This is a genomic window from Pedobacter sp. AK017 (assembly GCF_014200825.1).
Taxonomy (GTDB): Bacteria; Bacteroidota; Bacteroidia; order Sphingobacteriales; family Sphingobacteriaceae; genus Pedobacter; species Pedobacter heparinus.
On the sequence record NZ_JACHCW010000001.1, the window covers coordinates 477,627 to 592,969 of the forward strand.

At 41.8% G+C, this 115,343-nt stretch carries 105 protein-coding genes, 1 tRNA gene and 1 pseudogene (2 of these 107 cut by a window edge); 46 read left to right on the plus strand and 61 right to left on the minus strand.

Annotation, left to right across the window (positions count from 1 at the left end; all coding sequences use genetic code 11):
• Nucleotides 1-208, minus strand: the 5' portion of a protein-coding gene (locus HDC92_RS02160) for a Crp/Fnr family transcriptional regulator (RefSeq protein WP_183872009.1). The gene continues 377 nt to the left of window position 1, outside the view; the window shows 208 of its 585 coding nt (coding positions 1-208); its start codon is at nt 206-208; its stop codon lies off the left edge, out of view.
• A 227-nt stretch (nt 209-435) separates the two neighbouring features.
• Here HDC92_RS02160 and HDC92_RS02165 point away from each other — a divergent pair, with 227 nt between their 5' ends.
• The 4 genes from HDC92_RS02165 (at nt 436) to HDC92_RS02180 (ending at nt 4,024) form a co-directional block, all read left to right on the plus strand.
• On the plus strand, nt 436-1,089 hold the full coding sequence (locus HDC92_RS02165) for a hydrolase (RefSeq protein WP_183872011.1): 654 nt from the start codon (nt 436-438) through the stop codon (nt 1,087-1,089).
• A 133-nt stretch (nt 1,090-1,222) separates the two neighbouring features.
• A complete protein-coding gene (locus HDC92_RS02170; protein ID WP_183872012.1) occupies nt 1,223-2,083 on the plus strand; it encodes a helix-turn-helix domain-containing protein in 861 nt (286 codons plus the stop codon).
• A 96-nt stretch (nt 2,084-2,179) separates the two neighbouring features.
• Nucleotides 2,180-2,971 carry an alpha/beta hydrolase gene (locus tag HDC92_RS02175; RefSeq protein ID WP_183872013.1) on the plus strand — a complete coding sequence of 264 codons (792 nt, stop codon included), beginning with the start codon at nt 2,180-2,182 and terminating at the stop codon, nt 2,969-2,971.
• 309 nt (nt 2,972-3,280) lie between these two features.
• Nucleotides 3,281-4,024: a TlpA family protein disulfide reductase gene (locus HDC92_RS02180; RefSeq protein WP_015807320.1), complete on the plus strand. Its 744-nt coding sequence runs from the start codon at nt 3,281-3,283 to the stop codon at nt 4,022-4,024.
• A 25-nt stretch (nt 4,025-4,049) separates the two neighbouring features.
• On the opposite strand, the gene HDC92_RS02185 is transcribed toward HDC92_RS02180, so the two are convergent.
• Nucleotides 4,050-4,403, minus strand: a complete 354-nt coding sequence (locus tag HDC92_RS02185; protein ID WP_015807319.1) for a VOC family protein — start codon at nt 4,401-4,403, stop codon at nt 4,050-4,052.
• 95 nt (nt 4,404-4,498) lie between these two features.
• On the opposite strand from HDC92_RS02185, the gene HDC92_RS02190 reads away from it, so the two are divergent.
• The 4 genes and pseudogenes from HDC92_RS02190 to HDC92_RS25080 all read left to right on the plus strand — a co-directional run bounded on the left by HDC92_RS02190 (nt 4,499) and on the right by HDC92_RS25080 (nt 6,763).
• Nucleotides 4,499-5,470, plus strand: a complete 972-nt coding sequence (locus HDC92_RS02190) for a GlxA family transcriptional regulator (RefSeq protein WP_015807318.1) — start codon at nt 4,499-4,501, stop codon at nt 5,468-5,470.
• A gap of 50 nt (nt 5,471-5,520) precedes the next feature.
• On the plus strand, nt 5,521-6,216 hold the full coding sequence (locus HDC92_RS02195; protein WP_183872014.1) for a sterol desaturase family protein: 696 nt from the start codon (nt 5,521-5,523) through the stop codon (nt 6,214-6,216).
• A gap of 142 nt (nt 6,217-6,358) precedes the next feature.
• A pseudogene (locus tag HDC92_RS25075) lies at nt 6,359-6,472 on the plus strand (hypothetical protein); the annotation flags it as partial.
• Nucleotides 6,473-6,481: 9 nt separating this feature from the next.
• On the plus strand, nt 6,482-6,763 hold the full coding sequence (locus HDC92_RS25080; RefSeq protein WP_255484350.1) for a YdeI/OmpD-associated family protein: 282 nt from the start codon (nt 6,482-6,484) through the stop codon (nt 6,761-6,763).
• 332 nt (nt 6,764-7,095) lie between these two features.
• Here the strand turns inward: HDC92_RS25080 and HDC92_RS02205 are convergent, their stop codons facing one another.
• The 13 genes from HDC92_RS02205 to HDC92_RS02265 all read right to left on the minus strand — a co-directional run bounded on the left by HDC92_RS02205 (nt 7,096) and on the right by HDC92_RS02265 (nt 26,932).
• Entirely contained in the window at nt 7,096-10,179 is a 3,084-nt protein-coding gene (locus HDC92_RS02205; protein ID WP_183872016.1) for an AsmA family protein, read from the minus strand.
• 39 nt (nt 10,180-10,218) lie between these two features.
• Nucleotides 10,219-11,007, minus strand: a complete 789-nt coding sequence (locus tag HDC92_RS02210) for an SH3 domain-containing protein (RefSeq protein WP_255484351.1) — start codon at nt 11,005-11,007, stop codon at nt 10,219-10,221.
• Complete coding sequence (locus tag HDC92_RS02215; RefSeq protein ID WP_238326448.1) at nt 10,985-12,823, minus strand: BatD family protein; 1,839 nt, start codon at nt 12,821-12,823, stop codon at nt 10,985-10,987. Before HDC92_RS02215 ends, HDC92_RS02210 begins: the two co-directional genes overlap by 23 nt.
• Nucleotides 12,824-12,842: 19 nt before the next feature.
• Nucleotides 12,843-13,589, minus strand: a complete 747-nt coding sequence (locus HDC92_RS02220; protein ID WP_183872018.1) for a tetratricopeptide repeat protein — start codon at nt 13,587-13,589, stop codon at nt 12,843-12,845.
• Between the two features lie 2 nt (nt 13,590-13,591).
• Nucleotides 13,592-14,626: a vWA domain-containing protein gene (locus HDC92_RS02225; RefSeq protein WP_015807311.1), complete on the minus strand. Its 1,035-nt coding sequence runs from the start codon at nt 14,624-14,626 to the stop codon at nt 13,592-13,594.
• A gap of 4 nt (nt 14,627-14,630) precedes the next feature.
• Nucleotides 14,631-15,629, minus strand: coding sequence for a vWA domain-containing protein (locus HDC92_RS02230; protein ID WP_221270904.1), 999 nt, complete (start codon nt 15,627-15,629; stop codon nt 14,631-14,633).
• Nucleotides 15,622-16,593: a hypothetical protein gene (locus tag HDC92_RS02235; RefSeq protein WP_183872020.1), complete on the minus strand. Its 972-nt coding sequence runs from the start codon at nt 16,591-16,593 to the stop codon at nt 15,622-15,624. The genes HDC92_RS02230 and HDC92_RS02235 overlap by 8 nt, the downstream gene beginning before the upstream one ends.
• 4 nt (nt 16,594-16,597) lie before the next feature.
• Nucleotides 16,598-17,473, minus strand: a complete 876-nt coding sequence (locus HDC92_RS02240; protein WP_183872022.1) for a DUF58 domain-containing protein — start codon at nt 17,471-17,473, stop codon at nt 16,598-16,600.
• 3 nt (nt 17,474-17,476) lie between these two features.
• On the minus strand, nt 17,477-18,439 hold the full coding sequence (locus HDC92_RS02245) for an AAA family ATPase (protein WP_411267829.1): 963 nt from the start codon (nt 18,437-18,439) through the stop codon (nt 17,477-17,479).
• A 371-nt stretch (nt 18,440-18,810) separates the two neighbouring features.
• Nucleotides 18,811-22,185 carry an efflux RND transporter permease subunit gene (locus HDC92_RS02250; protein ID WP_015807306.1) on the minus strand — a complete coding sequence of 1,125 codons (3,375 nt, stop codon included), beginning with the start codon at nt 22,183-22,185 and terminating at the stop codon, nt 18,811-18,813.
• Between the two features lie 10 nt (nt 22,186-22,195).
• Nucleotides 22,196-23,296, minus strand: a complete 1,101-nt coding sequence (locus HDC92_RS02255; protein ID WP_183872024.1) for an efflux RND transporter periplasmic adaptor subunit — start codon at nt 23,294-23,296, stop codon at nt 22,196-22,198.
• 20 nt (nt 23,297-23,316) lie between these two features.
• Complete coding sequence (locus HDC92_RS02260; RefSeq protein WP_183872026.1) at nt 23,317-24,666, minus strand: TolC family protein; 1,350 nt, start codon at nt 24,664-24,666, stop codon at nt 23,317-23,319.
• Nucleotides 24,656-26,932: an ATP-binding cassette domain-containing protein gene (locus HDC92_RS02265; RefSeq protein ID WP_183872028.1), complete on the minus strand. Its 2,277-nt coding sequence runs from the start codon at nt 26,930-26,932 to the stop codon at nt 24,656-24,658. The genes HDC92_RS02260 and HDC92_RS02265 overlap by 11 nt, the downstream gene beginning before the upstream one ends.
• 232 nt (nt 26,933-27,164) lie before the next feature.
• Between HDC92_RS02265 and HDC92_RS02270 the strand changes: the two genes are divergently transcribed.
• Nucleotides 27,165-28,073 carry a helix-turn-helix transcriptional regulator gene (locus HDC92_RS02270; protein ID WP_036674296.1) on the plus strand — a complete coding sequence of 303 codons (909 nt, stop codon included), beginning with the start codon at nt 27,165-27,167 and terminating at the stop codon, nt 28,071-28,073.
• 2 nt (nt 28,074-28,075) lie between these two features.
• Here HDC92_RS02270 and HDC92_RS02275 read toward each other — a convergent pair whose 3' ends face one another.
• Complete coding sequence (locus tag HDC92_RS02275; RefSeq protein WP_183872030.1) at nt 28,076-28,513, minus strand: GtrA family protein; 438 nt, start codon at nt 28,511-28,513, stop codon at nt 28,076-28,078.
• Between the two features lie 53 nt (nt 28,514-28,566).
• On the opposite strand from HDC92_RS02275, the gene HDC92_RS25310 reads away from it, so the two are divergent.
• Nucleotides 28,567-29,889 (plus strand): sensor histidine kinase, encoded by a 1,323-nt coding sequence (locus tag HDC92_RS25310; RefSeq protein ID WP_183872032.1) that lies wholly within the window; start codon nt 28,567-28,569, stop codon nt 29,887-29,889.
• Here HDC92_RS25310 and HDC92_RS02285 read toward each other — a convergent pair.
• Entirely contained in the window at nt 29,886-30,575 is a 690-nt protein-coding gene (locus HDC92_RS02285; RefSeq protein WP_183872034.1) for an MCP four helix bundle domain-containing protein, read from the minus strand. The genes HDC92_RS25310 and HDC92_RS02285 overlap by 4 nt on opposite strands.
• A 17-nt stretch (nt 30,576-30,592) precedes the next feature.
• A complete protein-coding gene (locus tag HDC92_RS02290; RefSeq protein WP_183872036.1) occupies nt 30,593-32,035 on the minus strand; it encodes an ATP-dependent RecD-like DNA helicase in 1,443 nt (480 codons plus the stop codon).
• 52 nt (nt 32,036-32,087) lie between these two features.
• Here HDC92_RS02290 and HDC92_RS02295 point away from each other — a divergent pair, with 52 nt between their 5' ends.
• Genes HDC92_RS02295 through coaD form a run of 3 tightly spaced genes read left to right on the plus strand, consistent with a single transcriptional unit; the run spans nt 32,088 to nt 33,921 of the window.
• Entirely contained in the window at nt 32,088-32,918 is an 831-nt protein-coding gene (locus HDC92_RS02295; RefSeq protein ID WP_183872038.1) for a DUF3822 family protein, read from the plus strand.
• Nucleotides 32,909-33,448: an RsmD family RNA methyltransferase gene (locus HDC92_RS02300; protein ID WP_183872040.1), complete on the plus strand. Its 540-nt coding sequence runs from the start codon at nt 32,909-32,911 to the stop codon at nt 33,446-33,448. The genes HDC92_RS02295 and HDC92_RS02300 overlap by 10 nt, the downstream gene beginning before the upstream one ends.
• Nucleotides 33,449-33,459: 11 nt before the next feature.
• Nucleotides 33,460-33,921 (plus strand): pantetheine-phosphate adenylyltransferase, encoded by a 462-nt coding sequence (gene coaD / locus HDC92_RS02305; protein ID WP_012781624.1) that lies wholly within the window; start codon nt 33,460-33,462, stop codon nt 33,919-33,921.
• Here coaD and HDC92_RS02310 read toward each other — a convergent pair.
• Both HDC92_RS02310 and HDC92_RS02315 read right to left on the minus strand, forming a co-directional pair.
• Nucleotides 33,916-34,539: an NUDIX hydrolase gene (locus tag HDC92_RS02310; protein ID WP_183872042.1), complete on the minus strand. Its 624-nt coding sequence runs from the start codon at nt 34,537-34,539 to the stop codon at nt 33,916-33,918. The genes coaD and HDC92_RS02310 overlap by 6 nt on opposite strands.
• Before the next feature lie 145 nt (nt 34,540-34,684).
• Nucleotides 34,685-35,545 (minus strand): RNA polymerase sigma factor RpoD/SigA, encoded by an 861-nt coding sequence (locus HDC92_RS02315; protein ID WP_012781622.1) that lies wholly within the window; start codon nt 35,543-35,545, stop codon nt 34,685-34,687.
• Between the two features lie 424 nt (nt 35,546-35,969).
• Here HDC92_RS02315 and pyrE point away from each other — a divergent pair, with 424 nt between their 5' ends.
• Together pyrE and HDC92_RS02325 are read left to right on the plus strand one after the other, a co-directional pair.
• Nucleotides 35,970-36,635: an orotate phosphoribosyltransferase gene (gene pyrE, locus HDC92_RS02320; RefSeq protein ID WP_012781621.1), complete on the plus strand. Its 666-nt coding sequence runs from the start codon at nt 35,970-35,972 to the stop codon at nt 36,633-36,635.
• Nucleotides 36,635-37,033: an SRPBCC family protein gene (locus HDC92_RS02325; protein ID WP_012781620.1), complete on the plus strand. Its 399-nt coding sequence runs from the start codon at nt 36,635-36,637 to the stop codon at nt 37,031-37,033. The genes pyrE and HDC92_RS02325 overlap by 1 nt, the downstream gene beginning before the upstream one ends.
• A gap of 71 nt (nt 37,034-37,104) precedes the next feature.
• On the opposite strand, the gene HDC92_RS02330 is transcribed toward HDC92_RS02325, so the two are convergent.
• Both HDC92_RS02330 and HDC92_RS02335 read right to left on the minus strand, forming a co-directional pair.
• Nucleotides 37,105-38,205 (minus strand): NADH:flavin oxidoreductase, encoded by a 1,101-nt coding sequence (locus HDC92_RS02330; protein WP_183872044.1) that lies wholly within the window; start codon nt 38,203-38,205, stop codon nt 37,105-37,107.
• Nucleotides 38,206-38,224: 19 nt separating this feature from the next.
• The gene (locus HDC92_RS02335; protein WP_183872046.1) at nt 38,225-38,527 is read right to left on the minus strand and encodes an ArsR/SmtB family transcription factor; all 303 of its coding nucleotides are present in this window, start codon (nt 38,525-38,527) and stop codon (nt 38,225-38,227) included.
• 94 nt (nt 38,528-38,621) lie between these two features.
• Here HDC92_RS02335 and HDC92_RS02340 point away from each other — a divergent pair, with 94 nt between their 5' ends.
• Nucleotides 38,622-40,502 (plus strand): heparinase II/III family protein, encoded by a 1,881-nt coding sequence (locus tag HDC92_RS02340; protein WP_183872048.1) that lies wholly within the window; start codon nt 38,622-38,624, stop codon nt 40,500-40,502.
• A gap of 7 nt (nt 40,503-40,509) precedes the next feature.
• On the opposite strand, the gene HDC92_RS02345 is transcribed toward HDC92_RS02340, so the two are convergent.
• Nucleotides 40,510-41,727, minus strand: a complete 1,218-nt coding sequence (locus HDC92_RS02345; RefSeq protein ID WP_183872050.1) for an MFS transporter — start codon at nt 41,725-41,727, stop codon at nt 40,510-40,512.
• Between the two features lie 6 nt (nt 41,728-41,733).
• Nucleotides 41,734-42,018, minus strand: coding sequence for a DUF1801 domain-containing protein (locus HDC92_RS02350; RefSeq protein ID WP_255484358.1), 285 nt, complete (start codon nt 42,016-42,018; stop codon nt 41,734-41,736).
• A 312-nt stretch (nt 42,019-42,330) separates the two neighbouring features.
• On the opposite strand from HDC92_RS02350, the gene clpB reads away from it, so the two are divergent.
• Both clpB and HDC92_RS02360 read left to right on the plus strand, forming a co-directional pair.
• Nucleotides 42,331-44,925, plus strand: coding sequence for an ATP-dependent chaperone ClpB (clpB, locus tag HDC92_RS02355; RefSeq protein WP_012781614.1), 2,595 nt, complete (start codon nt 42,331-42,333; stop codon nt 44,923-44,925).
• 268 nt (nt 44,926-45,193) lie between these two features.
• On the plus strand, nt 45,194-47,473 hold the full coding sequence (locus tag HDC92_RS02360; RefSeq protein ID WP_183872054.1) for a glycosyltransferase family 4 protein: 2,280 nt from the start codon (nt 45,194-45,196) through the stop codon (nt 47,471-47,473).
• 34 nt (nt 47,474-47,507) lie between these two features.
• Here the strand turns inward: HDC92_RS02360 and HDC92_RS02365 are convergent, their stop codons facing one another.
• Entirely contained in the window at nt 47,508-48,986 is a 1,479-nt protein-coding gene (locus HDC92_RS02365) for a glycoside hydrolase family 130 protein (protein WP_012781612.1), read from the minus strand.
• A gap of 376 nt (nt 48,987-49,362) precedes the next feature.
• Here HDC92_RS02365 and HDC92_RS02370 point away from each other — a divergent pair, with 376 nt between their 5' ends.
• The gene (locus HDC92_RS02370; protein WP_012781611.1) at nt 49,363-49,968 is read left to right on the plus strand and encodes an outer membrane beta-barrel protein; all 606 of its coding nucleotides are present in this window, start codon (nt 49,363-49,365) and stop codon (nt 49,966-49,968) included.
• Between the two features lie 169 nt (nt 49,969-50,137).
• Nucleotides 50,138-51,037, plus strand: coding sequence for a polysaccharide deacetylase family protein (locus HDC92_RS02375; RefSeq protein WP_183872056.1), 900 nt, complete (start codon nt 50,138-50,140; stop codon nt 51,035-51,037).
• Between the two features lie 6 nt (nt 51,038-51,043).
• Here HDC92_RS02375 and HDC92_RS02380 read toward each other — a convergent pair whose 3' ends face one another.
• The 3 genes from HDC92_RS02380 to HDC92_RS02390 are packed head-to-tail and all read right to left on the minus strand — an operon-like array spanning nt 51,044 to nt 52,696.
• Nucleotides 51,044-51,490, minus strand: a complete 447-nt coding sequence (locus tag HDC92_RS02380) for a 3-oxoacyl-ACP synthase (RefSeq protein WP_183872058.1) — start codon at nt 51,488-51,490, stop codon at nt 51,044-51,046.
• A 1-nt stretch (nt 51,491) separates the two neighbouring features.
• Nucleotides 51,492-52,070 carry a nitroreductase gene (locus tag HDC92_RS02385; RefSeq protein WP_183872060.1) on the minus strand — a complete coding sequence of 193 codons (579 nt, stop codon included), beginning with the start codon at nt 52,068-52,070 and terminating at the stop codon, nt 51,492-51,494.
• Nucleotides 52,071-52,129: 59 nt separating this feature from the next.
• Nucleotides 52,130-52,696, minus strand: coding sequence for a hypothetical protein (locus HDC92_RS02390; RefSeq protein WP_036673875.1), 567 nt, complete (start codon nt 52,694-52,696; stop codon nt 52,130-52,132).
• 71 nt (nt 52,697-52,767) lie between these two features.
• Here HDC92_RS02390 and HDC92_RS02395 point away from each other — a divergent pair, with 71 nt between their 5' ends.
• From HDC92_RS02395 to HDC92_RS02410, 4 genes are all read left to right on the plus strand, one after another.
• Nucleotides 52,768-54,393: an ABC-F family ATP-binding cassette domain-containing protein gene (locus tag HDC92_RS02395; RefSeq protein WP_183872062.1), complete on the plus strand. Its 1,626-nt coding sequence runs from the start codon at nt 52,768-52,770 to the stop codon at nt 54,391-54,393.
• A gap of 127 nt (nt 54,394-54,520) precedes the next feature.
• On the plus strand, nt 54,521-55,150 hold the full coding sequence (locus HDC92_RS02400; RefSeq protein ID WP_012781605.1) for an ABC transporter ATP-binding protein: 630 nt from the start codon (nt 54,521-54,523) through the stop codon (nt 55,148-55,150).
• Entirely contained in the window at nt 55,147-56,343 is a 1,197-nt protein-coding gene (locus HDC92_RS02405; protein ID WP_183872064.1) for an ABC transporter permease, read from the plus strand. The genes HDC92_RS02400 and HDC92_RS02405 overlap by 4 nt, the downstream gene beginning before the upstream one ends.
• Nucleotides 56,344-56,369: 26 nt before the next feature.
• Nucleotides 56,370-56,813: a hypothetical protein gene (locus HDC92_RS02410; protein WP_012781603.1), complete on the plus strand. Its 444-nt coding sequence runs from the start codon at nt 56,370-56,372 to the stop codon at nt 56,811-56,813.
• A gap of 93 nt (nt 56,814-56,906) precedes the next feature.
• On the opposite strand, the gene HDC92_RS02415 is transcribed toward HDC92_RS02410, so the two are convergent.
• Nucleotides 56,907-57,407, minus strand: a complete 501-nt coding sequence (locus HDC92_RS02415; protein ID WP_012781602.1) for a peptidylprolyl isomerase — start codon at nt 57,405-57,407, stop codon at nt 56,907-56,909.
• 11 nt (nt 57,408-57,418) lie between these two features.
• Nucleotides 57,419-59,431, minus strand: coding sequence for a thioredoxin domain-containing protein (locus HDC92_RS02420; protein ID WP_012781601.1), 2,013 nt, complete (start codon nt 59,429-59,431; stop codon nt 57,419-57,421).
• 51 nt (nt 59,432-59,482) lie between these two features.
• On the opposite strand from HDC92_RS02420, the gene HDC92_RS02425 reads away from it, so the two are divergent.
• Both HDC92_RS02425 and cls read left to right on the plus strand, forming a co-directional pair.
• Nucleotides 59,483-60,580: a mandelate racemase/muconate lactonizing enzyme family protein gene (locus HDC92_RS02425; RefSeq protein WP_183872066.1), complete on the plus strand. Its 1,098-nt coding sequence runs from the start codon at nt 59,483-59,485 to the stop codon at nt 60,578-60,580.
• Nucleotides 60,577-62,034, plus strand: coding sequence for a cardiolipin synthase (gene cls / locus HDC92_RS02430; RefSeq protein WP_183872068.1), 1,458 nt, complete (start codon nt 60,577-60,579; stop codon nt 62,032-62,034). Before HDC92_RS02425 ends, cls begins: the two co-directional genes overlap by 4 nt.
• Nucleotides 62,035-62,071: 37 nt before the next feature.
• Here cls and HDC92_RS02435 read toward each other — a convergent pair whose 3' ends face one another.
• The 4 genes from HDC92_RS02435 to HDC92_RS02450 all read right to left on the minus strand — a co-directional run bounded on the left by HDC92_RS02435 (nt 62,072) and on the right by HDC92_RS02450 (nt 64,957).
• A complete protein-coding gene (locus tag HDC92_RS02435; RefSeq protein WP_012781598.1) occupies nt 62,072-62,254 on the minus strand; it encodes a hypothetical protein in 183 nt (60 codons plus the stop codon).
• A 77-nt stretch (nt 62,255-62,331) separates the two neighbouring features.
• Nucleotides 62,332-62,415: transfer RNA gene (locus HDC92_RS02440), tRNA-Leu, on the minus strand.
• Nucleotides 62,416-62,504: 89 nt separating this feature from the next.
• A complete protein-coding gene (locus HDC92_RS02445; RefSeq protein WP_183872070.1) occupies nt 62,505-63,527 on the minus strand; it encodes a glycoside hydrolase family 25 protein in 1,023 nt (340 codons plus the stop codon).
• A 59-nt stretch (nt 63,528-63,586) separates the two neighbouring features.
• On the minus strand, nt 63,587-64,957 hold the full coding sequence (locus HDC92_RS02450) for a dipeptidase (protein WP_183872072.1): 1,371 nt from the start codon (nt 64,955-64,957) through the stop codon (nt 63,587-63,589).
• Between the two features lie 117 nt (nt 64,958-65,074).
• Here HDC92_RS02450 and HDC92_RS02455 point away from each other — a divergent pair, with 117 nt between their 5' ends.
• The 3 genes from HDC92_RS02455 (at nt 65,075) to murA (ending at nt 69,587) form a co-directional block, all read left to right on the plus strand.
• Nucleotides 65,075-67,384, plus strand: coding sequence for an ATP-dependent helicase (locus tag HDC92_RS02455; RefSeq protein ID WP_183872074.1), 2,310 nt, complete (start codon nt 65,075-65,077; stop codon nt 67,382-67,384).
• Between the two features lie 175 nt (nt 67,385-67,559).
• Nucleotides 67,560-68,228, plus strand: a complete 669-nt coding sequence (locus HDC92_RS02460) for a DUF4290 domain-containing protein (RefSeq protein WP_012781594.1) — start codon at nt 67,560-67,562, stop codon at nt 68,226-68,228.
• Nucleotides 68,229-68,261: 33 nt separating this feature from the next.
• Nucleotides 68,262-69,587 carry a UDP-N-acetylglucosamine 1-carboxyvinyltransferase gene (gene murA / locus HDC92_RS02465; protein WP_012781593.1) on the plus strand — a complete coding sequence of 442 codons (1,326 nt, stop codon included), beginning with the start codon at nt 68,262-68,264 and terminating at the stop codon, nt 69,585-69,587.
• A 91-nt stretch (nt 69,588-69,678) separates the two neighbouring features.
• On the opposite strand, the gene HDC92_RS02470 is transcribed toward murA, so the two are convergent.
• From HDC92_RS02470 to HDC92_RS02485, 4 genes are all read right to left on the minus strand, one after another.
• Complete coding sequence (locus HDC92_RS02470) at nt 69,679-71,040, minus strand: pyridoxal-phosphate dependent enzyme (RefSeq protein ID WP_183872076.1); 1,362 nt, start codon at nt 71,038-71,040, stop codon at nt 69,679-69,681.
• Nucleotides 71,041-71,192: 152 nt separating this feature from the next.
• The gene (gene dprA / locus HDC92_RS02475; protein ID WP_183872078.1) at nt 71,193-72,284 is read right to left on the minus strand and encodes a DNA-processing protein DprA; all 1,092 of its coding nucleotides are present in this window, start codon (nt 72,282-72,284) and stop codon (nt 71,193-71,195) included.
• 99 nt (nt 72,285-72,383) lie between these two features.
• Nucleotides 72,384-73,016, minus strand: a complete 633-nt coding sequence (gene rsmG / locus HDC92_RS02480) for a 16S rRNA (guanine(527)-N(7))-methyltransferase RsmG (protein WP_012781590.1) — start codon at nt 73,014-73,016, stop codon at nt 72,384-72,386.
• Nucleotides 73,007-74,137, minus strand: coding sequence for a glycosyltransferase (locus tag HDC92_RS02485; RefSeq protein WP_183872080.1), 1,131 nt, complete (start codon nt 74,135-74,137; stop codon nt 73,007-73,009). The genes rsmG and HDC92_RS02485 overlap by 10 nt, the downstream gene beginning before the upstream one ends.
• Before the next feature lie 187 nt (nt 74,138-74,324).
• Here HDC92_RS02485 and tgt point away from each other — a divergent pair, with 187 nt between their 5' ends.
• The 5 genes from tgt (at nt 74,325) to HDC92_RS02510 (ending at nt 80,877) form a co-directional block, all read left to right on the plus strand.
• Nucleotides 74,325-75,455 carry a tRNA guanosine(34) transglycosylase Tgt gene (gene tgt, locus HDC92_RS02490; RefSeq protein ID WP_183872082.1) on the plus strand — a complete coding sequence of 377 codons (1,131 nt, stop codon included), beginning with the start codon at nt 74,325-74,327 and terminating at the stop codon, nt 75,453-75,455.
• Nucleotides 75,456-76,559 (plus strand): LptF/LptG family permease, encoded by a 1,104-nt coding sequence (locus HDC92_RS02495; protein WP_012781587.1) that lies wholly within the window; start codon nt 75,456-75,458, stop codon nt 76,557-76,559. It begins immediately after the preceding gene.
• Nucleotides 76,559-77,449 (plus strand): DMT family transporter, encoded by an 891-nt coding sequence (locus HDC92_RS02500; RefSeq protein ID WP_183872084.1) that lies wholly within the window; start codon nt 76,559-76,561, stop codon nt 77,447-77,449. Before HDC92_RS02495 ends, HDC92_RS02500 begins: the two co-directional genes overlap by 1 nt.
• Nucleotides 77,450-77,790: 341 nt before the next feature.
• Nucleotides 77,791-80,601 carry a TolB family protein gene (locus HDC92_RS02505; protein WP_183872086.1) on the plus strand — a complete coding sequence of 937 codons (2,811 nt, stop codon included), beginning with the start codon at nt 77,791-77,793 and terminating at the stop codon, nt 80,599-80,601.
• A gap of 3 nt (nt 80,602-80,604) precedes the next feature.
• Nucleotides 80,605-80,877 (plus strand): DUF1049 domain-containing protein, encoded by a 273-nt coding sequence (locus tag HDC92_RS02510; protein ID WP_012781584.1) that lies wholly within the window; start codon nt 80,605-80,607, stop codon nt 80,875-80,877.
• A 72-nt stretch (nt 80,878-80,949) separates the two neighbouring features.
• Here HDC92_RS02510 and HDC92_RS02515 read toward each other — a convergent pair whose 3' ends face one another.
• The 3 genes from HDC92_RS02515 to HDC92_RS02525 all read right to left on the minus strand — a co-directional run bounded on the left by HDC92_RS02515 (nt 80,950) and on the right by HDC92_RS02525 (nt 83,259).
• Nucleotides 80,950-82,116, minus strand: a complete 1,167-nt coding sequence (locus HDC92_RS02515; RefSeq protein WP_012781583.1) for a trans-sulfuration enzyme family protein — start codon at nt 82,114-82,116, stop codon at nt 80,950-80,952.
• Between the two features lie 46 nt (nt 82,117-82,162).
• Nucleotides 82,163-82,966, minus strand: a complete 804-nt coding sequence (gene ispE / locus HDC92_RS02520; protein WP_012781582.1) for a 4-(cytidine 5'-diphospho)-2-C-methyl-D-erythritol kinase — start codon at nt 82,964-82,966, stop codon at nt 82,163-82,165.
• Nucleotides 82,967-83,028: 62 nt separating this feature from the next.
• Complete coding sequence (locus HDC92_RS02525; RefSeq protein ID WP_012781581.1) at nt 83,029-83,259, minus strand: hypothetical protein; 231 nt, start codon at nt 83,257-83,259, stop codon at nt 83,029-83,031.
• Nucleotides 83,260-83,744: 485 nt separating this feature from the next.
• Between HDC92_RS02525 and HDC92_RS02530 the strand changes: the two genes are divergently transcribed.
• The 5 genes from HDC92_RS02530 (at nt 83,745) to HDC92_RS02550 (ending at nt 90,376) form a co-directional block, all read left to right on the plus strand.
• Nucleotides 83,745-84,539, plus strand: a complete 795-nt coding sequence (locus HDC92_RS02530; RefSeq protein WP_183872088.1) for a thymidylate synthase — start codon at nt 83,745-83,747, stop codon at nt 84,537-84,539.
• The gene (locus HDC92_RS02535; RefSeq protein WP_183872090.1) at nt 84,536-85,021 is read left to right on the plus strand and encodes a dihydrofolate reductase; all 486 of its coding nucleotides are present in this window, start codon (nt 84,536-84,538) and stop codon (nt 85,019-85,021) included. The genes HDC92_RS02530 and HDC92_RS02535 overlap by 4 nt, the downstream gene beginning before the upstream one ends.
• Before the next feature lie 113 nt (nt 85,022-85,134).
• Nucleotides 85,135-88,107: a protein translocase subunit SecDF gene (gene secDF / locus HDC92_RS02540; protein ID WP_183872092.1), complete on the plus strand. Its 2,973-nt coding sequence runs from the start codon at nt 85,135-85,137 to the stop codon at nt 88,105-88,107.
• 102 nt (nt 88,108-88,209) lie between these two features.
• Nucleotides 88,210-89,535: an NAD(P)/FAD-dependent oxidoreductase gene (locus HDC92_RS02545; protein WP_012781577.1), complete on the plus strand. Its 1,326-nt coding sequence runs from the start codon at nt 88,210-88,212 to the stop codon at nt 89,533-89,535.
• A complete protein-coding gene (locus HDC92_RS02550; protein WP_183872094.1) occupies nt 89,516-90,376 on the plus strand; it encodes a hydroxymethylglutaryl-CoA lyase in 861 nt (286 codons plus the stop codon). The genes HDC92_RS02545 and HDC92_RS02550 overlap by 20 nt, the downstream gene beginning before the upstream one ends.
• Here HDC92_RS02550 and HDC92_RS02555 read toward each other — a convergent pair.
• The 3 genes from HDC92_RS02555 to fbaA form a co-directional block, all read right to left on the minus strand.
• A complete protein-coding gene (locus HDC92_RS02555) occupies nt 90,373-90,798 on the minus strand; it encodes a GNAT family N-acetyltransferase (RefSeq protein ID WP_183872096.1) in 426 nt (141 codons plus the stop codon). The two genes, HDC92_RS02550 and HDC92_RS02555, sit on opposite strands and share 4 nt — an antisense overlap.
• On the minus strand, nt 90,764-91,270 hold the full coding sequence (locus tag HDC92_RS02560) for a low affinity iron permease family protein (protein ID WP_012781574.1): 507 nt from the start codon (nt 91,268-91,270) through the stop codon (nt 90,764-90,766). Before HDC92_RS02560 ends, HDC92_RS02555 begins: the two co-directional genes overlap by 35 nt.
• 147 nt (nt 91,271-91,417) lie before the next feature.
• A complete protein-coding gene (fbaA, locus tag HDC92_RS02565) occupies nt 91,418-92,497 on the minus strand; it encodes a class II fructose-bisphosphate aldolase (RefSeq protein WP_012781573.1) in 1,080 nt (359 codons plus the stop codon).
• A gap of 128 nt (nt 92,498-92,625) precedes the next feature.
• Here fbaA and accD point away from each other — a divergent pair, with 128 nt between their 5' ends.
• Nucleotides 92,626-93,471 (plus strand): acetyl-CoA carboxylase, carboxyltransferase subunit beta, encoded by an 846-nt coding sequence (gene accD / locus HDC92_RS02570; RefSeq protein ID WP_012781572.1) that lies wholly within the window; start codon nt 92,626-92,628, stop codon nt 93,469-93,471.
• A gap of 17 nt (nt 93,472-93,488) precedes the next feature.
• Here accD and HDC92_RS02575 read toward each other — a convergent pair whose 3' ends face one another.
• Nucleotides 93,489-94,634: a cysteine desulfurase family protein gene (locus tag HDC92_RS02575; protein WP_012781571.1), complete on the minus strand. Its 1,146-nt coding sequence runs from the start codon at nt 94,632-94,634 to the stop codon at nt 93,489-93,491.
• 26 nt (nt 94,635-94,660) lie between these two features.
• Nucleotides 94,661-96,049 (minus strand): phosphoglucosamine mutase, encoded by a 1,389-nt coding sequence (glmM, locus tag HDC92_RS02580; protein WP_183872098.1) that lies wholly within the window; start codon nt 96,047-96,049, stop codon nt 94,661-94,663.
• 156 nt (nt 96,050-96,205) lie between these two features.
• On the opposite strand from glmM, the gene HDC92_RS02585 reads away from it, so the two are divergent.
• The 3 genes from HDC92_RS02585 to HDC92_RS02595 are packed head-to-tail and all read left to right on the plus strand — an operon-like array spanning nt 96,206 to nt 98,231.
• Nucleotides 96,206-96,937, plus strand: coding sequence for a class I SAM-dependent methyltransferase (locus HDC92_RS02585; protein ID WP_183872100.1), 732 nt, complete (start codon nt 96,206-96,208; stop codon nt 96,935-96,937).
• The gene (locus tag HDC92_RS02590; RefSeq protein WP_183872102.1) at nt 96,934-97,497 is read left to right on the plus strand and encodes a phosphatase PAP2 family protein; all 564 of its coding nucleotides are present in this window, start codon (nt 96,934-96,936) and stop codon (nt 97,495-97,497) included. Before HDC92_RS02585 ends, HDC92_RS02590 begins: the two co-directional genes overlap by 4 nt.
• Nucleotides 97,497-98,231 carry a ZIP family metal transporter gene (locus tag HDC92_RS02595; protein WP_012781567.1) on the plus strand — a complete coding sequence of 245 codons (735 nt, stop codon included), beginning with the start codon at nt 97,497-97,499 and terminating at the stop codon, nt 98,229-98,231. Before HDC92_RS02590 ends, HDC92_RS02595 begins: the two co-directional genes overlap by 1 nt.
• On the opposite strand, the gene HDC92_RS02600 is transcribed toward HDC92_RS02595, so the two are convergent.
• The 9 genes from HDC92_RS02600 to HDC92_RS02640 form a co-directional block, all read right to left on the minus strand.
• A complete protein-coding gene (locus HDC92_RS02600) occupies nt 98,228-98,677 on the minus strand; it encodes a MarR family winged helix-turn-helix transcriptional regulator (RefSeq protein ID WP_012781566.1) in 450 nt (149 codons plus the stop codon). The genes HDC92_RS02595 and HDC92_RS02600 overlap by 4 nt on opposite strands.
• 10 nt (nt 98,678-98,687) lie before the next feature.
• A complete protein-coding gene (locus tag HDC92_RS02605; protein WP_012781565.1) occupies nt 98,688-98,849 on the minus strand; it encodes a DUF5522 domain-containing protein in 162 nt (53 codons plus the stop codon).
• Complete coding sequence (locus HDC92_RS02610; protein ID WP_183872104.1) at nt 98,849-99,790, minus strand: exonuclease; 942 nt, start codon at nt 99,788-99,790, stop codon at nt 98,849-98,851. Before HDC92_RS02610 ends, HDC92_RS02605 begins: the two co-directional genes overlap by 1 nt.
• A complete protein-coding gene (gene coaE, locus HDC92_RS02615; RefSeq protein ID WP_012781563.1) occupies nt 99,787-100,383 on the minus strand; it encodes a dephospho-CoA kinase in 597 nt (198 codons plus the stop codon). Before coaE ends, HDC92_RS02610 begins: the two co-directional genes overlap by 4 nt.
• Complete coding sequence (locus tag HDC92_RS02620; protein ID WP_255484370.1) at nt 100,383-101,330, minus strand: YbbR-like domain-containing protein; 948 nt, start codon at nt 101,328-101,330, stop codon at nt 100,383-100,385. The genes coaE and HDC92_RS02620 overlap by 1 nt, the downstream gene beginning before the upstream one ends.
• 70 nt (nt 101,331-101,400) lie before the next feature.
• A complete protein-coding gene (gene yajC, locus HDC92_RS02625) occupies nt 101,401-101,730 on the minus strand; it encodes a preprotein translocase subunit YajC (protein WP_012781561.1) in 330 nt (109 codons plus the stop codon).
• A gap of 22 nt (nt 101,731-101,752) precedes the next feature.
• Nucleotides 101,753-102,214, minus strand: a complete 462-nt coding sequence (locus HDC92_RS02630; RefSeq protein WP_012781560.1) for a DUF1573 domain-containing protein — start codon at nt 102,212-102,214, stop codon at nt 101,753-101,755.
• A 3-nt stretch (nt 102,215-102,217) separates the two neighbouring features.
• A complete protein-coding gene (nusB, locus tag HDC92_RS02635; RefSeq protein ID WP_012781559.1) occupies nt 102,218-103,168 on the minus strand; it encodes a transcription antitermination factor NusB in 951 nt (316 codons plus the stop codon).
• A gap of 33 nt (nt 103,169-103,201) precedes the next feature.
• Nucleotides 103,202-104,290, minus strand: a complete 1,089-nt coding sequence (locus tag HDC92_RS02640; protein ID WP_012781558.1) for a Glu/Leu/Phe/Val family dehydrogenase — start codon at nt 104,288-104,290, stop codon at nt 103,202-103,204.
• 113 nt (nt 104,291-104,403) lie between these two features.
• On the opposite strand from HDC92_RS02640, the gene HDC92_RS02645 reads away from it, so the two are divergent.
• Together HDC92_RS02645 and HDC92_RS02650 are read left to right on the plus strand one after the other, a co-directional pair.
• Nucleotides 104,404-106,194: an ABC transporter ATP-binding protein gene (locus HDC92_RS02645; protein ID WP_183872109.1), complete on the plus strand. Its 1,791-nt coding sequence runs from the start codon at nt 104,404-104,406 to the stop codon at nt 106,192-106,194.
• A 69-nt stretch (nt 106,195-106,263) separates the two neighbouring features.
• A complete protein-coding gene (locus tag HDC92_RS02650) occupies nt 106,264-106,590 on the plus strand; it encodes a DUF3276 family protein (protein ID WP_012781556.1) in 327 nt (108 codons plus the stop codon).
• A 68-nt stretch (nt 106,591-106,658) separates the two neighbouring features.
• On the opposite strand, the gene HDC92_RS02655 is transcribed toward HDC92_RS02650, so the two are convergent.
• The 6 genes from HDC92_RS02655 to HDC92_RS02680 all read right to left on the minus strand — a co-directional run bounded on the left by HDC92_RS02655 (nt 106,659) and on the right by HDC92_RS02680 (nt 114,505).
• Nucleotides 106,659-109,646: an outer membrane beta-barrel protein gene (locus tag HDC92_RS02655; RefSeq protein ID WP_183872111.1), complete on the minus strand. Its 2,988-nt coding sequence runs from the start codon at nt 109,644-109,646 to the stop codon at nt 106,659-106,661.
• A gap of 91 nt (nt 109,647-109,737) precedes the next feature.
• Entirely contained in the window at nt 109,738-110,613 is an 876-nt protein-coding gene (locus HDC92_RS02660) for a hypothetical protein (RefSeq protein ID WP_012781554.1), read from the minus strand.
• A 198-nt stretch (nt 110,614-110,811) separates the two neighbouring features.
• Nucleotides 110,812-111,417 carry an HAD family hydrolase gene (locus HDC92_RS02665; protein ID WP_012781553.1) on the minus strand — a complete coding sequence of 202 codons (606 nt, stop codon included), beginning with the start codon at nt 111,415-111,417 and terminating at the stop codon, nt 110,812-110,814.
• A 20-nt stretch (nt 111,418-111,437) separates the two neighbouring features.
• Nucleotides 111,438-112,457 carry a cytochrome d ubiquinol oxidase subunit II gene (locus HDC92_RS02670; RefSeq protein ID WP_012781552.1) on the minus strand — a complete coding sequence of 340 codons (1,020 nt, stop codon included), beginning with the start codon at nt 112,455-112,457 and terminating at the stop codon, nt 111,438-111,440.
• A 4-nt stretch (nt 112,458-112,461) separates the two neighbouring features.
• Complete coding sequence (locus HDC92_RS02675; RefSeq protein ID WP_012781551.1) at nt 112,462-113,790, minus strand: cytochrome ubiquinol oxidase subunit I; 1,329 nt, start codon at nt 113,788-113,790, stop codon at nt 112,462-112,464.
• Nucleotides 113,791-113,902: 112 nt separating this feature from the next.
• Nucleotides 113,903-114,505, minus strand: a complete 603-nt coding sequence (locus HDC92_RS02680) for a hypothetical protein (protein WP_183872113.1) — start codon at nt 114,503-114,505, stop codon at nt 113,903-113,905.
• A gap of 210 nt (nt 114,506-114,715) precedes the next feature.
• Here HDC92_RS02680 and HDC92_RS02685 point away from each other — a divergent pair, with 210 nt between their 5' ends.
• On the plus strand, nt 114,716-115,343 hold the 5' portion of the coding sequence (locus HDC92_RS02685; RefSeq protein WP_183872115.1) for a hypothetical protein. Its footprint extends 185 nt past the window's final position; the window shows 628 of its 813 coding nt (coding positions 1-628); its start codon is at nt 114,716-114,718; its stop codon lies off the right edge, out of view.

The following is a 115,343-nucleotide window of genomic DNA, read 5'->3' on the forward strand; positions in this document are numbered from 1 at the left end:
GCTCTACGCCCCGGTCGTCGATGGTATACTGGCGCATAGCACCTTTTACAATAAATACCATATGTTGGCAAACGCTGCCTTCATGAGACAAGAACTGCTTCTTTTTTATTGTTCTTGGCGTAAAGGCTGCCTCAACGAATTTGAATTCTTCGTCTGGGATTTTCAGCCCCGTCTTACTGTTTATAAAAGTTCGTAATGCCTGATACATATCATTTGATGGATAAATTATTGTTAAAGACCTGCACGCTCCAAACCCACCATACTGCCTGATGACTAAAGGTAGTTAGAATTTTTAAAATAAAAACCAGCTGTGATTGACATAGGTCAAGCCGATTTCGTGACTTGGCTCATTTGTAGCCCGCAGGGAACAAAGCAATTTTACAGTAATAAAACAAAGCAGATAAAAAATCTAATCATAACTTAAAAACAAACAAGATGAGTACAGAAAACAACAAAACAGGCTTAAATGCCTTATTGACACCGGACAATTGTGCAATGATATTAATTGACCACCAGCCCTTCCAGTTTGCGGGACTTCGCAGCCACGATAGCCAGACTATTGTTAACAATGTGGTAGGTTTGGCTAAATCTGCCAAAGCCTTTAACGTGCCTACACTGCTTTCCACCGTTATGGAAGAGCGTGGCGGCCTGCTGTTAAAACAACTACAGGATGTATTTCCGGATCAAAAACCTATTAACAGGACATTCATCAATACCTGGGAAGACAAGCGTGTCATAGATTGGGTAAAGGCAACAGGCAAAAAGAAAATAGTTATGGCAGCGCTATGGACTGAAATTTGTCTCGCCATGCCTGCGATCCAGGCATTGGGCGAAGGGTATGAAGTTTATATCGTTACCGATGCATCAGGAGGTGTAAGTCTTGAGGCGCACGAAATGGCTGTTCTGAGAATGGTACAGGCAGGTGCAGTGCCCATTACATGGGGTGTTTTTGCAGCAGAACTTCAAAGAGACTGGGCCCGCACAGAAAGTGTACCTGTATTAGCGGATATATTGTTTGAGCATTCGGGCAACGTAGGAACAAGCCTGACATGGGAACTGCAACTGTTGGCTACCCCCGTTGCGTCATAGTTTAATCGGTACTTTTTTTTTAAATAATCACTAGCGATAGGCACATCAAACGATTTCCTATCGCTTTTTTATATGATCTTAACCTTTGTATTTTAATCACCAATTTGATATATTGCTACTCATATGATCTGTAATGAAGCTTAAATTAAGAGAGGGAAATACCAACGGAGAACTTCTGTTTTTTAAGGAAGAATATGGCTTTGGAAGATTACCCCTTACCAGGGATCGTTTTGAAAAATATTTTACGATTGCATGGAATCCAAATGAAAACCAGACCATCATTATTGACGGAGCTGAATACGATTTCCCGAAAAATTCTTTGGTCACCCTGCTATTTAACCAGTCCTTCAGTTTTGAGAACTCGGCCGGCATCGTCGCCTGGCAATTCAACCGCGAGTTTTATTGCATTATCGATCATGATAGCGAGGTCAGCTGCGTAGGCTTCCTGTTCAGCAGTACAGACCACATGTTCATTGGCCTTAGTGACCAGGCACAGCAAAAACTGCAATTGTTGTCGGATGTTTTTATCGAGGAGTTCAAGACGGCTGACAAAATCCAGAATGAAATGTTGCTGGTGCTATTAAAACGATTGATTATCTATACGACAAATCTGGCAAAAACAGGATATGAACCGACAAAGAAACTCCCTGACGAAAGGTTCCATACCGTCCGGAAATTCAACTTGCTGGTAGAGGCTAATTTCAGATCAGAACATGCTGTTAGTTTTTATGCAGACCAGCTCTGCAAATCACCTAAGACGCTTTCCAACCTTTTTGCGATCTTCAACCAGAAAACCCCCTCCCAGATCATCCAGGAACGGATCATGGTTGAGGCCAGGCGTCTTTTGTACTATACCGACAGGTCTATAAAGCACATTACCTTTGAACTCGGGTTTGAAGATGTGGCCTATTTCTCCAATTTTTTCAAAAAGAACATGGGCGTTTCACCTTCAGAATTCAGGAATTCGCCAAAAGTTTCTAATGAAGGGAAATAATCACAACTAATCGGGAAATGTGCCTATAAGCCAGGCCTGTTTTTCATTGCAACTTTGTATCGTTGATCACAAACAAAAAAATCAACAGCAAAGAAAATGAAAACTCTAAATCTAAAAAACAAAATTAAAAGTGGTGTTTTAGCCACAGCAGTAGGATTAGCTACTATCTCAGGTTCAGTTAACGCGGCAAAAGCCCAGGAAGTGAAAAATGTAGTATTGGTTCATGGAGCCTTTGCAGACGGTTCGGGTTACAAAGGCGTTTATGAAGCCCTTACCAAACAAGGCTACCATGTAACCGTTGTTCAAAATCCATTGACCTCCCTGAAAGATGATGCGGCAGCCACCAAGTTGGCACTTGACGTACAGGATGGGCCAACTATCCTTGCAGGGCACTCATGGGGAGGCGAAGTTATTACCCAGGCTGGCAATCATCCAAAAGTTGCAGGATTGGTTTATATCGCCGCCTTCCAACCCGACAAGGGAGAGTCGGCGTTGACCTGGTTCCTGTCAGCTCCACCTGCTCCGGAAAATGGCGTATTGCCTGGTGACAGTAGCGGTATCGTGTATTATTCCAAAGAAAAGTACCATGCCGGTTTTTGTGCCGATTTAAGCAAAGAAGAAGCCGCCTTTATGTACGCCTCGCAAGGTGCATTTTACGGCAAATCTTTTTCAACACCCGTTGCGGATGTCGCCTGGAAATATAAACCTACCTATGGAATTGTAGCAACAGAAGATAAAAGCATCAATCCCGATATCCAGCGCAATATGTACAAACGTTCCAACACAAAAATTACCGAGATCAAAGGAAGCCATGCCGTTTATATCTCACAACCAGCGAAAGTAGCTGCAGTCATTATTCAGGCAGCGAAAGAAGTATCAAAAAAATAAACAAAATAAATGAAAAGTCATTCCTTCCAGGCATCTCTGGAAATATTAGATTTTCTAAGTTCAGCTGGAGGTCTATTTAATTGTATCGCATTTAATTCACCGATTTTTTCAGAAATCTTAGTTAATAAGTTAAGTATTTCACTTGTAATGTAGTATGGAGGTTTTATATAGTTCACAGCGATATTATCATATGATACTATCAAAGTTACTGGATTTTATAATATCTTTCTAATTTGGACGCACAATAGAAAGATTCATTTCACAGATTTACCAAGGATTATCCTAACTTAGTTTAAAATAAAACTATATATGAGATTAACAATAGCTCTGTTCTTAATATTCTTATTACAGAAAAGTTTTGCACAGCATACAGTTTATACTTTCAATTCTAATGCTGTTTTCACTGAAACAGAAATAAAAACAGCATTTGAATCTGTTAGTCAATCATTGCCATCTTCCGAAATTCTTGTACCGAACATTTTTCACACAACAACTAAAAAAGATACTATAGTCAACTATATTGAATTTGCAATCAGGAAAAGAGTTGCGGGGGAACAACCGATATTCAAATTTACCTACAAACAAGATTCCACCTTTTTGTTCTTAAATAAGAAACTTCCCGGATTTAAATTGAAGGAATTAGATGGGAACGAAGTTTCTTTGTCTCAATTATCAGGAAAGCCTACATTGATTAATTTCTGGGCAACCTATTGTGGTCCCTGTATTGCTGAAATGCCTCAATTAAGTCAGCTTAAAGAGAAGTATAAAGACAAAATGAACTTTATATCAATTACAGAGAACAGGGTTATTGAGGATCATTTGGTAAACTTCATGAAAGATAAAAACTTTAATTTCCCGGTTTTGGAAAACGGTCAGTCCTATAAAAATGAACTAAAATTACAAGCACTTCCAAGAAACCTATTTCTCGATAAAGATGGAGTTCTAAGGTATATACAGGTAAACTATCCTGTAAATGCGAATTCAATACCTTTAGACCTTAATGATAAAGGCAATTACTTTACCAAAATAATTGAGGAGCTAATACGGAACTAGTGATCACTTTTACTGAAATACCCAGTTAAAAGACGGTGTTAAAATCTTTTTCGACTATTTGACGGAGGCACACACTATTCCCATCAAGATCTTTTAACCAGGCAAACCTGCCCCAGGGCGTATCATCAATTTTGCCAACCTCTATGCCGTCTATTTTCAATTGTTTAATCTCTTTTTCGATATCTTCGGTTTCGCAGATTAAACCCTGAAAACCTGCCAGGGAAATAGTTGTGCTATGGCCTGGAAAACCCATTTGTATCCAATCTTCGCCATGCGGGTCTTTGGCCTCTAATACAATTTGGAAACCGAGTTTCAAGTAAAATTTTTTCGCCTGTTGCCTGTCCTTGACAGGCAACATAATAATATCTATTGCTTTCATACCTCAAAATTATTGGGAAAAGCTTGTTATACCTAGTGGCGAATACGACAATATTACCTGTTGATTGCGCCAATGTGTTTCGCTAAATTTAATCTATGAAACATATATCTATTTTGCCTCTTTATGATGCGACTCTGACCAGCATCGATAGCGCTCACCAGATCTTCAGCCGGGTTAACGATTTTATGAATTATCAGGGTAAACCAGATTTTTATAAAATCGAGATTGTTGGCTGTGCAAAGGATACGAGACTCAATAGCGGGTTGTATGCTGTATTTGCAGATAAAACAATTGATCAGATTCAAAAGACCGATGTTATTGTTATCCCATTACTGTGCGGAGATTTTGGGGAAGCTATATCGAAAAACCAGGAATACGTTGAATGGGTTTGTAAGCAACACCGTAACAGAGCGGAGATAATTTGTCTTTGCGTTGGTTCGTTTTTTTTGGCATCCACGGGCTTGTTGGACAATAAAAAGTGTGCAGTACATTGGGCCGCTAAAAACGAATTTAAAACAAAGTTTCCCAATATTACAGTTATTGATAATACCATTATTACCGATGAACAGGGTATTTATACTTGTGGAGGAGGCTTTTCTTACCTAAACCTAATCCTTTATATTATTGAAAAACATTTGGGTCGTGAGATATCCATTTTGGCCTCTAAGATGTTCGAGATCGACATTGAGCGAAAAAGCCAAAACCCATTTGCCATCTTCATCGGACAAAAGAAACACGGTCAGGAAACGGTATTGAAAGCACAGGCTTTTATTGAAGCTAATCCGACAACTGCTTATAGTGTAGATGAGATCTGCGAAATGGTCGCTGTCAGTCGACGAACATTTGAACGGCATTTTAAGCAATGCACCGGCAATTCTATCCTGGAATATATCCAGCGTGTAAAAGTCGAGTTTGTGAAAAAGCAATTAGAAGCCGGCAAGAAGACCATAAATGAAATTATCTATGAGGCAGGTTATACAGACATCGACGCATTCAGAAAAGTGTTTAAGAGGTTTACTGATTTATCACCCATTGGCTATCGTAAGAGGTTTGCCGGGGATTCTTAAGCGATTTCCCGTGTGGGTTTATTAAAGTTATTCTGCGTAAATTTGACTAGATGAAATTACTTTTTGAAAGCCTATCCTTGCTGGAATGGATTATTTTCAGTTTGATATCCAATGTATTTTTGTATTTGCTTTCGATTGGATTTTACCTTTTTATTGATAAAACCTGCTCGAAAAATAAGATTCAAATAACTGATCATCCTTTTCTAAAATCTGATTTGTATGTAAGTTTTCTAACCTTATTCCTTAATATCGTTGTGATGTTGATTGGTGTTTATTTGTGGAAATCGGGATGGATTACATTAAACGAGTCTAAAACTATCCTGACGCTTCTTATTGAAATTATAGCGATTACACTGGTAATGGACCTGTTCATGTATATTTTTCATTGCCTGGTACATCATCCGTTTATCTATAAAATTTTACACCGCAAACATCACGAACATACGAGTACTAATTTCCTGAGTCTTTTTGTGTTGCATCCCTTTGAAACCTTAGGTTTCGGATTGATGATGATCTCTGTTTTTATGTTGTATGATTTTTCTATTTTTTCCATTACAATTTATCTGTTTATCAATTTAATTTGGGGAACTATTGGTCATCTAAACCGGGAATTCTTTCCAAAATGGATGGAACAATTATTTTTAGGAACTACAAAATTTCATAACCAACATCATTTAAACGAACAAAGAAACTTTGGTTTTTATACTTCCATTTGGGATCGAATATTTGGAACATATAAAGCTTAATTGTTTCTTCAACCATATACAATTTTTATCTTTAAAGCCAGATACCTTAAAAAACTAAAATGAAAAGTCATTCCTTCCAGCATCCCTGGAAATAATAGGTATTAATCCCTACGTTCAGGTTCCGGAAGTTATTCTGGCCGAAATTTTTACTCAGGCAGGTAAAAACAAGAGCCATATTCCGGTTGCGGGAACTGTAAACGGCTTACCGTACCAGCAAACTTTACTTAAGTACAGTGGTTTTTGGCGACTCTATATCAATACGAAAATGCTTAAAGACTCTCCCAAACTAATCGGGGAAACCATTAAAGTGACCATTAAATTTGACCCGTCCGATCGGACAATTAAGCCCCATCCCGAGCTATTAAAGGCATTAAAAAAGAGTCCAGAGGCCAAATCCAAATTTGATCTTCTTAGCCCTTCTATGCAAAAAGAGATAATAAGATACATTTCTGGCTTAAAAACAGAAGAAAGCAGGAACCGGAATATTGATAAAGCGATTAACTTTTTGTTAGGTAAAGGTGCCTTTATAGGAAGAAAAATGCTCTAATGTCATGTTGATAACAGTTTAATAAAAATATTGAGCTAATGTTGTAAAGAAGCTATAACCTTTCCCCGCTGTTAAGTTACTTTCCTTCTCTCCTACCCGGCTGTTGTTCGGGTATTGTTCGGATACCAGCCGGCCTGGGCCTTTCAATGGTCTATTTTTGCGCCAGCAAAAATGTAAAATAACTTTACTCACAGTAAAATGCATTGGCGATGCACATTAACCATATTAGCTTAGTACCAGAATTAAAAAAAAGTTATGGCAAGACTAAACAATGGCATCTTTGGCACTATAAGCGGTAAAATAGACAATATTGAAGGCTACATCAGAAAAGGTTACTCCTCTGCTGTTTCTTCCAGTTTACCTTCTTTATTTCTCTTTAACGCAACTTTCGGATTTTCCTGTGTTCCGGTAATGCTCAATGGGATTCCCAATATACCGAATGGCGGTAAACCAAGACGGCCACTCATATTTAAACGTCCGTCAAAGCTAACCTGACCTTCAAACCTTGGCCTGAAACCGGCAATACGCATCTTGAACCGCTCTATGTTAATGATGTTGTTGGCTATTTTACTTTTGATCTTTACTTCAGATACATCCGGATTGGAAAGACTGTCGCGTTTTGTAGCCCTGCTCACCGCATTCATCATTTTAAAGCCCATCAGGCTCACCTTCTTTACAGACAGTGTCCCCTCTCCTTTCAATGAGGGATAAACAGGCATCATATCTTTATTCAATTTACCCGAAAGCTGGTAATCCAGGCCAATTACACCTTTAACTTTTGAAGCAGATGTGGCCATGTCCCTGAACAATTTAATCTCCTTATATGCTTTTGCCACATCAAATTCCGTAGCCTGGATGTGATAATCGAAAGTAGCAGACAATGGATTTATACTTTGGTATTTCGCATCCATGCTTACTGTAGCATCAATTAAATTGAACCTGGTTTTATCGAGTGTAAGCACACCATTATTCAGCCTTAACCCTCCCCTGGCATTTTTAATGATCAGCCCATTGTAATATACTGAACCCGCATCGGCTGTTACGTTTACGTTCAGGTTGTCGGGAATCATAATTACTCCGCTGGCAGCCCCAACCTCTTTAGAAACAGCTGTTGCTGCCGGACCATCGTAGGCCATAAACTCATCAGCAAATAATTTCCTGCTTTTCAGGTTAAAGGTTCCGGTCAGTTTCGCTTGATCAGTAAGCACATAGTTAACTACATTGCCCAAAAAACCATCCATACTGAAATCGGACTGCCCATACCTGCCCTTAAACTGCTCAAACTTCATCTTGTCCTGTTTAAAAGAAAACACACCCTTGTTTACCAGGAAAGATTTAGGGAAAAGATCCGAATTCAAGGTCATCTCTTTGATCACTACTTTCCCACTGTTATTCAGCTTATGGTATCTTCCGGCCATTGCATCACTTTGCCTGCCCATAAAAGCAACATCGGTAAATATAGATCCCTTTACATCATAGCCTTTCATGGCAAACAACTTATACATTTTCCCAATGTCTATGCTCCCTTTTGAGGTAATGTTATACTTTATATCTTCAAGGTTTTGTACCGCAGCTTTTAGCTGGAAGGCCTGCCCGCCCATTTCAAAAGATACAGGTTTGATGTTCATCAGGGTGTTTTTTAAAGTGCCATCTCTGTTGGTCAGTACCCCGTCAATGGAAATTTTTTCCAGTGCCTGGTCAAAATGTGTTGTTTTAATCCGCCCATCATTTAACAAAATGGCGGCTTCAGTAACCGGAAACTGCTTTTTGACCTTGTTATAGGCACCCCTGCTTTTCAGGTTCAGGTTCAGCTTACCGTTGAGCTCCAGGTCTTTCAAAGGATAAAAATTTTTGATCTCGGCCAGGTTTAACAAGCCATTTAACTGCACATCAACAGGTGTTTTGCCCGCAGTACGCAGCTTTACAAAGCCGCGGATATAATTGGACAATGCCTGTATGTTCAGGTTGCTGATCTCGAATTCAGTATGTTTATAATCCCCGTCGTTATTGTGCCCGTTGATGTTAAAACTGATCTTATCAATTGCTGCCGGCAGCGAAGCATATTTAAAATAGCCATTGCTTAAACTGGAAGTTAGTTTAAACACAGGTATGGTTGCTATTACAGTATCTACCTTTCTGATGCCGGTTCTGACTACTTTTTTAGTATACTTTCCTTCGGCATGTGCATCCATTAAGAAACGGCCCCGTAGCTGATCCAGGCTAAAAATTTTCGCCCATTTTTCGAGATCCAGGTCTGCCCGGCTGTTTAAATAGATTTCCGGTTCCTTTAAGCCCCTGAAATTCAGCATCGCCCCTACATAATCCTTTCCAATATTGAAATATAAACTATCCATATTGATGTACAGACTGTCCGGATTTAAAGATGGTAATTTGGTTTGCAGGTTAATGTATAATTTACTGATAGGTTCCGGTGCTTTGGGGTTCGAAATCTCTCCTTCCCTGATCTTTAAATTAAAAGATAGCGTGGGCATAATATTTTTACCGGCAAGATATTTTCCGATTAAGGAGGCCTTGATTTCTGCATAACCTTTGATATTGGTTTTCTCCATACGTTCAGCAATTGCAGGTGGCAGGGCCGTAAAAATATTATGCAGATCGGTTTCTTTGGCTTTTGTCCTGAATTTGATGTCGTACCCACCCTCTATAAAAGAAAAGCGGCCTACAAAATGTATGGGCAGGGAATTGATCTTCAGGTCGTTCTCATCAAACATCAGATCCAGTGAATTGGTATTGATTTTTGTAACCAGTCTGGCATTGATCTTTTTATTCAATAAATAAGGTTCATTGTTATAATAAACATCCAGCGAACCTATTTCTGCCTTACTGCTCAGGTCAAATATCGCTTTGCTCAGATCACCCTTACCAGCGTAATTCAGGTCTGCAGCACTGATCAGCATGGGCACAGAACGGTCGTTATAAGTTAGTTTGCTTTTATTGATAAAAATGCCTTCAATTTTTATGGCCGTAGCACTTGTATCTGTTGCCCCGCCTTCTTTAGCTTTACTTTCGTACACATCGTAATTGGCACGGCCCTTTTCATCTACCTCTACATTGATCACCGCTTCATCTAAAAAAACCTGGTCAATTTTTATCTGCTCAGAAAAGACAGTAGCCAGGTTTACCCTAAAGGAGAGGGCTTTGCTATATAGTAAGGTATCCTTTTCGAATGGGGCAGCACCTTTGAGCATAAACTGGTCCAGATTAAGCGTTAATGAAGGAAAATGCCGGAAAAAGGACAAGCCAACCCCCTTAAACTTCACTTCGCCCTTAATGCTCTTGTTTATGGATCGCTGAACTTCCCTGGAAATGGTATCCTGAAATAAATAAGGCGTTACCAGCAGCAGTAACAGTAAAGTACAAAGACTTATTCCTGTAATTTTAAAAACTTTCTTCAATTTTATAAAAATATATTTGGGGAGATTTCCGCAAAGATATTATATTTCTTTTACATCGGAAGCCGCAATCCAGCCTGAATTACCGTTCGAAAGCACCACATTGATCCAGCCATTGTTATTTGCTTTAATGCTGACTTTGGTGCCCGCATGGATCACAAATAAAGTTTTTTGTTTCGCATCAGGGCCGCTTTTCACATCAGCAGCACCCCTAAAAACAATGGCCTGAGATTTTCCGTTCAGATAACCGGATTGGACATTGACTACAATAAAACTGATCAGACCAAGGGATAAAACAATTATACCTGCATAAAAAGCCAGTTTTTTAGGCCCTACCGCAGTTAAAAACAGATAGGCAATGAGCAACACAAAACCAACAATAAAGCTGGTTACATTAAATACTGCCAATGTTTTTGCAGAAAAGGAAAATATAAAGGATTTCCACCAGGTGGTGAGAAAAAACTCAGGAACATCTTCTATCCTGTCAGTTATTTTTAAATTGGCAAGTTTAAGGTTCAGTTGTATATCCTCATCCCCCGGAGCCAGTTTAGCCGCTTTTTCGTAGTTTAAAATTGCAGCGGGCATTTCAGCCAGTTTATAATAAGCATTGGCTGTGTTAAAATAGAGTGCTACCGACTCATAACCTGCATCCAATGCCTGCTGATAGGCGGCAAGGGCCTCTTTATACTGTTCCTTTGCATAAGCCGAATTTCCTTTTTTTAATAATGCTTCCGGCTGTTCATTTGCCGATGAAAGTAAGGGCATGGCCAAAAGCAAAAGCCAGGCATACAGGGTATATTTTAAATATTTATGCATTGGTCTCGATCTCATTAATGGTATTCTTTGCTTTGTCAAATACTTCCTGTTCGGATATTCCTGATACCGGGGCATACCTGGCCATTTCACACAAATCCAGTGTTTCCTCCAGCTGTTTGATCAAACGTTCGTCAATACCCCTGGCAAACAGTTGCGTACGGATATTGTCTTTGTTCAATTCTGCAGCTGCAATATTAAACTTATCGCCCAGGTATTGGTACAAACCTTTGTAAACATCCTGATAAAAGAGCGTTGTTTGGCCGGCCAGCAATTGTTTTTTTGCACTGGCCAAGTGTTTAGCAGCAATTTTATTGGCATTCCTTCCGCGTACAGCCACCTGGTCACGATTGTTCTCCCTGTATCGTTTCCGGTAGACCAATGCACCGGCAAACAGTAAGGGACCACAGCAAAGTAAAAGGTAATAAGCAGTTGATCCGTAAAAAGAACTTCCTTTCTGATGCAGGCCGCCCATATCTGTTTTAATATAGGTAATGTCTTTGGCCAGCATCTTGATGTCCTGCTGATTTGCAGAAGAATAGGCCGTAACGTTCGACCCAGGTGCACCTTTTGCTACTTTTAAATCAAATGAGCCTGTTGATAAGGTCACATATTTTTGCGTAGAGGGATTAAAATAAGAGAACTTTAAGGGTTCGATGGTATAATTGCCCTCGTGCCTTGGGATCAGTAAATATGCATATTCCCTGGTTCCGGAAACACCGTTCAGACTTTCAGTCAGGCGGTCGGTTAGCTTAGGATCGTATTTTTCAAGATCAGCCGGGAAATTTACTGTAGGTGCCTTCAACAATTTTAAATTGCCTGACCCGGTTATTTTTAAGGTATAGTTAAGCGCTTCATTGGCTTTCAGTTCCTGCTTATCCACTATGGCCGCAATAGAAAAATTACCCACGGCACCTTCAAAGCCTTCGGGCTTACCGGTTTCAGGCAGTGGCTTTACATTAATGGTAACCGGCGAACTTTTTATTTTGTATTTCACATCCTTATACGATCCGAAGAACATGTCAAAAGGATCATTTGAATCGCCCGAGGAAACCTGTTGTCTGACCAGAAAAGTCATGGCCAGTGGATCAAGCGTTAACTTACCCGAACGCTCCGGAAACAGAATAATTTCCTTTAAAACAGCAACATTATACCGGCTTCCCTGATAAGTTTCTGTTTCCCAGCGCACATTTGGATCATTGTTTTTGATCTCCTGACTCCAGAAACCATTAAAATCCGGCAGTTTATCCAGTGCATTGTCTACCAGTTCAATATTGGTATATAGTTTATAAGTTACGGCAAGTCCCTCTCCCTGGTAAACATTGGTTTTATTAGCTACGGCCCGGATAAATAAGCGTTTGGCTATATTTGAAGCATTGCCTTCTACCCGCTGGTCTGGCTGCCGCCCGCCCGAATTGCCCTGCGCATTTTGGGGAACTGCAGTGCCCTTAACTACCTTTATTTTTACGGCATTAGTTTTATACTGCTTCCCGCTTATAACCAGTGTAGCCCCGCCAATGGTATAATCTCCTTCTTTAACCGCCATCAGATCATAGCTTAAAGTCATGCTGGATGAGGTTCTTCCATTTACAGAAGTAAAACTGGAGGATTGGTTAGGGCCACCCAGCACCTGGAAACCGTTAAATGATGGAGGGGTTAAAGCCTCAATATTTCCATTACCACTGATGGAATAGACAACTTCAAAATGCTCTCCGGTTCCTACCTGGCTTTTGCTGACCGATGCAGTTACCTTTATGTCATCAGCATACTTTATTGCTGTGGCAAACACGGTGCTTGTCCACAATAAAAGCATCGACAATATATAACGTTTCATCTTCATTTCTTAAATACCATTACCAATCTTTAACAATACGTCCCTTTACCCCTTTGGCCTTTTTATTTTTCAGCTTGTCCTGGGTATTCTTCTCTTCATTTTTTAAGGCCTCCAGCATTCGCTCTGCATCTTCTTTAGACAACTGATTGGGTTGGGGCTGCTGCCCGTTCTGCTGGTCCTTTTTATCCTGGTCTTTCTTGTCCTGATCCTGTTTATCCTTATCTTTTTGGTCTTTATTGTTCTGGTTCTTTTTGTCTTTATCCTGCTGGTCCTTGTTTTGCTGGTCTTTTTTATCTTTATTCTTATCCTTGTTCTTATCGTTTTTATTTTGCTGCTGCTGTTGTTTCAGCTTTTCCTGGGCATAGGCCAGATTGTACCTGGTCTGATCGTCCTTAGGATTATTGAGCAACGATTTTTTATAGGCTGCTATGCTCTCTTCCAGTTTTTTCGCTTCCAGCAGTGAATTTCCCAAATTGTGGTAGGCCTGGGCTTTTACCTGCTTATTTTCTGATGATCCTGCAATCTCGGTAAACTTCTGGGCCGCATTGTCAAACTTCTTTTGTTTGTACAGTGCATCCCCCAGGTTAAAATTCCCGGCAACAGAGGATTTGGCTTTTTCTACCGAACTGCGGTAACTGGCCTCTGCCTCCGTATATTTCCCTTGTTTATACAATTCGTTTCCCTTATGGATGTATTTTTTCTCCTGCTGTGCAAATGCCGCAGTGCCCAACAATACCATATACACCATCATGATCAGCTGCTTCATAATTACCTCACTTCAAACAAGTTCAACTCACTTAACTTTAAATTTTTCCGGTTGGAAATAAAGAATTCCAGCAACAGCAGCAGTAGTGATAAACCGAGGAAAAACTGGAACCGGTCTTCGTAATTTTTAAAGGCTTTGCTGTCATAAGTTTTCTTTTGCATTTTATTTACCTGGTCCATCACAATGTTTAAACCGCTGTTGGCATTACTTGCCCTTACATAAACACCATCCCCTGCCTCCGAAATTTCTTTACACATCTGCTCGTTCAACTTGCTCACTACTGTTTTTCCGGCCTCGTCTGTATGAAAGCTTACGGGTTTACCATTTTTATAAATGGGGACTGGTGCCCCTTCTTCTGAACCAACACCAATCACATGAATGGCCACATCTTTCGCGCTTGCGCGTTTAGCTGCCGAAACTGCATCGTCTTCATGATTTTCCCCATCGGTCATTAAAATCATGGCCTTACTGGTCCCGTTCACAAAATTAAAAGATTTCATACCCATATCAATAGCAGCACCAATAGCTGTGCCCTGTGTAGGCACAATATCAGTAGTAATGTTATTCAGAAAGAGTTTAGCGGCAGAATAGTCGGTTGTAATGGGCAGTTGTACATAGGCCTCGCCGGCAAAAATGATAATCCCGATCCTGTCGTTGTGCAAATTGTCAATCAACTGGGAGATTGCACGTTTCGCATTTTCCAATCGGTTTGGCGCCAGGTCGCCCGCCAGCATACTGTTCGATACATCCAGCAGGATCATCAGGTCGGACCCGCTTCGCTTTGCTTCTTCTATTTTAGTACCGATCTGCGGATTGGCAGCGCCAAGTACCAGGGCCGCATAAGCCAGTACAAAAAATACAAATTTTAATCCCTGCCGGCCAAAAGAAACCTCTGGCATCATTTTTTTTACGGTATAAGCATTCCCCAGATTGGCCAAGGCCTTTTTTTTCCACCTGCGCAGCATAAAAAAAACAACGACCATCAAAGGGATAAGTGCCAGGCCCCATAAAAATTCTATATGTTCAAAACGTAGCATCTGTTTAAGTTAAGGCTCCTTTAAAAACTGTATTTCTTAATAAAAACTCCAATAGCAGTAAAACCAATGCAATAAGGGCAAAAGGTAAAAAGCGTTCTGTTTTTTTGTGGTATTGGGTCACTGCAATCTTGGCCCTTTCCAGCTTATCTATCTGCTGGTAAATCTCTTTCAGCTTCTCGTTATTGGTAGCACGGAAGTACTTTCCTCCTGTTATGCCCGCAATCTTCGAGAGCACGCCTTCATCAATGGTTACAGGTACCTGCTGGTATTGTGTACCAAAAGGTGTTTTTACCGGATATGGAGCATAGCCTTTTGTACCTACCCCAATGGTATACACCCTAACCTTCATTTGTTTGGCTATTTCTGCAGCAGTTAAAGGTGGTATAGAACCTGTAGTATTTGATCCGTCGGTAAGCAAAATCACCACTTTGCTTTTGGCTTCACTATCTTTTAAGCGGTTAACCGCAGTTGCCAGTCCCATCCCGATTGCCGTTCCATCTTCTACCATTCCATTGCTGATGTCGCTGAATAAATTGATTAGCACATCGTGGTCTATGGTTAAGGGGCATTGTGTAAAACTTTCACCACTAAAAATAACCAGCCCTATCCTGTCTTCCGGACGGCCTTTGATAAAATCAATGGCGATGTTCTTTCCGGCTTCCAGCCGGTTAGGTTTAAGGTCTTCAGCAAGCATACTGCCCGAAATATCTGTTGCAATTACAATATCAATGCCTTCGGTAGTTGAATTTTGCCAGCTAAAGGCCGATTGTGGCCTGGCCAGCGCAATGATCAGTGCCATCAGTGCTAATATCCTTAATGCGATACCATAATGTCTTAAAATGGCATAACCATTTCTTTTTGCCAGCGAAAACCCCTTTACGGCCGACATGCTCAGACTGCCCTGCAGTTTGCTGTTCCTCCAGATGTACCAGGCCAGCATCAGGGGGATGAGGAGCATGAGCCAGAAAAAGCCCGGGTTGGCGAATTCTATTCCACTAAACATGCCCATTGAATTTATTTTCAGTTAAAGAAGGAATTTCTTTCGTATTCATTACAAAACTGATGGCGTTTTCCATACTCTGTTCATTGGCTGCCGGCAATGGCTTTTCCTTTGCAAACTTCACCAGGTCTGCCAATACCAGCAGCTGCTTTAACCTGTCCATATCCTGCTCAGCAATGTTCAAATGCCTCAATCCTGAGAAAATCTCTTCCGAAGTTTGTTCCAGCGCATTTATCGGATACCGCTTTTCGAGATATTCCCTTACAATATCACTCAGCTCACTATAATATGCTTTCACCTGACCTTGTTCCCATAGCTTTTTAGCCCTTAAAGCACCCAGCTTATCCAGCGCAATGGTGTGTAGAGGAACCAATGGTCTGGCTTCCTGCACATGAGCAGGCTTGTTTTTCCGTTTTTTGATCCAATAGTACAACAGGCCTGCAACTGCTAAAACAACAATTAACGAGAAAACTACCCATTTCCAGTTGTCGCGCAGCCAATCCATAAAAGAATAGGAAACGGCTAAAGGTTCTTTGATATCATAAATTGCCTTTGTGGTATCTACCTTAACGGCTTTCACCTCTAAAGGAAGTGCTTCAGTATTAAAATCACCGTTTTTACTATGAAATACATAAGCCGGAATCATATGCAGACCGGCATCAAAAGAGGTTATGGTATATGTTCTGCTGATGATATCCATACCCGGATTATTTTTATCGGCTATGGTATCTGTTCTGCCCATTTCCACCACCTGTACCTTTGAAGAAATGGTGTCGGCCAGAACAGGAAAATCTATATGCGTTTTTGCAGGTAGCTGAACAATCAAATGCAGCCTGGTCTGATCGCCAAGTGCGATCGTAGTCTGGTCCAGTTTAGCTTGTACTTTGATGTTCTGGGCCAACCCGCTGAAGGAAATACCTACCAGCAACAACAGTAAACACCAGCTGAAATTAAAATATTGCTTCATATCCTTATCTTCTGGCCTCTCTTTTCTTAAATAATGTCATTAATGGTTTAATATAGGATTCATGGGTGCCTATTTTGGTAAAGTCGACCCCCGACCTTCTGAAAAGATCTTCCAGTCTGCCGTTCCTTTCCAATGCCGCAGCTTTAAAAGCATGCCTTACCTTTTTATCCCCTGTATTGATCCACTCAATCTGTCCTGTTTCTTCATCCTTTACCGGGATCAGGCCTAAGTCAGGAAATTCTTCTTCATGAACATCATATAACCTCAGGGCAATCAGGTCATGCTTCCGGTTGGCTATTTTAAGTTCATTTTCAAAAGGACTGCTCATAAAATCAGAGATCAGAAAAGCGGTACACCTCTTTTTGATTGCACTGGTAAAATAGCGTAACCCTTCGGCTACATGCGTGCCTTTGCTTTCGGGCTTAAAGTCGATCAGCTCCCTGATGATCATCAGAATATGGCTTCTGCCCTTTTTTGGGGGAATAAACTTCTCTACCTTATCGCTAAAAAAGAGTACCCCTACTTTATCGTTGTTCTGTATGGCCGAAAAAGCAAGTACCGCACATACCTCAGTGGCCAGCTCCTGCTTCAGCTGGAGCTGTGTTCCAAAGTTTTTAGATCCGCTTACATCAACCAGCAGCATCACTGTCATTTCACGTTCCTCGTCAAACACCTTTACATAGGGATGGTTAAAACGGGCAGTTACGTTCCAGTCGATGGTACGGATCTCGTCACCCACCTGATATTCCCTGACTTCGCTAAAGGCCATACCGCGGCCTTTAAAGGCCGACTGGTATTCGCCAGAAAAAATCTGGTTGCTTAAACCCCGGGTTTTGATCTCAATTTTCCTTACTTTTTTTAACAGATCTTTGGTATCCATAAACTACGGCACTTCTATGGCATTCAATATTCCGGTAATAATGGTTTCTGTATTGATGTCTTCTGCCTCCGCTTCATAGGTCAGGCCAATACGGTGCCTCAGCACATCATGACAAACGGCCCTTACGTCTTCCGGAATTACATATCCTCTTCTTTTAATAAATGCATAAGCTTTAGCTGCCAGTGCCAGGTTAATGCTGGCCCTTGGCGAGGCACCAAAACTGATCAGGTTTTTATAATCGGCCAGTTTATACTGATCGGGGAAACGGGTTGCAAAAACAATATCGATGATGTATTGTTCAATCTTTTCGTCCATATAAACCTCTTTTACCACTTTACGGGCTTTTAAAATTTCGTCTGGATGAAGCACTACATTTGGCTTAGGCATACCCTGAGGGGCGATATTGGCCCGCATAATCTTTTTTTCATCTTCTTTATTGGGATAACCGATCACCACTTTGAGCATAAACCTGTCTACCTGTGCTTCCGGCAGCGGATAGGTCCCTTCCTGTTCAATCGGATTTTGGGTGGCCAGTACCAGGAAAGGTTTAGGCAATTCAAAAGTATTGTCGCCAATCGTTACCTGCCGCTCCTGCATAGCTTCCAGTAAAGCACTCTGTACCTTAGCCGGTGCCCTGTTGATCTCATCAGCAAGAATAAAATTAGAAAACAAAGGCCCCTTTCTGACAATGAACTCTTCCTTCTTCTGGTTATAGATCATGGTTCCCAGTAAATCTGCCGGAAGCAGATCTGGTGTAAATTGTACCCTGCTGAAGCCCGCATCTATAGCCTTAGAAAGTGTATTTATGGCAAGGGTCTTTGCAAGGCCGGGTACCCCTTCCAGCAAAATATGCCCGTCGGCCAGCAACCCGATCATCAGCCGCTCTACCATATATCTTTGTCCAACAATCACTTTATCCATTTCCATAAACAGGAGATCGATAAATGCACTTTCTTTTTGTATCATTTCATTCAGTGCACGGAGGTCAGTTCCATACGATGAATGCGCAGTAATATTAGTTACTTCTTCCATTTATACCCATTTTTTATTCGCTGCGAAAATTAGACAAAGCGTTGTCCTTTCGCAATAGAAAAATAGCGGTTAAAATGTTAAAATATGTTAAAATTCAAAATAAGCCGTTCTCTTCTGCGGCTACATAATCGCGCTGAAGATGCTCGAAGATACTATGCTGCTTCAGAGAAGGCATATTTTGTGTAAAAAAAGTACGCACCTGGCCCTTCCGCAATGCTTTGAGCAAAAAAATTACCTTCTCAGAGAAGGCATAGCGTCTTTTGGCTCCCTTCAGAGCCAAATTATGCAGCCTTCGAAGAGAACGGTTATTTTTTAAACCATGACTTTAGTTTCTTCGAGTTCCTATCGGCCACCAGGTACATACAGGGCACCAGCACCAGGGTCAGGAAAGTGGCAAAACTTAACCCAAAGATAATGGTCCACGACAATGGTCCCCAGAAGGCCACATTGTCACCGCCAAAATAAAGGTGCGGATGGAGCTCTGTAAACATGGTTACAAAATCAATATTTAAACCTACTGCAAGCGGGATCAATCCGAGCATAGTTGCTGTAGCGGTCAGCAATACCGGCGTCATCCGGGTACGACCGGCTTCAATTACCGCTTCCCTAACTTCCATGCCCTGGCTCACCATCAGATCTGCAAACTCGACCAACAAAATCCCGTTCCGTACCACAATACCCGCAAGGGCCACAATACCCAGTCCGGTCATCACAATAGACAGTTCCATTCCAAAAATAGTTACCCCAAGCAACACACCAATAATACTGAACAGGATCTCGCTTAAGATCACGACAGGTTTGCTGATAGAGTTAAACTGCAACACGAGTATGATCAGGATAATGAACAGGGCACTGATCAGCGCTGTACCCAGGAAAGCCGCTGTTTCCATTTGTTCTTCCTGTTCTCCGGCCATTTTTATTTCTACGCCGTCAGGTGCTTTAAATTCATTGATCTCTGTCTGGATATTGGCCACCACCTCATTGGCATTGTATTCGGACAATACATTAGAGGATAAAATAATGATCCTTTTTTGTTGCTTACGCTTAATGCCCCCATAAGTGTTCACATAATCGATATTGGCAAAAGAAGAGATCGGCACCTGCCTGATGATTCCGTTCATTCCCATATCCCGGTAAGTGATCTTCATGTTCCTCAAAGCTTCCAGGTTATTTCGCTGGGTCTCCATTGCCCTTACGTTGATTTCATAATCATCGTTCACATCGCGGTATTTTGACACCTCAAAACCAAAAAGTGCCGCCCTTAATGCATAGCCTATATCCTGTGTGGCAATACCTTCCCGGTTTGCCCTTTCCCTATCGATGTCAAAAATGATCTCGGGCTTATTGTTCTGGAAATCAGACTTCAGTTCCTCTACACCAGCAATCTGCCTGCTGTCCAGAAACTTCTTTAACCTGTCCGAAGTTACCGCTATAGAATCCAGGTCGTCACCAGTAATTTCAATACTGATGGGCTTTGCGGTTGGCGGCCCACCCTGCTCCTGGGCCACACTGATCTCGGCACCGGGGATACCTTTTACTGCATTACGGATTTTGTCCAGGTAGTTTACCGTACGTTCCCCGGTACGCTTGCCAAAGGGAACAAAAGCTACGGTAACCTTGCCCTTATTGCTATACTCGCCCTGGTCCTCACCCTGTGGGTCGGTTACACCCACCGTTACATTTGAAATGATAGAAGAAACATCGGGATTGTTGCGGCCAACCACCTGGGTCACTTTCTGTTCTATCTGATCAATAACCTTACTGGTATAGGCCTGATCGGTACCTACAGGCAGTTCCACATACACATATACAAAGTTAGGGTCTGCCGTTGGAAAAAACACAACCCTTGGCGGCACCACACTAACCAATATCAGCGTAAAGAAAAATAAGGCAACAGTACTCCATATCATGGTACGTGGGCGTTTAAGTGCCCAGGTAATTAGGCTATGATAGCCGTTAATTACCTTTGGCCAGGTAACTGTCTGGAACTTCTTGATCAGCCCCATCAGGAAAAAATGGTTCAGCAAATAAAGCAGGGCCAGCAATACCACAAAATTACCCACACCAAAATTAATCAGGTAACCCAGCAGGGCCAATACCGTAAAAATAAGCAAAGTCCGTTTTACCGCTTTGTTAAATGTGGGCTTCTGGTCTTCATGATCGTGGTGTGGCTTCATAAAGTCAACCGCAAAAACAGGGTTGATGATATAAGCCACAACCAATGAGGCTGATAAGGTGACAATGAGCGTAACCGGCAGGAAATACATGAACTCGCCAATAATTCCCGGCCAGAACAGCAACGGAAAGAAAGGGGCCAGTGTGGTCAGTGTTCCCGAAAGCACAGGCAAAAATACTTCTCCTGTTGCCGTTTTGGCTGCCTGTACGATGGGTACTTTCCCGTTATCAAAAATACGGTGGGTATTTTCAACCACTACAATGGCGTCATCTACTACAATACCCAGTCCCAGTAAAAAAGAAAACAGTACCATCATATTCATGGTAAAGTTAAAATCGAATATACCGCCTAATACCGGCATGGACAGGAAGGCTATGAACATAGATAACGGAACAGACAATGCCACAAACAGTGCATTGGTTACCCCCATGAAAAACATCAGGATCAGGGTAACCAGGATAAAGCCAATAACAATGGTATTGATCAGGTCATGGAGCGTAATCCGGGTCTGGTCGCTTTGGTCACCCGTTATCGTAATGTTCAGCTTTTCAGGGATCACCTTCCCCTTCATATCTTTCAGCATCGCATTGATCTTGTCCGAAGCTTCGATCAGGTTTTCGCCGCTGCGCTTTCTGACATTCAGTGTGATTACATTTTTACCATATAAACGGGCATAACTCTTCTGCTCTTTAAACGCATCCTTCACCTCGGCAATATCTTTCAGATATACAGATCCGCCTGTAGGCGTTTTTACGATCATATTTCCTATTTCTTCGGCGTCTTTAAACTCTTTTTTGATATTTAATGTCCGCAGCATACCATCCATTTTTACCGAGCCCCCGGATATGGTCTTATTTTCTTTACTTACGGCCTGTGCAATATCATTGAAAGAAATGTGTGCAGCTTCCATCTTTTTCAGGTCAACATTGATCTGGATTTCCGGTTCCAGGGCACCTACAATATCTACTCCTGCAATTTCCTTCAGTCCCTCAACCCTGTCTTCTATGTCATCTGCATATTCCTTTAGCTTTTTAAGGTCATAATCTCCCGAAATATTGATGTACATGATCGGCAGGTCCGAAAGGTTGATGTCCATAATTACAGGATCGTCCGGCAGGTCAGAAGGAAGGTCTGTCTTTGCCTTGTCTACCGCATCTTTTATCCGCTGCTTGGCATCTTTAATGTCCACACCGGTATTAAACTCAGCAGTAATGAACGAAAAATCCTGAAAAGAACTGGAAGTCACCTTTTTCAGGCCCAGGGTGCCCCTGATCTCCTTTTCCAGCTGTTTGGTAACCAGGTTTTCCATATTTGCAGGCGATGTTCCCGGATAAATGGTCTGTACAAATATCTTCGGGATGATTACTTCCGGAAAATTCTCTTTCGGAAGGCTCTGGTAAGAAAAATAACCAGCAATGACCAGCAAACAGGTAAACACATAAATTGCTGTCCTGTTATCTATTGCCCAGCTGGAGGGCTTAAATTCTTTATTTATGTCTTTCATCAGCGTACATTTATAACTTTACATTGTCCCCGTCATTCAGTTCCTGAAATCCGGTAGTGATCACTTTGTCGCCCGCTTTCAGGCCCGACAGCACTTCGGCTTTACCATCCGAGATCTTCCCTGTTTTCACCTCTACTTTTTTAGCTTTGCCATTTACAGCTGTGAAAACATATTCACTGGTTTCAGATTTCTGTATGGCATTTACAGGAACCACCAGGGCTTTATCGTTTCTGTAGTCTATAATTTTTAATACAGCCACCATATTTGGTCGGTACCTCTTATCTGAAGGCAGCTTCACTTCTACATTGAAACCTCTGGAAACCGGGTCAATGACCTTTGCAGCAAAAGAAATATGGGCATTCAGGTTAGCTGGCACATCAGGTAAAGAAACTGTAACCTCATCGCCCTGGTTTACCTTTCCGCCATAGTTTTCCGAAACCAGTGCCTTAACCTTAAGCCTGCTGGCATTGACTACCCTGATGCCTGTTGGGCTGCCAGGCGCAACAGATTGGCCAAGCTTCAGCTCCATTGCATCTATTGTACCGGAAACAGGGCTTTTAACCTTATTCATAGCAGCCTGTGATTTCAGTCCGGCCAGTTGTTTTTCCAGCCCTTCCTTCTGGCTTTTAGCGGTCAGGTACTGAACCTCTGTGCCGATTTTCTGGTCCCATAGATTCTTCTGGCGATTGAACACTGTACTGGCCAGATCCAGCTGGGTTTGCAGTTGAGCAACACTTTGGCGCAGTACCTTATCGTCCAGCTGGGCCAGTACCTGGCCCTTGCTTACGTTTTGCCCTACTTTTACATAAATGGCAGTCACGGTTCCCGGCGATTCCGGCATCACCTCTACATTGTCTTCCGCATCCACTTTTCCCTGCACCTCTACATAATTCCTGAATTGTGTTTCTGCAAGTTCCGAAACCACTACATCCTTAAGGTCGGTTTTGGTTTTATTCTGCCCCAGTTCTGCTTCCAGCTTCTCTATTTTCCCGTTCAGTTCAGTGCGCTGTTTTTTAAGCTGTTCAAGCTCCCCCTTTTTATCTTTTGGCTTATCTGATGAGCAGGAAGCAAAAAGAAGTGCTAGTGTAATTGTATATAATAATGTTTTCATTGTTGTGTTGGTTTTTGAGGTTAATAATTGATTTTTCCTGCCGCTTTATCCAGGTCTACCTTACTGATCAGCAGGTCATATAAAGCTTTTATATAATTGTTTTGCGCTTCTTTTAATGAAGTTTCCGCTGTTGTCACTTCCAGGCTGGAGCCTACCCCCTGCTCATATTTGACCCGGGTTACCCGAAGGATCTCTTTGGCAAGGGTCAGATTGCGCTCCTGGTTTTCTACAGAGCGCTTACTGTTCAGGTAAATCTTCTGACCGGCCGAAATTTCGTTTGCTATTCCATTTTTTAGGTTCAGCATTTCATTTTCCGTCTTTTGAATGGTCAGTTTTGCAGTCCGCATCTGGTAAATACGTTGTCCCCCATTAATAATATTCCAGGAAAGCGTAAAACCGATTACTGAGGTCGGAAAACTCTGCTCATAATGTTTCGAAAATTCATCCGACTGGTAGTTCTTTGATGCACTGGCAAAACCTCTCAATGTAGGCAGGAACGTACTTTTCTGTCTTTTGAAGTCCAGCTCATTCAGTTTTTTCTGCGTTTCCAGTAAAGAATACTCAATCCTTCCTTTGTAAGCAGTTGAATCTGTGGCCATAGCTGCAACCGGTTCTGACCTGATGTCACTGATCTTATCGGTAAGCAAAAGCCGGGCCTGAATGGGCATTCCCATCTGGAATTTCAGCATATCAATATTCAGTTGCAGCAATCGGGTCACATTCTCACGCTCTGTCTCCAGGTTGTTTTTCAAAACCTGGAGCCTGTCTACATCAATCCGCTCTGCAAAGCCATTTTTAAACAAGGCCTCCGTGTCGTTTAGTGATTTCGTAAGTTGTGCAAGATTGGCATCTACCAGCGCCAGCTGCTCAGTACTTACCAATGCCGAGTAATAGGCTTTGGTAACTGCCGTTGCAGTTTCAATTTTGCTGCGCCTGCTGTTACGGACCGACAGTTCCTTATAGGTTTTGGAAGCCTGCAGACCAACAAAGTAACTGCCATCAAAAATAAGCTGGCTCAGCTCTATGCCTGCTGTTGAATTATATTTTGTACCAAACTTAACCGGAATTGGGGTATCTGAAGGTGGATTGGAAAACTCTCCAGGTAATAAAGTGGTTGGCAGCTTTAAAAAATCCTGGAAATTGTAGCTTGCAGAAACCTGCGGTAAACCAATGCCAATGGTTTCTTTCACCTTATTCCGGGCTATTTCTTCATCAACCGTCGCATTCAGCACAGCAGTTTGGTGTGTCAATGCGTAATCAATTGCTGCTTTAAGGCTAAGCTGATAGTTTAAAGAGTCAGTACCCTGCCCCCTCAGCCTAACATAAGATATTACAAGCAGCACAATTATGAGATAGATTTTAGGTTTCATATATGTATTCATTACTTTTTTTTAAATATTGTCCTGTCAAAGATTTTGTTTCATTAAGCAGGTCTCCAGGCGTTCCCATAAACACGATCTCGCCTCCTTTTTTACCACCTTCAGGTCCCATATCAATCACCCAATCTGCATTTTTAATCACATCCTGGTTGTGTTCAATCACAATGACCGAGTTGCCACTGTCCACCAGCTGATCTATAATTTCCAGCAGGTGCCCAACGTCCGACATGTGCAGACCTGTTGTAGGTTCGTCCAGTACATAAATGTTACCTTTTTTGTGTAAATTACTGGCAAGCTTAATGCGCTGACATTCTCCACCAGATAAAGTACTGAGTGGCTGGCCAAGTGTAAGGTAATCCAGCCCTACATCATGTATGGCCTGTAGTTTCTTTTTCAGGTCTCCTTTTTCAAAAAAACCCACTGCTTCTTCAGCGGTCATCTCCAGTACCTCACTTATAGATTTACCATTCAGCTTATATGCTAAAACCTCTTCCCTGAAACGCTTGCCGCCACAAATCTCACAAACCGTTTTTACCGGCTCCAGAAAGGCCAGATCGGTAAGGATAAATCCTGTTCCCTGGCAGTTTGGGCATGCCCCTTTTGAATTGAAGCTGAACAAAGAAGCACTGACCTTATTGGCCTGGGCAAATAACTTACGGATATCGTCCATAATGCCCGTGTAAGTAGCCGGATTTGACCTGATGGAAGTGCTTACGGCCGACTGGTCTATTACCACCGCCTCAGGATAACGTTTTACAAAAACACCATTTATCAGTGAACTTTTACCCGATCCGGCAACACCGGTAACCACCGTAAAAACACCGGCAGGAATAGAAACGTTAACATGCTTAAGGTTATGCAGACTGGCCCCCTCAAGCTTATAATAACCTGTTGGCTGCCGGAAAGTCTTTTTTATAACTGCCTGGTGTTCAATAAAACGGCCGGTAAGAGTGTCAGCATGTAACAGGCCTGCTGGCGTCCCCTGGTAAACAATTTCGCCACCATGGATACCTGCTTTAGGGCCAACATCAACAATGTGGTCCGCAATCGCCATCACCTCGGGATCGTGTTCTACCACAAGTATGGTATTGCCTTTATCCCTTAAGCGCAGCAGCAGCTCATTAAGGCGATGCACATCACGAGGATGCAAGCCTATACTGGGTTCATCAAAAATATAGATCATATCGGTAAGACTGGAACCAAGGTGCCTGACCATTTTGATGCGTTGTGACTCGCCACCTGATAAGCTTCCGGTTTCCCTGTCCAGACTCAGGTAGTCCAGTCCGATATCTACCAGATTACGGAGCCTATCCCTCAGTGCATCCGTCATAGGGACAGCTATTTTATGGTCAATTAATGAAATAACTTTAATGAGCTCGTCAATTTGCATGGCCGACATTTCAGCGATGTTATACCCATTAATGCGACAGCTTAGTGCAGCCTGGTTAAGCCGGGTACCCTGGCAGAACGCACAATGTTCAAACCTGATAAAGCGTTCCAGTGTTGAACGTAGCGATTCAGACATTACACTGGTATCACGCTGTATATAGAGCCTGTTAAACTTGTCTACAAGCCCCTCATACTGACCGTTTATGGGCATATCGTTTTCATGCTTCATCGGCACTTTCATTTTTTTACCGTGCAGCAGGGTATCCCATTCTTTTTCTGTGTAATCCTTCAGCTTTTTGTCGTTATCAAAAAGCCCCGAATACAGATACGTGTTAAGGTACCAGCTACCCACAGCAAAAACCGGGAACAGAATTGCACCCTCGTTCAGGGATCTGGACTTGTCGATAAAGTTGTCCAGGTCCAGCCTTACCGTATCGCCAATCCCTCTGCACTCCGGACACATGCCCGAGGGCTCATTGAAGGAGAAAGCATTGGAATAACCAATAAAAGGCTGGCCAATCCTGGAAAAAAGCAGGCGCAGAATGGCGTAAATATCAGTAATGGTACCAACAGTTGAGCGGGAATTGCCCCCTAAACGCTTTTGGTCAATCACAATTGCTGTAGAAAGGTTTTCTATGGCATCTGCATCAGGCTGGCTATACCTTGGTAAACGGTTACGCACAAATGTCGAAAATGTCTCATTCAACTGACGCTGTGCCTCTGCCCCAATGGTCTCAAATACAATAGAAGATTTACCAGAACCGGAAACACCGGTAAATACAGTAATCCTGCGTTTAGGGATACGAAGTGAAACATTCTTAAGGTTGTTTTCACGGGCCCCTTTTATTTCAATGTATTCTTGCTTCATCTTTTCCAAATTTCGGTGATCAGAATAAATATTTTGCCGGTATCAAATTTGAATAAAAATGAAATATCCGTACCCCTTCAATAAGGAGCAATAACCATGTTAAAAGGATTTATTTCCTGACTATTTCTTTTAAATTTAAAAAAATCATTAGATTCGTTAGTTCAAACGCATCCACACATCACAACATAACCCTATGATCGACAGTGAATTGAATTTGATTTTATGTACCGAAATGTCAGAAGTCCCCAAGGCAGAATTTGCTGACTATTTGGGTAATACAGGTTACATGAGCTTCAGCGAAGTAAAAATTAATGGTGCAGATATATTCTCTGGCAACAGTAAGCTGGTACAGGAAATAACCCTGCGCGAACAAACCGATACACCTGCCTTAAACATGTATTTTTCTATTCAGGGCATCAGCTCGGCATGGGAAGCAAACAGCAAGGATAAATATGTATTGAAAGACAATCAGCATGCCGCTACCTTTGCCCCTGGTTTTGACGGATACTATGCTTTAAGCAGTCCAGAAGTCCGCAACTTTGGCATAGCCCTTTACGAACCTTTTTTCAGCAGGCTCTATGCTACAGATCTGGAATGCCTGAAACGTTTCTGGGATAAGGTAAGCGAAGGAAAAATAGCAGACATTTCCGATCATGCCCTGCCGATTACCCCAAAACAGCAATCGGTCATAAACGATATGCACCACTGTGTGTATACCGGAAACATGAAACAGCTGTTTTATGAATCCAAGATCACAGAGCTCTTTTTACTACAGGCCGAACAGGCCGATGCCCTGAACGGCGCCAAGCCCGTTCAAATAGAACGCCGCCATATTGACAAGCTACATGCTGCAAGACAATATATCCAGCAATGCATGTTCGACCCGCTTACCTTAAGCGGAATAGCACGTGAGGCAGGTATTAATGAATTTATGCTGAAAAAAGGCTTTAAAGAACTCTTTGGCCTGACCGTTTTTGGTTATTTAAATGAACTGAAAATGAACTATGCGCGGCAAATGCTGCTGGAATCGCAGTGCACAGTATACGAAGCCGCCTATACCATGGGGTATAACGAACCCTATAATTTTTCAAAAGCCTTTAAAAAACACTTTGGCTACCTGCCCGGTGAATTAAAAAAATAACCTTAATTGTTAAAGGTATACAGATAGTTGGCAAAAAAATTCCATAAGGACACTATCACTATTGCGGAAGCCTTTGCCACATAGAAGTCCCATTTTAACTTATCGTTAAGCAGGTAAATCAGTATATTACTCAGGGTAAGGCCCACCAGACAGATCATAAAGTATTTACCAAACTGGGTCATACTTGCTGCTTCGTGACTGGCAAAGGTCCAGTAACGGTTCAATCTGTAATTTGCAGCTGTGGCAATGGTAAAACCCAGTGAGCTGGCGATGTATTTATGGATCCTTAATTTTTCCTTGCAAAGGTATGTAATACTAAAATCAACGGTAAGCCCAACAAAACCCACTAAACCAAATTTTATCAACTTAAAAAAGAAAGCATAATTAAATTCGATGGCAACAAGAAGGGGCATAGCTGTTTCTTTTAGCAAAATTAACATAATTATAAGATAACTTCGTTTCCTTTCTTTATTTTTACTTCCAAAATCATAAAGTGTTCCAATTATTTAGATACAGAATCCCGAGTAAGTATACCAAGGAATTTCAGGATACCTATGGCTATATAAACGTTAAGCAGGTTACCATTTTAGCAACCCTTGTACTGTTTATTGCCTTTGGCGTAAGGTTAACCTCTATTTTTTATCAGCATGAGTTCGTTTCCATGCCCAATCTGATCCACTATAACCAGTTGAACTGGATACAGCTTTCAGGATCGGTTACATTTATCCTTATCAGCGGTTATGCCTTAAAGTCTGCACATTGGACAACAACAGGCAGAAATTTGCTCGTACTTGCGTTTTGCCTGTTCTTACTCACCACATCCTTTACAGTAAGCTATCTTTTTTCCCTGTTTAATCCCAAAAACACATTAACCATATTCCTTACCGGGGTTGTAGCCGTCAGTGTATTTTTCGCGCTCGAATTTAAACAGATCATTATCATCTCTATTTATATTGTACTGCTGTTCATTGCAGCAATGGTTATCCCCGATATCAGCAATCAGCAAAAGCTCCTCAATGTGATCATGTCCGGGGTGCTGGCATTTTTTATGTATGCCTGTTCCAGGTATAGCTATTACTTTAAAGCCGAACAGTTTGTAAAAGTCAAACAACTGGAAGAAAAAAATGCTGAGGTGCTTTTGCTGAACCATCAAAAAAGTGAAATCCTTGGTTTTGTGGCCCACGACCTTAGAAATCCCCTCAATAACATAGAGGCACTTACCAGGATTGTGCTGGAAGACAATCCCGATTTCGGTAGTACAGAAATGCAACTCATCCTGAGTTCCACACGCCAGGCAAAAAGCATCATAGACGACCTGCTGGAAATTGCACAGCACAATAAAACGCCTTTCCAGTTGCAGACCACCAATATGATCGCCTTTATGAACAATATATGCAATAACTGGCAGAGGAACCTGAACAATGAACGTAAGATCATCTTTCATGCCCCGCCGCAAGAGCTTGTAGCGGCTGTAAACCCTTCTAAACTAACACGGGTAATAGATAACCTGATTGGAAACAGCCTTAAATTTTCAAAGTCAGAAACGCCCATCAATATTGATGTCTCAAAATCTGATCAGTCATGCCTCATCAGCATCACCGATTTTGGGATCGGAATCCCTCTGAGTTTACAGCAAATGCTTTTTGATCCTTTTTCCAAGGCTGGCAGACCGGGGCTTAAGGGCGAAAAATCAATAGGCCTGGGCCTTCATATTTCTAAACAGATCATAGAACAGCATGGCGGCTCTTTAACTGTAAACAGCAGGGAAAATGAAGGAACAACCTTCCAGATCACCCTGCCTTTTATAGCAGCTTAATTCAGGTTAAACTTATCGTTACTTATTTTAACAACATTAGAGGTAAAAACAATCCCTACAATTAAAATACCGATCAAAATGGCCAGCGCCAGTTGAAAACTGGAATACACCTTATTACCCGATACCATAAAAGCGGTATCTTTTGTCAGTTCTTCCCCAACCTGCCTTTGTATCCGCATCAGCTCTGATAGTTTCTGAATGATCTCACCAGGGGCATTCCTGCCAAAAGTTTCATACATTAACCGCGCTTTTTCTACCCCTTGTATAGCAATTGCATTCAACAATTTATTCTCTACAGCGCTATGTCCCAAAAGCCAGGCCTTTAGTTCGGCAATCTTTTCTTTTTCCTGTTTTACCAGAAAGGTTTTTTCATAATCCTTGATCAAAGAATCGATGGCTGCATTTATTCTGCCCAGTTTCTGCTCCAGTACTGCCTGGTTAAATGGATGTGTGGCTGCAGCATACAACACCTCCTCCACAAGCGAACGCTTCTGGTCTACATATTCTGCTATATAAAACAGGTCTGTAGCCGGAATTAACCTGTCATTATATAGCGATACAAATGATTTGTTCATGCTTTTCACACTTTTGTCCTCTAAAAGCCTGATCAGAATGGTACAGGCCATAATGCAAAACAGCAATACCGCAATCTTCATTTTCTGTTTAACCGAGTACGCAAATCTCATATCCTTATCGTTTAATTTTAAAATTGGTCTTCGGCAGGGGCCAAAAACAGGTTAGGGGCAAAATTTACTAAAAATAATTCTCTTTTTGCCCTTGTAACACCTGTATATAGCCACCTTAAAAAATCCATGTCTACCATTTCATCCGTTAAATAGCCCTGATCAACAAATACAGCGTCCCACTGACCGCCCTGTGCCTTATGACAGGTTACTGCATAAGCAAATTTAATTTGCAGTGCATTGTAATATGGATCTTCTTTAATGGCATTAAAACGTTCCCGTTTATTTTTAATATGCTCATAATCTATATTTAATTCCTCAAACAGCTTATTATTTTGTTCATAAGATAAATTCGGGGCTTCTACAGTAAGTGTATCCAGCATTACCTTACAGGTAACCGTTCCCACATCCGGAAAATCCAGAAATTCAAGCTGAACCTCCGCAAAACGAAAGCCGTAGCGCTCCTCTGTCCTTCTTACCCGCACAACCCTGGCCATATCGCCATTGGCAATGAAAGCGGTTGATTCATTTTCGGGCAGCCAGAAATAATTGTTCCTGACCACCATAATCTGGTCTCCACCGGTAAGTTCTTCTTCGCGATACAGCAATCGGGCCCTGATCTGCTGGTTGTATACATTAGCCGATTTATTTGACCTGCATACCACCAGCGAATTTTCAATGCCAAATTTGCCATAAGCATACTCCAGTCCTTCTACCAGTTTCAGGCCCGTCATCCTGAATATATCTTTGTAGTTTTTAGTCATGAATTTAGGTAAAACCACCTTCCCTTCATTTTCAGCCTCCAGGTTATTGATGAGCTGCCGCAACATGGTCGCATTGGCCAGAATGCCCGATCTTTTTTCCTGCCGCACCACCTCCTTAAGTTCAACAGCACTTACCAGCTTACCAAAATTTGATGCCAGGTATGCTTTGTTTAAAGCAGGGCTGTCTATACTCCCAACTGGTGGCAGCTGGGCTGTATCCCCTACAAAGACCAGAGCACAGTTTTTACCATTGTACACAAACGCCATTAAATCCTTTAAAAAAGAAGAGCCTGTATGGGTAATCCACTCATCCGCAACCATGGAGGCTTCATCCACAATAAACAGGGTATGTTCGGCCAGATTGGGCGCAAGCTGAAAGGAAAGGTCTGTAGCTACTGCAGCACGTTTCCTGTATATTTTTTTATGGATGGTAAGCGCTTTTTTACCTGTGTAATTGCTCATTACTTTTGCAGCCCTGCCTGTGGGCGCCAGCAATACAGAACGATACTTAAACTGGCTCAAAGCCTTGACCAGTGCAGCTACGGAGGTGGTTTTACCCGTACCTGCATAGCCCCTTAATATAAAACACTGGTTATCCAGTCCATGCGATAAAAACTCAGCCATTTCCCTGCAAAAATCAAGCTGTTCAGCGGTTGGTGTAAAAGCGTATGCCCCTGCTATAATTGCTGCTTTATCCATTTAACAAATATGCGATGGTGATGTTATAGAAAAAAGGATTAATTTTGCTAATATGGATAATAAAAACAGCATACTACTGGTTGATCCGGAATTTGACCCAAATACTGCAGCAAATTGTGATCTGCTGGTAAAAATAACGCCGGATAATTTTTCTTATGCCATCATAGATAAAAGCAGCGATCAGCTCAAAGCCATTTACGATGAGCAGGAATGTAACAATATATCCCAAACCCTGGCTGTCAGGCTAAAAACAGACGTTTATCTAAACCTGACCTTCAAAGAAACAAAAATTGCTGTACATACCGGGAATACAATAGATATCCCCAACGAGCTGTTTGACCCGCAGCAACTGGGGCAGTATACCAAATTCTTTACAGAAGAACAGTCGGCCAACCTGCATACCAGGCCATTCAACACCTTTGGCTTTACTTCCATTTTTACTTTACAGCAATTTACAGAAGAGATTCTGGCTGCCTCGTTAAGCAATTATAAGCTATATGCACAAAATGCACCGATTTTAGCGCTGGCCAGGCCGAACAAGCAAAGTACTTTGCTGCTTGATTTTACTGCTGCAGCCTTTCATGCAGCCTACATTACAGATGAAAAATTAATCTTTCAGCACTACTATCAGACAGAAAATGCTGCAGAATTTAATTACTACCTCCTGCTCATCATCAGTCAGCTCCAGCTCAATACAGCCTATACCGAAGTACAGCTGAGTGGGATCATACATGAAGGGAACAAATACTACCTTTCTATAGAAAAATATTTCAAAATTATCCGGTTCAATTTACCTCCTACAAAAGAAGCAGATCAAAAGATCCTGGATGATATGCCCGCTCATTATTACAGCAGCCTGCTAGCCCTTGATTTATGCGAATAATAGGAGGAAGATTAAAAGGCATCCGTTTCAATGCCCCCGAAAGTTTGCCCGTAAGGCCCACTACAGATATGGCCAAAGAAGCCCTGTTCAATATTCTATACAACACTTACGATTTTGAGAACTGCAATGTGCTCGACCTGTTTTGCGGAACAGGCAATATCAGTATAGAGTTTGCCTCGAGGGGGATAAAACAGGTTACTGCGGTAGATAAGCATTCGGGATGTGTGTATTGGGTAAAATCTATTATAGAAAAACATAAGCTACAGGAAATAGAGGTACAAAAAGCAGATGTTTTTAAATTTCTTGAACAGCCACAGCAGGCTTACCAGATCATCTTTGCAGATCCTCCTTACAACATCCCGGGCATTCCGCTAATTCCCGGGCTGGTAATGAAAAACAACCTGCTTACCGACAATGGGTTGTTAATTGTAGAACACCCCTCTTTGCTAAAACTCAATGACCAGCCAGGCTATACAGAAACCCGGCGTTACGGCAATTCCTCATTTAGTTTTTTTGAAAAAACGTATTAATCCATTTCATTATGAAGATCGCACTTTTTCCCGGTTCTTTTGACCCCATTACCATCGCCCATGTCGATATCCTAAAGCGTGCCCTACCTTTATTTGATAAAATTGTGGTTGGCATAGGCTTAAACAGCTCCAAACAGAGTTTCTTGTCTGCACAAAAACGTGAAGAAATTGTAAAAACAGTATTTGAAGGCATCCCTGCAGTAGATGTACAGCTGTACGAAGGCTTAACTGTTGATTTCTGCAAAAAAATAAATGCCAGGTACATGGTGAGGGGTATACGTTCTGTCGGTGATTTTGAGTATGAAAGGGCCATAGCCCAGATCAACCAGACCATGATGCCCGAAATGGAAACCATCTTTATTTTAAGCAAACCTGAATATTCTGCCATCAGCTCTACCATTGTACGCGATATTTTACGCAACCATGGCGATGTGAGCAAGTTTTTACCTCAGGAAGCCATTTCGCATTTATAAAACACGCTGTTCTAAAAGCTCACCGGCTTCCAGTACGTCCATAATAGAAGGATAAGTATTTGCTATTATGGGCTTAAGCTCATCTTTGCCCAGCCAGCAGGCCTTTGTAATGCCCTCTTCTTTTTGGGGGATCAGTTTAGGTTCGCCCTTAACGGTCATACTATACCAGTTCGTCTTTTTAAGTACTATTTTAGTGCCCATGGTATATACATGATAAGTTTTACAGAGCTTATCCCCATTGGTATAAATTTTCACCCCGCATTCCTCCTCCACTTCTCTTAAGGCTGCTTCCTTCATTTTCTCGCCCTTCTCTACTTTTCCCTTGGGCAGGTCCCATCTTTTATTCCTGAAAATAAAAAGATGCCTGCCTTTGGCACTGGCTACCAGTCCACCAGCTGCTTTAATGATCGTGCAGCTTTTTTTTATGCTTTTAAACAATGCCTGCGGGTCCTTATCTATCAATAAATAGGATTTGCCCGACACCGTACTTAACCTTTTATAAAAGGAGGGAAAATAAAAACCCTCAACCTCCAGCTGTTCAATCTCAGTAATCAGTTCGGGTGCAGTTGCAGTAATATATAAAGTGTTGTCGTTAATGTAAATCCTATATTTTTTCATGATGTTACCTTCATTTTCCTAAGCCCTTAGTTTCAGTATTTTTTGTTTTTACAGCCGAAATCATCCTGAACAAAATGCAAAAACAGCGATGAAAAACAAATTTTAAAAGTACAGAATTAAAGCATAAAAAATAATTATTGTGTAATTAAAGATATCTGCGCATCATTTTTATTTCTTTTAAGCCCCGGAGCCTGTCCAGTGCCTTATTTTTAGAACGGCGGATTGTTTCAGTACTTAATCCAAGTAAAGTACTGATGTCGTCATTTTGCAATGGCCTGTTGTTACCCATACCATAAGCAAGAAAAAGAATGCTCCGTTCGCGCGGACTAAGGATGTCCATCATGCGTTGCACATCCTTCTCAAGTGATTCCCGTTCCAGACTGGCATCCGGTGCCGGACCTTTGTCGTACTGAACAATACAAGGAATCAGCACGCCATCCTGACCTTCAGTTGGTGCATCCAATGAGACCTGGCTACCTGAAATATACAGATAATCATAAACTACCTCTTCAGCAGTCTTCATAAATCCGGCAAGTTCTTCCCTGCAGGGTATCCGTTGAAGCTCCTGCTCCAGTTTTATTTCTGATCTCTTTACCTGCCGTATCCCGCTGATCTGGCTCATGGGCAGGTGTACCATTCGTTTACTGGTGTTCATTCCCTGCAGGATAGATTGTCGGATCCACCATACAGCATAAGAAATAAATTTGAAACCTCTTTTTTCATCAAAACGTTCTGCAGCCTTGATCAGGCCAATGTTTCCATCCGAAATCAGGTCGGCCAGCGACAGGTCCGGACTTTCATATTTTTTAGCTACTGTAACCACAAAACGCAGGTTACTGCTAACCAGCCTTTGCAGTGCATCCCAGTCTCCTTCTTTAATCCTCTTTCCCAGGACAATTTCTTCCTCTGCATCCAGCAAGGGGTATTTTGAAATTTCCTGCAGGTAGCGGGCCAGGGAATCCTGGCTCCTGTTGGTAATTGATCTTTCAATCCTGATTTCCTTCATAATGAACTCGTACCTTTATGTGAAGCTTCCGGCAAAGTTCATCAGACGAATTGAAAAAGTCTAGTAATCTAATAATTACAGCTCATTTCACTAAAAAAACAGCAAAAAACAAAATAAAATTTTAAAGCAATGGTCTGAGAACCAGCCATACCAAATTTAATAATACAGTTAATTCCAGCAGGCAGACTTAGGGAACGGGCCGATTGGTCGGCCGCAGGAGTATAGCAACAAATAAATTCTTTATCAAACTTATAATCAATGAAATACAAAAAAACACCTGATCCTGCCAAATTAATTAACGATATTTGCCGGCATAGGTAATAATTAAATTAAACGAGCATTTTCTGTAATTCTCTATCCCGGACTAAATACATAGTTCGCGGTAGGGTTCGCACAAATGTAAAGAATTCCGTATTTTTGAACCATGTATAATAAAAGTGATATTGAATTAAAGGTAGCTGAATTTTTATTACAAATAAAAGCAATAAAGTTACAGCCGGCTAACCCGTTTACATGGGCATCTGGTTGGAAATCCCCAATTTACTGTGACAACAGGGTCACGCTTTCCCATCCCTCCGTTAGGACCTACATCAGACAAAAGCTTTCCCAGTTGATACAGGAAGAGTTTGGCTCTGTAGACCTGATTGCAGGTGTAGCCACGGCAGGTATCCCACAGGGTGCATTGGTAGCCCAGGAACTCGGTTTACCATTTGCTTATGTAAGGGCTAAAGCAAAAGAACACGGTACAGGAAGCCTTATAGAAGGCGAGATTGTAGAAGGACAACGGGTAGTGGTGATAGAAGACCTGATCTCGACAGGAAAAAGCAGCTTACAGGCTGTTGAAGCTTTAAGAAAAGCAGGCTTATCAGTAGCCGGACTGGTTGCCATATTTACTTATGGTTTTGACCAGGCTGACGAAAACTTTGCAGCAGCAAAATGCCGTTATGCTACACTTTCCAACTACAACACTTTAATCGAATACGCAGCAGAACATAGCTTTATTGCTCAGAAAGATGTAGATCTTTTAACAAAATGGCGCAGGAACCCTGCTGAATGGGGAAAAGAATTAGAAGAATTAAATAACAGCTAATGACAGTTATTGAAAGTACGACAGAGTTAAATTTACCTGTAGAAAAGGTATATGCATTTTTGGCAGACCTGAACAATCATCAGCAATTGATGCCTGAAAATATCTATAACTGGTCTTCCACAGCAGATGAAGCCAGTTTTACCATACAAAACATGGCCAAACTGTCCATAAAAATTTCCAACCGCATAGAGAATAAGGAACTGGTTGCCATTCCTGTTGAAAAAGCACCCTTTGATGTAGAGTTAAAGTGGACAGTGGCCGACAATGGAAAGGGTGGCACCATAGCCAAGCATATTATATCGGCCGACCTGAACATGATGATGAAAATGCTGGCTGCAGGCCCTTTAAAAAAGCTGGCCGATCATCAGACAGAAAGGCTAGCAGAAGTATTAAAATAACTGCATTTAAAACAAAAAAAGCGCTGGCATTTTACCGGCGCTTTTTTTATGCATCAGGTATGCAGCTGATGTTATAACAATTGCATCAGCGCTTCCCTTGAAAAGCCTTTTAATTCGCTAAGGCGTTCGTCCCTTATTTTCTGTACCCAGTTTGGATCTGCCAGCAATGGCCGGCCAACAGCAACCAGGTCAAAATCGCCCCTATCCATTCTTCTCATCAGCTCTTCCAATGAACTTGGCTCAGAACTTTCTCCTTTAAAGGCTGCCAGAAACTCGCCCGACAAACCCACAGAACCAACAGTGATGGTTGCTTTTCCAGTTATTTTCTTGGCCCAGCCTGCAAAGTTCAGATCCGACCCTTCAAACTCAGGTTCCCAGAAGCGTCGCTGCGAACAATGAAAGATGTCTACACCAGCCTCAACAAGGGGTTCCAACCAGGACTCCATTTCCTTAGGCGTTTTAGCCAGCTTAAAAGTATAATCGGCTGGCTTCCATTGAGATAATCGCAAAATAATGGTAAAATCCTCGCCTACCTGTCTTCTCACTTCTTTAATTACTTCTACACCAAACCTGGTACGCTCGGCCAGGGTTTGGCCCCCGTAATTATCGCTCCGGTTATTGGTGCCTTCCCAAAAAAACTGGTCTATCAGATAGCCATGTGCACCATGTACCTCCACGCAATCAAAACCCAGTCTCTTTGCTTCAGCTGCAGCTTTTCCATAAGCTTTAACAGCCGCATCAATATCGTCATGTGTCATCGCCACACCATTCGAAAAACCAGGTCTGTTCAAATCAGATGGCCCTTCAAAAGGTGCGGAAGGTAACCATCCCGAATGATGGTTATCCATAATCCCCATGTGCCAGATCTGGGGTCCCATACTTCCTCCGGCATGGTGCACGCTATGGATCACTTCCTTCCATCCGGCCAATGCTTTAGTACCATAAAAATGAGGGACATTAGGGTCATTTGACGAAGAAACACGGTCTATAACCGTTCCTTCCGACAGGATTAAGCCCACTTCGCCTGCCGCCCTTCTGGAATAATAGGCAGCAACATCTGCTGTTGGCACACCAGCAGGTGAAAAAGAACGTGTCATTGGTGCCATTACAATCCTGTTTTTTATGTTCAATGATTTCAGACTAAAAGGCCTGAATAGATTTGCAGTACTCATATGATATTGTAATTAATTATTAAATTTCAGATTGGATGATATCGCTCAACCGGGCAAAAGCCGCTTCATTTCTTTTGTAGTAAGTCCACTGCCCCAGCCTGGTCGACTCCAGTAAACCTGATTTCTGGAGCATAGACAAATATTCTGAAACGGTAGACTGTGTTAAACCTGCCTTTTGCTGTATCTGACCCACACAAACTCCTACACTTTCAAAATCGGCATGTTCCTGTTCCGGAAAATATTTTTCAGGTTCCTTAAGCCATTGCAAAATTTGCAGCCTGGTCTTATTAGATAATGCTTTAAAGACTTCGAGCTGATCCATGGCACAAAGATATATCGACTTTTCCCGATATTCCTATTAATTTAAAATAGATGACAATATGCTGATGAAAATAAATATTGTATATTAAGGGCCAATGAAAACTTTTTTTACAGCCCTGTTTTTTCTGCTCGCCTGCTGTGCTGCTGCACAAAATAAACTGTCCGGAAAAACAAACTTCCCGGCCCATCCCAGGTTGCTCCTGCTTGCCGGAGAAGAAGAAAACATTAAAAAAACCATTAAAAATGACGTTCTGCTGCAAAACGTACACCATGGCATACTGGCCAAATGCGATCAGTTTTTAAAGGATCCGCCGGTAGAAAGGATCAAAATCGGAAGACGCTTACTTGATAAATCAAGAACCTGCCTGCAAAGGGTTTTCTATCTTTCTTATGCATGGAGAATGACCCATCAGCAAAAATACCTGCAGAGGGCCGAGAAGGAAATGCTGGCCGCAGCTGCTTTTGAAGACTGGAACCCCGACCATTTCCTGGATGTGGCAGAGATGACCCTGGCATTGGCCATTGGGTACGACTGGCTTTACCAGGAACTGCCCGAAAGCTCCAGAATAGCTATAAAAACAGCCATCATCACCAAAGGGCTTCAGCCGTCGATGCTAAATGGCAGCAATATGTTCTGGCTTAAAGCTGCACACAACTGGAACCAGGTATGCAATGCCGGACTTTCATTTGGTGCAATCGCTGTTTATGAAGAACAACCTGAACTTGCCCAAACGATCATTAACCGCGCCATCAATACCATTGAACTCCCTATGAAGATCTATGAACCCGACGGGGCCTATCCCGAAGGTTATGGTTACTGGAATTATGGGACAACTTTTAACGTACTGCTGATCAGTGCCTTTCAAAAAGCCCTTGCAACCGATTTCGGGCTTTCAGAACAACCAGGCTTTTTAAAGACCGCAGGCTTTCTTTTAAACATGACCGGACCAACCGGCCAGCCTTTCAATTACTTTGATTCCGGCACTGGCGAAGAAATTAACCCGGCAATGTTCTGGTTTGCAGCAAAACTAAAGGATCCTTCGCTCTTGTTTACTGAAAGGACTTACCTGGCTAAACAAGTTAAACATCTTACTGACGACCGCCTCCTGCCTGCCCTGCTGATCTGGAGCAGTGGTATCCAGCTGAATAAAATCCCGGCTCCGAAGAAAACGATGTGGACAGGAAAAGGCAGTAACCCAGTAGCGATGATGCGCAGTTCATGGACAGATCCCAATGCCCTGTATATTGGCATGAAAGGTGGCTCCCCTTCTGTTAACCACGGCCACATGGATGTAGGCTCTTTTGTAATGGAAGCAGATGGGGTAAGATGGGCCAGCGATTTTGGTATGCAGGGTTATGAATCTTTAGAAGCTAAAGGGATCGACCTATGGAATATGAAACAAAACTCCCAACGCTGGCAGGTACTGAGGTACAATAACCTGTACCACAACACACTCAGCTTTAACAACGAATTCCAAGATGTGGATGGTTACGCCCCTATTGTCAGTTATTCGGACAATCCGGCTTATATGAACACGGTGGTAGACATCAGTTCTGTTTATAAAACACAGCTTTCTAAAGCCATCCGCGGAATTGCCCTTGTTAACAAGCAGTATGTGGTGGTTCGGGATGAACTGGAAGGCGGTGCCAAGGCAACAAAGGTACGCTGGGCTATGCTTACTGCTGCTGATGTAAAAATCATTGGCCCCAACGAGGCCGAGCTGAGTAAAAATGGCAAAAAGCTATATTTAAAAGTACAGGAACCTGTTCATATCCAGCTTAAAACATGGTCTACCGCCCCAACAACAGCTTATGATGCACCCAATCCGGGCACGGTAATGCTTGGCTTTGAAACCACTTTACCGGAAAAATCACCAGCCGTACTTACGGTATTGTTAATCCCTCAGGCTCAGAAAAAAAATAGCATACAAAAAACGAAATCCATAGCACAATGGGAAAAAAAACCATTTCGATAAGCAGCATTTATGCCGATAACTTCATTTTTTTCATGACCAGCAAAAACCCAGCAGCTGTAAGCAACAGTACCAACGTAGTACCGTACCACAGGGTTTCAAATCCATAAGCAGCAGCTATCCTGGTGCCCACAAATGGCGAGAACACATGTGCAGCAGAAAAAGACAAAGCATTAATGCCCATATAGGCGCCCCTGGTTTTTAACGAGGAACGCTGCAGGGTTACGGTAGACATAAAGGGCATGGCCAGAATTTCGGAAATACAAAGCACAAACATAGCTAAGTACAGTACCCAGATACCATTTGTTAAATTGAGGATAAAAAACGACAGGCTGCAAAGCAATACACCCCATACAATAACTGCCCTGGCGGTCATTCTTTTCTCGGCAATGTGTACCAGGAGCATTTCAAACAAAAACACCACCATGCCACTAAAAGCCAGAATAATTCCAATGTCGGCTTCAGTAAGTTTATAAATTGTGCGGTAATACAAAGGCAGGGTGCTCAGCAGCTGAAAGAAACAAATTGCATATATACAGCTCAGCATACTGAAAGCGATAAAAAGCCCGTCGTTATACGGAGAACGGCTTGTGCCAGGATCAACAGTAAAACTCTCCTGGACAACCGCTTTCTTTTCATTTCCCTTACGGTTGCGGAAGTAAATAAAGAACAATAAAGCCGATAAAAACGCCGCAACAGCATTTCCGTAAAATAAAAAGGTATACGATACTGCAGCCAGAAAGCCCCCAAGGGCGGGACCTATAGAAAAACCAAGGTTTACCGCCATCCGGTTTAAAGAAAAAGAACGGATAATGTTATCCGGCCTCGAATAATAAGCAATAGAAACCGAGTTTGCAGGCCTGAAGGTCTCTGATATAATGCTGAGTATAAACACACCAATGGCCAGCTTTAAAACAGTATTCAGTTCGGGCAACAGAAAAAACATGGGCACAGTCAGGATCAGGCTAAACAGCTGGACTTTAAAATGACCCACTTTATCTGTTAACCAGCCACCTAAAAAAGAGCCTGATACAGCGCCAATACCAAAACAGCTTAGTACAGTGCCCGTATCTTCTATGCTAAAATTTAAGTGGTTTACCATATAAACCCCTAAGAAGGGAATGACCATTGCTCCGCTCCTGTTGATCAGCATCACCAATGCCAGCATCCATGCCGGGGTAGAGAGCCCTCTGTAGGCCTCTAAGTACAATCTAAAAAACTCTTTCATCTTCTTTTAATATAAGGCAAGCGCAGCGCGCAGTATCTGCCCGATCTTTTCCACGGGCAAGTCCCTTTCAGGCGCTATCAATAATATTTTCATCCTTGCCCGTTTTTCCTGTAACAGGTCCGGATGTGCAATCCTGTTCCCTTCTACAATTCCGATATAAGGCTGACGATATTTCTTATGGATCCAAAGGTAACACAACATCTTTCCCTTAAAGTAAAAGAAGGGGAGTTTATATTTCCACTCTGCTGTAATGTGTTCGTCCTGCTTTAAAATGCAATCTCTTAAAGCCATTAAGCAGCCCCTTAAGGGTTCTTGCTGATTTAAATAGAAACTTTCGAGAGGGGTTAACATAGGATATAGAAATAGAAAAACAAATATATCCATAAAAAATGCATACTGCAAATGCAGCCCGTGATGCTAAATACAATGAAACCGAAAGACAAGTTTTTTAGGACATTAAAAAATATTAATCTTAACAAGACATTTTTTCCGATTAAAACAATCTACATCAGTAATTTCGTCATTTAAAAACAAAAATTACCGACAAAATTTCAGTTCTTAAACAAAAAAACAAGATGGCATCTGCTTTGTTTATTTGTTGATATGAATTTCAACAACTTTACCATAAAAGCTCAGGAAGCAATTCAACAGGCTTCTGAAATAGCCACTGGCAATCAGCAGCAGGCTATTGAAACAGCGCACATCCTGAAGGGTTTGCTTACTGTTGACGAAAATGTAGTTTCTTATGTACTAAAGAAACTAAATGTAAACCTAAATGTGCTGAACCAGCAACTGGACGCACAGATTGAAAAATTTCCGAAAGTTACAGGCAGCAGCCCTTACCTAACGTCGGGCAGTAATTCCGCTTTGCAAAAAGCAAATTCTTACCTGAAAGAGTTTAAAGATGAATTTGTTTCTGTAGAGCATGTATTACTTGGCCTGCTTTCGGTAAATGACGATACCGCAAAACACCTGAAAGATCAGGGGGTTACTGAAAAAGACCTTAAAAAAGCGATTATCGCTTTGCGGGGCGACAACCATGTAACGGGACAAAATGCCGAGGCAACTTACAATGCCCTTAATAAATATGCAAGAAATTTAAATGAATATGCAGAATCCGGAAAACTGGACCCTGTTATTGGCCGGGATGAAGAGATCAGACGCGTAATCCAGATCTTATCCAGACGTACAAAAAACAATCCGATCCTGATCGGTGAGCCTGGTGTGGGTAAAACAGCCATTGCCGAGGGTATCGCTTTCAGGATCATCAAAGGTGATGTGCCTACCAACCTGAAAACTAAAACAGTTTATTCGCTGGATATGGGCGCCTTGATAGCCGGTGCAAAGTATAAAGGAGAATTTGAGGAAAGACTGAAAGCAGTAGTAAAAGAGGTTACACAGAGTGATGGCGATATCATTTTGTTTATTGATGAGATCCATACTCTGGTTGGTGCCGGTGGTGGCGAAGGTGCAATGGATGCGGCAAACATTTTAAAACCTGCCCTTGCCCGCGGTGAGCTCCGTGCCATTGGTGCAACAACTTTGGATGAATACCAGAAATACCTGGAAAAGGATAAAGCCCTGGAGCGCCGTTTCCAAAAGGTGATGGTAGATGAGCCGGATACTCAGGATGCCATCTCTATTTTGCGTGGGTTAAAAGAACGCTATGAGACCCACCATAAGGTGCGGATTAAAGATGAGGCCATTATTGCCGCTGTAGAAATGTCGCAACGGTATATTGCCGACCGGTTCTTACCGGATAAAGCCATCGATCTGATGGATGAGGCAGCGTCTAAACTGCGTCTGGAAATGGATAGCGTGCCGGAGAAAGTGGATGAACTGAACCGTAAAATTATGCAGCTGGAAATTGAACGTGAAGCGATCAAGCGGGAAAATGATACCAGGAAGGTGAAATCACTGGCTGAAGAAATTGCCAACCTTTCGGCTGAAAGGGATGAAATTAAAGCCAAATGGCAGGGCGAGAAAGACCTGGTAGATAACATCAACAATGAGATTGAACAGATCGAAAACTATAAGCTGGAAGCCGATCAGGCTGAACGCGCAGGCGATTACGGAAAGGTTGCCGAAATCCGCTACGGCAAAATAAAAGAGGCACAGGACAAAGTTGAAAAACTAAAAGTACAGCTGGAAAGTCAGCAAACCGAAGGCCGCATGCTGAAAGAAGAAGTTACTGCTGACGACATTGCAGGTGTGGTAGGCAGGTGGACCGGTATTCCGGTAACCAAACTGGTTTCCAGTGAGCGTGAAAAGTTGCTGAATCTGGAAACGGAACTGCACAAACGTGTAGCAGGACAGCATGAAGCTATTGAAGCGATATCTGATGCCATCCGCCGCTCCCGTGCCGGCCTGCAGGATAAAAGAAAACCCATTGGTTCATTCATATTCCTGGGCACTACAGGTGTAGGTAAAACCGAGCTGGCAAAGGCATTGGCAGAATTCCTGTTCAACGACGAAAATGCCATGACCCGTATTGACATGAGCGAATATCAGGAACGCCATGCAGTTTCACGCTTAATTGGTGCGCCTCCAGGCTATGTGGGTTATGATGAAGGGGGGCAGCTGACTGAAGCCGTACGCCGCAAACCTTATTCGGTGGTATTGCTGGACGAGATTGAAAAGGCACATCCTGATGTATTCAACATTTTATTGCAGGTTTTGGACGATGGCAGGTTAACGGATAATAAAGGCCGCGTGGTGAACTTTAAAAATACTATTATCATCATGACCTCTAATATTGGTTCACACCTGATCCAGGATAATTTTAAATCGCTGAATGATGAAAACAGGGACGAGGTAATTGCCAAAACTAAAAATGAACTGTTTGAACTGTTAAAGCAAACCATCAGGCCCGAATTTTTAAACAGGATTGATGAACTGATCATGTTTACCCCACTTAACCGCAATGAGCTGAGGGACATTGTAAACCTGCAGTTTAAACAGGTACAGGATACCCTTTCAGAAATGGGAATAGAAATAGAGGCTTCAACGGAGGCATTGGACTGGCTGGCAGAATTGGGTTACGACCCGCAGTTTGGTGCCCGTCCGTTAAAACGTGTGATCCAGAAACGCATTTTAAATGAGCTTTCCAAAGAAATACTTGCCGGAAAAGTGGATAAAGAAAGTAAGATCAAACTGGATATGTTTGATCACAAATTTGTATTTCTTAATAATAAATAATATTTACCCTTCTTTTTAATGCTTTAATTAATTTTAAAAGCCTTAATGATCAATCATTAAGGCTTTTTTTTCTGAAATTACATTTGAGAGCCGATACAATCTTTAATAAAAGCAAAAAAACCCGGAAAACACCTCCATTCTTAAACAGTTTTTCTTAAAAAATGATTTTGTTTAAGTTTTAACAAGATTTAATAAATAAAAAATGATTTAATCAAGAACAATTTAACGCGATGATTGTTGATAGAGCAGTAAAGATTCTTTTAACAATATGAAAATCGCTTATATATCTACTTATCCGCCACGCGAATGTGGCATTGCTACGTTTAACCACAACCTGCTCAGGGCCATTGGTTATGATAAGACTGCCGTTTCTGAGGACAGTTACGTGGTGGCCATGAATGATTCCGAGAATTTGGACCAGTATGAATACCCCAGGGAAGTAAAGTACCAGATCAGGCAGGAAAATCAAAAAGATTATATCAGGGCAGCTGATTATATCAATACAAGTTTAGTGGATGCCTGTATTATGGAGCATGAATTTGGCATTTACGGTGGTGAAAACGGGGTTTATATCCTTCCACTCATTGCAAGACTGCAAAAACCACTGGTTACCATTTTGCATACCATATTAAAAGACCCGAGCTATATGCAGCTCACCATTATCAGGGAAATCGCCAAACATTCTTCCCGGATAGTTGTGATGAGCCATAGGGCAGTTGGTTTTTTAACCAGTATATATGGCATCCCTTTTAGTAAGATACAGCTGATAGAACATGGTGTACCTGACCTGGAGGCAAAAACGGATAATCCTGTAAAACTGTCCCTGCCCTTTAAAAATAAAAAAGTATTGTTCACTTTTGGTCTGATCAGCAGGAATAAGGGCCTGGAAACCGTAATTGAGGCCTTACCACAAATAGTGGCCAAAAATCCCGACGTCATGTATGTGGTACTGGGCACTACACATCCTGGCGTAATCAGGAATTCAGGAGAGGAATATCGCGACAGCCTTAAAAAACTGGCCAGAAAGCTCAATGTGGAAGACAACCTTACTTTTATCAACAAGTTTGTATCGGAAGAGCAGTTGTTTGAGTATTTAACTGCCTGTGATATGTACATTACCCCCTATTTAAATGAGGCCCAGATTACCAGCGGCACACTTTCTTATGCGGTTGGTGCAGGAGCTGCAGTAATTTCTACCCCTTACTGGCATGCCCAGGAATTACTGGCAGATAACAGGGGGCGTTTATTCGATTTTAAAGATGCGGATGCGCTGGCAGCTATTGTAAATGAGCTGTTTGAAGACGGGGAAAAATTAAACCAGCTGAAAGCAAATGCCTATGAATACGGACTTCATTTGCGCTGGCCAAGTACAGGACAGGTATTTGTGGACGTACTGGAAGAGGCCATCTCTAAATCGCTGGCCGAAAAAGACAATACCGGTAAACAGATTATAGATCCTGATGCGATGCCCTCCTTCAGTCTGGCCCACATTCAGCGACTCACAGACGATACTGGTATTGTACAGCATGCTAAATATGGGATTCCTAACCTCAAAGAGGGCTATTGCCTGGACGACAATGCCAGGGCTTTAATAATGGCCATTTTAGCTTATCAGCAAAATAAGAGCAAAGTAGCATTAGAACTGTTACCGGTTTATTTAAGCTATATCCAGTACATGCAACGTGATGATGGCAATTTCAGGAATTTTTTGAGCTTTACACGTGATTACCTGGACGAGATTGGCTCTGAAGATTCCTTTGGCCGCACCATTTGGGCGCTGGGGTACCTGATCCACAATGCCCCGAACAATTCTTACAGGGAATTCGCAAGAGAGCTTTTCAATAAATCTGTCCCCCATTTTAAAAACTTGGGCCATTTAAGGGGCATAGGAAATACCATGATCGGCCTGTCAAATTACTTGAAAGCACATCCCGGCGATGAGCACATCAGGGAGCAGTTTGATTTACTGGCTGAGCCCCTGAAAGCTGCTTACAGGGAGAATAAAAAGGGGCACTGGCATTGGTTTGAGGACAAGATGACCTACGATAATGCCATTTTACCCCTGGCACTGTTGTCTTATTACCAGACCACTAAAGATAAAGAAGCCCTGGACATCGCTCTGGAAAGTATGGAATACCTGAGCCAGAAGACCCTAATATATGGTTATTTAAACCCGGTGGGCAATGATGGCTGGCTGTATAGGGAAGGCAATTCAATGGCCTTATATGATCAGCAGGCAATTGAAACCATGGCCATGGTACTGATGTATTTTAAAGCTTATGAAATTACGCACGACCTGACCTATATTAAACAGATGTACCTCTGTTACCAGTGGTTTCTGGGCGAAAACAGTTTACACCTTCCTTTATTTGACCATGAAACAAAGGGTTGTGGCGATGGCCTTCAACCACATGGTGTAAACCGCAATCAGGGTGCAGAAAGTACACTGGCTTATTGGATTTCGCACCTGGTAGTACTGAAAGCGCTTGAATATGAATACATTCAGAGCAGCGACCTGACAACTGTACAAAAACAGATACTCAGCTAAATTCATTAAAACAATTTATACCTAAACTGGAAAGCTATGCAGGACGATATAAGTCCGTGCTTTCCAGTTTTTCCAGTAACAGTGCTATTTTTACCGTGGCAAAGGAAGAACAATAATCCGATAGGCCGTAGGGAATGATCAGTTCACCATCGTGAATGATCGAACCACAGGAATACAACACATTAGGTACATACCCCTCCCTTTCATCTGTATTGGGAATAACCAGTGGCTCATTTAACCTTCCTATTTCTATTGAAGGATCATTCAGATCAAACAAACTGGCTCCCAGGCAGTAACGGCGCATTGGCCCTACACCATGGGTAATGACCAGCCAGCCGGCCTCAGTTTCTATAGGCGAACCACAATTACCGATCTGTATGAATTCCCATGGAAACTGTGGTGCCTGCAGCTTTACAGGGTTATCCCATACCGTAAGCTTATCGGAATACATTAGGTAGTTGTTCCAGCCATCTATGCGCGACATCATGGCATATTTGCCGTTGATCTTACGTGGAAAAAGTGCCAGATTTTTATTCTGCGCACCAATACCATGTAGCGGACTGATCTTAAAATCGTAAAAATCCGTGGTCTGCAATAGCTTGGGCATAATCATGGCCCCATCAAAAGCAGTATAGGTGGCATAAAAAATAATGCTGCCATCATCTTTTACAAAACGGACAAACCTGGCATCTTCTATACCCTTGCGCTCAAATTCAGAGATGGGGAAAATCACCCGGTCAGAAATATCGGTGTCCCTCGAAAAGCTGATCTCATGGTAGGTATCCGACAACCAGAGGATCTTGTCATATTCCAGTTTTTTAAGGTCATCTTCCTGCAGACCTTTGCTGTCAAGAATGATCTTTCTGAGTGTGGCATAATCGAATTTATCCTCCAGTTTAACACCTACCTCATCCAAAACCTCTATATCTATGCGGGAATCAGCCGCTTTTTTAAGAAATAGTTTTTTATTATAGACCGCGTTCTTAATGATCTCTGCTTCATCAATATAATTGCCTACCGGGATTACCGTAATGTTATGGTTACGGTCTATCAGTGCACGACGGAACACGACGGAAGAAATGTGCCCCTCACCTACTGCCCTGAAACTGATGATCAGCCTTTTTTCACCTTCAACCAGGTCGGACTGATCAGGGTCTTCTACTACCGAAGGGTTAAAAAAAGCTGCAGATTCTATAGAATATTCATGTGTGAAATAGGATCCAAGCAGCAACTTCTGATATTTATCAAGCGATTCAAAATCGTAACCCGCCGTTTCTATACAGTGTTTGATCTTTTTACAGTGACGGGCAAGTATTTTGGTGATGTTCCGGTGCCTCTTGGAATATTCCTGTAACAAAGGCGAGATCAGTCCGAATACATCCTTATCCGAAAGGGCCAGTACATGCCTCACCACTTCTACAGCTCTTTCATCTCCGTTAAAAAAAAATCTTGCAATTACCCGTTTAGGATCTGGGTATACTTTAACTGGTTTTCGTTCTATTAATAATCTCATGGTATGTATAACGCTTTAGATGGGCACAAAGATTTATGAATTTATAGTTTTTTTAGAAAAAACGTTAGCAGGCCGACATGTTTTTGTTAACATGTATACCAAAACAGACAACATAACAACTGACAATATTACAATAAAAGTCAGTTTGAATAAAAGGAGCAGTACGAGATTTGTCATAATTTAAGCTGGATTGTCATGGTAAAATAATAAACAGCAGCGAAAAAAAATATATTCACTTATCAATTAAGCACTTACAAAAAGTGTCATTTTTACTCAGCAAAGGCAACATTTAATTGGCACAAGGGTTGACTATATACCGTAAATGGTCAGAACATAAAAACAGAAAAGACCAGATTATAAATTAAAAATTAAGAAGATGAAAAAATTATTATTATCATTAGTTGCAGTTGCAGGTTTAGCTTTTACCACTCAGGCTCAAACAGAAAAAGGAAAAATAATTGTTGGTGGTAGCTTAGGTTTAAACTCTACAAAAGAAGAAGGGGCTTCGAAATCAGATTTCAGGTTTAATGTAGTACCTTCTGTTGGATATTTTGTAAGCGATAATTTTGCTATTGGTACCGGAGTTGGTTACAATTATGACAAAAAGGTAAGTCAGGAATATTTAAACCAATCTTTTGAGGTTGCACCTTTTGGCCGTTATTATGTTGGATTGTCTGATCAGTTCAAATTCTTTGGTCAGTTATCGGTACCTATGGCTTTCGGAAACGTTAAAGATGTAGACGGCGTTACCGGCGATGTGGGCGACAAAAAAGGTACAACAACTTCAATAGGTGTACAACTTGCCCCTGGATTTGCTTTCTATCCTACTAAAAGAGTTGGCATAGAGGTTTCTGTAGATGGCTTGGGATATAACAATTACACTGTTAAAGATGCTGCTACAGGCAATAAAGCAAAAACAGATACTTTTGGTTTAGATGCAAGCACCATTACCCCAAAACTGGGTGTGATGTTCCACTTCTAAGCCCAGGTTTTTCATAAAAAGTTAGTTTGGTTAGATAAAAGGCCCTTGCTTAGGCGGGGGCTTTTTTTTTATGGCTGTTTATTGAAAACTCCTGATGCTTTCCATCTTTTATTGGATTTGATTTTATAGTTTTGCGTCAGATACCCTATATGAAATAGCATTACTTAATATGAAACATCACTTTTTACCATTTATGGCTGCAGCGGTATTTTTTGCTGCCGGATGCCAGTCAAAATCACAAACAGGTGCAACAGGTTCGGATGCAAAAGACAGCACTGCCATTGCAGTAGCTGAAACCACCGGAACTCCTGAAAAGGATCAGCACACCCAGGTGGATGTTTCTAAAATAAATGTTGCTGATGCAAAGACCATTCTCGCCCGGAAACAGGTTCCGATATTGTGTTATCACCAGATCCGCAACTGGAAGCCCACGGATGGAAAAGTAGGTAAAGATTATATTGTTGAAATACAAAATTTTAAAGATCAGGTTAAGATGCTGGCCGATAGCGGTTACCATTCCATTTTACCAGATCAGCTGTATGCTTATTTAAATACAGGCGCAGCCCTGCCTTCCAAACCTATCATGTTCACTTTTGACGATACAGATATGGACCAGTTTACCATTGCAGCCCCCACCCTTAAAAAATATGGCTATAAGGCCGTATATTTTATCATGACAGTGTCCATTGGCAAGAAAGGTAAATTTGTAGATTACATGAGCAAAGAGCAGATCAAACAGCTTTCTGATGAAGGAAATGTGATCGGCAGCCATACTTACGACCATAAGAACTTTAAGAAATACCAGGGAAAAGACTGGGAAGAGCAGCTAGATAAACCCACTAAAAAACTGGAAGAGATTACCGGCAAAAAAATGACAGAATTTGCCTATCCTTTTGGCTTATGGAATGCAGAAGGCATTCCTGAACTCAAAAAACGTGGGTTTAGAATGGCCTTTTCACTGGCAGATAAGCGTGACCAGAACGACCCTTTGTTTACCGTTAGAAGGATTATTGCCAGTGGCTACTGGAGCCCTAAAACCTTACACAACAGTATTGTAAGAAGCTTTTAACCCGGTTTACAGCACCTCATTAAGGAGATACTTCTTCCCGTTAAAGGAAAAGTCATCTCCTTTTTTTTTGCCCAGCATCAGTTTACCGATGGGTGATGCTGCTGAGATGGCAAATACCGTTTTACCACCTGCATGAAGCTGACCTGCACTGATACTGATGTAAAAAATGCCTTCATCGGTGTATACCAGACTGCCCCCGCTCACCGTATCCGATGCAGTTGCCTGTCCTATAGCCTCCAGAGTCTTCATATTTTCCTGTGCATCCATCAATAAACGTTTATTCCGGTCTATATCCTGCTGCATCATTTCGCGGCTGGTCTCGTATTTGTCACCGGCACTGCTTTTTGTATCGTCGTTACTGGCTTCCCTGGCCTGGGCAAGCGCCGTTTCTGCAGTCTGAATCCTTTGTTTGATGAAATCTAAACAAAGCTGATATACTATCCCTTTATCCATATTACGACTCTATCCATTTAATTTTTTCTGCCATTGGTGTACGTTTTGCTTCCCTGGGTTCTTCATTGTGATACCCCATATAAAAAAGTCCGAAACATTTTTCCCGTCCACCTAAGTTAAGATATTCTTTAAGATTTGCAATCATGCCTGGTGAACTCCAGTACGCGCCTACATTTAAGGCTTCGGCGGTAAGGGCCATATTCTGTACAGCACAGGCAAGGGCTGCAAGTTCCTCCCATTCCGGTACCTTATCCGGATGCAGTTGCGCATTTAAAGCGATCACACAGCTGGACTGGGCTATTTTTTCTGTGATGCTGTCATATTTTTTCTGCAGAAACTGAGGGGCAGGGGTGCTTTCTTTATATAAACGTGCAAGTTCGATGCCCAGTTTCGTTTTTCCTTCATTCCTGAATACCATAAACCTCCAGGGTTCAGTCAGTTTATGTGTGGGTGCATAATTTGCACTTTCCAGGATCTGTCTGATCACAGTTACCGGAATCTCCTGCCGGGTATAGCTAACCGGAAAAATACTTCTCCGGCGTTTGATGATATGACTTAAAATTGCGATTTCGTTTTCCATAATTCTTAACCGAGCGATCGTATGTCTGCAAAAATAGAATTAAAGGCCAATGGAAATGTTTACACGGTGTAATACTTTTTTAATTGTTTTTTTACCATTTTGGCACGGGCAAAAAAAGCAATGCTTTCTACACCCATCAGGTAATCAATGGTTTCCAGCAGTTCGTCCTTAAACCATTCGTACCTGGGCAACAGGTTTGCCAGGGCCTGCATGCAATGTACCTTGGTAGCTACCAGGGTTTCTGTATCTATCAGCCAGTTAAAGAGCACTTCAATCAGGGGTTCAAAATCTATTTGCAGCACGCGCTCCTTATAAATCTGATGGGCCCTTTTATCGGTTAGTAAAGCCATAATTTTAGCATAATGGCGCATGGCCGAAGGATTTTTCTGCCTGGGAAATAAGGTCAGTAACTCATCCAGGTATTTACTGAACTGCTCAGGTTTATGCGTCATGAGATACTCCAGCATCCAGGCTGCCCTGAAAGCCACTTCCTTCTTTTTATGAAAACTGATTTCCATCAGTTCGTTGATAGCCAAACCCTTGATTTCAGCAATAGCGGTTAAACTGGCTACCATTTGAAACTGCACAGGTGTATCCAATCTTGCGGTTAATTCCTCTTTGTTCACTGTATAAAAATCTAAACATCAAACTTAATAAAATAAATTATACCTACCTTTGCGGCTTATTTTTCAGCAATATGATTTCAGTTTCTAATTTATCACTCCGTTACGGAAAAAGAACTTTATTTGAAGATGTCAACTTAAAATTCACCCATGGCAACTGCTATGGCGTAATTGGGGCCAATGGTGCAGGCAAGTCCACTTTCCTCAAAATTTTATCTGGTGAAGTGAACCAGACCACGGGGAGTGTAGCTTTTACACCAGGGGAACGTATGGCCGTTTTAAAACAAAACCATTATGAGTTTGATGAATTTACTGTGATTGAAACCGTAATGATGGGCCACAAGGAATTGTACGACATCATGAAGGAAAAAGATGCCATTTACCTGAAAGAAGATTTTACAGACAAAGATGGCGAGCGTGCTGGTGAACTGGAGAACAAATTTGCAGAAATGGATGGCTGGAACATGGAAAGCAATGCAGCCACCATGCTGAGCAACTTAGGCATTAAAGAAGAACACCACTATAAACAGTTAAAAGAACTGGACGGAACCCAAAAGGTACGTGTATTACTTGCACAGGCCTTATTTGGCAATCCTGACATCCTGCTGCTGGATGAGCCTACCAACGATCTGGATATTGATACCATTGCCTGGCTAGAGAATTTTCTGGCAGATTATCAGAACATTGTACTGGTAGTATCTCACGACAGGCACTTTTTAGATGCGGTTTGTACTCATATTGTGGATATAGATTTCAGCAAAATGAGTATTTACTCTGGTAACTATACCTTCTGGTACGAATCGAGCCAACTGGCCCTGAAACAGCGCAGCGACCAGAATAAAAAACTGGAAGAGAAAGTTAAGGAGCTGCAGGAATTTATTCAGCGTTTTAGCGCCAATGCTTCCAAGTCGAAACAGGCTACATCGCGTAAAAAAGCCCTGGATAAAATCGACATCTCTGAGATTAAAGCTTCCAGCAGGAAATACCCGGCCATCTTGTTCAATAATCTGGGCAGAGAGGCGGGCGACCAGATTTTACAGGTAGAAAATTTATCTTGTACTTTAAATGGCGACGTGATGTTTAAGAACGTCAGCTTTATGGTGAATAAAGGAGATAAGATTGCGGTGCTGTCGCAAAACAGCCTGGCCACTACTGCTTTTTACAATGTGCTTACTGCGCGTGAAAAGAACTATACCGGCGAATTTAAGTTTGGTGTAACCATCAATATGGCCGATATTCCTAATGACAACTCGGTTTATTTTGAAGGTAAGGATGAAAACCTGGTAGACTGGCTACGGGAGTATTCGGGTACAGATCAGGATGAACAATTTGTAAGGAGCTTTCTTGGACGCATGCTTTTCTCGGGCGAAGAGGTATTGAAAAATGTAAAGGTACTATCCGGTGGTGAAAAGATGCGCTGCATGTTTTCGCAGATGATGCTGAAACACGCTAACCTTTTGTTGTTTGATGAGCCTACCAATCACCTCGACCTGGAGTCTATTACTGCTTTAAACAACGGATTAAAGGATTTTAAAGGCACAGCATTGTTTACTTCAAGGGATCATGCACTAACAGAATCTGTTGCAACACGCATTATTGAGCTGACTCCTAAGGGGGTGATTGATAAGATGATGAGCTACGACGAGTACATCAGCAATCCGGATGTAGCGGAACTGAGGGCAAAAATGTATTCAAAATAAGGCTATTACAAAACTTTGTTTTATGACAAGCTTTTGTAAATAGCAAATACTTTACATGAATAGCATAGGCAATTAAATTGTGTATGCTATTTTTGTATAGCACACACAACAGGAGCATAGAACAGACATGATCTCATTAACATCACTTTCGCATCATTATCCAGGGGGAAAAGCTATTGCGTTTAAAGACTGGCAAATCAATAAAGCTGAACAATGGCTGCTACTTGGCGAATCTGGCAGTGGAAAAACTACGCTCCTGCACATACTTACCGGTATATTGAAACCTGAAGCCGGTGAGGTAAGGATCAATGAAACTTCTATTTATAATTTATCTTCCAAAAAGCTGGACCAGTTCAGGGGTCGGAACATCGGCATTATATTCCAGCGACCCCACCTGATCAAAAGCTTAAATATTTCAGATAACCTGGTACTGGCCCAAAGTTTTGCCGGCCTGCCTGCAGATTTAAACCGTGTGCATGAAGTCCTGAGTTCTTTGGGTATAGCCGAAAAAAAAGAGGCCTATCCCAACGAGCTGAGTCAGGGCCAGTTGCAAAGGGTTTCTATAGCCCGTGCAGTGATCAACAAACCTACCCTGATCATCGCAGACGAGCCTACTTCAAGTCTGGATGATAAAAATGCTGCTGCAGTACTGGCCTTACTCCTGCACCAATCGGACATTAACCAGGCTACATTAGTGGTAGCTACCCACGATAAAAGAGTAAAAGATGCCTTTACAAACACTTACCAATTAGCATGAGCCCATTAAAAATCAGCTGGAAAAGTTTATGGTCCAAACCCCTCTCTGCAGCGCTTAATATCATACTTATTGCCTTTGGCACCGGTATTCTCACCATTTTGCTTTTGGCATCTGCACAAATTGGCGAAAAACTGGAAAACAACTCAAAGGATATAGACCTGGTGGTTGGTGCCAAAGGCAGCCCATTGCAACTGATACTCAGTAGTATTTATTATATTGATTTCCCTACCGGAAATATCCCCTTAAAAGAGGCCCTGGAACTTGCACACAGTCCTTTTGTAAAAAGAGCGGTACCCCTGGCATTGGGCGACAATTACAATGGTACGCGTATAGTGGGCACCGACAGTAATTTTGTGAGCCTGTACAAACTAAAAATAAAAGAGGGAAAATTCTGGCAGCATGACTTTGAAACTACCATTGGCACGGCTGTAGCCAAAAACCTGCACCTGAAAATCGGGGATACCTTTTATGGTGCCCATGGATTAACAGGCAATACCGATATACATAAAAATCGCCCTTACACCGTAACCGGAATCCTGGAAGCCCAGGGAAATGTGACCGATAACCTGATCCTGACCAATGTGGCCAGTGTTTGGAGAATGCATGATGAGCATGAAGAAGGTGACCATGACCATGCTGATGATGAGGGGCAGCGCGAACTGACATCATTACTGATCCAATACCGCTCTCCTATGTCGGTAGCCATGTTTCCGCGACTGGTTAATGAAACCACAAATATGCAGGCCGCCTCTCCTGCACAGGAAAGCACCCGCTTGTTCTCTTTAATAGGCGTAGGTATAGATACGCTGCAGTGGTTTGCTGTGCTGATTATGCTTATTGCTGCCATCAGTGTATTTGTAAACCTCTACAACTCTTTAAAAGAGCGCAGTTACGACCTGGCCATTATGCGCACTTTAGGAGCCTCCAGGACAAAAATTTCTCTGATTGTTATTGCAGAAGGTATGATGCTTACACTGGCAGGCACATTAATTGGGATGGCCTTAGGACATTTGGCACTAGAGTTTATTGGCAGCAACCAGGAAAGCAGCCAGGCCCAGCTAACTGGCTTTGTTTTACTTTCCAATGAGATATATTTGTTTTTTGCAGGGCTTTCTATTGGTATATTTGCAGCGATCATACCGGCAGTACAGGCTTACAGATCAAACATTTCAAAGATATTAGCGAAAAATTAACCCTAACAAACGATCAGACCAGGAAAATGATGATAAAGAAATTGATATTTATTGCCCTGCTTTTTACAGGCTTTGCCGTTAAAGCACAGCACAACCCCGATGACCAGATCAACTCTGACAACTGGGAGATCGTTGGCGGGGTAGATTTCAAAATTGTTAAAGACACTGAAATGCAGGCTATATTTAGTCCTGAAATAAAAAAATATGCCAACAAGCCCTTTGAACTTGAGGGTTATATTGTACCCATCAAAGATGGCATGAAACAAACCAGGTTCATGTTATCCACCCTTCCAATCAACCAATGCTTTTACTGTGGAAAAAATGGTGTTCCTATTATGGTACTGGTAGAAATGGCCGAGCCTATTAAATTTACTTATAAAACGGTAACAGTTAAAGGTACGCTTAAATTAATTCCCGGCAATGCGATGGACAACCCACCTATTGCACTCGTTGCTGCAAAAGCTATATAATGACTTCATAAGTTCCTAAGCGGGAATTCTATTATTTTTTCAAATTCTGTAAGCAGTACTGCTTACAGAATTTGAAAAAAAATGTAATGCTATTTAGTGACCGGAGTGACCATCAGCACCATGGGCATGACCATGGCTCAGCTCTTCCTGGGTAGCTTCACGTACACTTAAAATCTCACCTGCAAAAATCAGGTTTTTACCAGCCATAGGGTGGTTCAGGTCAACAGCAACCACATCTTCATGAACGGCAGTAACGCCAGCCCGGAAATGGTTTCCCTGGTTGTCCTGCAAAGGAATCACATCACCAACGGCTGGCAATTCAACATCTTTAAACATATCTTTTGGCAGGTCAGCAAAAGCACCCGGATCAATTTCTCCATAGCCATCAGCTGCAGAAAGCTCAAAACTGTACTCATCGCCAACGTTTAAACCGCTTAAATGTTCTTCAAATTTTGGCAGCATCATTCCTGTACCATATAAAAAAACGAGTGCATTTTCCTTATCCGCTTTTTCTACAAAAACTTGCTGTCCTTCTTCATTAGTCGTATGCAACTCGTACGTTAATGATACTACTGTATTGGGTTTAATACTCATTGTGATGTTTTTTAATTTATCAATTTTAATGCTTCATCAACAGTAGCTACTGGCAACTGGCATACTTTATTTCGGCAAATATAGATTTTTGTTTCAATGCTTTGCTTATCTTTTAACAACGGAAGCTGGGATTTTGTTCCTCCTAATGTAATTTTATTAGGGATATAGTGTGCATTGAAGGCCGATTTCTGCTTTTTAACAGCCGCACCTGTCAGCGCAATTTCATTTATACCAAATACCTGGTTTAAAAGCTGTATGGCCCAGTTGGAATAAGCCGACCCATAAGTTTTAATCTGCGGAAGGACGGCGGCCAGCATCTCTTCGGCTTTAATGCTATAAACATCCTCATCAAACAGCAGCCCCAGTTTATGAAGGTTCTGGGCCATAACGGAGTTGGATGCCGGTACTACATTGTCCATAATCTCGTGCTTACGCGCAATTAAAGTCTCTCCGGCAGCCGAGGTATAGAACAACATCGGACTATGCTCATCTTCAAAATTAAGGAGCACATAATCGCACAGTCTTTTGGCCTCCTTTAGCCAGTTTTCATCAAAATCTGCCTCATAAAGTGCAATCAATGCTTCAATAAAAAAAGCGTAATCATCTAAAAATCCCGGAATACTTGCCTTGTCATTTTTAAAATTACGGTACAGGCCACCATCGGCAGTGTTTACATGGGCCAATATAAAGGAGGCGGCTTTTTTGGCCATTTCATAATAATGGGGATGGTCAAATATTTCAGCACTTTCCGCAAGTCCTTTTATAGCCATTGCATTCCAGGCCGTTAAACATTTATCATCCAGTCCAGGCCTGATCCTTTTGCTCCTTTCCTGTAACAGTTTAATTTTTGCGGTCTTTATCTTTTGCAGCAGTTCTACTACAGATATCCCCTTAACTTCGGCATATTCCTCTTCTGTAAACTTTCTGAGCAGGATATTGGTCTGCTCTTCTTCCCAGTTCCCTTCATCAGTAACATTAAAATAATCGGACAGCAAATCTGCATCATCTCCAAGTACTGCCTCAAAGTCAGGTTTATCCCAAACATAAAACTTCCCTTCCACGCCCTCACTATCTGCATCAAGCGCAGCATAGAACAAGCCTTCGGGCGACATCATTTCCCTTTCCAGCCATTCAATACTTTCTTCTGCCACTTCTTTAAACAACAACGACCTGGAGTACTGATAGGCTTCGGCATATAAGCTGATCAGCTGCCCGTTATCGTAAAGCATTTTTTCAAAATGTGGCACATGCCAGTCGCCATCTACTGAATAACGGGAAAAGCCGCCGGCAACATGATCGTAAATACCACCCATTGCCATCTTTTCAAGCGTTAGCAAAGCCGATACATGGGTGGCGTCATCCTGCATCAGGTGACTATAGCGCAGCATAAACTGCCAGTTATTGGGCAAGGGAAATTTAGGCGCCCGGTTGTATCCACCTTCAGCCATATCAAAATAACGTTTCCAGGGCTCTGTAATTGCTGTTAAATGTGCTTTAGTATATTCATCTACCTTAATCTGAGGTATTATTTTCTCAGCATTTTGAATACCATCAGTTAAGCGGTCGGCATAAGCTATAGCCTTATCCGGCTCATTGGCCCACATTGCGGCAACACTTTCCAATACATTTACCCAGTCGGCTTTCCTGAAATAAGTGCCTCCATAAATTGGCCGCTGATCGGGCAGGCAAATGCAGTTTAATGGCCAGCCCCCGCTTCCTGTCATCAGCTGTATGGCCAGCATATAGATCTGGTCAATATCAGGGCGTTCCTCCCTGTCTACCTTTATACAAACAAAATGCCTGTTCATCACTTCAGCAACCTCATGGTTTTCAAAACTTTCCCTTTCCATTACATGGCACCAGTGACAAGCCGAATAACCAATGCTCACCAGGATCAGCTTATTTTCTGCGCTGGCCTTTTGCAGGGCCTCGGCACCCCATTCATACCAGTTAACCGGGTTATAGGCATGCTGTAACAAATAGGGCGATGAAGCTTTAATTAAGCTATTGGGTTCTGTATTCATAGGATAAAGGTAAAAAGTAAATTGTACTTTTACGTTATAGATTGTACGCTAATGAAGATTACCCATACCGAAATTTACCGTTTCAGCATTCCTATGGAACCATTTGTGATTGCTACGGGCACCATGCACTTTGCGCAGAACGTGCTGATCAGGATCTACACCGATGCAGGAATATATGGTGTTGGCGAATGCTCTGCCTTCCCTATGATTGTTGGCGAAACACAGGAAACCTGTCTGGCCATGGCGCAGGATTTTGCAAAGATCCTGATTGGTAAAGATCCTCTGGATATTCCTGAACGGATGAACGACCTGCTGGGCTATGCGGCACACAACAGCACCATTAAAAGTGCCTTTGACATGGCTTTGTTTGATATTGCGGCAAAAAATGCCAACCTGCCGCTGTACCGGTTTTTAGGCGGACAAAAACGAAGTATCGAAACCGATATGACCATTGGCATTGATACGCCTGAAAATATGGCACTTTCGGCGCTCAAATATCAGCACCAGGGCTGCCGGATCATCAAAATAAAGCTGGGCAAAAAAATCCATGACGACATTGAACGTGTAAAACAGATCAGAAAGGCAGTTGGCGATGATATGGTGCTGCGCCTTGATGCCAACCAGGGATGGAGTTTTGATGATGCACTTTTTGCACTGGGAGAACTTGCTCCCTTAAACATCGAATTTTGTGAACAACCCATGCGTACCTGGTACGATGATAAACTGCCCGAACTGAGCCTGAACTCGCCCATTAAAATTATGGCCGATGAAAGCTGCTATAACCACCACGATGCCCGAAAACTCATCAACAGCCAGTCCTGTGAATACCTGAACATCAAATTTTCTAAATCAGGTGGCATTTTAGAAGCACAAAAAATCCATGAAACGGCCCTGCAGGCAGGCGTTAAATGTATGATTGGCAGTATGCTGGAAAGCAGGATTGCCCTGAGCGCCAATCTGCATTTTGCTTTAGCGAGTCCGAATGTGGTGTTTTTTGACCTGGATACCTGTTTACTGGGGCACCTGGTAGATCCGGTTCTGGGGGGGCTGACTTATGATGGCTACTTCCTGGATGTACCCGATACACCTGGTATAGGTGCAGATGCCGATCCGCATTTTTTGGTGGGATGTGAGCAATGGCTAATATGAACTGGCTGCTGATTGGCGAAATTGCGTATGTAATTATCCTGGTTTTAGTATGCTTGCGCATCATTTATGATACCAGAAGTACTACAAAAACGCTGGCCTACCTGTTATTTGCTGTCTTTGTACCTATTTTTGGAATGATCTTTTATTTTTCCTTCGGCATCAACTACCGCCACAGGAAAATGTACAGCAAGAAGCTTTATGAAAATGACGACCTGGCTGCCAGATTTCAGCAAAGGATACTCAATTATTCGGAACAGACCTTTCAGCAAAACCACGCTGCTATAATCAGCAATAAAGAACTGGCCTTTATGGTTTTAAAGGACTCTATGAGCCCTTTAACCGCCAAGAATTCAGTTAAGCTGCTGATCAATGGGGAACAGAAATTTCCAGAGCTGCTGCATGCCATCAAAAATGCAAGACACCATATCCACATCGAGTATTACATTTATGAAGATGATGAAATTGGCAGGGCGATTGAAGCTTTGCTGATTGAAAAAGCAAAACAAGGTGTAACTATACGTTTCATCTATGACGATTTTGGCAGTCGGGACATCCGTAAAAAACTAGTTCCCCGCCTTAAAGCGGCTGGTATAAATGCCTTCCCTTTTCTAAAAGTGCATTTCATGCTTTTCGCCAACAGGCTGAATTACCGTAACCACAGAAAAATTATTGTAATTGATGGTATAACTGCTTTTGTGGGAGGTATTAATGTGAGCGACAGGTATATCAATGATGGCAGGAACCCAAAACAGGTTTACTGGCGCGATACGCACCTGCGCATTGATGGTCCCGGAACGCAATACCTGCAGTACCTGTTTTTGTGCGACTGGAATTTTTGTGCCAGCGAGGTATTGCAGCCGGACAGCAACTTTTTTCCGACAGCGCCTTTGCAAAACGGGACAGACAACAAAATTGTTCAGATTGCTGCAAGCGGACCAGATTCGGAGTCGCCTACCATATTATTTTCTATCCTTCAGGCTATAAATCTGGCTACCGAAGAAATCCTCATCACCAGCCCCTACTTTATACCCGGAGAGAGTTTGCTTGATGCACTGACGATTGCTTCACTGAGCGGAATAACAGTAAAGCTCCTCGTTCCAGGTAAATCTGATTCTGTACTGGTAAATGCTGCAGCCAGATCTTACTATAATGATTTACTAAATGCAGGGGTTGAGATCTACCAGTACCAGAAAGGTTTTGTACACGCCAAAACGATGGTAACCGACAAGAAAATTGCAATAGTAGGCACGGCCAATATGGATTTCAGGAGTTTTGATCTCAATTTTGAGGTAAATGCCATTGTATATGACATTGAAATTGCCTCTGAATTGACTGCCGCTTTTTATGAAGATCTGAAAGATGCGAGAAAAATTGATCCGGAACAATGGGCCGACCGTCCGTTCTACAAACAATTGATAGAAAAGGCAGCACGACTTTTATCGCCCCTGCTATAAAGATTTCACGCCATCCGGTTGGGCGTGCGGATATATCTTATTTTTTTATGGTAATGGTACGGCCGGTAACCAGGTTAAAGCTATAGATTTTGTACAAGCCGTCGTCGTCCGTTTCTATACTTTCTACCAGGCCGGTTTTGCTAAAGGTATCGGTAACCAGGTCACCCTTCTTTACTTCCTGCAATACTTCCGAAGGCGTTTCATTGTTCAATCTGATCATTATATTAATTTATTGGGCGATATTTACAATAACAAAAGCCTGCAAAACAATGTTTTGCAGGCTTTAAAGTTTCGACGTGCCCGAAGAGAGACTCGAACTCTCAAGGATTGTACTCCAACGGCTTCTGAGACCGCAACGTTTACCAATTTCGCCATCCGGGCATTGACATCACTAAAGAAAAATCCTTACTTGGCGCAAATATAGCATTATTGTTAATTTTTACGAATAGCTACAGAATTATTTTTAATTATTATTTGATCAGCAGGCGGTCAAATGCCAGGGTGTCCCCATTAAATGCATTAAAATCAACTACATGGTTGATCCCTGAGATTTTAGCTTTATCAGAATGCTGCCAGAAGTGCCAGTTTGTGGCCTCACTAACTTTTAATTTTGGCTGATGATAGTGTGCGATCCATAGTGGATATGCATCAAAATGTCCCCGAAGATAGTCCTTATAAAAAGACAAGCCTGTATAAATGATGGGTTTAACACCAGTTTTCTTTTCAATATGTTTTAAGAATCCGGCTAACTGAACCCTCATTTTTGAGGCCGGTACACCATCCAGTTCTTCTATATCAACAACAGGCGGCAAATCTCCAGCTTCAAAATTAACGGTCTGCAAAAAGAACTTAGCTTGCCATTCACCTGGTTTTTGCGGTCTGAAATAATGATAAGCGCCGCAAACAACCCCGGCCTTTGGTGCTTCACGCCAATTCCGCTGAAAATAAGGATCTACTTTAAACAAACCTTCAGTGGCCTTTATAAATGCAAAATCAATTTTAACATCATCTTCCTTCATGGCCTTAACCTGTTTCCAATCTATTTTACCCTGATAGTAAGAAACATCAATGCCATGAATACCAAAACCTTTGGGTATCCTGATGTCAAAGCTGCTGTAAGTACGGTAACTGGGATCTTCGCCCAGGTCTTTTATCCATCGCCAGGTGGAAGAAAAACCTTTAATGATATATCCGTAATAGAATGGGGAAAGCAAAATCAGCAATAGTGCAGCTATCAAAAACTTAAGACCTACCGGCCATGGCTTTCTTTTTTTTACAACTTTCTTTCTTGGAGTTGTTTTTCTTCGAGGACGGCCTGATGCATCTGATTCATAAGTTTGACGGAAAGTAGATTTTCTGGAAGCAGGTGTTTTTCTAGGTGCTGGAGGCATGATCCTGCAAAAATACAATAAACTCTGAATACGCCATACAGGTCTGCTCCCAAAATAAAAAAGCCAATGTTCCTGGTCGACATCCGGATGCTTCTTCAGCATCCGCAGAGAGAAGGAATATTGACTTTTTTATAAATTAAGCACCGTACGTGCAAGAACAACTACTTACTCAATTCAGCAAAATACTTATGGAACAAAGGCAAAGTCTCTATTCCTTTATAGTAGTTAAAAATATCGTATTTCTCATTTGGCGAGTGAAGTGCATCACTATCCAGACCAAAACCAAAAAGCACAGATTTAATACCCAAAGCGCTTTCAAACAAGGCCACAATAGGGATACTTCCACCCCCACGGGTAGGAATTGGTGCTTTACCAAATGAATCTACAATGGCTTTTTCTGCTGCACGGTAGGCTACACTGTCTGTAGGCGTAACTACCGGCTCCCCTCCATGGTGGGTGGTAACTTTTACCTTTACATAATCGGGGGCTATGCTTTCAAAATGCCTGGTAAAGATGGCAGAGATCTCTTCAGAACTTTGGTTGGGTACCAGGCGCATAGAAATTTTAGCATTGGCTTTGGAAGGGAGTACCGTTTTGGCCCCTTCACCAGTATAACCGCTCCAGATGCCATTCACCTCTAAGGTTGGCCGGGTTCCGGTACGCTCTAAGGTAGAATAACCTTTTTCTCCCCATTCGGACCTGATATCCAGGTCTTCCTTATATTCATTTAAATCAAATGGGGCCGAATTTAATGCCTTTTTCTCTTCATCTGTCAGTTCCAGTACTTTATCATAAAATCCGGGAATGGCGATATGGTTGTTTTCATCATGTAAGGAAGCGATCATTTTGCAAAGCACCGTTGCCGGATTGGCCACTGCACCACCATATACACCGGAGTGTAAATCGCGGTTAGGGCCTATAACTTCAACTTCCATATAAGCCAGGCCACGCAGTCCGGTTTCAATTGAAGGGTTTTCCATGCTGATCATGGAGGTATCAGAAATTAAAACCACGTCGGCCTTAAGGCGTTCTACATTTGCATTGACAAAAGTGCCCAGGTTTGCTGAACCTACCTCTTCCTCGCCTTCAATCATGAACTTCACATTGCAGCTTAGGGTATTGGTTTTCATCATCAGCTCAAAGGCCTTTACATGCATGTAAAACTGTCCCTTATCATCGCATGCGCCACGTGCATAGATCTTGCCGTCGCGTACAGTAGGCTCAAAGGGAGGGGTTTTCCATAATTCCAGCGGATCGGCCGGTTGCACGTCATAATGACCGTAAATTAAAACTGTGGGCAGTTGTTCATCAATGATCTTTTCGCCGTAAACAATGGGATAACCTGCGGTTTCACAAAGCTCTACTTTATCTGCACCGGCATCTTTCAGCTTTTGCGCTACAAAATCAGCAGTTTTAAGTACATCGCCCTTATATTTTGGGTCGGCGCTAACGGATGGAAAACGCAGCAATTCAAACAGCTCGTCTAAAAAACGCTGCTTGTTTTCTTCAACATATTTTTTGATCTCTTGCATAACAAATTAGTTTGGACAAAGATACAAGGTAAAAAATAATCCGGGGTAACTTATAGCATTAACAGTGTAGAATTTCTTAAATTTGCACTTTAACATAAGAAACAGCAGGAACGGATTTTGGATTATTTAGCAGGTTTAAACCCCCAACAACGCGCAGCAGTAGAAAATACACAAGGCCCGGCAATGATTGTTGCAGGTGCAGGTTCTGGAAAAACAAGGGTGATTACCTACAGGGTTGCCCACTTGATTGAAAAAGGGGTAGATGCCTTTAATATCCTGGTACTTACCTTTACCAATAAGGCCTCCAAGGACATGCGTGAGCGGATCATGAAAGTGATTGGCCCTGAGGCCAAGAACATCTGGATGGGTACCTTTCACTCTGTATTTGCTAAAATATTAAGGGTTGAGGCCGAGAAAATAGGCTATCCATCTAATTTTACAATTTATGATACTGACGACAGCAAAAGCCTGATCAGGACCATATTGCGGGAAATGCAGCTGGACGATAAACTGTACAATGCAAATTTTGTATACAACAGGATCTCTTCTGCTAAAAACAACCTGGTTTCGTATACAGAGTACATGCAAAATCCTGAAATCCAGGCCGAGGATGTAAGCAATAAACGGCCTTTAATCGGGGTGATTTATGAAACTTATACCAAGCGCTGCTTTAAAGCTGGTGCAATGGATTTTGATGATCTGTTGTTCAAAACGAATGTTTTGCTGAAAACCCATCCCGATGTACTGAACAAATACCAGCAGAAATTTAAATACCTGATGGTAGATGAGTACCAGGATACCAACTTTTCGCAGTATACAATTGTTAAAAAGCTGGCCGCCGCTTATCAGAATATATGTGTGGTGGGTGATGATGCCCAAAGTATTTATGCCTTCAGGGGGGCGAACATCCAGAACATCCTGAACTTTGAACGCGATTATCCCGATTTAAAGGTCTATAAACTGGAGCAGAATTACCGTTCCACCCAAAATATTGTTGAGGTGGCCAACAGTATCATCGCAAACAATAAAAATCAGCTGGAAAAGAACGTATTTTCTGATAATGAAGCGGGCGACAGGATCAAGGTACAACGTGCTTTTACAGATAATGAGGAAGGTAAAATGGTAGCAGAGGCCATTGTACAGGAACGTTCATCCAAGGGTTACGATTACCACGATTTCGCTATCCTGTACAGGACAAATGCCCAGTCGCGCGCCATGGAGGAGGCTGTAAGAAAATTAAATGTACCTTATAAGATATACGGCGGTCTCTCCTTCTATCAGCGGAAAGAGGTAAAGGATTTAATTGCCTATTTCAGGTTAACTTTTAATCCTGCTGATGAAGAGGCCATTAAAAGGGTAATCAATTACCCGCGCAGGGGTTTGGGCGACACAACGGTAGAGAAAATCATGGTGGCTGCCGATCAGCATAACATTACGATGTGGCAGGTGATCTGCAACCCGCAGCAATACATACCAGGCAGAATTGCCAATCAACTGAATGATTTTGCCGTAATGGTCCAGAGTTTTGCTGTTGAGGCAAAGAAACTGGATGCTTACGAAACAGCTTTATATATTGCCCAGCATTCCGGAATTTTAAAGGAACTGCATGCCGACCAGTCGGAAGAGGGGCGTGGCCGGCATGAGAACATACAGGAGCTGTTAAATGGTATTAAGGAATTTGGTGAGCGTGAAGACATTGAAGACCGTAGTCTGGCTGTTTTTATGCAGGATATTGCATTACTGACCAACGATGATAAAGCTGACGACAAGAACAAGGACACGGTTTCATTGATGACCATCCACTCCTCTAAAGGTTTGGAGTTCAAGAACGTATTTGTAGTTGGGCTGGAAGAAAACCTGTTTCCTTCGCAGATGTCGCTAAATTCCCGCAGCGACCTTGAAGAGGAGCGCAGACTGTTCTATGTAGCCGTAACCCGTGCAGAAAAAAAGCTGACCCTCACCTACTCTACCTCAAGGTATCGCTGGGGAACGCTGACCAATTGTGAACCCAGCAGGTTTATAGATGAAATTAATGCCCGTTATCTGGAAATTGAAGTGGTAAAACCTGCAAAAAGCAGCCTGACCGAAAACAGTTTCAGCGATGAAAGACGGAGCTGGACACAGCAACGGGATACTTTTAGCAAACCAAAACCAGCCTCAGGAGGTACAGGAACAGTAAGTACGCAGGCACCAAGGCCAAAAACTACCGCCATGTTACCTAAAGCACACGTGCCCACACCGGGTTTTACACCCGATGCTGCAAGTGCTTTTCAGAATGGCATGGATGTAGAGCATGAAAAATTTGGTTTCGGAAAAATTATCAGTCTGGAAGGTACCTTACCTGATGTAAAAGCAACCGTGTTTTTCCAGGGCCTTGGCAACAAACAATTGTTACTAAAATTTGCTAAGTTGCGAATTGTGAAATAACCCTTATATTTACAGCATATACAGGAAGCCCGTGCTTCCCAAATAAACAAAAAACTGATTGTAATATATAAAAAACCGGCCTTTTGTCGTTATTTCTTTAAAGACTATGCCGGTATAAATGAGCCAGATTTATGACAAGCGGCCCATTCTAATTATAAAAACGAAACATATATAAATGAATTTCGAATACAACACCACAAGAAACGAGTTGATATTAGCCGAATACGGCCGTAATGTACAAAACATGGTAAAGTACATTATTGAACTCCCAGATCTTGAAGAACGCAATAAATACGCACAGGCAGTTATAGATTTAATGGGCTTTTTAAATCCTCATTTACGTGATGTTGCCGATTTTAAGCACAAGCTTTGGGATCATTTACACATCATTTCGGGTTATAAAATTGATGTGGACAGTCCCTATCCAAAGCCAACCCCGGAAGCAGCATTGGTAAAACCAGAGCATATCGGTTATCCTCAGCAAAGAATTACCTACAAACATTATGGTAAAACTGTTGAAATGATGATAGAAAAAGCCAAAGCGGTTGAAGAACCGGAACGCAGGGCTGCTATGGTACAGGGCATTGCCAATTTTATGAAAATGGCTTATGTAACCTGGAACAAAGACAGCGTGGCAGATGAAACAATTTTAAAGAACCTCCGCGAACTGTCGGGCGGACAACTCCAGCTGGATGAGAATGTGAATTTAAATAAAGTTGAATTTAAGCCTGTTGTAGCCAGACCATCCAACAACAATAACAACCGCGGAAGAAATAATGGTAAAGGCAGACAAAACAACAACAACCGCCCTGCACGCAACAACAACGGCAAACAGCGACACTAATTTTACCGGTTTACCATACATCTTACGAATAACATGAACGCATTTGAAATTATTGGCGGAAAGAAACTAAAGGGCGAAATTCAACCCCAGGGGGCTAAAAATGAGGCCTTACAGATCATCTCTGCTGTTTTATTGACTGATCAGAAGATCACCATAAGCAATATACCCGATATAAAAGATGTAAATAAACTGATTGAATTGCTGGGAGATATGGGTGTGACCATCGAACGCCTGAACAAAGATACCTATACTTTTGAAGCTAAAAACATCAACCTTGATTTTTTCCAGTCGGACGTTTTTAAAACGAAAGGCGGAGGTTTAAGAGGTTCAATTATGATTGTTGGTCCATTACTGGGCCGCTTTGGCAAAGCCGCCATTCCTAAACCAGGTGGCGATAAAATTGGTCGTAGAAGACTCGATACGCACTTTATTGGTTTTGAGAAACTGGGGGCAAAGTTTATATACGACAGTAAAAAAGAGTTCTTCAATGTTGATGCAACGAATTTACAAGGTGCTTACATCCTGCTGGATGAAGCATCCGTAACAGGTACGGCCAACATTGTTATGGCAGCTGTACTCGCTAAAGGTACAACAACCATTTACAATGCGGCTTGCGAGCCCTATCTGCAACAACTATGCAAAATGCTGAACCGCATGGGTGCTAAAATATCGGGCGTAGGGTCCAATTTGCTGACCATTGAAGGTGTTCAGAAACTGGGTGGAACCGAACACAGGATGCTGCCTGATATGATAGAAATAGGCTCTTTCATAGGTTTAGCTGCCATGACAGAATCGGAAATTACCATAAAAAATGTTTGCTACCCTGAGCTGGGCGTAATACCTGATGTATTTAAAAAACTGGGAATCAAATTTGAGCTGAAAGGAGATGACATTTATATTCCTTCACAGAAACATTATGTAATTGAGTCCTTTATTGATGGTTCTATGCTAACCATTTCAGATGCCCCATGGCCTGGTTTTACGCCCGATCTGCTGAGCATTATTTTAGTTGTAGCTACACAGGCACGCGGAAATGTCCTGATCCATCAGAAAATGTTTGAAAGCAGGCTGTTCTTTGTGGATAAACTGATAGACATGGGTGCACAGATCATTCTTTGCGATCCGCACAGGGCCTCCGTAAATGGTATAGACAAGAAGTATAAATTAAGGGGGATCAGCATGACTTCCCCGGATATCCGTGCAGGCGTATCCCTGCTGATCGCCGCACTATCGGCAGAAGGAAAATCAACCATATTCAATATAGAGCAGATTGAGCGTGGTTATCAGGACATCGATACCCGTCTGCGTGCCCTGGGTGCACAGATCAAACGTATAGAAGCCTCGGCCCCGACACATTAAGTTTACTTGACAGGTATAAACCATAAAAAAAGCCCCTAACTGGGGCTTTTTTATTTGGGTGTTGTTTTTGTCTCGGTATATTTTTAATGGGCTAACCCGAAATTGCATTGATGATGTCGTATTGTGTAATGATCTCAATTTTACCCTGTTCGTCTTCAACCAGTACGGCACTGTTTTCTTTATTGATCAAAGAAGAAATCCTGTCTATAGAAGTGTTCAAATCAACAAAAGGGAAACCCGCCGACATGATCTGCTGAACAGGCGCAGATTTTAACGATGGGTTTTCCAGCAGGGCTTTCAGGATATCTCCTTCGGCCAATTTACCTATTACCATACCTTTTTGGGTAACCGGTATTTGTGAAATATTGAGCATATTCATGCTGTTGATGGCCTCCAGGATTGTTTTTTCACAATCTATGGTGACGATCTCAGCACTTTCTTTCTTTTTAATGATCGACCGGGCCGTAAGTTTTTCATCCTTAAGGAAACCACGCTCCCTTAACCAGTCTTCATTGTACATTTTACCCATATATCGACTACCATGATCGTGAAAAATCACCACCACCACATCTTCAGGTTTTAGTTTATCCTTTAACTGCAGCAATCCAGCAATAGCAGAACCAGCAGAATTACCAACAAATATCCCTTCCTTCCGGGCAATATCACGGGTCATTAATGCAGCATCCTTATCCGTTACTTTCTCAAAAAGATCGATGATGTCAAAATCTACATTTTTTGGCAGAAAATCTTCGCCTATACCTTCTGTGATATAAGGATAGATCTCATTTTTATCTAATATCCCTGTTTCTTTATATTTCTTAAAAACTGATCCATAGGTATCTATACCCCATACTTTAATATCCGGATTTTGCTCTTTGAGATATCTTCCTGTGCCCGAAATTGTGCCACCCGTACCTACCCCCACTACAAGATGGGTGATCTTACCTTCAGTTTGCGCCCATATTTCAGGACCAGTCTGTTCGTAATGGGCCTGGGAATTGGATAAATTATCGTATTGATTTGGTTTCCAGGAATTTGGCACCTCACGCTCCAATCGGGAAGATACCGAATAATAAGAGCGCGGGTCTTCTGGTTCTACGTTAGTGGGACAAACGATTACCTCGGCCCCAAAGGCCCGTAAAGCATCTACTTTTTCTTTAGACTGCTTGTCAGTAGTGGTAAAAATACATTTATAACCTTTAATGATAGCCGCCATAGCCAGCCCCATTCCGGTATTACCGGAGGTACCTTCTATAATTGTACCTCCCGGTTTCAGCCTGCCGCTTTTTTCCGCATCTTCAATCATCTTTACCGCCATTCGATCCTTAATCGAGTTTCCAGGATTTGTAGTTTCAATCTTAGCCAATACAGTTGCAGGAATATCTTTAGTAATGTTATTCAATTTTACCAGTGGCGTATTGCCAATGGTTTCTAAAATATTATTGTACCACATGCTGCAAAAATACGGATTGAAGATTGGAATTCTACAAACAAATAAATATTCATAATATAATATTGCTTTACTGATTATTACAAAACAACATTTTATTCTAGTATTCCAATAGACTTACAAACAGACGATAATAACGGCAAATGAAAAATATTCTAATTCAGCTTATAAAATTTGCCGGGTAAGGCCACCAGAATGCCCTGCATTTCCAGGCTAAGCAGGTGCATGGCCAGCTTGCTCTGGCTGAAATTTAACTGCTGTCCTATTTCATCAATACCAATTGGTGTAGCTGTTAAAATATTTACGATCTTTTGTTCCTCGTCAGAAAGACCTACGGGTAATTGCAATTGCGAACTGCTTTTTTCGGAAACTATCTCATCCCAACCCAAATAATAGATCAGATCTTTGGCATGACTGATCAGGGAAGCCCTGTTGGTCTTGATTAAAAAGTTACATCCTGCAGAATACTGGTCATTCGTTCGTCCCGGATAAGCGTACACATCTCTGTTGTAAGAATTTGCGATATCAGCAGTAATTAAAGCCCCACCTTTTGTCGTGGCCTCCACAACAATTGTTGCATCAGCAATACCAGCAATAATTCGATTCCGTTTTGGAAAATTCTCCTTATCGGGGATGGTATCTGGTAGAAATTCAGTTAACAGACCACCGTTGAGCAACATTTTTTGGGCTACAGGTTTATGCAGGGCTGGATAGATGCGGTCTAAACCATGTGCCAATACGCCCACTGTAGGTATATTCTGCTGTAAACTTTCCTTGTGGGCAGCTACATCTATGCCATAGGCCAGTCCGCTCACAATGATTACCCGATATGGGGCAAGGGTCTCTGCCAGCTCCCTGCACAGTTTACGGCCATATTCTGTTGCCCTTCTGGTGCCTACGATACTGATGATCCGGAAATGATTTAAATCTGCATTGCCCTTATAATACAATAAAACCGGCGCATCATGGCAGTTCCTCAGGCGCCATGGATAGTTTTCATCGGTATAAAAAAGTACCTGTATGCGGTGTTTGTTAATAAATGCCAGCTGTTTTTCAGCAATTTCAAAGACATCATGATTTAAGATCTGTGTGGCAACCACCTCTCCTATACCAGAAATTTCCATTAACTGATATTTATCAGCTTTAAAAATCGCTTCTGCACTCCCAAATTGGTCGAGCAGGTTCCTTGCGATGACATCCCCTACACTTTTGATCAGTGTAAGACCTATTTTGTGGATTAAACTCATAGGCTAAGTTAGACAGTTTAGCAGCATTAAACCACAGCAACAACAGTATCCAATTGAAAATCAGACAGATTAAATTAAAAACATAAGTTGGTAACCGTACTACTGCGGAATGTAAACCACGTATTTGGTTTCAAAAAACTCTTCTTTAAAGTAAGCTGAAAGCGGATATAATTCCGCTTTCAGGCCTGATTCGGCAATTTCTTCGGTCAAATCTCCCCCCTTCAAATACAGGATCCCATTTTGAATGGCATTTTTAGAGTCCTTATTAAACTTCCCTTTAATCCAGGGGTAAAAATCAATCAGGCGTGTTACTGCCCTTGATACGATAAAATCAAATTTATCCGTTACCTGTTCTGCCCGCAAATGGCTTGCCTTTACATTTTCCAGACCAAGGGCCGAGGCAACTTCTGTTACCACTTTGATCTTTTTGCCAATGGAATCTACCAGATGAAAATAAGTTTCCGGAAATAAAATGGCCAGTGGAATACCTGGAAAACCACCACCTGTACCCACATCAAGTACTTTTTCGCCCGGTTTAAAGGTGCAGAATTTGGCAATCCCCAATGAATGCAGGATATGACGTTCATAAAGTTCATCTATATCTTTTCTCGAAATGACATTGATCTGTGCATTCCAAAAACTATATAAACTATACAACTGATCAAACTGGGCAATTTGCTTTTCAGTCAGATCTTTAAAGTATTCCTGTATTAACGTTGATTTTATTTCCACTGTATTTTTTTAACAAATATAGATACAAAGCCATTAAAGACTAAAAAAATGAATAATAGTAAATCCAGCACAGGAAACCACCAGCTCAAATCAGCATAACTGAGCCGCTTTAAAAGTCTGGGATAGATAAAACACCTGACAATGATGCTAAGGGCCAATATCACCAGCGCAGGATAAAATGTTGTTTTGAAAAACAGCAACAGCGCAAATACCACATAAAAAAGAAATTGTACCATAATCTGGGCCGATAAAATAAACTTGTGTTTGGCTTTATACAATTTACCAGCACCAAAATGACGTTTTTTTTGCCGTAAATAAGCCCCGAAACTGGTATTGGGCACGCTCCATACCTGTGCATCTTTATTGATCCTTATTGCAGTATTGTTGTGGTGTGCATGTGCATTTACAAAAAGGTCGTCATCTCCGGAAGGAATGTGCATATGTGCTGCAAAACCTTTATTGTTAAAGAAAAGTGATTTTTTATAGGCCATGTTCCGGCCTACCCCCATATAAGGCATTCCTTTCAGGGCAAAAGACAGGTAATTGACCGCTGTAAAAAAGGTTTCAAACCTAATCAGGGCATTTAAAAGCCCTTTTTTCTTCAGGTAAGGTGAATAGCCCAAAACAATCTCGGTCTGGTCGTCATCAGGCTGCTGCATCCCCAGTAACCAGTTGGGAGAAGCCGGCATACAATCGGCATCAGTAAATACCAGCCATTCGTTTGAAGTAGCCTTTATACCCATGGTTACCGCAAATTTTTTACCGGCAATAAACTTACTTCCTTCATTTACCGTAACGATTTTAAGATGTTTGTATTGTTTTGAAAATTCTTCAAGCAGGTCTTTTGTACCATCCCAGGAACGATCATTTACCACAACCACCTCGTAATTGGCATAATTCTGTTGCAGCACCACAGGAAGATATTGTTTCAGGTTTTCGGTCTCATTGCGCGCACAGATCACTACACTTAAAGGTTTTGCAGCCCTATCCGGTATTTCATCCACCTTTACGAGCGCCAGTTTAAGGTGAACAAACAAGCTAAAACATAGCTGTATCAGAAAACAAAAAATCAATATGCCGAGCAGGCAATTCTCCAGGCTCACTAATAAGGTTAATTCCACGATCTACTTTTGAAGGTGTCAAATTTCTGGTTTTTAATCTGTAATGTTCGTTTATGTTGATAAAAAATTTAACCTTTTTATAGCTTGTTTTTTGCTATTTTTGCCGGGATTTTAATTGGTGACTGAAAATTTAATAAGCCGGACAATATTTGCCGGCCAGCCAGTTAAAAACAATAAATACACATAAATGAAATTCAATTTAGCGGCAAAAGATATACATTCGAAAGCGAGGGCAGGCACAATCACAACAGACCATGGCGAAATACAGACGCCCATTTTCATGCCTGTTGGCACTGCAGGAACGGTTAAATCGATTAACCAGCAGCAACTTAAAAATGATATTGATGCTAAAATCATCTTAGGAAATACGTATCATTTATATTTAAGACCTGGTCTCGATATTCTGGAACGCGCAGGCGGTCTACATCAGTTTATTGGCTGGGACCGTCCGATCCTGACGGATAGCGGCGGCTATCAGGTGTATTCCTTAAGTAAGGTAAGGAAGATAAAGGAAGAAGGCGTGACCTTCCGCTCTCATATAGATGGCTCCAAACACCTTTTTACACCAGAATACGCAATGGACATTCAGCGTACCATCGGGGCCGATATTATTATGGCCTTCGATGAATGCACCCCCTATCCATGTGATTATAAATACGCAGCAAACTCCATCAACATGACCCACAGGTGGCTAAAACGCTGTTGTACACGCTTTGATACCACAACACCCAAATACGGTTTTGACCAAACCCTGTTTCCTATCGTACAGGGATCTGTATACAAAGACCTGCGCGTAAAATCAGCAGAATTTATTGCGGCTATGGGCCGGGAAGGTAACGCCATTGGCGGTCTTTCTGTAGGTGAACCTGCAGAAGAAATGTATGCCATGACCGAAGTGGTTTGTGATATACTTCCTTACGAAAAACCACGTTATTTAATGGGTGTGGGCACCCCGATCAACATTTTAGAGAACATTGCCCTCGGTGTAGATATGTTTGATTGTGTGATGCCAACCAGAAATGCCAGAAATGGCATGCTTTTCACTAAAAATGGGGTCATCAATATCAGCAATAAAAAATGGGCCGATGATTTTTCTCCTATTGAGGCAGAAAGTGATCTGGTTGCAGACCAGGTGTACTCTAAAGCCTATTTAAGACATTTAATGCACTCCAAAGAGATGCTGGGTGCACAAATTGCAACTTTACATAACCTCCACTTTTATTTATGGCTGGTTAAATCTGCCCGTGAAAAAATTATGAGTGGAGAATTTTACGCCTGGAAAAACAAAATGGTTACTATATTAGGTAATAAATTGTAAATGAACTTCATCAAGGACAGGGTCAAAATTCTCGACTGGTATATCATCAGCAAATATCTGGGCACGTTTTTATATACGCTTACCTTATTTGTAGTGATCATCATTATTTTTGACCTGTCGGAGAAATTGGATGATTTTTTAAGTGCCAACCTTACCTTCTGGCAGGTCATATCACTTTATTACGCCGGCTCTATCCCTTATTATGTAAATATGCTGTCGCCGCTGATCAATTTTATAGCGGTTATATTTTTTACTGCAAAAATGGCCGACCAAACTGAAATTGTGCCTATTTTAAGTGGGGGAGTAAGCTTTAACCGTTTTCTTCTTCCCTATTTTGTATCTGCATTTGTCATTTTTGCGGTTAACCTAGCTTCCAACTTATACATCCTGCCTTATACCAATCAGCTCAAAAACACTTTCGAGAATACCTACGTAAAGAAAAATGATCCATCCAGCAAAAGCAATATCCATATGAAGCTGGACGACAACACCTATATCTTTATGGATAATTTTGACAACAAGAGCAAAACAGGTACAAAATTCTCATTAGACAACTTTAAAGGGGATGTGCTGACCAAGAAGCTTATTGCAGACGAAATCAAATGGGACTCCTTAAAACGATCATGGAAGCTAACCAACTATTCTATAAGATATGTGAACGGTTTAAAGGAAACTTTTGTAAGCGGTACTTCCCTTACAAAAGACACGGTACTTGACATGCGGCCGGACGACTTCTCTGCTTACGACAATGTCTTTGAAAATTTAAGCAATAAAGAACTCTCTGAAAAGATCAGAAAAGAAAGAATCAGGGGCTCCGGTATCTGGAACGACCTCTTATTTGAGCAATACAAACGCTATTTACACCCTTTGTCGGCTTTTGTTTTAACCCTTATAGGTGTCGCATTATCCTCCAGAAAGGTGCGTGGAGGGGTTGGACTGCCCTTAGGTATCGGAATTTTATTAAGTTTTGCTTACATTGTATTTAACCAATTCGCAAAAATGTTTTCTCTTAAAGGCGGCATGCCTCCGTTACTGGCTGTAATTGCACCCACTTTATTTTTTGGTTTACTGGGCTTTTATCTGCTCAGAAAGGCCCCCAAATAATGTCTGCCAAAGCTGTAAATCCCGGCAAAAACCTGCTGATATTACATCTTACGGTATTCATCTGGGGCTTTACAGGAATACTTGGCGCCTTGATCTCCATCAATGCCGTACAACTGGTATGGTACAGGGTTTTAATAGCCAGCATCACCCTTTTCGTCTACTTTAAATTTAGTAAAACCAGTCTGAAAGTTGAAAAAAGGCAGTTTTTAGCCTTCTTTTTTACAGGCAGCATTGTAGCCCTGCACTGGATCCTTTTTTTTCAGGCCATCAAGGTTTCTACAGTATCGGTCACACTGGTTTGTCTCTCCTCCTTTACGCTTTTTACAGCGATCCTGGAACCACTCATCAAGAAACAAAAGCTGCAGACAGCAGATATTATCGTCGGTTTAATGATCATTTTTGGTATTTATCTCATCTTTAAATTCGAATCACGATATACATCCGGCATCATTTTAGGGCTGTCTGCAGCTCTTGCCTCCAGTCTTTTTGCCACCATAAATTCTGTCCTGGTACAAAAAAGCAATCCTGTTATCATCGGTTTCTATGAAATTACAGCAGCCTTTTTCTGGATTACATTGTACCGTTTATTCGACGGCAGCCTGCTTCTGGAACGTTTCAGTTTAAGCACTTCCGACTGGCTGTACCTGATGTTGCTGGGCACCATCTGTACCGCTCTGGCCTATGTTGCAGGGGTAGCTGTCATGCGCACTTTATCCGCTTTCAGGGTTGCCCTCGTTACCAATCTTGAACCGGTGTATGGTATACTTTTGGCCTTCATTTTCTTTGGGACAAAAGAGGCTATGTCTATCGGATTTTACCTTGGTGCGGTCATTATTTTAGCTGCCGTATTCCTGTATCCACGTTACAAAAAATATAAAAAACACGACTAAAAATCCCTGCCTCGTGCAGGGTAGGGGAGCAAAAATTGTGCTAGCCAGCAGCTCTTTTTTGTATACAGAAACTATATCCAACACCTAAATTTAATTTTATTTATCAGCTAAATAGTGTACCTTAACAACACATTTAAACACCAAACCGGAAAGAATGGGCAATGGATAAAAAACAGCCATAAAAGCAAGAAAAAATCAAGAAAACCATTCAAACACAAAATAAAAATAAAATACATAAAACATTAAAAATCAAATAAATAATTAATACACTTAAAATAAAAGATAATATAAAATCTGATTTAAAAATTTCAAAATACTAACTATTTTAGTAAAACACCTAAATGAACCAAAAAAACAACAATAAATCATTGACAATCAGTTTAAAAATAACATTAATATTAAGTTTTATTTCATATCCTGTTTTTTCACAGATTTTCAATGCAGAACAAAACCCACTTAGTGTAAAATGGCGTCAGATTCAAGCTTCCGGATTTAAAGTCATCTATCCCCGGGAGCTGGAAAAAGAGGCCCAGAGAATGGCCAATACCCTACCTCACATTTACCCTTATGTAGGGGGCAGTTTGGGCCGGCAAAAAACAAGCATTCCGGTACTCCTCCAAAACCGTGGGGTAGTGTCAAACGGCTTCGTTCAGCTGGGCCCAAAAAAGTCGGAATTTTATACCACCCCTCCGCAGCAGTTCGACAGTCAGGACTGGCTGAACAACCTTGCTGTACACGAGCTCCGGCACGTGGCCCAGTTCGACAAACTAACCGGCGGGAAGGCCCACCCTTTTCCGGAAGAAGTTCACCTCGCCTGGTTCGGGGCAAGTATCCCGATCTGGTTTTTTGAAGGCGATGCCGTGAGCACTGAAACTTCACTGACCAATGCCGGCCGGGGAAGACAGCCTTCATGGATCATGCCTTACCGGGCAGCCCTGCTGGAAGGCAAAAACTTTTCTTACAGCAAAGCCAGTTTCGGCTCCGACAAAGACATCACGCCCGGCTATTATCAATTGGGCTACCTCATGGCCTCCAACATCAGAAAGCAGGAGGGTAAATATATTTTCGATAGTGTGCTTACCGATATCCGCCGCCGCCCTTTCCGTCTCTACCCTTTTTCCAATACCCTTAAAAAATTTACAGGCAAAGGAAGCCACCAATGGTTTAAGCAAACCAACAGCCTGCTGAAAGAAAAATGGACAGCACAGGCCGAAAAATCCCATACAGAAAATTACAGCGCACTAAACAAACCGTCCAGCTACGCCAGTAACTACTTTCTTCCGGTAAGATTAACAGCAAACACCATATTAACTTTAAAGCAAAGTAAAGCCGATGTTCCTCAGTTTACGGTTATAGGCAAAGACCGGAAAGAAACCAGATTGCTGAACATTGGTCCGCAGGAACAACCATGGTACAGTTATGCCAACGGACTTATTGTTTGGGATGAGATCCGGTATGATCCAAGGTACCGTCAACGCAGTTACAGTGTAATCTGCAGCTACGATATGAAATACAAGCTTGTCAAAAAGTTAAGCAGTAAAAGCAGGCTCTTCTCGCCTTCCCTTTCTGCTGATGGTAAAAAAATAATAGCAGTCAGGTTTGACCTGAGCAACCAGTGCAATCTGGTTGAGCTGGATGCAGGCAATGGAAAACTGTTGTACACCTATCCAAATCCGGAAAACCTGATCCTGCAAACCCCTTCTTTCAGTGAAGATGGCCATACAGTTGCCTACATCAGTGTCAGCGAGCAGGGCAAGGCCTTATGGACCAGCAACAGGTCGGGACAAACCAGACAACTGATCGCCCCATCGCAACAGCAGATCACAAGGCCCATATTCATTGACCAGCAAATCGCATTTAACGCGCATTACAGCGGAGTTGACAACATTTACAGCGTAGATGTCCAGTCAAAGAAAATAAGCGCACTGAGCGACGCAAAATACGGTGCGTTCAATCCGTCATTCAGCAAAAGTTCATCCACTGTAATTTTTAACAATTATATGCCCGGAGGGTATGAAGTTGCCGAAATGCCTTTGAAGGCCCTTCGGCCAGAAAAAAATAATTTTGTCTATTTCGGTGAACCTGCCCAGAAACAGGAAAATACCGGCAATGTATTTTCAAAAATTCCCGACAGCACTTACACGTCCAGGCCTTACGCAGCCCTGGGAAATTTATTTAATGTACACAGCGTGATCCCGATCATTGAAGATGAATACCAGTTCGGATTACAGCTCAACTCAGACAACCTGCTCAATACCCTGAGCGCCTTTGCCGGAGCGGAATACCACCGTGACCTGGACCGTTTTGAATACAATGTCGGATTTAGTTTGAAAAGCTTTTATCCCATTATCAGCACTACTTATCGCAACAGGCCAAGAAGAACATTTTACAGTACAAACAAGGGTATTTATCAGGGCGACTGGCGTGAGCACAATATTCAGCTGCAGGCCTTGCTGCCCATTAACCTGAACGCTCTGGGCGATACTTACAGTTTGTCGTTAAAAACAGCTACCAGCTTTACCCAGCGGTACGCTGCCCAGAACATGCCCGGAAACTACATCTCCGTACTCCGGTTTCCTATGGAATATGGATTTACCTTTACCCACGCTATGCGGCAGGCCGAACGCGATATTGCCCCAAAATGGGCACAGATTTTAAGGTTTACCTATCAGCACCAGCCTTTTGACAAACAGCTGGACGGTCGCCTGTTTGCTGCAGAGGGTTTTCTTTACTTTCCCGGATTTTTCAGGAACCATTCCTTTCTGGCCAATTTTAATTATCAAACCGCCACCGGAGTAAGAAAGTACGACAGGGAAATTAACGCCGTATACGGCTATAACAACATCAGGGCAACAAGTATGCTCAAAAACACCTTATTGTTCAATTACAGGTTCCCTATTGCCTTCCCCGATGCAGAACTTGGCCCTGTTGCTTATTTTAGAAATTTCAGGGGCGGCTTATTTTGTCATTATGAGAACATCGGTGCGGGCACTACCTTGGCCGAACCCAAGACCTACGGGTTTGAACTGCATACCAGCATGAACGTACTCCGTTACCAACCCATCGTAGATTTAGGGGCCAGATGTGTATTTGTAAACAAAACTTATCACCAAAACCCTATATTAGAGTTAATTTTAAACTACAGTTTTTAAATTATGCGTGTAAAGACCGTTTTCATTATCATTTTTACTGCCCTGATCACTATTTTTTTAATGATCAATACCGATGCAGTGGAATTTAATTTTATTTTTCTGAAAAAAGACATTTCCAAACTGCTGGTGGTGGGCGTATGTACTTTTATAGGTTTTGTACTCGGCTATTGGGCCGGACGGCCTAAAACAACGGTAAGTACGTACGACAGGGAAATTGATGAGCACAGCACAAAAAAAAATAACCTGAGCGACGAAGACCGGGATTACATCAGCTGATATTGGTCTGGTTAACTGAGAAAGCCCTGCATCTAAACGATACAGGGCTTTCTCAGTTCATTAAACTTGCAATTATACCAGGGCCTGTTCAATATCCCCGATGATATCATTGATGTGTTCTAAGCCGATAGACAGACGAATGGTCCCCTGCTCAATACCTACCTGTAAACGTTCCGCTTCCGTTAATTTGGAATGCGTACTGGTAGCCGGGTGCGTAGCGATAGAACGGGTATCGCCAAGATTGGCCGAGATAGAGAACATTTTTAATTTATTCATAAACCTGCTGGCCGCTTCAGCACCCCCTTCAATAACCAAAGTAACAATACCACCACCCTGTTTCATCTGCTTTTTAGCGATTTCATACTGAGGGTGCGACGGTAAAAACGGATACATTACTTTTTTGATGCTGGCATGTGCCTCTAAAAATTCAGCCACCTTCAAAGCGTTCTCACAATGCCTGTCCATACGCACCGCCAGTGTTTCCAAACTTTTAGAAAGCAACCAGGCATTAAATGGCGACATGGCAGGTCCGCTATGTCTTGCAAATCCTTCAATATCTTTGATGTGTTTTGCCGAACCGAGGATAATACCTCCAAGGGTACGTCCCTGCCCGTCAATAAATTTTGTAGCAGAATGAATGGAAATATCAGCCCCGAGTTTTATCGGCTGCTGTAAATATGGGGTAGCAAAACAATTGTCTACCACCAGCATTATGTTGTTTTTCTTCGCTAGTTTAGCCAGCCATTCCAGATCTATGATATCAATACCAGGGTTGGACGGCGTTTCAACAAATATCATCTTTGTATTTGACTGTATTCCTTTTTCCCATTCTTCCGGTTTATCCAGATCGGCATAGGTATAACTGATGCCCCATTTAGGAAAAATATTATTCAGCAGCTGATGCGTAGAACCAAAGACAGAACGACTGGACAACACATGATCGCCCGATGCTAAAAAAGTTAAAAAAGTAGTAAATATGGCGGCCATTCCGCTAGCTGTTGCCCAGCCTGCCTCTGCACCTTCCAGTACCGACATTTTATTGATCAGTTCATCAGTGTTCGGGTTTGCGTAGCGACTGTAAACATTTCCTTCCTTCTCGTTCGCAAAAAGCGCACGCATATCCTCAGCATCGTCAAATTTGTAACTGGATGTCAGGTACAGTGGTACCGAATGTTCTTTAAACTGGGTCCTCTCGGCTTGTAAACGTATGGCCAACGTTTCGAAATTGTCTTCTTGCATTTTGTTTATTGATGATCCACGTAAATATTTTTATTTTCAAAAGGAATTAAATGTTGTAAAACACTTTATTCCCATTTTCCAGTTCCGGCAAACTGACTTCATGCTCAAAAATTGCAAAAACACTGGCCCCGCTTCCACTCATTAAAGCAAAGAGGGCACCCGATTGGTAAAGTTTTTTTTTGACCAGTTCAATTTCCGGGTATTTCGAAAACACAGTGGATTCAAAATCATTTTCAAGATGCTGTTTCCATGTTTTCAAGGGCAAATGTATTAAATCTTTTACCGATCTGCTAGGAATTACAGGCTTAATTCCCGCATAAGCCGCTGCCGTAGAGACATGAACAGGCGGTTTTACCAGTACCACATAATAATTTGACAAATCTATTGCGATTGGCTGAAATTCATCCCCCTTTCCAAAAGCATAAACAGGTCGGTTCTCTATAAAGAAAGCGCAGTCTGCACCCAGTTCCCGGGCATAGTTTTGCATTTTTACTACAGATAGGCCCAGTTTAAATTTGTCATTTACCAGCCTGATCAGCTGTGCTGCATCTGAAGAACCCCCACCAAGACCAGCGCCCACCGGAATATTCTTCAGCAAAGTAATTTGCTGTGCAGGCAAATCAAAATCCTTTTTTAACAAATTAAAGGCCTTTAAACATAGGTTATCCCGCGTATCTCCGGGCACATCTATCCCTTTTACAAGACATATGGTGTTTTCGGAATCAGTAATCTCAACAACATCATTCAGCTTTACAGGATAAAAGACCGTTTCGATATCATGATAACCATCAGGTCTTTTTCGGGTAACGTTTAGGCCAAGGTTTATTTTGGCATTGGCAAATGCAAGCATCGGCGATATCTATTTTGTTCAGGCCGTAAACTTACAAAAAACCAAACAGCTTATATTTACTTTTAATGCCACTGGTTGCGCAAAGTCATGCGCATGTGCTGCTGAAACATGCGTTCTCTGTATTTACGCTGTGCAGCTTTTTTAGCATACCTGGACATGTTCCATAAAAACAGGATGAGCGTAAGTGTAGCACCTGCTGCGTAGGCCAGCAGCGGATTGTCCATTTTAGCACCGGCAAAGTATGATCCGGCAATGAGTAATGCCGTAAGAATTGCGTATAATCCGATCTTCATCTGATAAAAATACGAAGAACTTTAAACCTAAGAAACAAAGGTTATCAACTTATCCACATTTTCAGGTACCCTCAGGTCATCTGCTATGCCCGACCTTTTGCTTTAACCTTCGGATATAGTTTCCTTATCCTTTCCTTATGGCTGCTTCAATTGTAGATACATCAGGGATAAGGGAAGACCAGTTCAATTACACCATAACAGAAGAAGCTTTGGGCCAGACATAAGTGAGCCGGAAGAGGTGTAAAGCCTTTGGTTAGGTTAATAAAAAGAGGGTGCTAAAATCATGGAAAAATTGCGTTTAAAATCGGTTTTCTAGGTGTATACAGCTACGAGACACGTATGAAACACCTAGAAAACACCTATAAAAGACCTAGTATTAGTAAGCCGTAACCAAACAATAACCAGACACTCAGTCAACAAAGTTCCCCTTATTTTATATGTACACATTAATACGTACTTTTGCCTGGCAAGTATCCAGTAATATAATGAAACAATATCTAGATCTGATGCAGCATGTGCTGGATCATGGCACACAAAAACACGACCGTACCGGAACCGGAACCATCAGCGTATTTGGCTACCAGATGCGTTTTAACCTGCAGGAAGGTTTCCCTATGGTGACCACTAAAAAACTACACCTGAAATCGATCATTCATGAACTGATCTGGTTTTTAAGTGGCGATACCAATATCAAATACCTGAAAGATAACGGGGTAAAGATATGGGACGAATGGGCGGATGAAAATGGCGACCTTGGACCGGTATACGGTTCGCAATGGCGGTCGTGGCCCAAACCCGGTGGTGGTCATATCGATCAGATTGCGCAGATTGTAAACACCATTAAAAACAATCCGGATTCGAGAAGGATCATTGTTTCGGCATGGAATGTTGCTGAAGTTGAAAACATGGCCCTACCACCTTGTCATGCCTTTTTTCAATTTTATGTGGCCGATGGAAAACTAAGCTGTCAATTGTACCAGCGCAGTGCGGATATCTTTTTAGGAGTTCCTTTTAACATTGCATCTTATGCCTTACTGACCATGATGGTGGCCCAGGTATGTGGCCTTGCTTATGGAGATTTTATCCATACCCTGGGAGATGCCCATTTGTACAATAACCACATTGAACAAACCAGGTTACAGTTGAGCCGTGAACCCAGAAAATTACCGGTCATGGAAATCAATCCTGAAATAACTGATATATTCAGTTTCAGCTATGAAGATTTTACCCTGAAAGATTACGACCCGCATCCACACATTAAAGGAGCAGTAGCCGTATGACCGTATCCATAGTTGTGGCGATTGCCGAAAACAATGCCATCGGCAAAAACAATGAACTGTTGTGGCACCTGCCTACAGACCTGAAACATTTTAAACAGCTCACCAGCGGGCATACCATTATTATGGGCCGCAAAACCTTTGACTCCATTGGCAAACCACTACCCAACAGACGCAATATTGTAATTACCCGCTCAAACAGCCTGGAAATACCGGGGGCTGAAGTAGTGAACAACATAGATCAGGCCTTGGCGCTCTGCACAGCCGAAAAAGAGGTTTTTATAGTGGGCGGTGCAGAAATTTACAGACAGGCGATGGACAAAACGGATAAGATTTACCTGACCACGGTACATGCAGGGTTTGAGGGCGATGCTTATTTCCCCGAAATTGATCAAAAAAAATGGGAGGAAGTTGATAATGAGCCACATCAGCCCGACGAAAAAAACAACCTTGCTTACACATTTTCGACACTGCTGCGCAAATAGCTGAAGCCCTATAATAAAAAATCAATAAGGTGGTCTATTAATTAAAAAAATAATTAGATTTGCCGACTTGTTAAAAAAATATATAGCATATATAGACTAATAATTACAAACAAATGCAGGGTAAAGGTTTAATTAAATTTTTGGCAATACTTTTAGGTATTGTCTGTGTGTATTATCTCTCGTTCAACTTTGTTACCTCTAAAGTTGAAAAAGACGCAAAAGCTTACGCTAAAGGGGACGTAGAAAAAGAAAAAGCTTATTTAGATTCGATGGCCACCGTGCCTGTTTATCCGCTTTTTGGATTTAATTATCAGTTCTGCAAATCAAAAGAAATTAAACTGGGGCTTGACCTTAAGGGCGGTATGAACGTAACGATGGAAATATCGTTAGGTGAACTGGTTAAATCTTTGGCCAGCAATACAGATGATGTTAATTTTAACAAAGCCCTTTCCAATGCTCAGCAACAATTAAATGCTGGTGGAAAAGATTTCATCAGTTTGTTTGTGAATGAATATGAAAAACTTGCGCCGGGTAAGAACCTGGTAGATTTTTTCTCTAATCAGGACAATGCAAAACTATTAAAACCAAATGCAAGCAATAACGAAGTAAAAAGCTTTTTATCTAAAGAAGCTACCAGTGCTATCGACCGTTCGTTCATTATCATCAGAAGCCGTATTGATGGTTTCGGTGTAGTAAGCCCGAACATGCAGAAACAGGAAGGTACCAACCGTATCCTTATCGAAATGCCGGGTGTGCAGGACAAAGAGCGTGTCCATAAATTGTTACAAGGTTCTGCCGAACTACAGTTCTGGCAGGTTTACCAGAACGAGGAAGTATATCCGGTTTTGGAAAATATCAACAAAACACTTGCCCTTACTTTAAAAGATACAACAGCTGCTACAGGTGCAGCTAAAGATACTACAGCAAAAAGCGGAAGTAAACTGGCAGGACTGGCTAAAAAAGCTGATGCTAAAGATTCATTAAGCTTAAAAAACAATGAGGCAGCCAAATCTAACCCATTGTTTGCCGTATTGACACCTCCAACCTACCAATCGGAAAACGGTCAGCCGGCATTGCGCCCGGGACCAGTTGTTGGCTGGACTGCGCAAAAAGATACAGCTAAAGTAAACGCCTTCTTTAAAAGACCAGAAATTGCAGCCATCATTCCTCAGAGCTATAAGTTTATGTGGAGTGCCAAACCTGCCGACCTGGGTGTGGCCAATACAAGTAAAATATTTGAACTGTATGCCATTAAAGTGACTTCATTGGATGGTAAACCAGATTTAGGTGGCGAAGCCATTAGCGATGCCCGTCATGATTATGACCAGAAAGGCAAACCTGAAGTAACCATGTACATGACCGGCGATGGTGCTGCCAAATGGAAAAAAATCACTGCAGAAGCTTCGGCGGATGCCAACAATAAAAAAGCAATAGCTATTGTACTGGACAATACTGTTTATTCTGCACCGACGGTACAAAATGAGATTCCTAACGGTATTTCTTCTATTACCGGTAACTTTACAGTAAACGACACACAGGATTTGGCCAACATCTTAAAAGCAGGTAAATTACCTGCACCGGCAAGAATTGTTGGAGAATTCGTTGTAGGTCCATCCCTTGGAGAAGTGGCCATACACAATGGCTTGCTGTCATTTGTGCTGGCCTTCGTAGTGATCCTGATCTTTATGGCTTTGTATTATAACAAAGCCGGATGGGTAGCCAACCTTGCCCTTGTGATCAACCTGTTCTTCATCATGGGTATACTGGTATCGCTGGGTGCCGTGCTTACCTTACCGGGTATTGCCGGTATCGTACTGGTAATCGGTTTATCGGTAGATGCAAACATCCTGATCTTTGAGCGTGTAAGGGAAGAACTTACTTTAGGTAAATCTACACCTGTAGCCATTAAAGAAGGTTTTAAACATGCCATGTCATCCATTATCGATTCAAACGTAACGGTATTGGTACTGGGTGTGATCCTTTATGTATTCGGTAGCGGCCCGGTTCAGGGTTTTGCCACCACCCTTTGTATTGGTATCCTTTCTTCTTTATTCTGTGCCGTACTGATCTCCCGTTTGATCTTCGATACCTTGTTAGACAAAAAAGCCAACATTACTTTTGGCAACAAATACACCATTCACGCATTTAAAAATATCGCTTTCAACTTTGTTGGACACAGAAAGCTTTATTATACCATATCCTCAATAATCATTGTTTTAGGTTTCATCTTCTATTTCAAACATGGCGGCTTAAACCTGGGTATCGATTTTAAAGGGGGTAGAACTTATATCGTTCACTTCGATAAAGGCATGCATACCGAAGATGTGAAAGCACAGCTGGCTGCTGTATTCCCTGAATCGGAGACCATTGTTAAAACTGCGGGTGCTGATAATGAACTGAAAATTACTACTACTTTCCACATCACAGATTCTGATATCCAGGCTGATAAAATTGTAGAAAATGCCTTAAAAGCAGGTTTGGCCAAAACAGGTGTGAATTATACTATTGAAAGTAACGAAAAGGTAGGCCCTATCATTGCAAGCGATATTGTATACAGTGCTTATGGTGCCATATTGTTCTCCTGCCTGGTAATGTTTATTTATATCGTAGTAAGGTTTAAAAAACTAAATTATGGTTTAGGTGCGGTTATCGCTTTGTTCCATGATGTATTGCTGGTACTTTCTTTCTATACCATTTTAGATGGGGTACTGCCCTTCTCATTAGAGATTGGCCAGGACTTTATAGCTGCTATTCTGACAGTTATGGGTTATACCATGACAGAAACTGTAGTTGTATTTGACAGGATCCGTGAGAAACTTGCTGAATCTGGTAAAGAAGACCTGCATGGAAAAGAAAGAGAAACACTGATTAACTTTGCGCTGAACAGTACATTAAGCCGTACTATTCTGACTTCATTAACCGTGTTCTTTGTATTGCTGGTTATCTTTATCTTTGGTGGCGCCAGTATCCGCGGCTTTATATTTGCCCTGTTAATTGGTCGTATTATCGGTACTTATTCTTCACTGTGTATCTCTACACCAATTGTATTGGATTTGGGTGAAGCCAAAGTAAAAGACAAAAAATAAGTAATTACTTATAAATGATAATAAAAGGCATCCTTTTTGGGATGCCTTTTGTTGTTATATATATTTACCAATTGTTGTTATACATTTACTGAAAACACGATTATGGAGCAACATTTCCCAAAAGGCAACAAACCAAGAATTGTAATTGTAGGTGGTGGATTTGGAGGAATTGAACTGGCCAAAAAACTACGCAATAAAAACGTAGATGTGATGCTGCTGGATAAGCACAATTACCATACCTTCCAGCCCCTGCTCTATCAGGTGGCTACAGGAGGTTTAGAGGCTGATTCTATCGCTTTCCCCTTGCGTAAAATATTCAAGGGGCAAAAGAACCTGACTTTCAGGGTTACAGAAGTACACAAAGTAGATGCTGCCGAAAATACCATTGAAACTTCGATCGGCATGATTGACTATGACCATCTTGTACTTGCTACAGGCTCAACCAGTAATTTTTTCGGACAGGCAGAAATTGAGTACAATGCCATGCCCATGAAATCAATTCCTGAAGCGCTAAATCTCAGGAGTTTAATTTTACAGAACCTGGAAGCTGCACAAATAGCCGCAGACCCGCTGTTGCGGGCGCAACTGCTGAATTTTGTGGTGGTTGGTGGCGGCCCCACAGGTGTGGAAACTGCGGGGGCACTGGCCGAGCTGAAAAAACATGTACTTAAGAATGACTATCCTGAACTTAATATTGATGATGTAAATATTTACCTGATTGAAGGGTCGCCGGAATTGCTGGGCGCCATGTCTGTACAGGCACAACAAAAATCAGCCGATTTTCTTCATGAACTTGGGGTGACCATCATGAACAATGCCCGTGTTTCTGCTTATGATGGTGCTATGCTGAGCCTGGTTGACGGACAGCACATCCCTTCCTCAACGGTCATCTGGTCGGCCGGTGTTAAAGGGGTGGTTTTAGATGGCCTGAATGCCGAAAAGGTAGTAAGGGGCAACCGGCTGAAAGTAAATGAGATTAACCTGGTAGATGGCTATACCAATATTTATGCCCTTGGCGATGTAGCCGCCATGATCACTGATGAGTTTCCTAACGGACATCCCGGTGTTGCCCCTGCAGCCATACAGCAGGGAAAGCTGCTGGCAAAAAACCTGATGAACATCATTGAAAAAAAGCCAACAGAACCCTTTAAATATTTCGATAAGGGCGCAATGGCCACCGTTGGCCGGAACAGGGCGGTGGTAGATTTGCACAAGATCAGATTTCAGGGTGTATTTGCCTGGTTCACCTGGATGTTTGTACATTTGATGACCTTAGTGGGCTTTAGAAATAAACTGGTGGTATTTGTAAACTGGGTATGGAGCTATTTTAGTTACGACAGGGGTACCAGGTTGATCATCCGCCCATTTTTAAAAGAAAAAAGTACAGACGAGGAATTAGCCGTACAAAATGAGACAAAAACCAGTTAAATTAATAGAATGCCCAAGAGATGCCATGCAGGGCATACATGACTTTATTGATACTGACCTTAAAGCCGCCTATATTAACCTGTTGCTGCAGGTAGGCTTTGACACCATAGACTTTGGTAGCTTTGTATCCCCAAAAGCCATTCCCCAACTGCGTGATACGGCAGCGGTTTTAGCAAAACTGGACCTGGGCACAACACGTTCAAAGCTATTGGCTATTGTAGCTAATTTAAAGGGTGTTGAAGCTGCCTGTTCATATCCGGAGATCAGTTACCTGGGCTTCCCCTTCTCTATCTCAGAAACCTTCCAGCAACGCAATACCAATTCGAGCATTGCACAATCCACAGACACTGTTAAACGACTGCTGGAAAGTTGTGAAAAGTGGCAAAAAACAGCAGTAATTTATATATCTATGGGATTTGGCAATCCTTATGGCGATGAATGGAACCCTGAAATTGTTGAAAAATGGGCCGCCGAACTGGTTGGTCAGGGAGCTAAAATCCTGGCTTTATCAGACACTACCGGTATATCCTCGCCTGAAAAGATCAGGGCAATTGTACCGGGCCTGATCAGACATTATCCTGATGTGGAAATCGGCCTGCATTTACACAGTACCCCAAATACACGTTATGAAAAGATCCAGGCAGCTTATGAAAGTGGTTGCAGGCGTTTTGACAGCGCATTAAAAGGCTTTGGTGGTTGTCCGATGGCCAGTGATGATTTAACCGGCAATATGGCTACAGAAGAGCTCATCTATTATTTACAGACTAAAGACGAGCATTTAGGTTTGGATATGGAAAAATGGCAGGAAGCCCTCCGCTTCTCTGCCAAAATATTTCACTAGCTTTTTTTTACCATTTTAAAATGCTGGATTCCTGCTTCTTCAAATTGTTCACCTTCGGCCATAAAGCCAAACCTTGAATACATCCGCATCGCATCCAATTGTGAATGGACGTAAATGTAGTGGGCATTTTCTGGCAAATCTGCCAGTGCCGCAGCTACCAGGGCCTGCCCTATTCTTTTGCCCCTGAACTCTTTTAAAACAGCAAAACGTTCCAGTTTATAACCTTTGTCAGTTTTACGCCAGCGGCATGCCCCACAGGCTTCTCCGTTAATTTCGGCAAGAAAATGGATCGATTCCTCTTCGTGTTCCCATTCCAGTTCTGGCGGACAGTTCTGTTCTTCTACAAATACCTTCTTCCTTATCGCAAATGCTTTTTCCAGCTCTTCCTTATTTTTGATCTTGTTTACGAGCAGTGCTTCCATGAATTTTTTTTGATATAGTTTTTACTTTTCTTTTAATTTCGTGGATTTCCCCGGCAGCATCTATGGAATGAGAACAATGAATGTCATTTTCCTTTTTAGCAAGGTCTGCCAGCGTTACATAAAATTTATGCAACTGGTCAAGCTCCCTTTCAGTCAGGTCCTCAATATCGACCATCCTGTTACTTGCACGTTCATGAGCAGCAATCAGTTCATTCAGTTTTAACTGGATGGCTTTTCCATCTTTATTCTGTGCCTTTTGAATTAAAAACACCATCAGAAAGGTAATAATGGTTGTTCCGGTATTGATCACAAGCTGCCAGGTTTCTGAATAATTGAATACGGGCCCGCTTAAAGCCCATATCACCACAATAGCGGTAGCGGTAATAAAAGCGGCTGAACTGCCCGTAAAGGTAGTTGCAGCATTAGCAAAACGTTCAAATAAACTGTTATTTTTTCCTTCTTTTTTATTCATCAGTATATTCTGTTTTATGGATTTGAATCATCAGGAAATTTTTTACTTAAGTATTCAGCATCAGAAAAGCAATGCTGAATATTAAAACTACAAAAAAAGCGCCATAAGGTTTGACCTCATGACGCTTTAAGTCATTTTATAAAATAGTTACAACTTGTCGCTGGCATCTTTACAGTTCAGGTCTTCAAAAGCCTGAGTTAAACGGGCCACAAAAGCTTCTTCACCTTTGCGTAACCAAACACGTGGGTCATAGTATTTTTTATTTGGTTTATCTTCGCCATCCGGGTTGCCAATCTGCCCTTGAAGATAAGCTTCATTGGCTTTATAATAATCCAGAATACCTTCCCAGAATGCCCATTGCATATCGGTATCTATATTCATTTTAATGGCACCATAGGAAATTGCTTCCCTGATCTCTTCCTGAGAAGAACCAGAACCACCATGGAAAACAAAATTGATAGGTTTTTCGGCAGTGAGGCCAAATTTCTCCCTGATGTAATCCTGAGAGTTTTTAAGGATAACCGGTTGTAATTTAACATTACCCGGTTTGTATACACCATGAACGTTACCAAATGCTGCAGCTACTGTAAATTTATCGCTTACCTTGCTCAGTTCTTCATAAGCATAAGCTACTTCAGAAGGTTGCGTATATAATTTAGAGCTATCTACATCGCTGTTATCTACGCCATCTTCCTCTCCGCCGGTAACGCCAAGTTCAATTTCGATGGTCATGCCCATTTTAGCCATACGCGCTAAGTATTTAGCAGAGATTTCCATATTTTCTTCAATTGACTCTTCCGAAAGATCGAGCATATGGGAAGAAAACAATGGTTTACCATGTTCAGCAAAGAATTTTTCACCATGATCAAGCAATCCGTCTATCCATGGCAACAATTTTTTTGCGGCATGGTCTGTATGCAATACCACTGCAACACCATAATGCTCTGCCAGTAAATGAACATGTTTAGCTGCAGATACTGCACCTAGTACACAGGCTTTTAAGTTATCATTATTTAATGTTTTCCCTGCATAAAACTGTGCACCACCGTTAGAAAGTTGGATCATAACCGGTGAATTAACTGCTTTGGCAGTTTCCATCACAGCATTGATGGTATTGGTTCCGGTAACATTAACTGCAGGTAATGCAAATTGATGTTTCTTAGCCTGTTCAAACAATTCCTGAACGGCATCTCCGTAAATTACGCCTTTATAGCCTTTTAAACTCATTATTTTTAATTTTAGATACGCCGAAGTTATGAAAAATATAGGTTTAGGCAAATTAATTTAGGCTAAACTAGCGCAGGGTGTTCTAATTTTTTTTTGTTTCTTTGTACTCGCATTTTTCAACAAATAACATGGCTTGGTTTAAGAGAGAAAAAAAAGGTATCAGTACATCAACAGAAGAAAAGAAAGAGGCACCAGACGGTTTATGGAATAAGTGCCCGAATTGTAAAAAGGCCTTACATAGTGCTGACCTGCTAGAGAATAAATATGTTTGCCAATACTGCAATTATCATTTGCGTGTGGGTTCCAAAGAATATTTCCAGGTATTGTTCGACAACAATCAGTTCACAGAACTATTTCCGAACCTGACCTCGGGCGACCCCCTGAACTTTACAGACAGCAAACCCTATACAGAAAGGCTAATAGAAAGCATGGCTAAAACCGGCTTAAAGGATGCTATAAGAGCTGCTCATGGTAAAATAGAGGGTGAAGACCTGGTAGTGGCCTGTATGGACTTTAACTTCATTGGCGGATCGATGGGCTCGGTAGTTGGTGAAAAGATTGCCCGTTCTATTGATTATAGCATTAAACACAAAATCCCTTTCCTGATGATTTCAAAATCAGGTGGTGCAAGAATGATGGAAGCTGCATTTTCATTAATGCAAATGGCTAAAACATCGGCCAAACTGGCTTTGTTAAGTCAGGCTAAAATCCCGTATATTTCTTTATTGACCGACCCTACCACTGGTGGTGTAACTGCTTCGTATGCTATGCTGGGCGACATCAATATCGCTGAACCAGGTTCATTAATAGGTTTTGCGGGTCCCAGGGTGATTAAAGAAACTATCAAAAAAGATTTACCTAAAGGCTTCCAGACTGCCGAATTTGTTTTGGAACACGGCTTTTTAGATTTCATAGTAGACCGCAGGGCAATGAAAGCGAAACTGGCGGCTTTCCTTAAAATGATGAAGAATTAAAAAATGTAGCGGTTTAATTAAACCGCTACATTTTTATCTACAATCTCTTTAACTTTTTCAACTACATAATCCAGCTCTTCTTTAGTATTGTATTTGCTGAAAGAAAAGCGAACCGAAGGGCGGTTAGGATCGGCATGAATACCCGTAAGCACATGCGAGCCAATATTGGAACCGGAGGAACACGCACTGCCGCCAGAGGCTGAAATGCCATTAATGTCCAGGTTAAACAACAGCATATCGGCCATATCCATTGCTGGGAAAGAAACACTCAGTACGGTATATAAACTCTTTTCTGAATCCGTTTCCCCGTTAAAATATACGTCGGGAATTTCATTCAGTTTAAGCTTAAGGTAATCCTTTAATTCCTGAATGTGCTGCTGATGGTTTTCCATTTCGGCATAAGCAATTTCCAGGGCTTTAGCCAAACCTACAATTCCGTACACATTCTCTGTGCCCCCACGCATATTGCGCTCCTGGGCACCGCCAAATATCATCGGACTTATTTTGACATTGTGGTTTACAAATAAGAAACCGACTCCCTTAGGGCCATGCAGCTTATGTGCCGCACACACCATAAAATGGGCTTTTAATTTTCTTACATCATGTTTGTAATGTCCCATCGTTTGCACGGTATCGCAATGGTAAATTGCAGCATATTGTTCACAGAGGTCGCCAACCCGTTCTATATCTGTTAAGGTACCCAGTTCATTATTGGCATGCATCAGTGATACAAAAGAGCGCTCATTGTTTTTCAGGAGTTCTTCAAGGTGCACATAATCAACATTACCTTTTTCATCTATATCTACAAAGCTAAGCTTGTCTATCACTCCCTGTTCCAGCATCATGTTAAGCGTATGCTCTACCGCATGATGTTCTATTTTAGAAGTAATGGCATGTTTGATGTTATAGGCTGCAATACCGCAACGGATGGCCGTATTGTCAGCCTCCGTACCTCCCGAGGTAAAAAATATCTCGGCAGGCGTTGCGTTTAACAGCCCAGCAACCGTTTTGCGGGCCTTTTCAATTAAGGTACGGACTTCACGCCCCTGTGCATGAATAGATGAAGGGTTTCCGTAATAATTGCGCATTACATTTACCATCTCCGCCATCACTTCCTTATCCAAAGGCGTGGTGGCGGCATTATCTAAATAAACCCGTTCCATGTTAAATAAGTTAGTTAGTTTTTTTGTTAGCTCAGTTTTAATATTTCTTTGATATCTGATATGATCTTTGCTGCAAGCCCCTCTGCTACAGTTTCCGTTCCTGCCTCGCTATAAATACGGATAATCGGTTCGGTATTTGACCTCCTCAGGTGCACCCATTCTTTATCAAATTCAATCTTTAAGCCATCTATTGTGCTGTTTGGCTGGTCTTTATATTTTTCCTGCACCTTAATCAGCAATGCATCTATGTCCATCTCTGGTGTAAGTGTGATCTTATTTTTGGAGATGTGGTATTCAGGATAGCTGCTGCGCAATACAGAAATGGACTTGCCCGATTTTGCCAGATGGGTAAGGAACAAGGCAATACCGACCAAAGCATCGCGTCCATAATGCAGTTCAGGATAAATGATACCACCATTCCCTTCGCCACCGATGATGGCATTTGTAGCTTTCATCTGGTTTACGACATTCACTTCGCCCACAGCAGAGGCATTATATTTTCCGGCTGCACTTTCGGTTACATCCCGCAAAGCCCTGGTTGAAGACAGATTGGACACGGTATTACCAGGGGTATTTTTAAGGATATAATCTGCTACGGCCACCAATGTATATTCTTCACCAAACATCTCCCCATCCTCACAAACAAAGCACAAACGGTCTACATCCGGATCTACAACGATACCAAGATCTGCCTTTTTACTTTGTACTACTTTAGCAATTTCAGTTAAATTTTCAGGCAAAGGTTCCGGATTATGCGGAAAACGGCCATCAGGTTCACAGTAAAGTTCGTATATAGTTTCTACGCCCAGCGCTTTTAAGAGGGCCGGAACAAAAATTCCACCGGTAGAGTTTACACAGTCGATGGCTATTTTGAAATTGGCCTTTTTAATTGCTTCAACATCTACCAGAGGCAATGCCAGGATAATATCGATGTGTTTTTGCAGGTAGGTATCATTACTCAGTACTTTGCCCAGGCTATCCACATCAGCAAACTCAAATTCTGCTTTTTCAGCAATATCAAGCACTTCTTTCCCATCTGCATCACTGATAAATTCGCCTTTATCGTTTAATAGTTTTAAAGCATTCCATTGTTTTGGATTGTGGCTTGCTGTGAGGATAATACCACCCCCTGCCTTTTCCATGGGAACTGCAATTTCAACTGTAGGAGTAGTGGACAGACCCAAGTCTACCACTTCAATGCCCAGTCCCTGCAATGTTCCGATGACCAGGTTGTTTACCATTTCACCAGAGATCCTGGCGTCGCGGCCAAGAACAATTTTTTTAATGTTGGTTCTGTTGATTACCCAGGAGCCATAAGCTGCTGTAAATTTTACGATGTCGATAGGGGTTAAACCATTGCCGGCGATGCCACCAATCGTTCCCCTGATTCCGGAGATTGATTTTATAAGTGTCAAGTTATTCTGATTTTCACCAAAAATAAGAAAAAATCAGCTAACCAATTATTTAAGTTGGGTCATAAATAAATTAATGCTTTAAATTGCATCTCCTCTGCAAATAAACTTATCTGTTGCAACCAAAACACTATATTTGTGTTTTTTAAAATGTTAACTATGCAGCGCAAATGGTTTCAATACTGGTTTAACTCTCCTTATTATCATATTCTTTACAGTCAACGTAATGATGCTGAGGCAGAATTCTTAATTGACAACCTTTCTGCCTATTTAAAACCAGCAGCCGAATCACGCATACTGGACATAGCCTGTGGACGTGGCCGGCATGCCATTTACCTCAATAAAAAAGGCTACGATGTAACCGGAATAGACCTTTCAGAACAAAGCATCAGATATGCACAGCAGTTTGAGCAAAAACACCTGCACTTTTTTGTGCACGACATGCGCAAACTGTGTTTCATCAATTACTTTGACATCGCTTTAAACCTGTTCACCAGTTTTGGATATTTTGAAACTGAAAAAGACCATGTAAATGCTTTAAAGTCGTTCAGAAAGGGCTTAAAAGCTGATGGAACCCTGGTAATAGATTATTTTAATACTGAAAAGATCATCAAGAACCTTACCCATAAAGAAACCAAAACTGTTGAGGGGATAGAATTCCATTTGAGTAAATTTGTGGCCAATGGTAAGATCATCAAGCACATCAATTTTGAACACCGCGGTAAGCCCTTTGCCTTTGAAGAAAGGGTACAGGCTTTTAAGCTGGCAGACTTTGAACGGATGTTTCAAAAAGCAGGATTAAGCATCAGTGCCAAATTTGGAAGCTATGGTTTAGAGGAATTTGATGAAAATAAATCGGACCGTTTGATATTAATCTGCAAAAAAGCATGATAGAAAGCCTGCAACAATTTGATGTAGACCTGTTTTTAAAAATTCACAGGGGTATGGCCAATCCTTTTTTTGACTGGTTGCTGCCCCTCATGCGAAACAGGTATACCTGGGCTCCCCTTTATTTGTTTATTGTTGTTTTTTCCTTTGTAGAATACAAAAAAAGAGGTTGGTACATTATTGGTATGCTGCTGGCCACTTTTGCTATGGGCGATCTGATTGCATCACGGCTCATTAAGCCCTTTGTGGCAAGACTAAGGCCTTGTAACGAACCCAGTCTGATAGACCAGATCATCCACAGGGTACCCTGTGGAAGCGGCTACAGCTTCCCTTCGGCGCATGCCACCAATCACTTTGCCATTGCGGTGTTCCTGATATTTGTATTTTATGACAAGTGGAAACCGGTATTGCCAATAGGTCTGGCCTGGGCTTTTATCATTTCTTTCTCACAGATCTATGTTGGGGTACACTACCCTATAGATACCATGGTAGGGGCTTTATTGGGCACTACAATAGGCTTATGCACAGCTAAAATTTATAGAACATTACAACCACAACTATAATGGAAATCTGGAAATTACTCATTTTATTTCTCAGCGCGTTTTTAGGCGGTATAGCCATTTTTTTGGTTAAAAGCGACAAATCCCAGTTACTGAAATTAATTCTATCGTTTAGTGGTGCTTATTTATTTGCCATTACCGTATTACATCTGATACCCGACGCCTACAGCGGCCCTGACCATAGCGAGATCGGGATATATATTTTAATCGGGTTCCTGTTACAGATTTTCCTGGAACAGTTTTCGGAAGGTGTGGAACACGGACATATTCATAAGCACAATGAAAACCAGGCGTTCCCTTATGGCATCATGATCAGTTTGTGCCTGCATGCATTTTTAGAAGGCATGCCTTTGGCAAAAGACCAGCACAATGCCCTGATCTATGGCATTGCCCTGCACCATATACCTGCCGCTTTTGCACTGGCGAGCATTCTTTTACAGAGCAGGTTTACCAGAAAGAGTATCGTGTTTTACATCAGCTTATTTGCCATTATGGCACCCCTCGGCTTTTATGTAAGCTACGGCATCAGCAATGGAAGCATTGGTGGCGTAGAGGCCTATTTTAACAAGATCATGGGCATTGTGATCGGGATATTCTTACACATCTCTACCACCATCCTGTTTGAGTCGAGTGTTGACCATAAGGTAAGCAGGCGTAAAATGATTGCCGTGTTGTGTGGTGTGGCCATTGCCCTTATAGGTTTTTATACCTCAGGTGGGCATAGTCATGCACATTAACCCCTCATTTTATCCAGCAGATCATTCAGCAGCCGGGCTTCCTCTTCTGTTAAGTTAGAGGAGATCAGTACAGACAGGCTTACATCTTTGTCCATTTCTTTGAGCAATGCCAGGCCCTTATCACTGATCAGAATATCTACTGCCCTTTTATCTTCTGCATTGGAGGCCTTCAGCACCAACCCTTTCTGCACCAGCCGGTCTATGATCCGAGATGCATCACACATCTTATCCAGCATTCTTGTTTTCAGAAAATTCACTGTACAGGCGTTGGGGTATTGCCCCCGTAAAATCCTGAGTATATTAAACTGTTGTGTAGTTACTTCAAAGGGCAGTATGGTCTGCTTCAATTTTTCATTGCACCAGTTTCCTGTATGAAAAACATTCACGATCGCCTGGTGATGTATACTTTCAAATCGCGTAGTCAGCGTTTCTTTCTGCAACTGCATCTTTATTCCTTTATTTATCTTCCCCGGGCTTTTCTTTTAGTTTGGTTTTGCCAAAACCCCAGGGGCAGTGTTTACATTTATTTTTACAGCAATACCCACGTCTAAGGTGGTATCCGGCGGTAAACACCATTAAACCTTTTTCGTTAAAATAGTAGTCTACCCCTTCTTTCATCAGTTAAGCAATTTAACGACCAAACTTCTTTCAAAATGACTTTTGAGTTGAATTCCACTTCCATGATTGGTCCATATCTGCGTAGGTTTTACCTTTTCTACCGTAAAAAGAATGTCGTTCCAATCGGCATGATCAGATATATACAACTGGATTTCATGATTGTTTTGCAGGTGTTTCCAGCCGGTAGCAAATACCCTGATTACATTAATGGCCTTAAAATAGCTTCTAAACACCATTGGGGGCACCATATAAACCATATTGGCTACATTGTTTTTCATCACCTTGCGGTCGTAAGCCTCGTACCGCCCAAGTTTTATCCCCATCTGTTCGTATATTTTAATAAAAGGCAACATACTGTGGTGTACCAATATCCTTTTTTCTATACAATGGTCATTCATTAAACTAATCAGTCGCTGGCACTTACCTAATGAATAAGCACCCAGCATAATATTGTTCTGCGTAGCATTTAATTTCAGGATCTCCTCTTCTGCCACCGGATGTTGTGTACCAGGGTCCGCAAAAGTAGTTTCTGTAATCAGCACGTCGGCAGTTACAAATTCAATGGGTTCACAGGTTTTATCTGGTTGTAGCTTATAATCTCCGGTATAAAGATATTTTACCCCCTTATACTCCATTAAAACCTGTGCTGAACCCAATATATGCCCTGCCGGAATAAAACTGATACGCACTCCGTTCAGGTCAAAAGCTGTAGCATAGGGTTTAATATAAAATTCAGCCCCTGCGAACTTTTTGTACCTGTGCTTCATAAACAGGGCCGTTGCTTCGGTACAATATACATTGAGGTTACCGCCAATCGCATGATCACCATGTGCATGAGAGATTACTGCATGTTTCACTATTTCCTTTGGATCCAGGTAAAAGTCGCCATACTTACAAAACAAACCTGTTTTGGTAACCACTATAAAATCATCTAATATCATTCAGGTTTATTTAGAAACAGCTGGTGTAATCGAAGCACCTGGATAATCAATGAGGCTGTTTCGTTGTTATAAATAAGATGGTCAGCAAGTTTCATCTTTTCTTCATCGGGCAATTGTTTATCCATCCTGGCCTTAACCTGAGCTGCACTTACCCCATCACGTTCCATGACCCACTGTAGCCTGGCCGCTTCCGGTGCCAGCACCAGAATATTCTGGTCGCACATTTTGTACGATCCGCTTTCAAACAATAAAGCAGCTTCTTTGAGTACATAAGGAACATGGGCAGGCACCTGTTTTACCCATACTTCAAAAGCCCGGAACACAGCGGGGTGCACCAAGGCATTTAATCTGGCCAGTTCGTCAGCGTTGTTAAAGACTATTGCAGCAATGTGTTTGTTGTTTAATGTGCCGTCTGCAGCATAACTTTCTGTACCAAAAGTATGCCTTACACCGCTCATCAACAGCTCATCCGTTACCATCAGCTGTTTGGCTACGGTATCAGCATAAAAAACAGGGATACCCATGGTCTCAAATACCTTACAGATAGTTGTTTTGCCACTGCCTATTCCCCCTGTGATCCCAATCTTTAACATTACTTTTCAATAATAAAATCAACTTTACCCGGTGCCACCTGTATCAGCCGGCAATAATCCGGAAAGCGTATAATCTTTACTCTTAGCCTGCTGTGGTTTAAATTTTTCCATTCATCCATATCAACTATAGCCTCTATAAAATCTTCATTTACCTGGCTATATTTAGATAAAGCGACCATAAAGGTTACCTTCACTTTTTTTGGATATAGTTTTATGCTGTAATAGGCATTGTTGTTGATGATCTTCAGCGGAACTTCCAGAATTTTTTCTGTAAACTCATCAACCGGTACTTTTACCTCAACACTTGCCGGAAAAATACTTACATTTTTCAACTTGCTTTGTGTCATTCCCACAACTTTTTTAGTGGTATACTGTACGTCATCGAGGTTAAGAGAATCCGTTTTCCATTCTTTAATCCTGGCCAGCTCCTGTTCCGGTCCGGATATGGTTACATAATCTGGTGTAAGCTCAATGGGGCTAGAAATGCCATATTGTTTTACAAAACTAAATTTAGCATTCAGCTTAACCGGTACCCTTTTTACTGTTTTTTCAGAGAAATCAAAATACAGGGTATCCGGCTTTACAGAGATGATCTTCTGTGAAGTTTCCAGCTGCCTGTTCACATTGTACAATTGCTCTGAAAACAGGATAAAATTGCTGTTGTTCAGCTTTTCCAGACTGATGGATATGGATTGCGGGTTAACCCTTAAGCGTGCAAAAAGCAATTGCCAGCCGGTACCCTCTACCTGTAAATCTACTGTATCTGACTGTAAAGGATGAAAAGCTTTTTTCTGGGGAATACTGGTATACTTTAAAACCGTTTTGGCAGTATAAACATATTTATTGTTCAATGCCATAAACAACCATGCTGCAATTGCGATCAGCAAACAGGTGATCAAAACAAGGAAGCGTTTCCGCTCTATTTTTGTGAGTTTGATAAATGGCATATCGTAAATATACTCAAATACAAAAGCCACACCAAACAAGGGTGCGGCTTTTGTATTTATAGCTTAAAAACTATGCTTTGGTTGTTTCTTCAGTTTTAGGTGCAACGGCTTTAGTTGCATCTAAGGATACTGCTGTTTTATCAAAACGGATTTTGGTGCCACCTTCTACTTCAATTAGAAAAGTAGTTTCGTTCATATCGGCTATACGGCCGTGAATACCTGCAGTGGTCACAATTTTATCTCCCTTTTTTAAGGCTTCAACCATTTTTTTCAGGTCTTTTGCTTTTTTAACCTGTGGCCTGATCATGAAGAAATAAAATACAACCATGATTAAAACCATAGGCACTAAGGTGCTTAACATTCCGTTTCCCTGAGCCTGCAAAATTATTGTTGATATCATATTGTTAATGTATAAATGTTTATTAATTCGATTGTTCTTTAATTTCTCCTGTCAGGTGTAAGCTGGCAATATTTGGATGGGCATTTGAAGTAACTGTAATTACTTTATCTTGCATACCCGATTTTCCATTGCTGTCAAACACAACTTTGATCTCGCCTTCTGCACCAGGTTTAATCGGTTCCTTTGGCACCTCGGGTACAGTGCAACCGCAGGTAGCCGTGGCATTTAAAATGATCAGGGGACTTTTACCTACATTTTTAAATTTGTAGCTGTAATACACCTTTTCACCCTGACTGATCTTCCCGAAATCATAATTTCCATTCTCAAAGCTCATTACTGCTGCGTCGGCAGCTGCAGGTACAGCGGCATCAGGAGCGCCTGCTACAGTTTCAGTAGCATGACCAGCTTCGGTAGTTTTTTTTGCTGTGTTTTGGCAGGAAGCAAATGATAAAGCAGCCAGTGCCAGTACAAAAATCTGTTTCATAATTTATTCTTCTATTAGTCCGCGACCAATTTTATGTATGCTGTTTGTTCTTTTCAGATCGCCTAAAATTTTGTCCAAGATACCGTTAATAAATGAATTACTTTTCGGGGTACTGTAATCTTTTGAGAGATCAAGGTACTCGTTAATAGTTACTTTAACAGGTATGGAAGGGAAATTCATCAATTCGCATATGGCCATTTTCATCAGGATGGTATCCATTAAAGCAATACGCTCCGACTCCCAGTTCTTGGTTCTTTCGGCAATCAGGCCCTGGTATTCCTTATCACTTTTTAAGGTGTGCACAAACAGGTCTTCTACAAATTTGCTGTCTTCTGCCCAGTCCTGGCTTATCGGCGTCAGTTTATTTTTAAAAGGATCTTCAGAAGTAAAATTTTTGATGGTTTTGGCCACCATTCCCTGCATTACTTCCTTGTCTACCGACCAGTTGATGAACCTGTCCTCGAAAGCCTGTATAATATTATGGCTTTTTAGGATGACCTTTCTGAAGATGAATTTGATGATCGTTTTTGATTCTTCCAGGTCGTTGTTCTCATCGGCCAGGTAGGTGGCATACTCTGGAGTAACCTTTAAAGTATTAAAAATAGCCTTTACGAATTCCGGATCGGCCATCCAGTTGATCTTATATTTATGTACCGCAGCACTAAAATCAGGATTCTTTTTCAATGTAACTGCAAACTTATTGTTCAGCAGCTTTAAATTAGGGTTCAGGTCTTCTGCTGTAGGCAAATGTTTATTGGCGCGCTCTGTAGCGTCAATCCCTGTGTATTCTGTAACCTCAACCAATAGCGAAAGCATCCATATATACATTTCGTATACATTATCAATACTTTGCATTAACGCTTTCTTTGAGGAAGCCAGATCCTTTTTGTCTGTCATGTGCCAAGCAAAAATATTTTGCAGAGCTTTAATTCTTAAGTGCCTTCTGTTTAACATGAATGTAAGAACGAGTGGTAAATTACCTGTTTATTAAAATGATGATTTTATTTTTTTGATATCTATTATTCTTTTTTCAGCAATGCGGTTAGCGGCCCATATTGTTGGGATATTATCTGTTTTGGACATTTTTATGACATCTCTTGTGGCGTTATAAATATTCTCTGTAAGTTGCATGGTCCGCTTTTTACCAAAGCCGGTAAGTTCAGAATAACAACTGATCAGTCCGCCTGCATTGATCAGGTAATCCGGAGCAAACAAAATACCTTTCTCCAGCAACAGCTGTCCGTGTTTATTTTCATCTGCCAGCTGGTTATTTGCAGAACCCGCAATAATCGCAAATTTCATTTTATTGATGGTCTTATCGTTCACTGTAGCTCCCAGTGCACATGGTGCATAAATATCTGCGTCCAGGCCAAAAATTTTGTCTGCACCAATCGGCTTTGCCTTATAGGTACGTGCCACATGCTGCAAACGCTCTTCATTGATGTCGCTGATATAGACTTCCACATTTTCTGCCCTCAACAAAGCAACCAGATGCTCGCCCACATTTCCTATCCCCTGTACCACTACAGAACGTCCGGCCAGCATATCGGTTCCAAAAACTTCTTTTACACAGGCCTTGATACCCAGGAACACCCCTTTTGCTGTTGTTGGTGCGGGATTGCCTGCACCACCCAACGATTCCGGCACCCCTGTAACATGACTGGTTTCCATGCGGATGTATTCCATATCCTTGGTAGTGGTACCTACATCTTCTGCAGTAATAAATTCGCCGTTCAGGTTTTTGATGAACCTGCCATAACTGCGCATCATTGCTTCAGATTTCCCTTTCCTGGAATCGCCGATAATAACGGCCTTGCCACCACCTAAATTAAGGCCGGTAATGGCTGCTTTATAAGTCATGGCACTCGATAGTCTGAGTACATCTTCCAGTGCTTCTGATTCGGTAGTATAGCTCCACATGCGGGTTCCGCCTAATGCAGGGCCTAAAGTTGTATCGTGAATGGCAATAATTGCCTTTAATCCGGTGTCGGGATCATTACAATAAACTACTTTCTTGTGCCCCGACGCACTTAATTGATCTAAAACTGAATTCACAATAGAACTATTACCAGACATATAATTTTGTTTATCAGATATCCCGCAAAACTAGCATAAAAAAACATTATTTACATTGTTTTAACTAAAGAGTTTAAAAAAAACACCTTCATTTTCGATAACTTTACCCCCTGATGAAACACCTGCGTTTTTTAAACAAATACTTCTACAAATATAAATGGTGGATTATCCCCGGGATTTTCTTTGTGGTCATCTCCAATTTTTTTGGTGTGATCCCTGCCCAGGTAATTGGCCATGCCTTTAACCTGATCACCGAGAACATACAGATCTACAGGTTATTCAACGGCTTTGAACGTGCGACAGTTATTTACGATATCTTTAGTTACAGCCTGTTTTATTTTGGCATGCTGGTGTTGATATTGTACCTGCTCAGGGGACTTTTCCTGTTCTTTATGCGGCAAACCATCATCCTGATGTCGCGGCATATCGAATTTGATATGAAGAATGAGATTTATGCACATTACCAGAAACTAAGCCTGGGCTTTTACCGGCGCAACAATACGGGCGACCTGATGAACCGCGCCACAGAAGATGTAAACCGCGTACGCATGTACGTAGGTCCGGCCATCATGTATACCATTAATACAGCCGTACTGTTCATCCTGGTTATTTACGCCATGTTTTCGGTAAACGTTACCCTGGCCTTATGGTGCTTGCTGCCCTTACCGGTACTGGTCCTGATCATTTATTTTGTAAATACCCTCATCAATCAAAAGAGTGAACAGATCCAGGAACAGCTATCTAAACTGTCCAGTTTTGTACAGGAAAGGTTCTCGGGCATTAGGGTCATCAAATCTTATGTAAGAGAAGATTATACAAAAGAAATATTTGCTGCCGAGAGCCAGGGCTATAAAGATAATGCCATGGGCCTGGTTAAAGTACAGGCACTTTTTTACCCTACCATGCTTTTGCTGGTTGGCTTAAGTACCATCCTTACCGTTTATATTGGGGGTATACAGGTTATAGATGGCGCCATTACACCGGGCAACATTGCCGAATTCATAGTTTATGTAAACCAGCTTACCTTCCCTGTTACTATGCTGGGCTGGGTTACTACATTAATTCAGCGCGCCTCGGCCTCTCAGAAACGCATCAATGAATTTTTACAGTTAAAACCGGATATTACTTCTAAAAACACAGAAAGCCCCCGGCTAAAAGGGAATATCAAATTTGAACATGTTAATTTCACTTATCCGGATACGGGGATCCAGGCCTTAAGGGATGTTAGTTTCGAGATCGGACAGGGTCAGTTTATTGCCATAATCGGACGCACCGGTTCCGGGAAGTCTACCCTTGCCAATCTAATCATGCGCATGTATGATATCGACAGCGGGACCATTACAGTAGACGGAAATCCGCTAAAAGGCCTTAATTTAAACAATTACCGCAACCAGATTGGTTTTGTACCTCAGGAAGTTTTCCTTTTCTCCGATACCATTAAAAATAACATCGCTTTTGGTTTGGACCAGGTAACCGATGAGGAGGTAAGCACTGCAGCAAAAAATGCAGCGGTGTACCATAACATTGTCGACTTTGAGCATAAATTTGAAACCATGCTGGGTGAAAGGGGCATAACGCTTTCGGGCGGACAAAAGCAACGCGTTTCTATTGCAAGGGCATTGATCAAAGAACCTGCCCTGCTCATATTTGACGATTGCCTTTCGGCTGTCGATACCCGCACAGAAGAAGAAATTCTAAGAAATCTGAGCAAAATAATGAAAGATAAAACAAGCATTTTGATTGCACACCGAATTTCTACGATAAAAAATGCGGATAAAATCATTGTGCTTGATCAGGGAAAAATCATTGAACAGGGCAACCATGAGCAATTATTACAGCAAAACGGGGCTTATGCCGAAATGTATCAGAACCAATTGCTTGAAGAAGAAAATCAATCCTTGTAATTTCTATTTTGAACTTTAGTAATTATTACTTTATATTTACCCGAACCAAAACCAAGATCAATACCAACCATGGGAGAATTTGACAACAAAGAGAGAGAAGAGGTTTTTTCAAAAAAAGTAAGGGCAGGTAAAAGAACTTATTTTTTCGACGTAAAAGCAACCAGATCAGGAGATTACTACCTAACCTTAACTGAAAGCAAGAAAAGGCTGGAAGATGGTGTTTTTGTAAAACACAAGATCTTTTTATACAAAGAAGATTTTGAGAAGTTTACAGAAGGGCTAAACGAAACGGTTGACTACATTAAGAACCATCAGGATGTGGTAGAAAAACGCTACGAATATTCTGAGAACCACGAAGGAGTAGCAAGAGTAAAAGACGATGACTTTTCCTTCTAAAAAATATAAACATAAAAAAAGCCTCTGATCAAGAGGCTTTTTTTATGTCTGCTACGTACGGTCTGCGACTACATAAAGCTTCCATCGCCCCTGCGCATAATCTGTCTGCCTCCGCGGCCCTGTGCACCCGTCCATTTTTGCAAACGCATACTTAAACGCAGCATAAAGTACCGGCTCAGTGCATTGGATTTGGTATCGGTATATCCTCCATCCTCGCTGTTGTCACGACTTACAAAATTGTTCTGGTTCAGGATATCGAAGGCCTGAAAGGTGACCCTGCCCCTGCGGTTAAAAAATTCTTTTTCTATATAGGCGTTTACCACAAAAGGATTGCTGGTCACATTGGCATCAATTCCGCTGACATAGTTTTTACTGGCACTATAGCCAAAAAGCCAGCTGTTCAGGAAGTACATCCTTCCGTCCAGGTTAAGCGCCAGTGTATTTGTTTTGGTATCCCTGAAACCAGGTAGGGTATTGGTCGATTTCGTGTAGTTATATGATACGTTGGGATTGATCTCGAACCAGTCGTTCGGATTGATCCTTGGTCCGAAACGTTCAATAAAAGTCATTACTGTATTTATGTTTTTTTGCGAGGCACTCATAGAAATACGATGATCGTAGCTGGCTGATCCACTGAGCGACAGATTGTACCTGCGGTCGTTCAGTTGTTTGCTGATGGAATAATTTCCATTTACCTTATACGCTCCACTGGTATTTAAAAAACGGGTTTCCGTAATGTAAATGGTATCTTTTTTACTCGTAGCCTGATTTGTCAGTATCTGATCAATGATCTGTACATTATTTCTGATGACCGAATTATCTGTTAACGATCCATTGACATTCAAAGAATAGTTCAATTTAGAATTGGCGATGTAATTGTCATAACCCGCCCTAACCGTATGCTGGAAAGAGGCTACTAAATTTGGGTTACCCACAATAGGATTTTGTGGATTGGTTACATCCCTTACCGGCTGGATCTGGTCAAAGGTAGGCTCTATTGCATTTCCATAATAATTGATCGACATTTTATGTTGTCTGGACCATAGATATTCAAAACGGGCAATGGGCACCATATTAAAACTGCTTCTGTTGGTGGTGGTACCCAGACTTACCTTTGTACCGGAAAGCAGGGATGGTATTGCCGTTATACCCAAAGAGAAACGTACTTTAGACATATTGCTTAAGCCATAACGGTAGTTCAAAGCAATACGGCCCTGCGTAAAGGAATAATCATAAATATTACTGAGAGAATCTATGATTCCAGATGGATTTCCATTGATGATGTTCTGCGTAGTTGCGGTATTGTCGTACCCATTGTAATTGACCTGGGCATTTAATTCCAGCTGGGTATTGGCAGTTAAGGGTTCTGCAAAAGTAAAGCTTCCCCGGTAATTGCTCTGCAGGTTTTTCCTGGCTACAATCCTGTTTACAGCCGAGTCCCTTGTTTCTGTTTCAGCCTCATTTAAAAAGTAAATGATTTTGGTATCCTGTTCCTGCTCCTGGTCCAGATTATTGCTATTTGCATCTACCTGTAAAGAAAGATTCCTTCTGGGTTTTTTAAAAATATGCTGATAAAAAACAGAAGCACCCAGCTGGGGTCTTGTATTTTTGCTGATATTGGTTCCTTTTCTGTTCTGGTGATAAAACCCGGTTTGTTTGATATCGGAAAATCTCGTGTTGTTTGCCGAACTATACCGCAATGTAGGGACCGCACGTAGAAAATTGTTACTATCGAGATTTATTTCTATTTCGGCCCTGAAATTATGGCTCTTGTTCAGGTTTTCTCCATTGCTTAGGCTATTTGCAAAAGTATAATAAGTAGTATCTTTCATGATGGGAACACCATTTTCGATCACCTGGATCCGCTGCCGCGTTGGACTAACCGAATAACTGTCGTTTAAAGATTTGACATTTGAACTCGTGTAATCATAATTAAGGTTGAGTTCTATTTTTTTCCCTATTTTATCACGGATACTGAATGAGCCCCGGCCTGAGGTGGTGGTACCACCACTACCACTGCCACCACTATTCTGAGTATTCTGGCCACCCTGACCACCACGGCCGCCGCCACCTCCACCGCCACCACCGCTATTATTGCTGTTGTCTCCGCTGCTGGCTACACCGTTTACGGTATTGCTGAAGCGTCCGTTTACCCCTATGGTCTGGTTTCCGTTTATCCGTGTACCAAATATTCCGGCTTCATATCGATCGTTATTACCAGCCCCGACGAAAATATTGGCCATATTACCCACAGATTTATCGGTTCGGGTAGTAATGTTCAGTACTTTTTCAGGATCACCATCTTTAATTCCGGTACGGGCGGCCTGATCACCATAGTCGTCCACAATCTGGATCTTGTCCACAATTTCCGCCGGAAGGTTTTTAATTGCGGTTGCAATGTCGCCCCCCTGATATTCTTTACCGTTTAATTTTGCTTTTGTTACATTCTGGCCCTGATGCACCAATGAGCCATCATTGCCGACTTCCATGCCCTCCATTTTTTTGAGCAGCTCATCTACCGTCGAGTTGGCCCTTACAATATAATCGCTGGCCTTGTACTCTACTGTATCCGTTTTATAGGTAATGGATGGTGTACCACTGATTACCACTTCATTTAGAGTATTTTTTTGCTCTTTAAGTAAAATGGGATCCATTACGATACGGGGTATGGCATCATTTTGCTTGTACCGCATTGGGGCAGAAGGCCTGTAACCAATACTTTGTACTAAAATGGTATAGGTGGCCGATTTTACATTTTTGAATACAAATATACCGTCCGAATTGGTACTGGTTTTTAAAGTATCCTTAATTGAGGTTAAACTCACTGTTGCGCCAATTACCCCCAGATCTGTGCTGTCTTTTACAATCCCGCTGATTTCTCTTACCGGCAAAGGTGGTGGGGTATTTTGCGTAGGCTGGTTTTGTGCAAAAAGCTTAACAGTGCTGAACAGCAGGAAAAAGAATAGGATGCTTATCCGGATCATTAAATTGAAATAGCGGATGTAAGGAGGGCTGGTGTACAGCTGTGCAGCATTAACCTGGTTAGAATATTTCATTCGTGTGTTGGTGTGTATAATATAGTTTAAATGTGTTCGGAAAATGCCTGCCCTTATTGCAGGGTAGGAATAACTGGAATTGAAAGAAATATTAATTTTTGACCAGAGTGTATTTACCCCAGAAATCTGTCGGGCTCATCATGTCCTGAAAATCGATACCGCCACGCATGCCACCGCCGCCACCGCTACTGATCCGCATACCGCCACCGCCGCCGCCACCAAAGTTTCCACGGTTACCACCACCAAATCCACCATCCAGGCCGGGTAACTGCAGGCCGTTAACTTTAATGTTGTAAGCAAATTCTTTTGGCGAATCGACAGAAATGCCTAAAGCTTCCAGAGGGATCCCTATTTCATAAAAAAAAGAATTGTCTTTTTCTATGCTGGCAAAGGCTTTGATGCCAAATTCATTGTAAATGGAAATGAGGGTATCAGTTGTATTTTTAAAACCTTTGATCTTGATTTCTTTTGCCTGTGCCAGTTGTGTTTTCTGCATAGCAGCCATTATAGAATCCCTTTGTTTGGTATTGGGTTGACCGCCACCGCCACCCATGGCCATGCCCATCGCTCTGAACTGTCCCCTGTTGCCACCTTGTCCGCCTCTGCTGGCCCTTTGAATGATAGGATAGGTAAGCATGATGCTTTCTTTTTCTTTTTTCTTTCCGTCAGGGTTTATAGAGAGCGTAATCCCTCCTGCCAGTATTTTCATATTATTAGGTACATCGGCAGATTTAATTACCAGATAAAGGTTTTTGTCATCATTGCTCATGATGTAAGCAATATTGGTACGCTTGTTTACAGAAAAATTGGCATCCTGCCATTCAAAATTTTTACCATCAATTTTAACAGCATGCGGAGCCTTCACACTAACCTCCTGAAGTTCAGTAACTTTTTGTGCATTTACTGCTATACTAAGACCTGTAAGCAGGAAAATATTAAATAGTGTTTTTATATATCCTTGTTTCATATTTGGTGTTCTACTAGGTTGTAACTTTAATTTAGACGTTATAAAATGTTTTTGGTTTAATCCTTATCTTATATTAAATCACATCATTGTTTCCTTAACATAAAAAGACTGCGAATTAAGCACAAAAACAATTCATTTAACTCTTTTTAACTTAATTTGTTACATAAGAACCCAAATACCCGGGTTATTTATTTCTGGTCAGATCAGATCAATCCTTATCCAGTCCATTCCTGCAGCCTTAGCGGCTTCCACTCCGGGAACGCCATCTTCAAAGACCATACATTTTGATGGTTCCACATCCAACAATTCAGCTGCTTTTAAAAAGGGATCAGGAAAGGGCTTGCCTTTGACGGTGTCCCCTGCACAGATCAAAACTTCTACAAGATCAGCAATACCCAGCACCTCCAGGGTTTGTGCAATAGCCTCCCTGTCGCCACCCGAAACTACACCAATACGCACCTTACCTGCATTGGCCTTAAGGTGTTGCACTACAAAATCTATGGGTACAATCTTTTGTATATATTTGGCTGCATACAGCTCGGCTTTTCTTGTCCTAAAAGCAGTCGGATCTATATTGCTTTTATAACGGTTATTCATTTCTACTACCACATCAGCTACCGGCCATCCGGCCAGTTCATTGATCATGGCCGGATCAATACTTAGTCCATATTCATGGGCTGTGGCTAAGTAAGTGGCCGTATGTGCGGGCATGTTATCGGCAAGGGTACCATCACAATCGTATAAAAAAGCCTGGTAATCACCTGCTGAAAGCTGGTTGAGTTTTAAAAATCTGGATTGCTCCATATAAGGTAAAAATTAATTGATTAATGACTGGCAGGCACTTCCTGCCTTTTCTGGAAGATATAAATGAGGTAAACCAGTGCCGGCAGGATAAATATACTGCCAATGAGCAGGGCATAACCTAAGGAAGCTATGGTTCTGGCCTGACCCTGGTGGGTCAGCAAGGAAAGGTTTTCACCGTTTTTCAGTAAAACAATATCTGGGAAGTGGGTATAAGTTGCCGCAAATAAAATCATGGTAACCTGAAAACCGGCCAGCAGCCGCAATAAAATTGGCTTGTCTTTTTTAAGTGCATAAAACATGACCAGCAATGAAATACTGGCTGCAATGATTGCAATTAAGCCAGGTGTATCCCCAAAGATCCATGAAGCAAGTGGAATTCCTTCCGAATAAGCGGCTATAAACACCAAAGCACCGCAAAACATAACGATAAAAATGGTTCTGCGGGCTTTCCCCACAAAATGCTCCCTATCGCCATCATTATCTGTTTGTCCGATGATAAAAATGGTAGCCAGGAAACCGCAAATGCTTACTGTAAAAATACCTACGGCTACAGAGAACCAGTTGAGCCAGCTGAATATATATGCCGACAGGAAATTATTTGCCGAAGGGTCTATTTGTCCGGATACTGAACTGGCAGCAATAATACCCAGAAAAAATGGAGTAATTAAACTGGAATACACAAATATAGGCGTATATATTTTTTGCATGTCATCTTTTACGGCATCGTAGTTTCTGAATACAAAGGCAGTGCCCCTGGCAATAATGCCCAACAGCATGCAAACCAGCGGAATATGCAGGTAAACAGAAATGGTGGTGTATATTTTAGGAAAACCGACAAACAGGATCACTATGGCTATGATGAGCCACATGTGGTTGGCCTCCCATATTGGGCCTATGGCCTTGTACATGGTTTTCCTAGTCTTGGCTTTATTGGTTTTTGCCGTCATCAGCTCTATAATGCCAGCACCAAAATCAGCCCCGCCAAGCAGGATATATAACAAAATGGCCGTCCACAGGAAAACAATAACTACATATATCATAAAGCTAATTTTTAGATTGAACTGATTCGGAATCGTATAAGCTGTCTACCATAGTAATCTGACGGTACAGCAATAAACTTACAATGATAGCCAGAGAGATATAAACTGCCGTAAATAAGTAGAAAGAATACACAATGCCCGGCATAGGCGTTACCGCATCAGCAGTACGCATTACCCCCCTGATGATCCAGGGCTGGCGTCCCACTTCCGTTACCGTCCATCCTGCTTCTAAAGCAATAAAACCCAAAGGTGTTGCTGCAACAAAGAGCTTTAACAGCCATTTACTATCCAGCCATTGTTTTTTCTTCCACAAAGCGATGAAATACAAAATGGCAATCCCTACCATGGCCATGCCCAGACCTACCATGACCTGGAAAGCATAATGGGTAACTGCTACAGGTGGCTGATCTTCTTTCGGCACCGCGTCAAGCCCTTTCACTTCCCCGTTAAAATCGCCAGTGGCCATAAAGCTAAGCAGGCCAGGGATCTTCAGGGCATAATCTACTTTTTTATTCGCTGTATCGGGAATCCCGCCTATAATGAGCGGGGCAAACTTTTCGGTATGAAAATGGGCTTCCATAGCGGCCAGTTTTTCTGGCTGTCTTTTGGCAACATCTTTTGCAGAAATATCGCCGCTTAAAGGTTGTAAACAGGCCGCTACAGTTCCAAACACCGCAGCAATTTTAAAGGCCTTACTGTGAAAAGCCACATTTTTTCCTTTAAGGATCATGAGGGCGTGCACACCGGCAACGGCAAAACCAGTTGAAACAAAGGCAGCCACACACATATGCAGCGATTGTGAAAACCAAGCTTCATTGAACATGGCTTTTATAGGGTCAATGTTTAAATACTGTCCGTTAATGTAATCAAAACCGGCTGGGCTATTCATCCAGGCATTGGCAGCAACCACCAGAATCCCCGAGAGCAAGCCGCTTACCCCTACCACTACACCCGTAGCCCAATGGAACCAGGGATTGAGCTTATTCCAGCCATACAAGTAAAATCCCAGGGCTATCGCTTCTATAAAAAATGCCGTCCCCTCTAAAGAAAACGGCATTCCAAATATGGGTCCGGCATGCTCCATAAATTTGGGCCAGAGCAAACCGAGTTCGAACGAAAGTACGGTGCCCGATACCGCTCCTGTAGCAAAGAAAATTGCAACCCCCTTACTCCAGGCTTTTGTTACATCTCGGTAAACCACCTTTTTGGTTTTGAGCCAGTAAAAATGCGCTACCGACATAAAGAAAGGCATAACCATGCCAATGCAGGCAAAAACTATGTGAAAACCAAGGGAGAAGGCCATTTGCAGGCGGGCAGCTAAAAAATCGTCCATAATGTACTTTTAGTAAACCTTATGTGCTAAAAAGAAATCGTTTAACAAAAGTACGGCTTATCTGTTATTAAAGGGCCTTTTTCCCGAATTATTATTCATAATTTTCAGCTACTCACCAATTTTCATTTTCAGTAGTATTGAAACTGAACATCCGGGTAAGCACCTCATCCATTACTTTAGCTTCGTTTCTTAAAAAAGAAGGTTTCAATTCGTACTGGTTGTTTTTAAAGGCAAATTCAGCATAGCTGATCTTTGCATTGTTTTTTTCGTAATAGTTCATGATCATGATCTTTTTAACGGTAACCCTGTAATGCCCCTCTTTAAAATCTACCAGTGCAAAGGCAGAGAAAAGCGTACTTCTGGTATAAGGCGTCAGGATATTTGAAAATTCTGCCCCCTTGGCATCAAAAGCCGAAAGAAAGCCCCATAATTCAGCCGGTGCTGTTTCAACCTGCTTAAAGATGCCGGAACGCCTAAAATAGTGCTCAATACTTTCCCTGCTGGCCCCAGTATCAAATACCTTTTGCCAGATCAGCTCGTAGTTTACAATCTTGAATCCGCCTGACTCATCCAGGGCCTTTCCTGATGCAGGTACAAAACGTTCCTTATTTTCTGGCACCGGCGCAGGATAAACATCGTCTTTTTTCTCTTTCTGCCCAAAGGCCGAGAGCACTGTGCCAAAAGCCAGCGCTGCTAATAAAACTGTTGTTTTCATTTGTGTAAATGTTTGTGTGTAATCAAATATATCATGTTTAAGCCTAAATTTTTAAGTATATATTAAAATGTTGCATAAAATCATAAAAATATTTTATTTCATACAAAGAAATATATAACTGCTAAATATGATAATTTATTTTATTATTATGATAATTATATATAGATTTACGGATAACTAACTGATTGTTTATTTATAAACCAACCTAACATGTGTAGTCTCAAAAACCACCTGTATCTTTTTATGCTTTTTACCTTATTGTTCACGCTTTCCTGTAAAAAACATAAGCCTCTGGCAAAAAGCCCCACTCCGGAAGAAAAACAGCCTGATCAGGTACTTATACCTGTAAAACTGGAAGCCAGCAGCCTGGTAATCACATTAAAATATAAGGAAAATACAGCGCAGCTTATTGCAATAGAAAGCAATGATGGACATAAAATAGCCATATCTTACAACAATAAGCTCCAGCTTTCTGTACTGGAAAAATACAGGAATAACCAATTGTATTATGCGGCCTATTATGAAACCAATGCACAAAAGCTGGTTCTGCGGACCAACCAGTTTGAACATGACCCTATATTTAACAGCTTTACACCTATAGGTTTCTATACGCTGGATTATAATGGTCAGCAGCAAATAACCGGGGTTAAATATTACGGTAACAGCAGCACAGACCAGCTGCTACGGTCATATAGTTTGGCATACAGCTCTTCACAAAACCTATCAGCAAATACTGTAGCCATTTACCCCAACCAGACCAACCAATTGAATTACAGCTTCGACAACAAAAAAGGCATTGCCAGTCATATAGCTGAAAGCTGGTTATTTGCTTTTGAAG

Bases quoted from the DNA above. Each gene is read 5' to 3' on its own strand.
- HDC92_RS02240 (WP_183872022.1), bottom strand. From the start codon at position 17,473: ATGGATACCAAAGATCTGTTAAAAAAAGTAAGGAAAATTGAGATCAAA.
- HDC92_RS02300 (WP_183872040.1), top strand. From the start codon at position 32,909: ATGCGAATAATAGGAGGAAGATTAAAAGGCATCCGTTTCAATGCCCCC.
- HDC92_RS02325 (WP_012781620.1), top strand. From the start codon at position 36,635: ATGACAGTTATTGAAAGTACGACAGAGTTAAATTTACCTGTAGAAAAG.
- pyrE (WP_012781621.1), top strand. From the start codon at position 35,970: ATGTATAATAAAAGTGATATTGAATTAAAGGTAGCTGAATTTTTATTA.
- HDC92_RS02550 (WP_183872094.1), top strand. From the start codon at position 89,516: ATGAGACAAAAACCAGTTAAATTAATAGAATGCCCAAGAGATGCCATG.
- HDC92_RS02510 (WP_012781584.1), top strand. From the start codon at position 80,605: ATGCGTGTAAAGACCGTTTTCATTATCATTTTTACTGCCCTGATCACT.
- secDF (WP_183872092.1), top strand. From the start codon at position 85,135: ATGCAGGGTAAAGGTTTAATTAAATTTTTGGCAATACTTTTAGGTATT.
- murA (WP_012781593.1), top strand. From the start codon at position 68,262: ATGAACGCATTTGAAATTATTGGCGGAAAGAAACTAAAGGGCGAAATT.
- HDC92_RS02560 (WP_012781574.1), bottom strand. From the start codon at position 91,270: ATGAATAAAAAAGAAGGAAAAAATAACAGTTTATTTGAACGTTTTGCT.
- HDC92_RS02295 (WP_183872038.1), top strand. From the start codon at position 32,088: ATGGATAATAAAAACAGCATACTACTGGTTGATCCGGAATTTGACCCA.
- HDC92_RS02335 (WP_183872046.1), bottom strand. From the start codon at position 38,527: ATGGATCAGCTCGAAGTCTTTAAAGCATTATCTAATAAGACCAGGCTG.
- HDC92_RS02330 (WP_183872044.1), bottom strand. From the start codon at position 38,205: ATGAGTACTGCAAATCTATTCAGGCCTTTTAGTCTGAAATCATTGAAC.
- HDC92_RS02680 (WP_183872113.1), bottom strand. From the start codon at position 114,505: ATGAAAACAACAGTTTTATTAGCAGCGCTGGCTTTTGGCACAGTGCTC.
- HDC92_RS02345 (WP_183872050.1), bottom strand. From the start codon at position 41,727: ATGAAAGAGTTTTTTAGATTGTACTTAGAGGCCTACAGAGGGCTCTCT.
- HDC92_RS02180 (WP_015807320.1), top strand. From the start codon at position 3,281: ATGAGATTAACAATAGCTCTGTTCTTAATATTCTTATTACAGAAAAGT.
- HDC92_RS02435 (WP_012781598.1), bottom strand. From the start codon at position 62,254: ATGATCAGATTGAACAATGAAACGCCTTCGGAAGTATTGCAGGAAGTA.
- HDC92_RS02555 (WP_183872096.1), bottom strand. From the start codon at position 90,798: ATGGAAGCACTGCTCGTAAACAAGATCAAAAATAAGGAAGAGCTGGAA.
- HDC92_RS02380 (WP_183872058.1), bottom strand. From the start codon at position 51,490: ATGGATAAAGGGATAGTATATCAGCTTTGTTTAGATTTCATCAAACAA.
- HDC92_RS02500 (WP_183872084.1), top strand. From the start codon at position 76,559: ATGTCTGCCAAAGCTGTAAATCCCGGCAAAAACCTGCTGATATTACAT.
- HDC92_RS02260 (WP_183872026.1), bottom strand. From the start codon at position 24,666: ATGAAACCTAAAATCTATCTCATAATTGTGCTGCTTGTAATATCTTAT.
- tgt (WP_183872082.1), top strand. From the start codon at position 74,325: ATGAAATTCAATTTAGCGGCAAAAGATATACATTCGAAAGCGAGGGCA.
- HDC92_RS02420 (WP_012781601.1), bottom strand. From the start codon at position 59,431: ATGAATACAGAACCCAATAGCTTAATTAAAGCTTCATCGCCCTATTTG.
- HDC92_RS02290 (WP_183872036.1), bottom strand. From the start codon at position 32,035: ATGGATAAAGCAGCAATTATAGCAGGGGCATACGCTTTTACACCAACC.
- HDC92_RS02450 (WP_183872072.1), bottom strand. From the start codon at position 64,957: ATGCAAGAGATCAAAAAATATGTTGAAGAAAACAAGCAGCGTTTTTTA.
- HDC92_RS02250 (WP_015807306.1), bottom strand. From the start codon at position 22,185: ATGAAAGACATAAATAAAGAATTTAAGCCCTCCAGCTGGGCAATAGAT.
- HDC92_RS02630 (WP_012781560.1), bottom strand. From the start codon at position 102,214: ATGAAACAGATTTTTGTACTGGCACTGGCTGCTTTATCATTTGCTTCC.
- HDC92_RS02185 (WP_015807319.1), bottom strand. From the start codon at position 4,403: ATGAAAGCAATAGATATTATTATGTTGCCTGTCAAGGACAGGCAACAG.
- HDC92_RS02495 (WP_012781587.1), top strand. From the start codon at position 75,456: ATGAACTTCATCAAGGACAGGGTCAAAATTCTCGACTGGTATATCATC.
- HDC92_RS02395 (WP_183872062.1), top strand. From the start codon at position 52,768: ATGATTTCAGTTTCTAATTTATCACTCCGTTACGGAAAAAGAACTTTA.
- HDC92_RS02505 (WP_183872086.1), top strand. From the start codon at position 77,791: ATGAACCAAAAAAACAACAATAAATCATTGACAATCAGTTTAAAAATA.
- HDC92_RS02545 (WP_012781577.1), top strand. From the start codon at position 88,210: ATGGAGCAACATTTCCCAAAAGGCAACAAACCAAGAATTGTAATTGTA.
- clpB (WP_012781614.1), top strand. From the start codon at position 42,331: ATGAATTTCAACAACTTTACCATAAAAGCTCAGGAAGCAATTCAACAG.
- HDC92_RS02620 (WP_255484370.1), bottom strand. From the start codon at position 101,330: ATGCCATTTATCAAACTCACAAAAATAGAGCGGAAACGCTTCCTTGTT.
- HDC92_RS02575 (WP_012781571.1), bottom strand. From the start codon at position 94,634: ATGGAACGGGTTTATTTAGATAATGCCGCCACCACGCCTTTGGATAAG.
- cls (WP_183872068.1), top strand. From the start codon at position 60,577: ATGAACTGGCTGCTGATTGGCGAAATTGCGTATGTAATTATCCTGGTT.
- HDC92_RS02285 (WP_183872034.1), bottom strand. From the start codon at position 30,575: ATGAGATTTGCGTACTCGGTTAAACAGAAAATGAAGATTGCGGTATTG.
- dprA (WP_183872078.1), bottom strand. From the start codon at position 72,284: ATGAGTTTAATCCACAAAATAGGTCTTACACTGATCAAAAGTGTAGGG.
- HDC92_RS02655 (WP_183872111.1), bottom strand. From the start codon at position 109,646: ATGAAATATTCTAACCAGGTTAATGCTGCACAGCTGTACACCAGCCCT.
- HDC92_RS02385 (WP_183872060.1), bottom strand. From the start codon at position 52,070: ATGGAAAACGAAATCGCAATTTTAAGTCATATCATCAAACGCCGGAGA.
- HDC92_RS02645 (WP_183872109.1), top strand. From the start codon at position 104,404: ATGAAACACCTGCGTTTTTTAAACAAATACTTCTACAAATATAAATGG.
- HDC92_RS02605 (WP_012781565.1), bottom strand. From the start codon at position 98,849: ATGAAAGAAGGGGTAGACTACTATTTTAACGAAAAAGGTTTAATGGTG.
- HDC92_RS02650 (WP_012781556.1), top strand. From the start codon at position 106,264: ATGGGAGAATTTGACAACAAAGAGAGAGAAGAGGTTTTTTCAAAAAAA.
- HDC92_RS02315 (WP_012781622.1), bottom strand. From the start codon at position 35,545: ATGAAGGAAATCAGGATTGAAAGATCAATTACCAACAGGAGCCAGGAT.
- HDC92_RS02365 (WP_012781612.1), bottom strand. From the start codon at position 48,986: ATGAGATTATTAATAGAACGAAAACCAGTTAAAGTATACCCAGATCCT.
- coaD (WP_012781624.1), top strand. From the start codon at position 33,460: ATGAAGATCGCACTTTTTCCCGGTTCTTTTGACCCCATTACCATCGCC.
- HDC92_RS02660 (WP_012781554.1), bottom strand. From the start codon at position 110,613: ATGAAACAAGGATATATAAAAACACTATTTAATATTTTCCTGCTTACA.
- HDC92_RS02270 (WP_036674296.1), top strand. From the start codon at position 27,165: ATGTCAGAAGTCCCCAAGGCAGAATTTGCTGACTATTTGGGTAATACA.
- fbaA (WP_012781573.1), bottom strand. From the start codon at position 92,497: ATGAGTTTAAAAGGCTATAAAGGCGTAATTTACGGAGATGCCGTTCAG.
- HDC92_RS02175 (WP_183872013.1), top strand. From the start codon at position 2,180: ATGAAAACTCTAAATCTAAAAAACAAAATTAAAAGTGGTGTTTTAGCC.
- HDC92_RS02410 (WP_012781603.1), top strand. From the start codon at position 56,370: ATGATGATAAAGAAATTGATATTTATTGCCCTGCTTTTTACAGGCTTT.
- HDC92_RS25080 (WP_255484350.1), top strand. From the start codon at position 6,482: ATGCTTAAAGACTCTCCCAAACTAATCGGGGAAACCATTAAAGTGACC.
- HDC92_RS02265 (WP_183872028.1), bottom strand. From the start codon at position 26,932: ATGAAGCAAGAATACATTGAAATAAAAGGGGCCCGTGAAAACAACCTT.
- HDC92_RS02210 (WP_255484351.1), bottom strand. From the start codon at position 11,007: ATGAGATCGAGACCAATGCATAAATATTTAAAATATACCCTGTATGCC.
- HDC92_RS02460 (WP_012781594.1), top strand. From the start codon at position 67,560: ATGAATTTCGAATACAACACCACAAGAAACGAGTTGATATTAGCCGAA.
- HDC92_RS02585 (WP_183872100.1), top strand. From the start codon at position 96,206: ATGCAGCGCAAATGGTTTCAATACTGGTTTAACTCTCCTTATTATCAT.
- HDC92_RS02415 (WP_012781602.1), bottom strand. From the start codon at position 57,407: ATGAGTATTAAACCCAATACAGTAGTATCATTAACGTACGAGTTGCAT.
- HDC92_RS02445 (WP_183872070.1), bottom strand. From the start codon at position 63,527: ATGCTGAAGAAGCATCCGGATGTCGACCAGGAACATTGGCTTTTTTAT.
- HDC92_RS02225 (WP_015807311.1), bottom strand. From the start codon at position 14,626: ATGCTACGTTTTGAACATATAGAATTTTTATGGGGCCTGGCACTTATC.
- HDC92_RS02195 (WP_183872014.1), top strand. From the start codon at position 5,521: ATGAAATTACTTTTTGAAAGCCTATCCTTGCTGGAATGGATTATTTTC.
- HDC92_RS02275 (WP_183872030.1), bottom strand. From the start codon at position 28,513: ATGTTAATTTTGCTAAAAGAAACAGCTATGCCCCTTCTTGTTGCCATC.
- HDC92_RS02165 (WP_183872011.1), top strand. From the start codon at position 436: ATGAGTACAGAAAACAACAAAACAGGCTTAAATGCCTTATTGACACCG.
- HDC92_RS02190 (WP_015807318.1), top strand. From the start codon at position 4,499: ATGAAACATATATCTATTTTGCCTCTTTATGATGCGACTCTGACCAGC.
- HDC92_RS02535 (WP_183872090.1), top strand. From the start codon at position 84,536: ATGACCGTATCCATAGTTGTGGCGATTGCCGAAAACAATGCCATCGGC.
- HDC92_RS02665 (WP_012781553.1), bottom strand. From the start codon at position 111,417: ATGGAGCAATCCAGATTTTTAAAACTCAACCAGCTTTCAGCAGGTGAT.
- HDC92_RS02595 (WP_012781567.1), top strand. From the start codon at position 97,497: ATGGAAATCTGGAAATTACTCATTTTATTTCTCAGCGCGTTTTTAGGC.
- HDC92_RS02310 (WP_183872042.1), bottom strand. From the start codon at position 34,539: ATGAAAAAATATAGGATTTACATTAACGACAACACTTTATATATTACT.
- ispE (WP_012781582.1), bottom strand. From the start codon at position 82,966: ATGCTTGCATTTGCCAATGCCAAAATAAACCTTGGCCTAAACGTTACC.
- HDC92_RS02360 (WP_183872054.1), top strand. From the start codon at position 45,194: ATGAAAATCGCTTATATATCTACTTATCCGCCACGCGAATGTGGCATT.
- HDC92_RS02340 (WP_183872048.1), top strand. From the start codon at position 38,622: ATGAAAACTTTTTTTACAGCCCTGTTTTTTCTGCTCGCCTGCTGTGCT.
- HDC92_RS02235 (WP_183872020.1), bottom strand. From the start codon at position 16,593: ATGAAGCAATATTTTAATTTCAGCTGGTGTTTACTGTTGTTGCTGGTA.
- HDC92_RS02245 (WP_411267829.1), bottom strand. From the start codon at position 18,439: ATGATACAAAAAGAAAGTGCATTTATCGATCTCCTGTTTATGGAAATG.
- HDC92_RS02170 (WP_183872012.1), top strand. From the start codon at position 1,223: ATGAAGCTTAAATTAAGAGAGGGAAATACCAACGGAGAACTTCTGTTT.
- HDC92_RS02425 (WP_183872066.1), top strand. From the start codon at position 59,483: ATGAAGATTACCCATACCGAAATTTACCGTTTCAGCATTCCTATGGAA.
- HDC92_RS02670 (WP_012781552.1), bottom strand. From the start codon at position 112,457: ATGATATATGTAGTTATTGTTTTCCTGTGGACGGCCATTTTGTTATAT.
- HDC92_RS02405 (WP_183872064.1), top strand. From the start codon at position 55,147: ATGAGCCCATTAAAAATCAGCTGGAAAAGTTTATGGTCCAAACCCCTC.
- HDC92_RS02525 (WP_012781581.1), bottom strand. From the start codon at position 83,259: ATGAAGATCGGATTATACGCAATTCTTACGGCATTACTCATTGCCGGA.
- HDC92_RS02590 (WP_183872102.1), top strand. From the start codon at position 96,934: ATGATAGAAAGCCTGCAACAATTTGATGTAGACCTGTTTTTAAAAATT.
- HDC92_RS02610 (WP_183872104.1), bottom strand. From the start codon at position 99,790: ATGATATTAGATGATTTTATAGTGGTTACCAAAACAGGTTTGTTTTGT.
- HDC92_RS02515 (WP_012781583.1), bottom strand. From the start codon at position 82,116: ATGCAAGAAGACAATTTCGAAACGTTGGCCATACGTTTACAAGCCGAG.
- HDC92_RS02600 (WP_012781566.1), bottom strand. From the start codon at position 98,677: ATGCAGTTGCAGAAAGAAACGCTGACTACGCGATTTGAAAGTATACAT.
- HDC92_RS02400 (WP_012781605.1), top strand. From the start codon at position 54,521: ATGATCTCATTAACATCACTTTCGCATCATTATCCAGGGGGAAAAGCT.
- nusB (WP_012781559.1), bottom strand. From the start codon at position 103,168: ATGTTAAACAGAAGGCACTTAAGAATTAAAGCTCTGCAAAATATTTTT.
- HDC92_RS02370 (WP_012781611.1), top strand. From the start codon at position 49,363: ATGAAAAAATTATTATTATCATTAGTTGCAGTTGCAGGTTTAGCTTTT.
- HDC92_RS02220 (WP_183872018.1), bottom strand. From the start codon at position 13,589: ATGAAGCAGCTGATCATGATGGTGTATATGGTATTGTTGGGCACTGCG.
- HDC92_RS02530 (WP_183872088.1), top strand. From the start codon at position 83,745: ATGAAACAATATCTAGATCTGATGCAGCATGTGCTGGATCATGGCACA.
- HDC92_RS02255 (WP_183872024.1), bottom strand. From the start codon at position 23,296: ATGAAAACATTATTATATACAATTACACTAGCACTTCTTTTTGCTTCC.
- yajC (WP_012781561.1), bottom strand. From the start codon at position 101,730: ATGATATCAACAATAATTTTGCAGGCTCAGGGAAACGGAATGTTAAGC.
- HDC92_RS02375 (WP_183872056.1), top strand. From the start codon at position 50,138: ATGAAACATCACTTTTTACCATTTATGGCTGCAGCGGTATTTTTTGCT.
- HDC92_RS02675 (WP_012781551.1), bottom strand. From the start codon at position 113,790: ATGGACGATTTTTTAGCTGCCCGCCTGCAAATGGCCTTCTCCCTTGGT.
- coaE (WP_012781563.1), bottom strand. From the start codon at position 100,383: ATGTTAAAGATTGGGATCACAGGGGGAATAGGCAGTGGCAAAACAACT.
- HDC92_RS02640 (WP_012781558.1), bottom strand. From the start codon at position 104,290: ATGTCTGGTAATAGTTCTATTGTGAATTCAGTTTTAGATCAATTAAGT.
- HDC92_RS02470 (WP_183872076.1), bottom strand. From the start codon at position 71,040: ATGTGGTACAATAATATTTTAGAAACCATTGGCAATACGCCACTGGTA.
- HDC92_RS02350 (WP_255484358.1), bottom strand. From the start codon at position 42,018: ATGGCTTTAAGAGATTGCATTTTAAAGCAGGACGAACACATTACAGCA.
- HDC92_RS02230 (WP_221270904.1), bottom strand. From the start codon at position 15,629: ATGTTTAGTGGAATAGAATTCGCCAACCCGGGCTTTTTCTGGCTCATG.
- accD (WP_012781572.1), top strand. From the start codon at position 92,626: ATGGCTTGGTTTAAGAGAGAAAAAAAAGGTATCAGTACATCAACAGAA.
- HDC92_RS02215 (WP_238326448.1), bottom strand. From the start codon at position 12,823: ATGAAACGTTATATATTGTCGATGCTTTTATTGTGGACAAGCACCGTG.